Source organism: Herbidospora solisilvae, from assembly GCF_009901565.1.
In the GTDB taxonomy this organism is placed as follows: domain Bacteria; phylum Actinomycetota; class Actinomycetes; order Streptosporangiales; family Streptosporangiaceae; genus Herbidospora; species Herbidospora solisilvae.
Window position 1 is genome coordinate 170,644 of record NZ_WXEW01000007.1, and the last position, 111,011, is coordinate 281,654.

The window sequence follows — 111,011 nt, forward strand, 5'->3', positions numbered from 1 at the left end:
CGGCCGACCCTGAAGCGGTCGGTGATGAACGACGCGGCGGCCACGCCGTCCTCTCCGGCCAGCAGCGGCGGCAGGTCGCCCGCGTGGTCGCCGTGGTTCTTCGGCGCGAGCGGCAGCGGCAGGATGGTCGTGTCGGGCTCCGCGGCGGCCCTCGCGACGTCGAGGTGGCCGCCCGCGGTGAAGAACGGGGTCACCTGACCGGTCGCCGGGTCGACGGCCTTGGGGTCGCAGACGCCCGTGGTGTGAATGTGGAACCCGTGGAAGCCCGGAGCCAGCCCTCTGACCTGGACCCCCACCCGTACTTTGGTGACGCCTCTGCGCTGCACCACGACGGTGCCCACGCGGGTGCCGGCGGCGTCGTGGAGCGCGATCGAGCGGCCCCGGCTCCAGGGTCCGGCCTCGGCGACCGTCGTGGCCCCGATGACGCCGACACCCGTGAGCAGCGCTCCGGCGAGCGCGAGATGAATCTTGCCCGGCATGCGAGCCTCCCCCTCGAATCACAACTCTGCGTGACTAGGCAAGCACAGAGGGTGGAGGCTCGCACGGAGAAAGGCCGAAGCGGCTTCTCTCAGTTGGTTCAGGCTTAGTTGGCGCGCTTGGCCCGCGCGGCGGTCCGGCCCCGGGTGGAGGCGTCGAGCACGACCTTGCGGATGCGCACCGTCTCGGGGGTGATCTCGACGCACTCGTCGTCGCGGATGAACTCCAGCGCCTGCTCCAGGGAGAGCTGGCGCGGCGGGATCAGCGTCTCGGTGACGTCGGCGGTCGAGGACCGCATGTTGGTAAGCTTCTTCTCCTTGGTGATGTTGACGTCCATGTCGTCGCTGCGCGAGTTCTCGCCGACGATCATGCCTTCGTACACCTCGGTGCCGGGGCCGACGAACAGCACGCCGCGCTCCTGGAGGTTGGTCATCGCGAACGCGGTGACCGGCCCGGAGCGGTCGGCGACCAGGGAGCCGTTGTTGCGGGTGCGCAGCTCGCCGAACCACGGCTCGTAGGCCTCGAAGACGTGGTGGACGAGGCCGGTGCCGCGGGTCTCGGTGAGGAACTCGGTGCGGAAGCCGATCAGGCCGCGGGCCGGGACGATGAACTCCATCCGGATCCAGCCGGTGCCGTGGTTGGTCATGTGCTCCATGCGGCCCTTGCGGACGGCCAGGAGCTGGGTGATCGCGCCCAGGTACTCTTCGGGGCAGTCGACGGTGAGGCGCTCGACGGGCTCGTGGCGCTTGCCGTCGATCTCCTTGGTGACGACCTGGGGTTTGCCGACGGTCAGCTCGTAGCCCTCGCGGCGCATCTGCTCGACCAGGATGGCCAGCGCGAGCTCGCCGCGGCCCTGGACCTCCCACGAGTCGGGCCGCTCGGTCGGCAGCACGCGCAGCGACACGTTGCCGACGAGCTCCTTGTCGAGCCGGTCCTTCACCATGCGGGCGGTGACCTTGCTGCCCTTGACCCGGCCGACCAGCGGCGAGGTGTTGGTGCCGATGGTCATCGAGATGGCCGGCTCGTCGACCGTGATCAGCGGCAGCGGGCGCGGGTCCTCGGGGTCGGCGAGGGTCTCGCCGATCATGATGTCGGGGATGCCGGCGATGGCGATGATGTCGCCGGGGCCCGCCGAGTCGGCCGGCTTGCGCTCCAGCGCGTCGGTCATCAGCAGCTCGGTGATCTTCACCCGCTGGATCGAGCCGTCGGTGCGGCACCAGGCGACCTGCTGGCCCTTCTTGATCTCACCCTGGTGGATCCGGCACAACGCGATGCGGCCCAGGTAGCTGGACGCGTCGAGGTTGGTGACGTGGGCCTGGAGCGGGGCGACCGGGTCGTAGACCGGGGCCGGGATGGTCTTGAAGATCGTCTCGAACAGCGGCTCGAGGTTCTCCTCGTCGGGCATGCCGCCGTCGGCCGGGCGGGTCAGCGAGGCGCGACCGGCCTTGGCCGAGGCGTAGACGATCGGGAAGTCGATCTGCTCCTCGGTGGCGTCGAGGTCCATGAAGAGCTCGTAGACCTCGTCGACGACCTCGGCGATGCGGGCGTCGGGGCGGTCGACCTTGTTGATGCACAGGATGACCGGCATCTTGGCCGACAGGGCCTTGCGGAGCACGAAGCGGGTCTGCGGCAGCGGGCCCTCGGAGGCGTCGACCAGCAGGACCACGCCGTCGACCATCGACAGGCCGCGCTCGACCTCGCCGCCGAAGTCGGCGTGGCCGGGGGTGTCGATGATGTTGAGGGTGACACCGCCGTGCTTCACGGCGGTGTTCTTCGCGAGGATGGTGATGCCTTTCTCGCGCTCGAGGTCGTTGGAGTCCATGACGCGGTCGTCGACGTCCTGGTTGGCGCGGAACGCCCCGGACTGCCACAGCATGGCGTCGACGAGCGTCGTCTTGCCATGGTCGACGTGCGCGATGATCGCGAGGTTCCGCAGGTCGTCGCGGCTGTTCATAGGCATAGTTGAGTCTCGCTCTGGTCGTCGGGGCGGTGCCGCGTCTCGCTCCCGATCGGGAGACGCGTTCGGCCGCGCAATGGCGCGACCTTCCTATTTTAGTTGATCGCCATTACCGCTCCGAGCCTGCCGCCCGCAAGAGGGCGACAATTCACAGCGTCGTAATGTTGCCCCCATGTTCTATGGGGCCATGTTGCGCACTCCTGACGGTGTCCGGATCGACGCGGCGCACCTGCCCGGCGACGGCGACCTCGGGATCGTGCTGGCCCACGGCTTCACCGGGACCTGGCGTTCCCCGGCCAACCGGCGCATCGCCGCCGCGTTCGCCCGCCACGCCGGGGTGATCGCGTTCGACTTCCGGGGCCACGGCCGGTCGTCGGGGCTGAGCACCGTCGGCGACCTGGAGGTCCTCGATCTCGATGCGGCGGTACGCCACGCGCGCGCCCACTACGCCAGGGTGGCGACCGTCGGCTTCTCGATGGGGGCCGCCGTGGCGATCCGGCACGCCGCCCTCAACCGGGGCGTCGACGCGGTGGTCTCGGTGAGCGGGCCGGCGCGGTGGTACTACCGGGGCACCCGCCCGATGCGGACGGTCCACTGGGCGATCGAGCGGAGGTCGGGCCGGCTGGCCGCCCGCCTGGCCAAGCGCACCCGGATCAAGGTCGGCACCTGGGACCCGATCCCGCTGGCCCCCCACGAGGCCGCGCCGCTCGTCTCGCCCGCGCCGCTGCTGATCGTCCACGGCGACAGCGACGCGTTCTTCCCGCTGGAGCACGCCGAGCAGCTCCACGCCTGCGCGAACGAGCCGAAGGAGCTCTGGGTCGAGCCGGGCTTCGGGCACGCCGAGAACGCCGCGAGCGCCCATCTGATCCGGCGCATCGAAGAATGGATTTTCGCGCGAACCAAATCGCCGCAGGCGTCGTCTACATGAACGTGCGGGAGGGGCCCAGCGTCGCGGGGGCGTGTTGGGCACCCTCCCGGGTGGTTCAGCCCAATCGGGCGATGCTCTTGTACTCCAGGTAGCCCGCCAGCCCCTCCGGCCCGAGCTCGCGGCCGATGCCGCTGGCCTTGAAGCCGCCGAACGGGGTGCCGCTCTCCAGCGGGTTCATCATGTTGACGCCGTAGGTGCCGGTGCGGACCTGGCGGGCGATGTCCATCCCGTGGTCCACGTCGGCGGTCCACACGCTGCCCGACAGGCCGTAGTCGCTGTCGTTGGCGATGCGCACGGCGTCGGCCTCGTCGTCGTAGGGGATCACCGTCAGGACCGGGCCGAAGATCTCCTCGCGGGCGATCCGCATGTCGTTGGTGGCGTTGGCGAAGACCGTGGGGGCGACGTACCAGCCCTTGTCGAAGGGGCGGTCGAGGCCGCCGACGACGGCCTTGGCGCCCTCCTCCAGGCCGATGCGGATGTAGCCCTCCACCCGTTCCTGCTGGCGCTTGGCGACCATCGGGCCGATGCCGGTGGCCGGGTCGGCGGGGTCGCCGACCTGCTGCCCGGCGGCCATCTCGGCGACCGCGTGCACGACCTCGTCGTAGCGATTGCGGCTGGCCAGGATCCGGGTCTGCGCCACGCAGGCCTGGCCGCTGTTGAGCAGGGCGGCGATCGAGAACATGCCCATCGCCGAGGGCAGGTCGCAGTCGTCGAGGATGATCGCGGCCGACTTGCCGCCGAGTTCCAGGCTGACCCGCTTGAGCTGCTCGCCGCAGATCGAGGCGATGCGCCGCCCGGCGGCCGTCGAGCCGGTGAAGGCGACCTTGTCGATCCCGGGGTGGGAGACCAGGTGCTCGCCGGCCTCGCGCCCGGCCGCGACGATGTTGACCACGCCCGGCGGGAGCTCCGCCTCGCGGATCACCTCGGCCAGGACGTAACTGTCGAGCGGGGTCTCCGGGGCGGGCTTCACCACGACCGTGCAGCCCGCGAGCAGGGCCGGGGCCAGCTTGGTCATGATGACGAACTGCGGGACGTTCCACGGCACCACGGCCGCCACCACGCCCACCGGCTCGCGGCGCACGGTGACCGCGCCGAACATGCCGGGCCGCTGCTCCTCGACCTGGAAGGTCTTCCCCAGTTCGGCGTACCACTGGAGGACCCCGGTCGGCGGGCCGACCTGGCCGAAGTGGGAGAAGGTGATGGGGGAGCCCATCTCCAGGGTGATCAGGTCGGCGAGCTCGGCGGCGCGGGCCGCGTAGAGCCCGGCCAGGCGGCCCAGCGCCTCGGCCCGCTCGGCCATCGTCAGCCGCGGCCAGGGGCCGTGGTCGAAGGCCTGCCGCGCGGCGGCGACGGCCCGGTCGAGGTCGGCCGGGGTGCCTTCGGGGACCCTGCCGACGATCTCCTCCGTATGGGGGGAGACCACGTCGATCGTGCCGGTGCCGGCCGGGGGAACCCAGTCGCCGCCGATGAAGAGCGTCTCGTGCCGGATCATGGAATGCACCTCCGTAAGGTCTGCCGCACCCGACCGAATCATGTTCTGTGAGGCCTTGGCAAGGATGGGACAGTCCTCGCGCATCATCTCGTCCCATACAAAATGGACGAATCTTCGTTAAAGGCGCATGGGTTCCCTGGTTCGGGTGGCGACCACCAAGATCGCCTCCTATAGTTTCGGTCCGACTGGGATGGGAGGGACACATGCGGCGGGCACTCGTGGCTCTCGTCGTCTCCGGTCTCCTGCTTTCCCTCTGCGTGTCGCCCACGGCCGCCGAACCCGACCGGCAGGCCCGGCTGAACAAGCTGACCAAGCAGGCCGCCGACCTCGAGAAGGCCTACCGGGGCGAGATCGCCACCCTCGAAGACACCCGCAAGGCCGCCCAGCGGGCCGACGCGCGGGTCAAGAAGCTGCGGCGCGACCTCGGCGCGGCCCAGCGCCGGGTGGTCCAGTTCGCGCAGACCTCCTACATGGGCGGCGGCCTCGACACCGTCAGCATCTTCTCGATGTCGTCCGACCCCGGGAACGCGGCCACCCTCACCTACCTGTCGAGTGAGAAGGTCGAGCGGCTCGGCAACGTGCGGCGGCTCATCGACCGGCAGAAGCAGGCCGCCAAAGAGGCCGACCAGCAGGTCGACCAGCTCGAGAAGGACATCAAGGAGCTGAAGGCCAAGCAGCGCGACGTCGAGAAGCTGCTGGCCAAGTTCGGCTTCCAGACCCCCGACGCGGGCAGCGGCCTGACCGCCCGCATGGTCAGCATCCGCAACGCGATCATGGCTCAGTTCCCGATGCCCTACGGCGTGGGGTGCCTGCGTCCCGGCGACTTCGGCGAACACGGCAAGGGCCGGGCCTGCGACTTCATGATGTCCAGCGGCGGCCGCATGGCCGCGGGCGCCGACAAGGCCCGCGGCGACGCCCTCCTGCAGTGGTGCCTCACCAACGGCCGTGCCCTCGGCATCATGTATGTGATCTGGCAGCAGAAGTACTACGACATCCGCACCGGCTCCCCCGGCAAGATGATGGCCAACCGCGGCGGCGCGACCGCCAACCACTACGACCACGTGCACGTGTCAGTGCTCTGACGGTTCGAGCACCACGACCTCCCACGACATCCCGACCGCGAGCCTTCCCGTGTGGTGCCAGGCCAGCGCGGAGACCGGCCAGGGGAACGTGACCGGCGGCGCGGCCTGCTCGCCGGTCCGCGTGTCCCACGTCCGGAGCGTGTGGTCCCACCCGCCGGAGACGGCCCGGCCGCCGCGCAGCGCCACCGCCGTCACCGCGCCCGCGTGCCCGTGCAGCCGTCTGCCCGTCCGTTCGCGCAGGTCCCAGGCCCGCAGGCCGGCTCCGCCGACAAGGGCCGTCTGATCCTTTACGTCAATGGCGTGCGCCACCCCGGTCGGCAGCGTGCCCAGGGGGTCCTCAGTCCGGAGATCGAAGAGCCGGGTGACGCCGTCGGCCCCGCACGCGAAGATCCGGCCCTCGCTGACGGTGAGCGCGTCGACGGCGCAGGGGGACACGATCGACCGCGACGACCCGGTCGCCACGTCCCAGATCCCGATCATGCCGTCGAGCCCGCCGCTGACCACGGTCGAGCCCTCGGAGGCCAGCGCGTGGACGGGACCGGTGTGGCCCGCCAGCACGCGGCGTTCCCCGGTCTCCAGGTCGTGGACCCTGAGCGCGCCGTCCCGCCACCAGGTGGTGACCACGGCCCCGGGGACAGTGGTGACCGCCGAGACGCCGGGCAGGGAAAGCGCGTGCTTGAGGGGCAGCGGTTCGCCGTCGGCCAGGTTCTCCGCCGAGAGGAACATGCCCTCCTCCCACGCGTAGAAGACGCCGTCCCCCGCGAGGGCGACCGCCCCCACCCGGGGGTGGCCGGGCAGCGGCGTGCCGCGGAGGGTGCGCAGGTCCCAGACCCGCACCACGCCGTGGGAGGAGCAGGTCACGGCCTGGTGGCCGACGGCGGCGACGGCCCGGCCCGCCTCGCCGAGGGTGCCCAGGTCCACGCCGGTGCGCAGGTCCCACACCCGGGTGCGCCGCCCGGGAGCGCCGCCGATCCCGACGGCCCGGCCGCCGACCACGGCCGTCGCCAGGGTGGTCACGCGCTCGGGCCGGGGCCGGCCGCGCGGGGCGCCGGTGCGCAGGTCCCACAACCTGACCGTGTCGTCGTGCCCGGCGACCACGGCGACCGGACGGCCCGCCACGTGGGCGACGGCCAGGGCGCGCGCATGGCCGCCCAGCGGGCCGCCGCACGGCTCGCCGGTCCGCAGGTCGTAGACGCGCGTCGTGTCTCCTCCGACGACGACGCGTCGGCGGCCGTCGACGCGGATCGTGGCGGCGGAGGTGTCGCCGGGATGGCCGATCCTCCGCCACGGCCCGCGTGGGCCGTGGATCCGCACGCGCCCGCGCTGGGCGAGCAGCAGATGCCATTTCCCCGCGTCCCGGACCGTCGCGGCCCGGCCGACGCCCCAGTGGCGCTCCCGGGTCGTCTCGCCGGTGCCCGGGTGCCAGGTGAACAGGTGGGCCCAGTCGGTGGCCACCACGACGTCGTCCATGACCGCGATCGAGCCGACGTCGTAAGCGTCGACCCGCTGTTCGCCGAGCGGCAGCCCGGTGCGCAGGTCCCAGGCGCGCAGCACCCCGTGGTCGGAGCCGGTGACGGCCACCGGCACGCCGTCCAGCAGGCCCGCCGCCACCGCGGTCACCGCGCCGGTCTGGTTGTTCCAGGGCGCGCGGACGTGCCGGTTCTCCTGGATCCCGTCGGACCAGACGACGCGCCAGCCGCCGCCGGGCTGCTCCGGCCGGGCCGCCCCCAGGCGGGCGGCGTGCACGGCCGCCACCCAGGCGCGGGTCTGCGGGTCGGCGGCGGCGAAGCGTCCGCCCGAATAGCGGTCGAGCCACTCGTGGTGGAGGTCAGGCACCCCGGGCGATCCGCTCCCGGTACCACCGGTACGACGCCTTCGGCGTGCGCTCGCCGGTCGCGAAGTCGACGTGGACCAGGCCGAAACGCTGGTGGTAGCCCTCGGCCCACTCGAAGTTGTCGAGCAGCGACCACACGAAGTAGCCGCGCACGTCGGCGTCGGCCCGGAGCGCCGCGTCGATGTGCCCGTCGAGGTAGGCGATGCGGTCGTGGTCGTCGATCCCCTCGTACGAGCAGCCGTTCTCGGTGACGTAGAGGGGCACCCGGTAGCGCTCGTGCAGGCCGGTGAGAAGTTCGCGCAGGCCGTCGGGGACGACGGGCCAGCCGAAGGCGGTCGTGGGGTAACCCTCGACGCCCGCGTCGGTGAAGGGGAGCTCGGGCGACCGCGGCGCGGAGATCCGGGTCGGGTTGTAGTAGTTGACGCCCAGGCCGTCGATCGGCCGGCTGATGACCGCCAGGTCGCCGTCGCGCAGGCCCGGCATCGTGTCGAGGCCGAAGGCGCGCAGGTCCGGATACTCGCCGCGGAACACCGGGTCGTTGAACATCCGGTTGTGCAGGGTGTCGTAGGCGTCGGCCGCCGCCCGGTCCTCCGGGGAGTCGGACGCGGGCCAGACGGGGGTCAGGTTGTTGGTGATCAACACCGTCGAGGCCCCGGCCGCACGCAGTGCGTCGACGGCCAGGCCGTGGCCGAGGAGCTGGTGGTGGGCGGCCGGCAGGGCGTCCAGGAAGAGCGCCTGCCCGGGGGCGTGGACGCCGAGGGCGTGGCCGTAGACGGTGTGCACGAACGGCTCGTTCAAGGTGATCCATGGGCCGACCCGGTCGGCGAGCCGCCCGGCCACCAGGGAGGCGTAGTCGGCGAACCGGTAGGCGGTCTCGCGGTCGAGCCAGCCGGGGAGGGCCGACGGCAGGTCCCAGTGGAACAGGGTGAGCGCGGGGGTGATCCCGGCGGCCAGGAGGGCGTCGACCAGCCGCTCGTAGTGGTCGAGGCCCTTGGGGTTGGCCGGGCCGGTTCCGTCGGGCTGGACACGGGGCCACGACACCGAGAAGCGGTAGGCGTTCACCCCCAGACCGGCCAGCAGCGCCACGTCGTCGGCCCAGCGGCGGTAGCTGTCGCAGGCCGTCTCGGCCGTGTGGCCGTCGCGGACCGGGCCGAAGGAGTCCCAGATCGACGGCCCCCGGCCGTCGGCCGACAACGCGCCTTCGATCTGGAAGGCGGCGGTGGCGGCGCCCCACAGGAACATCAGCGGTCCCCCCTAGAACACGAGTGCGACTCAGGTTAACTCGTTGGCAATCGAATCGGGAGAAAATGGGGACATGACAAACACCGCCACCGGCACCCTGCGCCGCAAACCCGCCCAGCGCAGGAGCGCCGAGAGGGTGGGGCGCATGCTCGACGAGTGTGCCCGGCTGCTCGACGAGGTGGGTTACGAGGGCCTGACCACCAAAGAGGTCGCCCGCCGGGCCGAGGTCCCCATCGGCACCTTCTACCAGTTCTTCCCCGACAAGCAGGGGCTGGTCCGCGCGCTGGCCTACCGCAACCTCGAGGCCTACCTCGCCCGGATCACCGCCACCCTGGCGCACACCACGATCAACGACTGGACCGAGGCCACCGACCTCGTGATCGACGAGTTCGTGTGGATGAAGCGGTCGACGCCCGGCTTCAGCGTCTTCGACTTCGGCCTCGCGCTGGCCGCGCCGGGCACCTCCCGCATGCTCGACGAGGCGCTCGAAGACAACCTCGTCGTCGCCGACCGGCTGCGCGCGCTGCTGATCGAGCTCATCGGGGTGCCCGCCGGCGAGGTCCAGGCACGCGCGTTCGTGGTGGCCGTCGAGGCCGCCGACGCCGTGCTCAAGCTGGCCTTCCGGGCCTGCCCCGACGGCGACCCCGATCTGATCGCCGAGTGCAAGCGGCTGGTCCGCCGTTATCTGTCCGACCACCTCGGCTAGCTTGACCTGGAGCCGACTCCAGGTGTGATGATGCCGTACATGGCCGTTTACACACCCGGACAGGTGGTCGAGGAGACGGGGTTCAGCCTCGACACGCTCAGGTACTACGAACGGATCGGTCTCCTCGGCAACGTCGGCCGCAACTCGGCCGGTCAGCGCAGGTTCACCGACGGCGACGTGGGCTGGCTCGGCATGATCCGCTGCCTGCGCGACACCGGCATGCCGATCGCCGAGATGTTGCGGTTCGCCGAGCTGACCCGCGCGGGCGACCACACCATCCCCGAGCGCATCCGCCTGCTGGAGGCGCACGACCGCCAGGTCGAGGAGCAGGTCGCCGACCTGCGCCACAAGCAGGGCGCCATCCAGCGCAAAATCGACTACTACAAGGACCACGTGATCGTCCCCGAAGCGATCTAGTTCCCCGCTTTACCCACCGCGAGCCCCCTCTTTCCGGTTCGGCTGTTAGACCGGACTCCGGGGGAGGGGGCTATATGGCGGGTCCGCGTGCCGGACGTATGAACGTGCCGCTGCGCGGCGTCGCGACGGTGTCCGGTCTGATGCTGTTCGCACTGCTGGGCAACGTCACCTACATCCAGGCGTTCCGCGACGACGAACTGACCGCCGACCCCCGCAACAACCGGACCATGATCCTGCGGTTCGACGAACCCCGGGGCGAGGTGCGGCTGCGCGACGGCACCGTGGTCGCGGCCAGCGAACGCGTCGTCGACCAGCGGTTCGGCTACCGCCGCGTCTATCCCCACGGCCCCGTCTACGCCGCCGCCACCGGCTACGCCTCCCTCTACCGGACGACCGGCATCGAGGGCGCCGAAGACGCCTCCCTGAGCGGCGACGACCCGCGGGTACGGGTCCGCGCGCTCCTCAAGGACATCGACCGCGGCGCCACCGTGACGCTGACGCTCGACTCGCGCGCCCAGAAGGCCGCCTACGACGGCCTGGCCGCCACGGGCAGACGCGGGGCCGTGGTCGCCCTCGACCCCCGGACGGGCGCGATCCTCGCGATGGTCTCGCTGCCCTCCTACGACCCCAACCGGTTCGCCACCTTCTCGGCGGAGGAGCTGGCGGCGTACGACCGCGAACTGCAACGGGACCCCGCGCGGCCGCTGCTGAACCGCGCGATCGGGGAGAACTACCCGCCCGGCTCCACCTTCAAGGTGATCACCGCGGCGGCGGCCCTCGCGTCGGGCGACTACGACCCCGAGACCGAGGTGCGCGCCCCCGCCCGGCTGAAGCTCCCCGGTACCCAGACGTGGTTGCGCAACTCCGGCGGCGCGGAGTGCGGCGACGGCACCCCCGCGCTCCTGGACGCCTTCGTGATGTCGTGCAACACCGCCTTCGCCGACCTCGGCCTCGAACTCGGCGAAGACGAGCTGAGCCGCTGGGCGGCCGCCTTCGGCTTCGGCGACGCGGGCCTGAAGGTCCCGCTGGCCGTGGCCGCGAGCGTCTACCCGACCGGCCTCGACCGCGCCCAGACCGCGATGAGCGCCATCGGCCAGTACGACGACCGCGCCACCCCCCTGAGCATCGCGATGATCTCGGCGGCGGTGGCGAACGGCGGCAGCCTGATGCGCCCCTACCTGGTCGACGAGGTGCGCCTGCGCGACGGCACGATCGTGCGCTCGACCGACCCCGCCGAATACCGCGACGCGATGCCCGGGGCCGTGGCCGACCGGCTGACCGAGATGATGGTCGCCGTCACCGGCCCCGGCGGCACCGGCACCGCCGCCGCGATCCCGGGCGTGAAGGTCGCGGCCAAGACCGGCACCGCCGAGAACGAGGGCTCCGACCACGCCGTCTTCACCGCCTTCGCCCCCGCCGACGACCCGGTGGTGGCCGTCGGCGTCCTGGTCGAACACGGCGGCTTCGGCGGACGGGTGGCCGCCCCCATCGCCAGAGCGGTCATCCGCGCCCTGCTCTAGCCCTGTTCTAACTCTGGTAGGCGCTGGCCTGGAGGCCGTAGAGGTCGGCGTAGATGCCCTGGCGGTCGATCAGCTCGTCGTGGGTGCCCTCCTCGACGACCAGGCCGTGGTCCAGGACGTAGACGCGGTCGGCGTAGCGCACGCTGGCCAGGCGGTGGGTGATGAGCAGCACGGTGCGCCCGTCGGCGTGGGCGCGGATGCGGTCGAACAGGGCGTGCTCGGCCCGCGCGTCGAGGGCCGCCGTCGGTTCGTCGCAGATGAGCAGGGGGGCGTCGCGGTAGAAGCCCCGCGCGACCGCGATGCGCTGCCACTGGCCGCCCGACAACTCCTGGCCGTCCTTGAAGCGGCGGTCGAGGAGGGTGCGGTAGCCGTGGGGGAGCTCGTCGATGACCTCGTCGGCCCCGGCGACCCCGGCGGCCCTCACCACGGCCGGTTCGCCCTTGTTCAGGCCCATCGTGATGTTGTGGCGGGCCGACAGCGGCCAGCGGGTGTGGTCTTGGGCGATGACCGCGATGCGGCCGCGCAGGGCGTGGGCGTCGACCGTGGCCAGGTCGACGTCGTCCCAGCGCACACTGCCCGAGTCGGGCTGGTAGAGCCCGGCCAGGATCTTGGCGAGGGTGGTCTTGCCCGAGCCGTTCTCGCCGACGAGGGCGACCACCTCGCCCCGGTCGATGTGGACGGACACGCCCTTCAGCGCCGGAGTGTCCTTGCCGGGGTAGCCGAACACCACGTTCTCCGCCGTGATGCGGGCGAAGCCGTCGGGCGGGGCGCCCGAGCCCGCCATGACCGGCGCCTTCTCGGTGGCGCTGCAGAAGTCGATGAAGTCGGTGAAGTAGAGGCCGTTCTCGTAGCTGCGGTTGACGGCGTACAGGAGCTGCTGGAGAGCACCCTGCCCGGTGCGCACGGCCAGCACGGCGGTGCCCGCGACGGCGAGCGGCACGGAGCCCGAGGCCAGCAGCAGGCCGAGGGCGGCGAAGACCAGCGCGGTGCCGACGCCGCCGAGCGCCTCGCCGACCAGGCGGGCGACGGTCTGGCGGCGGGCTAGGTCGACCAGGGCGTCCTGCTGGGTGCGGGCCACCATGTCGTAGACGCGGAGCAGGAAGCCGCGCATCGTGAACGAGCGCACCTCGGCGGCCGTGTCGCGGTCGGCCAGCAGTTCGCTGACGATCCACTTGCGGCGGTAGGTCGGCAGCAGCGACAACATGGTGGCGTAGCTCATCCGGGCCGACCGGACGGTCGACCACGCGTCGGGCAGCACCGCGAGGAACAGCAGCGGCAGCAGCACCGGGTGGAGCACACCCAGCACGCCGCCGACCGCGATCAGCCCGATCGCCGCGGTCAGCACGTCGATCGCCGACCCGACCACGTCGTCGGAGGCCCCGACGCCGCGCATGCGGACCCGCTCCAGCGTGTCGTGGAACTCCGGATCGTCGAACCGGACGAGGTCGACGCTGGAGGTCAGCCCGTAGAGGCGCTCCTCGGCGATGCGGAGCACCTGGGGTTGCAGCCGCGACTGCGCCCAGCCCGCGCCGGCCGAGAACACCGAACGCAGCACCGCGGCGGCGCCGACCAGCAGCAGGGCCGGGAGGGCGTCCCGGACCCGCTCGGGGGTCGGGCCGGCGGCGAACAACGCCTCCAGCACCCCCGTGGTGGCCAGCAGGCCGAACGCGGTGAACACGCCGCTCAGCAGGTTCAGCACGACGGTGGCGACGGTGTCGCGCGGGCTGGCCTGCCAGGCCATGCGGAAGGACTGGACGAAGAGGGCGGGTAACCGGCGGGCGACGGTGAAGAAGCCGACGTTGCTCATCTTGTCGTCGTGGGCGTGCCACTTGTGCGTGGTCAGGTCGGAGAAATCCGGTAGGTCATCGCTTTCCGACGGGTCGTCCCTGTCGACGGGGGTGACGGTCATGCCGTCAGTGTGCGCTCGCCCACCGACAAAGGGCACCGGGGATGTCACGGGTCAAACCGGAATGCGATCTGGGCACGTTCCGGAATTGATGCGACACTTCCTGTGACGATCCACCCCCCGCAGCTCACGCGAAGGCGACTCCCGAGGGCCGATGACCACTGAGATCTCCCACTCGATCGCCGTCGAGGGCAACCTCCCCCTGGAACCCAACGCGTTCGTGGGACGCGAGCCCGACGTCGAGGAACTCCTGCAACTGATGACCGCCACCCGGGTCGTCACCCTCTGCGGCGTGGGCGGGATCGGGAAGAGCCGCCTCGGGCTGCGGGTCGCCGCCGAGCTCGCGCGTGACCTGCCCGACGGCGCGTGGCTGGTGGAGTTCCCCGAGGGCACCCGGCCCAAGGAGACCGTCCGCCGCATCGCGTCGGTGCTGGGCGTGGAGGGCGAGCCGGGGCGCGACCTCGGCCTGGCGGTCGCCGAGGTGTTCGCGGGGCGCAAGGCGGTCATCGTGCTCGACAACTGCGAGACGGTGGTCGAGGAGTGCGCGCAGCTCACCCGGCGGCTGGCCGAGCACTGCCCCGAGGTGCGGGTGCTGGCCACCAGCCGCGAGCCGCTGCGGGTGCCGGGCGAGACCGTCTGGCGGGTGCCGCCGCTCGCGCTGCCGCCCGACCACAACGCGGGCGCGGCCGTCGTCGGCGGCTACGAGGCGGTCCAGCTGTTCCAGGACCGTGCGGCCTCGGCCCGGCCCGGGTTCACGCTGACCGACGACAACGCGCCCGACGTGTCGCGGTTGTGCCACGCGCTCGACGGCATGCCGCTGGCGCTCGAACTGGCCGCCGGGATGACCCGGGTGTTGTCGATCCCGCAGATCGTGGCCCGGCTCGGCGACCGGTTCCGGCTGCTGTCGGCCGGCGACCGCACCGCGCCGCCCCGGCAGCGCACCCTGCGCGCCACCGTCGACTGGAGCTACGACCTGCTGACCGAGCCCGAGCGGGTGCTGCTGCGCCGGGCCACGGTGTTCCGCTCCGGCTGGACGCTCCCCATGGCCGAACTCGTCTGCGCGGGCGGCCCGGTCGAGGCGCCCGACGTCCTGGGCCACCTGACCGCCCTGGTCGACAAGTCCCTGGTCGTGGTCGACGGCGAACTCGCCGGCGAGGCCCGCTACCGGCTGCTCGACACCATCCGCCAGTACGCCGCCGAACAACTCGACGGCCCCGACGAGGCGGCGACCCGGCGGCGGCACCGCGACTTCTTCGTCGCGTTCGCCCGCGACTGGGAGATCGCGGTCGACGCGGGGTCGTGGCCGGCGGTGCACCGGCGTACCGAACGGCTGGAGCGGCTGCAGAGCGACCTGCGGGCGGCGGTCGAGTGGTCGGTCACCATGGGCGACGCGGCGCCGATGCTTCAGGCGCTGCTCGGACTGCGGTGGATGCTGCTCGGCAGCGGCCGGTTCCAGGCCGAGCTGACCCGGTGGGTCGACCGGCTGCTGGAGCTCGCGCTGCCCGACGTCGACCCGGCCACCCACGGCCGGGCGCTGGCGTTCACCGCCAACCTGCTGTCGAACACGGCCGACTTCGCCGCGGCCCGCGAGCGGGGCCGGCGGGCCCTCGACCTGTGCCGGCAGGCCGGCGACCGGCTCGGCGAGGGGCAGGCGCTGCTCGTGCTCGCCATCAGCGACGGGTCGCAACCCGCCGAGAACCGGCTGGAGGAGTCCATCGCGATCGCCCGCGCCATCGGCGAACGGGTGCTGGAGGCCGAGGGCCACGGCACCCGCGCGTTCCTCTCGCTGGCGCAGGGGCGGCTGCGCGAGGCGCAGCGGTCGGCCGAACGACTCGTGGCGCTGGCCACCGAGCTCGACAACCACCTGGCGCTGGTCATCGGCCTGTCGGGGCTGGGCCAGACCGCCCGCCGCCGCGGCGACCTGCAGGCCGCCCGCCACCATTTCACCCGGGCGCTGCGCATCGTGCGCACCTTCGACGCCCGCCAGTGGCTCATCTCCTGCCTGGCCGGGCTGGGGTCGGTGGCGCTCGACGCGGGCGACCTGCCCGAGGCCCGCCGCCGCCTGGGCGAGGCGCTGCGGCTCGGCCGCGACGCCGGGTTGCGCATGCAGTCGGCCCGCCGCCTGGAGACCTTCGCCGCGCTCCACCTCAGGCAGGGCGACCCGCGCCGCGCCGTGCTGCTGGCCGCCGCCTCCGCCGGGCTGCGCACCGGACGGCCGGGGGCCCGCGTCGAGAACGTGCTGACGCCCGCCCGTGACGCCCTGGGCGAACCCGTCGTGGCGGCGTTGTGGGCCGAAGGGCTCGCGCTGCCGTTCGACACGGCCGTCACGCTCGCGCTGGAGGAGTCGGCGGGCAGCCCGCCGCCCGTCGTCGCGCCGGTCGCGGTCGTGCCGCAGAGCACGCTGACCGCCCGCGAGCGCGAGATCGCCGAGCTGGTCGCCCGGGGGCTCAGCAACCGGGCCATCGCCGACGAGCTCGTCATCAGCCAGGCGACCGTGGCGCGTCACGTCGCCAACATCCTGGCAAAACTCGGTTTCACCTCGCGCACCCAGGTCGCCACCTGGGTCGTCGAGCACGGTGTGTAGACGCCGCGCGGCGTCTCTTCTACACATGCACCTGCGCACATTCGCCGATGTGAGGGCCACCCCCGCCGACCTACGGTGAGTCCGTGGTCCGGTGCGGCGACTCCGTGGCCGTCACCAGGCCCGCGAGGGCGGATGCCTTCTGAAGCCGGACGTCAGGGGGGGCATCTGGAAACGGCCGCGTGTCCGTCACGCCGGTCGAGGTCACCTCGGAGGGGTGGAGACCGAGACCGGGGGCACGTGGCCCGCGGGCCCGGGTCGCGCAGGACCCGGGCCCGTCCACGCGCATGCGGTTACACACCCTGCTACACACATATGCGGATTCCCGCCAGAGAACCTGACCCGTACGGTCACGGACATGGAGTCAGGGGTCACCGGCGCGGTGTTCGGACGATCCGCGCTGTGGGCCGACCGGCCGGCGCTGATCGATTTCGGCGAAGGCCGGGCCGTCAGCCACGGGACACTCGCCGCGACGGTGAGGAGGGCTGCCACGGGGCTGGTCAGGAGGGGGACCCGCCCCGGGCAGACCGCCGCCGTCTGCACCGACGGCGTGAGCGGGCATCTGACCGCCGTCTTCGCGGTCGTCGCGGCCGGTGGGGTGGCGCTGCCGCTGGGCGTGCCCGACCCGGCCGAACTGCTCGCCCACGACGTGCGGCTGATGTTCACCGGCGAGAGGCTGGCCGCCGAGGCGGTCGCGGCGGCGGAGGCGTCGCGGGTGCGGCAGGTCGTCTCGTTCGGCGGCGGGCCCGGCGCGACCGAGTTCGAGGTGCTGCTCGGGCTCGACCCGCTGCCGCTGCCGGTCGCCGCCGCGCGCAGCCCGGCGGTCGTCGCGGAGGAGGGCGAGCTCAGCCACGACGGCTTCACCGAGGCGATGGCGCTGCTCGACGGGCACGTCAGCCTCGACGAACACGACGTCGTGCTGGTCGACTGGCCGCCGTCGGGCTCGGCCGACCTGGCGGTGCTCGGCGGTCTGGCGTTCGCCAAGGGGGCGGTGCTCGTCACGGGCGGCGGACGGGAGCTGGGGGTGACGGTGGCGGCCGTCGTGGAGTGCGGGAAACGAGGGCTGCGCCGTATATAGAACCGTTGCTTGACGGGGCGGCTCCGGTGGTGGGTTGATGGGCTGCCATTTCACACCCGGAGGTCGGCCGCGATGAGGCGACGATGGACCGCGGTCGCCGCGGCGCTGCTCGTTCTGGTGACGTCGTGTTCGGGCGAGGCGGCGGAGACGCCCGAGCCCTCCGCGAAGCAGCGTGTCGAAGTGTTCTCCTGGTGGACGGGCTTAGGCGAGGCCGACGGCCTCAAGGCGATGCGCACCCTGTTCGAGAAGCAGAACCCCGGCTTCACGTTCGTCGACGCGGCCGTCGAAGGAGGGTCGGGCGACCAGGCCCGCGCCCTGTTGGCGAGCAAGCTGCAGGCCAACCAGCCCCCCGATACCTTCCAGGGCCACGCGGGCGCCGAACTCCAGGGCTACATCACCGCGGGCAAGCTCGAACCCCTCAACTTCCTGTACGACGAACTGAAGCTGCGCGACGCCTTCCCGCCCCAGCTCGTCGAGCAGATCTCCGTCCACGGCGAGATCTACTCCGTCCCGGTGAACATCCACCGCTCGAACGTCCTGTGGTTCAACCCGCGGATCCTCAAGGCCGCCGGGGTGACCGGCGCCCCGCGCACCATCCCGCAATTCCTCGACGCGCTCGGCAAGGTGCGTGACACCGGGAGGATCCCGCTGGCCATCGGGCCGCAGTGGACCGTGGTGCACCTCTTCGAGTCGGTGCTGCTGGGATCGCTCGGGACGCGGACGTACAACAAGCTCTGGACCGCCGACGCCGACTGGAACAGCGCGGCGGTGAAGAAGGCGCTGACCGACTTCGCGGCGATCCTGGCGATGACCGGGCCGCCGCAGGCCGACTGGCAGCCGGCCGCCAAGCAGGTCGCCGACGGGGAGGCCGCGTTCACCGTCATGGGCGACTGGGCCTACAGCTACTTCCACAACAAGCCCGACGGCGGGCTCGGCAAGACCTCGAAGACCGACTTCGACTGGGCCGCCTCGCCGGGCACCGAGGGCACCTTCATGTGGTTGTCCGACAGCTTCACGCTGCCGCGCGGCGCCCCCAACCGGGAGGGCGCGGTGGCCTGGCTCAAGGTGGCCGCGAGCAAGGCCGGGCAGGACGCGTTTAACCCGCTGAAGGGCTCGATCCCGGCCCGCCGCGACGCCGACACCTCGCTCTACAAGAACTATCTGGCCTGGAACCTGGGCGAGTGGTCGCGCGACGAGCTGGCCGGGTCGATCCAGCACGGCGTCGTCGCCAACGACGGCTGGCGGGCGGCCATCAACGACGCGGTCGGCATCTTCATCGACGACCCGGACGTCGCGGAGTTGCAGCGGGCGCTCGTGCTGGCGGCGAAAAACAGTGGCCAATAGACCGGTTTGTCATAACATCGCCCGGTGAGCGTGGTTGACGACCGGGGCGCGACCTTCGGTGAACTGTTCCGAATCGGCGAGTTCCGCGCACTGTTCGGCAGCCAGCTGCTGCTGACGCTGAGCGAGTCGGTCAAGATGCTGGCGTTCTCCGTCATCGTCTACGACCGCACCGAGTCGGCCGGGTTGTCGGCCATCTCGTGGATGATCGGCTTCCTGCCGATGATGCTCGGCGGCCTGTTCCTGTCGTCGGTCGCCGACCGCGTCCGGCCCCGGGTGCTGATGATCATCGGGGAGCTCACGCGGGTCGTGGTGTGCCTGCTCCTGGCGTTCGCCGGGCTGCCGGTGTGGGCGATGTTCGCGGTCGTCCTGGTCACCGGCGTGCCGACCGCCGTGTTCATGGCGGCCCGCAACGCGGTGCTGCCCGACATCCTCGACGGCGACCGGTTCGTGCTCGGGCGGGCCCTGTTCACCATGACGGGCGCCGGGGCGCAGATCGCCGGGCTCGCGGTCGGCGGGGCCATGCTCGCGCTGACCGGGCCCGAGGGCGCGCTGCTCATCACCGCCGGGCTGTCGCTGGCCGCCGTGCCGATCGTCCGGTTCGGCATCGTGAACCGGCCGGCCCGAGCGGTCAAGGACGGCACCGGCGCGGTGCGCGCCACGCTGCGCGGCAACTGGCAGCTGCTGACCGACCGGACCATCCGGGGGCTGCTGCTGGCCGGATGGATGCCGCTGATGTTCATGGTCGGTTCGGAGGCCGTGTTCATCCCCTATCTGACCGAGATGGGGCAGGCCGGGGCGGCCGGGTTCGTGCTGGCCGCGACGGCCGCCGGGATGGGCTTCGGGGAGTTCGTCGTCGGCCGGTTCGTGTCGCCGGCGAACCGGGTCAGGCTCGGGCTGCCGCTGGTCGCGCTGATGGGGCTGCCGCTCATCGGGTTCCTGGCCGCGCCGGGACCGTGGTGGGCCGGCACCCTGGCGTTCCTCGCGGGGAACGGGCTGGCCTACCAGCTCATGCTGCAGCGGCCGTTCGTCGACGCGGTGCCCGAGGCGCGGCGCGGGCTGGCGTTCGGGCTGCAGGGGTCGGGGATGATGACCGTCCAGGGGCTCGGGGGAGTGGTGGCCGGCGGCCTGGCCGAACTGGTCGAGGTGCACCACGCCATCGCCATCTGCGGCGGGCTGGTGCTCGTGTCGGGGGCGTTGTTGTGGCGGCCGCTCAGCCGGCCCGCCCGCGAAGGGGTCTAGTCACCGCTGCGTGGCGTGGAGGTCGGTCTCGATCCTGGCGGCGCCGGCCAGCAGCGGGGGCAGCAGGTCGCGCCGGGCCGACTCCAGTGAGGTGCGGCTGGCGTGCGACGACAGGTTGACGGCCGCGACGACCCGGCCGGCCCGGTCGCGGACCGGGACCGCGATGGACCGCAGGCCGTCTTCGAGCTCCTGGTCGACCAGGGCGTACCCCTGCTCGCGGACCTCGGCCAGCACCGCGCGGAGTTCCCCTTCCGAGGTGAGGGTGCGGTCGGTCATCCGGACCAGGTCGGCGCGGGCGAAATAGGCGTCGAGGTCGCACGCGGGCAACCCGGCGAGCAGGACGCGGCCCATCGACGTGCAGTGGGCCGGGAAGCGGGTGCCGATCGCGATGGTGACCCGCATGATGCGGGTGGTGGGCACCCGGGCGACGTAGATGATGTCGGTGTCGTCGAGCACCGACACCGACGCCGACTCGTGCACCTCGCCGACGAGCCGTTCGAGGTGGGGGAAGGCGACGTCGGGCAGCGACAGGTTCGACAGGTAGGCGTAGCCGAGTTCGAGCACGCGGGGCGACAAGGAGAACAGCCGTCCGTCGGTGCGGACGTAGCCGAGGTGGACCAGCGTCAGCAGGAACCGGCGGGCCGCCGCCCGCGTGAGGCCAGTCTTCCTGGCGACCTCGCTCAGGGTCAGTTCGGGTGAGGATCCGTCGAAGGCGCGGATCACCGACAGGCCGCGTGCCAGCGACTGCACGAATTCCTCAGCCATAGTCCGGCACTCTAGCGCCTCGTATCGTTCTCATAACGAACCATTGTTCCGTTTGCGACCGATATGCCATCGTTCGCCAGACAAACCAACGTTCGGATAGCGAACCTGGGTGGCCTGAACCCCAAGGAGGGTCACATGTCCCTGCTGGACCCCAAACTCTGGACCGGCCGGATCTACAGCGGCGGCTGGGTCACCTCGCAGGCGGGCGACGCGGCCGTGGTCGAGCCCGCCACCGGCGGCGAACTCGGCCGGATCGGCGTCGCCGGGGCCGACGACGTGCGGGCCGCCGCCCGCAGGGCCGCCCAGGCGCAGAAGGACTGGGCGGCGACCAACTTCGAGGAGCGCGCCGCCGTGCTCCGCCGTGCGGGCGCCCTCTTCGAGCAGTACGCCGAGGAGATCCACCACTGGATCATCCGGGAGACCGGCTCCGTACCGCCGAAAGCTGGCCTGGAGACCCACGTCGCCGCGCAGGAGTGCTTCGAGGCGGCGGCCCTGGCCTCCGGGACGACCGGCGAGATCCTGCCCACCAACCGCAAGCGGCTCAGCCTGGCCCGGCGCATCCCGGTCGGCGTGGTCGGCGTGATCGCGCCCTTCAACGTGCCGCTGATCCTGGGCATCCGCTCGGTCGCGCCCGCGCTCGCGCTGGGCAACGCCGTCGTGCTCAAGCCCGACGCGCGGACCGCCGTCTCGGGCGGGGTGGTGATCGCCCGGGTGCTGGAGGAGGCCGGGCTGCCCGAAGGGCTGCTGCACGTCCTGCCCGGCGGCCCCGAGGCGGGGGAGGCGCTGGTCGCCGACCCGCTGGTGCCGGTCATCTCGTTCACCGGCTCGACCGCCGCCGGGCGCAAGGTCGGCGAGGCCTGCGGACGCCTGCTCAAGCGGGCCCACCTGGAGCTCGGCGGCAACTCGGCGCTGATCGTGCTCGACGACGCCGACCTCGACCTGGCCGCCTCGGCCGGGGCGTGGGGCTCGTTCCTGCACCAGGGCCAGATCTGCATGACCACCGGCCGCCACCTCGTGCACGCCTCCCTGGCCGACGAGTACGTCGAGCGCCTCGCCGCCAAGGCCGACCACCTGCCCGTGGGCGACCCGGCCACCCAGCAGGTCGCCCTCGGGCCCCTGATCTCGGCGGGCCAGCGGGACAAGGTGCACGCCCTGGTCACCGGCAGCGTCGAGGCGGGCGCGCGGCTGGCGGCGGGCGGAACGTACGAGGACCTCTTCTACCGTCCGACGGTGCTCGCCGGAGCGGGCCCCGCCTACGACAACGAGGTGTTCGGGCCGGTCGCCCCGGTCATGCCCTTCCACACGATCGAGGAGGCGGTGGCCCTGGCGGGCGACAGCGAGTACGGCCTCTCGCTCGGCATCCTCAGCCGCGACGTGATGAAGGCGATGCACCTGGCCGAGCAGATCCCCACCGGGATCGTGCACATCAACGACCAGACCGTCGACGACGAGGCGGTCGCGCCCTTCGGCGGGCTCGGCGCCTCGGGCACCGGTTCGCGGTTCGGCGGACCCCGCGCGAACGCCGACGCGTTCACCCACACCCAGTGGGTGACCGTCCAGGGTGACATCGCTGCTTATCCGTTTTGACCGATCTTGTAGGTTCGGGGGTCATGAGAAAGAACGGCTGGTTGTTGCTGGTCGCCGGGTTCGTCCTGGCCGCCCTCAACCTGCGACCGGCGCTCGCCGGAGTCTCGCCGCTCCTGGGCGAGATCATGTCCGACCTGTCCCTCTCCCCCGCGGCGGCCGGGGCCATCACCACCATCATGTTGTTGTGCCTCGGCCTCCTGGGCCCGCTGGGCCCGATCCTGTCCTCCCGCCTCGGTCTCGACCGCACCCTCATGGCGGGCATGCTGCTCCTCATCGCCGGAGTCGTCATCCGCAGCTCCGGCGGCGTCGTCACGCTCTACCTGGGCGCGGCGATGGCCGGCACCGCCATCGCGTTCATGAACGTGATCATGCCGGGCCTGGTCAAACAGCACTTCCCCGACCGGGTGGGCCTGTTCACCGGCCTCTACGTCAGCAGCCTGGTCAGCGGCGCCGCCCTCGGCTCGGCCGTGATGGTGCCGCTCGCCCAGGAGATGGGCTGGCGCTGGGCCGCCGCCACGACGGCGATCTTCGCCCTGATCTCGGCGATCGTCTGGTTGCCGCAGGTGCTCCGCACCCCGACCCCGCCGCCCCCGCAGGCGCCGCGGCCCTTCCGGGCCCTGATGAAGCGCCGGGTGACCTGGTACGTCGCGACGTACATGGGCGTCCAGTCGATGACCTTCTACATCATGCTGGCCTGGCTGCCCACGATCTTCACCGACGCCGGGCTCAGCGCCGACGACGCCGGATACCTGCTCGGGCTGACCAACGTGGCCCAGATCGCCGCCACCCTGACCGTGCCGATTCACGCGGGGAAGGCGAAATCGCAGGTTCCGCACGTCATGTGGGCGGCCGTGGTCACCATCGTCGGGTACGTCGGCGTGTTGTTCTGGCCGACCACCGTCCCGTGGTTGTGGATGATCGTGCTCGGCCTCGGCCAGGGCGCCTCGATCGCGCTGGCGCTGCTGATCATCACGCTGCGTGCCCCCGACCCCCGTTCGGTCACCGCCCTGTCGGCCGTCGCCCAGTCGACCGGCTACACCCTGGCCGCCATCGGCCCGGTCGTGATCGGCGCCATCTACCAGGTCAGCGGGGGCTGGACGGTTCCCCTGGTCGTGGGGCTCGGCGTCTGCGGCGTGCAATTGGTGTTGGGTTATCTCGCCGCACGTCAACCGCACGGCACCTGATCTTCACCTCACCCCTTTACCGTCCGGCCCATGAGTCTCACGCGCAGAGGCGCGATCACCGTGCTCGCGGCCGGAACGGCCGCCGGCGCCCTGATGGGCACCACCCCCGCGTCCGCCAAGCGCCGCTTCGGCGACGTCACCGTGATCGGCCACCGGGGCGCCAGCGCCGTCCGTCCGGAGCACACCCTGCTCTCGTACGAGGCGGCCATCGCCCTGGGGGCCGACTACATCGAGCCCGACCTCGTCTCCACCAAGGACGGCGTGCTCGTCGCCCGGCACGAGAACGAGATCGGCGGCACCACCGACGTCTCCACCCGCACCGAGTTCGCGGGCCGCCGCACCACCAAGGTCATCGACGGCCGCCCGATCACCGGCTGGTTCACCGAGGACTTCACCCTCGCCGAGCTGAAGACGCTGCGGGCCACCGAGCGCATCCCCGACCTGCGGCCGAACAACGCCGCGTTCAACGGCCTGGCCGAGATCCCCACCCTGGAGGAGGTGATCCAGCTGGCGCAGCGTCACGAGGTCGGCATCTACCCGGAGACGAAGCACCCCACGTACTTCGACTCCATCGGCCTGTCGCTGGAGGAGCCGCTCCTGGACGTGCTCGACCGCTACGGCTGGCGCCGTTCGGGCGACCCGGTCATCATCCAGTCGTTCGAGGTCGGCAACCTGAAGGCGCTGCGGCCCAAGACCAAGCTCAAGCTGGCCCAGCTCATCGACGCCGCCGGCAAGCCGTTCGACACCGCGACCCTCACCTACGACCAGATGGTCACCCGTGAGGGCCTGCGCGAGATCCGCACCTACGCCAACGGCATCGGCGTCAACACCCGCCGGATCCTCCCGGTCGGCCCCGACAACCGCACCCTGCCGCCGACCACGCTGGTGCGCGACGCCCACCGCGAGGACCTGGTCGTGCACGCCTGGACGCTGCGCAACGAGAACGCGCAGCTGCCGGCCGACTACCAGTTCGGCAACCCGGCCAGCCCCGCGTTCCCGCGCGCGGTCGGGAACGTCATGGGCTTCGCGGCGGCGCTGTTCGAGCAGGAGATCGACGGCATCTTCGCCGACGACCCCTCGATGCCCCGCGCGGTGCTCAGCTCGGACAAGTGACTAGTCGAGCGGGCGCAGCTCGTCGGCGTAGCTCACCGACTGGCGGCGCATCATGCCGTCGTCGCTGATCGAGTACTGACCGAGCCGCCACAGGGGCGGGGAGTAGGCGTGGATCGACACGCTGCCGTGCTCCGCCCCTGTCAGGCGGTGGATGTGGTCGGGCCCGAAGCTGAAGGAGGTCCCGGCGTGCACGCTGGTCTCCAGGTGCTCGCCGCCGATGCGCGGATTGGCCTCCACCAGCGTGCCCCGGACCACGTTGACCGCCCCCGACGAGACGTCGTGGTCGTGCCAGCCCGTGTCGTCTTCGGGCCGCCAGCACAACAGCCAGACGTCGACGTAGGCGTCGCGGTAGAGCGAGGCGTAGTGGCGTCCGCCGTCCTCGGAGCCCTCGAACGACAGGTGCTCCTGCCAGAGCTCCGGCTTGACGGCCAGGTCGTCGACGAGTTCCCGCAGCTCACGCCGGTCGAGTGGGCGTGGTGGCAGCGACTCGAAAGGGGCCGCGGGACAGGTGCCCGGCACCGGGATGGTGGGCGTGCTCATGAGGACGGCTCCTTTCGTGTCAGCAATCTGGCGGGATTCGCCACGGTGATGGCGTGCCGGGCGGCCGGCCCGAAGTCGAGCACGGGCGCCTCGGCGTAGGGGCGGTCGGACCCGTTGACGACCACGTCGATGCCGAGCTCCCGGACCACCGCGTCGACGGCGCGGGGGCCGTAGGACGAGGTCTCCACGAACACGGCCGGATCGACCAGGCCGCGGCCCGAGCCGCCGCGGGTGATCTGGCGTTCGGCGTGCAGCGGCGCGAGGCCGGCCAGCAGCGCGAAACAGACTTTGAGCCGGGGGTGCCGGGCCCGGCCGAACGCCTGGAAGGCGTACCAGGCGGCGTGCATCTGCTGCACGTAGGGCACGACGGCGGGCCACCAGGGCGGGGTGCCGGGCGCCGAGGCCGGTCCGGGATGGACGAAGAGCGGGCGCTCGCCCAGGGCGTCGAGCAGCGGCGCGACGCGGGCCAGCCCCTGTTCGTCCTGGACCGCCGTGGCCGGGAGCTGTAGACCCGCCGCCCCGGCGGCGAGCGCCTCTTCGAGCTTCGGCACGGAGACGTCGGTCACCGGCGCCGCCGCCCAGAAGCCGAAGGGCTCCGGGAGGGCCGCCATGCCCTCGTGGAAGGCGTCGATCAGCGGCCACGCCTCGGCGGGCGGGAGGTGCTCGATGCCCAGCGGGCTCGACAACGAGACGAGCGCGAGTTCGAGCGCGGAGTTCAGCTTGGCCCGTGCGGCCGGGTCGTGGTCGGCCGGGTTCACCTCGTAGGCCGGTTCGCCGTCGAGCAGCAGGGTCCAGCCGTCGAGGCGGGGGTTGGCGGTCCTGGAACGCAGCGCGTCGAGGAAAGGCGCAGGCCAGAGGTGCTGGTGCACGTCCACAGCCATCTCCGCCTCCTCCAACCCGAATTCCCTACTCATAATACAGGTATATCGATCTGAGGCTAGTGAACCGCTTCACTGATTCGCTTAAGTGAACCGTTTCACCCCATATGTGTCAAGTAGGCTGGATCGATGCCCCAACGGAAGCGAGCGACGATCCGTGAGGTGGCCCAGGCGACCGGCCTGTCCACCGCCGCCGTCAGCTACGCACTACGGGGGCTCCAGGTCTCCGAGGAGACCATGCACCGGGTCCGCCGCGCCGCGGCCGAGCTCGGTTACGAGGCCGATCCCAACGCGCGGGCGCTGGCCAGCGGGCGTACCGGGATGATCGGCGTGCTCTGCGGCTCGCTGGAGGACCTCTGGCAGCAGTCGCTGGCCGTCGGCATCGGCCGGTCGTTGCGGGAGAAGGACCACTACGGCCTGATCCTCGACGCCGCCGGCGACCCCGACCGCGAACGCACCCTGGCCCGGCAGCTCCGGGGGGTCGACGGGCTGATCGTCCAGCCGGTCGACCCGGCCGCGCCGTTCTGGGCGGGAATCGCGGAGGACATCCCGCTGGTCACGATCGGCGACGCGCTGAAAGAGGCCCGCACCGCCGCCGAGGTGGTCTTCGACAACCAGAGCGGGGTCACCCTCGCCCTCGAATACCTGGCCGGACGCGGCCACCGGCGGGTCGCGGTGCTGACCCCGACCCTGGCCGAGACGCCCGACCGGCCCGCCGACCGCCTGGTCACCGCCGAGGCCGCGCGGCTCGGGCTGGAGGTGACGGTGGCGACCTGCCCCCAGGGACTCGGCCCGGCGGCCGAGGTGGCCCGCGCGGTGTTGCGCGACCGGCCGAGCGCGGTGTTCTGCTTCTCCGACTCCATCGCCTACGGAGTCCTCAAAGCGGCCGGTGACCTCGGTCTCTCCATTCCCGGAGACGTCTCCGTCATGGGCTACGACGACCACCCGATGTCGGAGCTGCTCGGCCTGACGACCGTGAGCTGGGACCTCGACACGATCGTGCGGTCGGCGGTCCGGCTCGTGCTCGGCGCCGCCGACGGGACACTGCGCCGCCGCCGGGTCGTCCAGAAGCCGATGCTCCGCGAACGAGGGTCGGTCGGTCGCCGCTGACGGGTGTTTTCCCGAAGCAGGCCGGCTCCGCGGCGGCCGTTTTCCTGCGGCCCGCTGCCGGTGGTTCGGCGTGGTCAGTCGGTCAGCGCCGAGCGGGCCGCCTCGATGTCGGCCTCCAACGACCGGTCTTCCGGGGTCTCGCCGGTGCGGATGGCCAGGGCGCGGTCGGCGGCGACCAGTTCGCAGGCCAGGATGATCTCGTAGGGCTCGCGGGCCGCCAGGCAGGCGCGGGCGGCCTGGGTGCCGAACCCGGCGTGGTCCTCCACGCTGCGCGACAGGACCGCGCCGCCCAGGGTCACCGGGGCGGCCAGCTGGCGCAGGGAGGCGAGGGCGTCGTGGGCGACGTACTCCAGGATCAGCGCGCCCGACTTCCCGGGTGACCCGGCGAGGAAGGGCAGCAGGCCGGTGTAGGCCGGTTCCATCAGCGTGGCCAGGCGGGCGGTCGAGAGCGACGCCGTCTGCACCAGCGCGGCCCGCAGGGCGTCGAGGGCCAGCGCGACCGGCGCGGTGTGGAAGTTGCCGTTGTGCCAGGCCGCCTCGCCCGCGATCAGGGGGTTCTCGGCCGCCGAGTTCATGTCGATGGTGACCGCCCGGCGGGCCAGGTCGAGGGCGTCGAACGCCGCGCCGTGGACCTGCGGCAGCGCGCGGTAGCCGTAGGGGTCCTGGAGACGGCCGGCGGGGGAGTGGTCGTCGAGCAGGGCGCTCAGCGCGGCGGCGACCCTGGCCTGACCGGGGTGGCGGCGGGCGCGCTGGACCTCGTACGCGAGCGGTTCGACCGACGCCCCGGCGGCCCGCCAGGTGCGGGCGGCGACCCGCACCGACGCCTCCAGCAGCCGGGCCAGATCGGCGCAGGCCAGCGCGGCGTCGGCCAGGGTGAGGGCGTTGGAGCTGATGAACGGCAGGGCGTCGGCGGAGGCCAGCCGGAAGCGGGGACCGTTCCAGGGCGTCTCTCCGAGCAGGCAGAGCGCCGTGGTGGACAGGGCGGTGAGGTCGCCGGTGCCGATCGCGCCGTAGAGCCGGACCGGCGGGACGGCCCGGCCGTTGATCGCCTCGGCCAGGACGGGCAGCAGCGCCGGGTTGATCCCCGAACCGCCGCGCAGGAGCTGGTTGAGGCGGACCGTCAGCATCGCGGTCGCGCGGGCCGGTTCGATCAGCGGCCCGGCGCCCCCGGCGTGGCTGCGCAGCAGGTCGAGGCCCGGTTCGTGTACCTCGACGTCTTTGTTGGCCCCCACGCCGGTGGTGCGGCCGTAGACCGGGCCGGTCTGCTCCCGGGCGGCGGCGAAGGCGTCTTCGGCCCGGGCCGGGGAGCCCAGCTCGACCTTCGCCGTGCCGTAGCCGACCGCCCTGACCTCGTCGCAGGTCAGGGTCGAGCCGTCGAGCAGGACAGTCCTAGTCGTCAATTCCGAGGATCAGGTCGAGCAGCCAGGAGATCACGCCGATGATGATCGCCCCCCAGAAGGCCGCCCAGAACCCGGCGACCTCGAACGGGAGCGTCAGCTGGTCGGCGATCCAGCTGGTCAGGAGCAGCAGGCCGGCGTTCACGACGAGCGCGAACAGACCCAGCGTGAGGACGTAGAAGGCGCAGCCGATCGTTTTGATGATCGGCTTGAGGAGGGCGTTGATCACCCCGAAGATCAGCGCCACCGCGAGCAGCGTGCCGATCTCTTTGGCGGTCGACTCGCTGCCGACCGTGATTCCGTCGACGACGCGGGTCGACACCCACAATGCCGCCGCGACCACGAGGATCTTGACGATGTATTTCACGATGGTGATCCTCGCACGTCCGGCCCGCTCGGGGCGAAGGTCGCGTGACTCTGACCCGTTGTTGGGCATAGGTGGTGATCGTCCCGGGAAATCACCGCTTGGGGGTGGGCCAGATCATGAACGTCGACCAGCTCGAACAGCTCTCCGCGAAGGAACTGCACGACCGCGCGGTCCGGTATGCCGTGCGCCACGGCGACTTCGGGTTCCTGTGGGACCTGCTGAAGGTCATCCCGGCCGCCCAGGGCGCCAGCGGCCGCGAGGAGGAGACCGCCAACGACCTGAGCAGGGTTTCGGCGCTGCTGAGCGACGCCATGGCCGCGGGCGAGGGCAAGCTGGGAGAGGCACTGCGGCCGGTCTACATCGAGTACCTCTCCAAGCACAACGACCTCGACGACTAGCTCGCCTTGACGTCGGGCCCGTACACGAGGAACCCCGGCGTGCTGGTCACCCGGCCGTCGAGCCCGGTGAGCATCACGTCGTAGGGGGTCGCCTGGGTGTCCTTCGGCAGCGCGATCTCCCGGGCGAACCGGCGGGCCCGGACCGAGCCCATGGCGTGCAGCGCCGTGGCGTACGCCCCTGCCGTCGCAAGATCGGGCCCGACGACGGTCACCGAGGCCAAATCGCCCTGGGTGCCCGAGCCGTTCGGCCGTTCGGCGGTGGCGACCGCCAGGTCGTGGGCGAAGACCACCCGTGACACGGCCCCCTCGCTGGGGTCCTTGAGCCCGACCCGCCACGGCACCCCCGGCCGGGCCGATCCCCGGACGCGGACGTCGCCGTCGGCGCTGACGCAGTGGTCCACCGCCCCGGCGGCGGCCAGCGCGCGGGACACCCGTTCGAGGGCCCAGTCGCGCACGTAACCGGATCCGGCCGCCTCGCCCGTCGCGCCGCCGAAGAACCCGTCCGTGATCTTGTCGAGCTCGGCGATCCGCTGGAGCACCTCGGTCAGTTCGGGCGCCGCCTCCTCGGGCGTGATCTCCTTGCGCGCCAGCCGGTTGAGCTGGCTGTCGGGCTTGCGGGTGCTGAAGGTTTCTTCGACCCAGCGCAGCCACCGGAACGCGTCGTCGAGGAGCGGGCGCAGCTCCCGCTGCGGGAGAGCCGTACGGATGTCGATCCCGACATGCGATCCCATCAGGTCCTCAGCTCGGTGAGCACCGGGGAAGCGGTCGATGCGGCGGGTGGTGGTGTCCGTAGAGGTAGTCATCGCACTCCTTCGTCTCCGAGCAGAGATACGCGCCGGAGCAGGGACGCGTTCAAGCCCGATAACGATTCAATCTCAGAACGTTCGTCCCTTTTAAGAGGTATGTCGGATTATTTACTTTACTCAGCGACTTTTCATGAACCGACGGCAGAATGTCCGCTGTGCCAGAGACCCGAGTGCTCGTCGTGGACGACGAGCCCGAAGTGCGGACCGCCATCGCCCGCGCGCTCCGCGTCGAGGGCCACCGCGTGGCCAGCGCCGTCGACGGCGTGACCGCCCTGGCCGCCATCGCCGGGAACGCTCCCGACGTGGTCGTCCTGGACGTGATGATGCCCGACATGGACGGCCTGGAGGTCTGCCGCCGCCTGCGCAAGAACGGCGACCGCACCCCCGTCCTGATGCTGACCGCGCTCGACGGCGTGGGTGACCGGGTGGCCGGTCTGGACGCCGGCGCCGACGACTACCTGGTCAAGCCGTTCGCCCTGGAGGAGCTCTTCGCCCGCGTCCGCGCGCTGCTGCGGCGGGCGGCCCCGCCCCCGGAGACCTCCTTCGCCGACCTGCACCTGCTGCCCGACCGCCGCCAGGCCCGCCGCGGCACCCGGGTCTTCGACCTCACCCGCACCGAGTACGCGCTGCTGGAACTGCTGATCCGCAACGGCGGCCAGGTGCTGACGCGGGAGGTCATCCTGGAGCGGATCTGGGGCTACGAGTTCACCCCCGGATCGAACTCCCTGGAGGTCTACATCCGCTACCTGCGCCGCAAGACCGAGGCCGACGGGGAACCCCGGCTCATCCAGACCGTCCACGGCCTGGGCTACGCCCTGCGGTCCACGGGGCGGGAGCGCTCGTGAAACTGCACTGGCGGATGGCCCTGGCCTCGGCGCTGGCCGGCGCGGTCAGCGTCAGCGTGGTCGTCTACGCGGCCTACCGGATCACCTGCAACCGCTTCGAGTCGGCGATGGGCAGCTACGGCTACCGCCCGCCGTCGGGCGTGCTGGCCGGCCTCGCCGAGGTGACCGACCTCGGCTGGCCCTTCTTCGCCATCGCCCTCGGCGGCCTCTGCCTGTCGGGGGCGCTGGGCTGGATCGCCGCCTGGACGGGCCTGCGCCCCGTCGGCAAGTTCAAGGACGCCGCCCGGCGGGTGGCCGACACCAGCGACCTGACCACCCGGATCGACGTCACCGGCGACGACGAGCTCGGCAGCCTCGCCCGCAGCTTCAACACCATGCTCGACGCCCTGGAACGCTCGGCCAAGGCCCAGAAACGCCTGGTCGCCGACGCGTCGCACGAACTTCGCACCCCCCTGACGGCGGTGCGCACCAACGCCGAGCTCCTCCAGCGCGGCCGCCTGCCCGCCGAGGAGCGCGAGGAGGTGGCCGCCGCGGTGATCAGCGGCCTGGAGGAGCTCACCGGCCTGGTCTCCGACATCGTCGAACTCGCCCGCGACGAGGAACCCCAGGCCTTGGTGGAGCCGCTACGCCTGGACGAGATCGTCTCCAGGGAGATCACCCGCGCCTCCTCCCACTGGCCCCTGACGAGATACACCTCCGACCTGGACCCCGTCGTGGTCCTGGGCGTCGCCGACCGGCTCTCCCGGGCGGTCGGCAACGTCCTGGACAACGCCGCCAAGTACAGCCCCGCCGGCGCGACGGTCGAGGTCCTGCTGCGCGACGGCGAGCTGACCGTCCGCGACCACGGCCCCGGCATCGCCGTCGAGGACCTCCCGCACGTCTTCGACCGCTTCTACCGCGCCTCCGCCGCCCGCGCCATGCCCGGCTCCGGCCTGGGCCTGGCGATCGTCCGCCAGGTCGTCGACAGCCACGGCGGCTCGGTCTCCGCAGGTCCCGCCCCCGGCGGCGGCACGCTCGTGAAACTGGCCTTCCCGTAGGGTGCTGTTCCATGGGAGATGTACGGGTTACCCGGACCCCATCCGGTTTCGTGGCGACCAACGACCGGGGCGCGCAGGTGGCCCTCGGGCACGGCGACGGCGAATTCGGCGCGGTCGAACTGCTCCAGGTGGCCGTGGGCGCCTGCAACGCGATGACCGTCGAGCCGCTGACCACGCAGCGCGGCCTCCGGCTCCCTGAGCTCTCTGTGACGATCAGCGCGGAAAGGTCAGCTCCGACCCTGCTGGGCAAAGTGACGGTCAGCTACGAAATCGAGCTGCCCGAGGGCATGCCGATGGCGAAGTTCCACGAAATAGCCCAGCGTGTACACGACAGACACTGCATCGTGAGCCGATCCCTGGAAGCCGGGACCGAGGTCAAGCTCGACCTGCCGGACTCCTGAGACTTAGACCAACAACCGGCAGTGCCATTGCGCCGTCCTTAAGGTCGGTTCAGTAACGTGGAAGCAGGTCAAGGGGGCTGGAAAGCCACCACACAAGCCTTTTTCCCATAAGGGCGCGGAGGGGGAACCGCGCCCGAGAGCGGGGGAAGCCGTCCAGACGCCTTTGGGGGAGGGCGTCTCGGCGGCACCGCTTGGAGTCGGGGCCGGCGCAGTTGGGGGACTGCGTCGGCCCCGACGTATGTTCGAAGGTTGTCGCGACTCTGTGCGACATCGGCGCTACAGTTGGTAGCGTTCGCCGAAAGAGTCGTCTTTGTGAGGCAGCCCCCGTGCCTGATCGCGTCATCCTGTTCCTCGACTACCAGAACGTCTACAAGGGCGCTCGCGAGACGTTCCACGAGCCGTCGCTCGCGCCTGGCCGAGACGGTCAGATCGATCCCCTTCGCCTGGGCACCTGGCTGATCGAGAACAGCCGTTACGAGCGGGAACTGACCGAGGTGCGGATCTACCGGGGCCGCCCCAGCGCGAGCAGAGACCCGAAAGGTCACTCCGCCTTCTCGCGGCAGCGTGACGCCTGGGAGCGAGACCCCCGAGTCACGTGCGTGTTCAGCGATCTTCGTTACCCGCGTGGGTGGCCGGACCGTTGCGCGCCCGGCGCGAAACCCCAGGAGAAAGGCGTTGACGTCGCTCTGGCGATCGACTACGTCAGGCTGGCTCTGCAGGATCGCTATGACGTCGGCATTCTCATGTCGACCGACACGGACCTGAAGCCGGCGATCGCGACGGTGGCCGAACTGCGGTCGAGCGGCGGCCCTCGGGTCGAGGTGGCGGGCTGGAAGGGGCCGGGGGCGAAAAGGCCGCTGCTGCTTCCCGAGGTGACCATCTGGTGCCACTGGCTCGACAAGTCCTGCTACGAGGTCGTGCGAGACCCGACGAGGTACAACGCGCCCTTCTGAGCGGCGAACGCCTTGCGACGGATGCGTGACTCCTGGTAGCCTGCTAGCACTGTTCCCCGCCTTTCGGGTCTTCTGAAATGGCGGGGCTTATTTATTTGACGCGACTTCTGTCTCATCGCAGACGGCGGCCATGAACTCGTCGTGGTGGCCGTACCAGACGTGGTGGTCCGCGCCTTTGATCGTGACGGCCCCCGGAGTGTCCTCCGGGACGAACCGGCTCCCCTCCGCCCGGATGACCACCCCCCGCTGCGCCGGCGTGTAGTCCCGCCCTCCGGCGTTCACCAGCAACGCCACCGCCGTCTCCACGTCGAAGTGCTTCGCCGCCGCCGCCTCCGCCTCCCGGTCGAACACGTCCCACTCCGGATGCTTGTCCGCCAGGGCCTCGAGAGTCCGCTTCGATCTCGCCTTCTCGTACGTCGCCCGCACCGCCTCCTCCGGAATCCGGTGACTCGCCCCGGTGGGAGCGTCCACGTACACGACCCGGCGCGGGGTCAGGGCGGCCCCGAGGATGAAGGACCCCATCGAGTGCGCCACCGCCAGGTCGACTTCAGAGGGCACCGCCCGGGCCACCTCGTCGGCCATCCGTTCGACCGTCGCGTCCGGCATCGGGGCGCTGCGCCCGTGGCCCGGCAGGTCGACCGCCACCACGCGGTACCCCCGTGAGGCCAGGTCGGGGCCCACCCGCCACCAGCAGCCCGAGTCCGACAGGATGCCGTGCACCAGGACGGCCGTCTTCGGGCCGGTTCCCCATTCGCGGACGTTCAGCATGTCGCCTCCTCCTTGGTCAGGGTCGTGAGCAGGTCGGCCAGGATCTCCACGCCGTTCCTCGTCAGCACCGACGCCGGGTGGAACTGCACGGACGCGAACCCGGGGCCCATGAGCGCGTGGACCTCGTCTCCTTCCCGGCAGACCGCGATGTCGCCGATGGAGTCCGTCGGGCAGCGGGCGGCGAAGGTGTTGTAGAAGCCGGCCGGTTCCCTGCGGCCGAAGAACGGGATGGTGCGCTGGACGCCCTGGTTCGGGAACGGGTTGCGGGTGATGTCCAGGCCCAAGAGGGTGCACAGGATCTGGTGGCCCAGGCAGACCGACAGGAAGGGGATGCCCCGGTCGAGCAGTTCCCGGGTCGTCGAGCGGAGGCGGGCGATCTTCGGGTGGGTGAGGTCGCGGGGGTCGCCGGGGCCGGGGCCGACGATCACCAGGTCGTGGTCGGCGACGTCGAACGGGTCGGAGTAGCGGGTCACCGTCACCTCGCAGCCCAGTGCCGTGATGATGTGGCGGGCCATCGCCGTGAAGGTGTCCTCCGCGTCGATGACCAGCACCTTCCGGCCGCACAGTTCGGGGACGCGGCGGTCGCGGCAGTCGGGGCCCTCGAACCAGAAGCCGGCCAGGGGCTCGTTGCGGGACATCAGCGCCTGGTAGATGGCCGGGTGGGCGCCCACGTCGGCGGGGGCGTCGCGGCAGGCGCCGCCCCGGAGGGCCTCCAGCAGGCCGGCGGCCTTGGCGCGGGTCTCGGCCGCCTCCGAGGCCGGGTCGCTGTCGCGGACCAGGGTCGCGCCGACCGAGACGCGCATGTCGCCCGACCTGGAGATGTCGGCGGTGCGGATCAGGATCGCCGAGTCGAGCGCCCGCTGTCCGCCGGGGTCGCGGCCGATCAGGGCCACCATGCCGGCGTAGTAGTCGCGGCCCTCCGGTTCGAACTTGGAGATCACGCGGCAGGCGCTCTCCAGCGGGCCGCCGGTCACGGTGGGGGCGAACAGGGTCTCGCGGAGGATGTCTCTCACGTCGAGGCTGCTGCGGCCCTCGATCAGGTATTCGGTGTGGGCGATGCGGGCGAGTTGCTTCAGGTGCGGGCCGACGGCCCGGCCGCCCTGGTCGCAGACGCGGCCCATCATCTTGAGTTCCTCGTCGAGGACCATGTAGAGCTCGCCGGCCTCCTTCTCGTCGTCCAGGAAGTCGAGCACCCCGGGCAGTTCGGGGCCGCCGCGCGGGTAGCGGTAGGTGCCGCTGATGGGGTTCATCACGACAGTGCCGGAGTCGAGGGTGATGTGGCGTTCGGGGGACGACCCGACGAACGTGCGGGTGCCGGTCCAGATCACGAACGTCCAGTGCGAGCCGGGGTCGCGGCCCAGGAGGCGGCGGAAGCAGGACAGGGCCGTGCGGGGGGACCACCCGTCGATGGACGCCTGGTAGGTGCGCTTGATGACGAAGTTGGCGCCGGTGCCCTCGCCGATCTCCTCGGCCAGGACGCGGCGCACCACCGCCTCGTACTCCTCGTCGGAGGTGTCGAAGGAGCCCTCCCGCAACACGACGGGGTCGTCGGGGAGGACCTGGAGCGCGTCCTGGAGGGACAGCGTCGACTGGTCGGTCACGGTCATCGCCAGCAGCGGCGCAGCGTCGTCGGGGCAGGCGTAGCCGCGTTCCCGGATCTGGCGGTAGGGCAGGACGACGAGCGTCTCGTGGCGCGCGGGGCCCTCGTCCGAGAGGGGGATGTCGGCGATGCGCTCATGCCGGGAGACCTCGCCGGCCAGCACGTCGATGTCGGCCACGCCCGAACCCGGGCGGTGGAGCAGCGCGAACGGGGGCGGGTCGGCCCCCAGCAGCCGGGTCAGCATGTCGCCTCCAGGGCGTCCAGCACGCCGGCGGTCGGGATCGTCACGGCGCAGCGGGCGGCGGCGTAGTCGAGGGCCAGGCGGTGGAAGCCGGGGGTGAAGTCGGCGATCGCGTCGGCCACGACGAAGGTCTGGATGTCGTTGGAGAAACTCTCGTGGGCGGTCATCAGGATGCCCACGTGGGCGTACACGCCGCAGATGACGAGCTGGTCGCGGCCCCGCTCGCGGAGCAGGCGCAGCAGGTCGGTGCGGCAGAACGCGCTCGGCCGCCACTTGGTCAGCACCACGTCCTGCGGGGCGGGCTCCAGGGCGGGGACGATGGCCCGGTGGGCCGGGTCGGTGGTCATGCCGGGGCCCCAGAAGTCCATCAGCAGGCCCCGGTCCTCGGTGCTCATGCCGCCGGGCTGGGCGGTGTAGAACACCGGCGCGCCGCACGCGGCGAACCGCTTCTTCAGCGCCGCGACGTTCTCCAGCAGCGCCGACGGGTCGGTGAACGGGTCGAGGAAGTAGTTCTGCATGTCGTGGACGAGCAGCGCCGCCCTGCGGAGATCGACCTCCCACGGGGCGATGTTGTCGGGGAGGTCGGTCGGCATCGGGTAGGGCTCGATCGCGGGGATCGCCATGGCTCTTTCATCTCCTTTCAGACGCCCAGAGAGGCGCCTCCGTCGACCGTCAGGTCCTGCATGGTGATGTGGGCGGCCCGGTCGGAGAGCAGGAACGCGACCGCGTCGGCGACGTCCGAGGGACGCGCCACCCGGCCCAGCGGGATGCCCACCCGGTACGCCCCGGGAGCGCCCTCGACCGAGGTCCGGAGCGCGTCGGCGCCGTCCCAGAGGCCGGTCAGCATGGGGGTGTCGGTGGAGCCGGGCGCGACGACGTTGCACCGGATGCCGAACTCGGCCAGCTCCAGCCCGAGGCACTTGGTGAACGCGGTGGCCGCGGCCTTGGAGGCGGCGTAGGCGGCCATGTTCTGGCGGGCGGTCCGCGACGCGTTCGAGGCCACGGTGACGATCGACCCCGAACGCCGGGGGATCATCCGCCGCGCCACCGCCCGCGACACGTGGAAGACGCCCGAGGCGTTGACCGCCAGCGTGTCGGCCCAGTCGGCGTCCGACAGGTCCACGGCCCGGCCGGGCCGCAGCACCCCGGCCGAGTTGACCAGCGCCCGGATGGGCCCGGTCTCGTTCTCGACCCGGTCGACGAAGGCCTCGACCTGCTCGGGGGAGGTGACGTCGGCGTCCAGGCCGACCACCGTGTAGCCGTCGCCGGCCAGGCGCTCCGCCACGGCCGAGCCGATGCCGCCGGACGATCCGGTGACCAGGGCGATCATGACAGCTCCACCCCCAGGCACCGGACCGAGAACGACCGGAGCGCCTCCAGGTAGTCGGCGCGCAGCGTCTCCTCGTCGGCCTTCACCACCCGCCCGTTCACGATGACGGTCTCGACGTCGGCCGACCCGCCGAGGGTCAGGAACGCCTCCAGCGGACGCGGATTGAGCAGGTAGCGCCAGTCGTCGGCGCGGATCAGCACCAGGTCGGCGCGGTTGCCGACCTCCAGCGACCCGACGTCGGCGAACCCGAGGCCCTTCGCGGCGATGCGCGTGGCCATGGCCAGGGCGTCGGTCGGCAGCAGGGCGGTCGGGTCGGCGGCCATCTCCGTGTACGCCTGCCACGCCGCCGTCATGTTCTCGGCCATCCCCGGGACGGGCAACGAGGCCCCGTCGGTCGACAACGACACGTCGAGCCCGGCGGCCCGGAGGGCGGGGATCTGCCGGGTCTCGGTCAGGGTCGACTCCCCGGCGGGACCGTATTTGGCGGGGGAGTGGGTGATGTGCGCCCCCGCCCGCACGAGCAGGTCCCGCTCCTCCGGGGTGGCGAACGCGCAGTGCACGGCCGTGAAGCGGTCGTCGAGCAGTCCGAGGTCGGCGAACCGGCGTACCGGCGTGACCCCGAAGTAGGCCTCCATGGCCTGGGCCTCGTTCCGCAACGCGCCCACGTGGGCGGCGAACGGCAGGTCGTGCGTGGCGCACAGGTCGCGCAGGCCGGCGCCGAGCTCGTCGGTCATGTTGGTGGCGTACACGGCGGTGGGCCTGACCCGCACGAACGTGTCACTCAGCGCCATGAGCCCCTCGACGCGGGCCAGCGCCTCGGCGGCGTCGCGGGTGCGGCGGCCGCAGACCGCGTCGCTGACCCAGGCCGACACCGACAACCGCATCCCGAACTCGCGCGCGGCCCGCGCCAGCGCGCCTGGCTTGTTGACCGACCCGACGTCGCCGAGCGTCGTCACGCCGGACCGCAGCTGCGTCCACAACGAGTAGCGGGCGACGGCCAGGGCCTCGTCGTCAGTGAGGGCGTCGACCAGCCCGTGGAAGCGGTCGAACGCCATCGAGATGGCCGGGATGTCGCCGCCGTGGGCCATGAAGGCCGGTTTGTCGCCCCGGTCGGACGGGGGCCGCAGGGCCCCCTTGAACGGGTAGCGCAGCGCGAACATCTCGTGCCAGTGCGGGTTCACGAAACCCGGCAGCACCAGCATGCCGGTGGCGTCGAGCACCTCGGCGTCGGGTGCGTCGTCGAACCCGGCGATCACGCCGTCGTCGACCAGCACCGATCCGCCGGGTGTGACGGTGTGCGCGGGGTCGGCCCGGTAGACGGTGCCGCCCCTGATCAGCAGGCGGCTCATGCCCTCGCCTCCTCCAGGCGCTCGGACCAGGCCGCGATGGTCGGCGCGGCCGCCAGGTCGCGGAACTCGACCTTCAGGCCGGCCCGCCGCCACTTGGTGACCAGGCGCATCATCTCCAGCGAGCCCAGCCCCAGGACGACGAGGTTGTCGTCGTCGGCCACGGAGGCCGGGTCGGCGCCGACGATCCCGGCGACGGTCGTGCGGAGTTCTTCCTTGACACTCATGCCTGCTCCTTCCAGCCCCGGGCCGCCAGCGGGTCGGCCGCGGCGGCGGCCAGGGTCTTCTTGTCGACCTTGCCGAGGGGGGTCAGCGGGAAGGCGTCCACGAACTCGATCCGGTCGGGCAGCTTGAAGTCGGCCAGCCCGCGTTCGTGCAGCGCCCGCTTGAGGTCGGTCAGCGACGGGCGGACCCGGCGGCTGACCAGGAACGCGTAGATGCGCTCGCCGAGGAACTCGTCGGGCACCGGCACCACGGCCGCGCGGTCGACGTCGGGGTGGGTGAGCAGATGCCCCTCCACCTCACCGGCGGCGATCTTGTCGCCACCCCGGATGACCACGTCCTTGATCCGGCCCTCGATGACGAGGTCGCCGTCGGGGGTGACCGAGGCCAGGTCGCCGGTCCGGTAGAAGCCGTCCTCGGTGAACGCCGTCGCGTTGTGCTCTGCGGCGTTGTAGTAGCCGCGCAGCGTGTACGGGCCGCGCGCCAGCAGCTCGCCGTCGGCGATGCGGATTTCGTCGAACGGGGAGACGGGCCGTCCCTGGGTCGCGATCACCCGATCGGCCGGGTCGTCGAGGCGGGACATCGACAGCAGGCCCTCGGCCATCCCGAACACCTGCTGGAGCCGGCAGCCGAGCTCGGGTTCGATCCGGGCGGCCAGCTCGGGCTGGAGCCGCGCGCCGCCGATCTGCACCAGCCGGAGGGAGGACAGGTCGTCGTCGAGGTACTCGCGGGCCTCCAGCCACAGGTGCGCGACCGTCGGCACGAGCGAGGTGACGGTGACCCTCTCCCGGGCGATCAGTTCGAAGCAGCCGTCGGCGCCCGGGTCGTCGGCCAGCACGACCGTGCCGCCCCGGTGCAGGGTCCCGACGACGCCCGGGCAGCCCCAGGTGAAGTTGAACTCGACGGGCAGGGCCGCCAGGTAGACGTCGTCGGCGCTCACCCGGCACAGGTCGGCGACGATCCGGGTCTGGTAGGCGTAGTCGTCGTGGGTCCGCGGGATCAGCTTCGGCAGCGCGGTCGTCCCGCCGGAGAGCAGGAAGAACGCCACGTCCGACGGGTCGGCGGCCGGGTGGGCGACGGGCTCGCCGTCGAGGTCGCCGGGGGACAGGACGTGCTCGATCCCCAGTGAAAGAGCCATGTCGTGGTTCGGGCCGACGTATCCGACGGCGCCGGAGACCGACGCCAGGTGGCCGACCTCGTTCGACCGGTGGGAGGCGAGCGAGAAGACCGCCTTCACCCCGGCCTTGAACATCGCGAACGCGACGACCACGAAGTCGGGTGTGTTCGGCAACTGGAGCACCACCCGGTCACCCGGCTCGATGCCGTGCCTGGCGAACCCGGCGGCGGCGCGGTCGACCCGGTGCGCCAGGTCGCGGAACGAGAGGCGCTCGTCGCGCCAGACCAGGGCGGTGCGGTCGCCGAACTCGCGGGCCCATTCGGCCGGGAGGTCGCCCAGGGCGACGCCCTGCCAGACGTGCCGCGACCGGTAGTAGGCGGCCAGGTCCTCCGGCCACGGGGTGCAACCGGCTAACATCATGCGCTCCTTTCGGTGATCTCGACGACCGCGCAGCCCGCCTCCATGCCGGGGGCGGTGCCGATGAGCAGCACCTGGTCACCGGGTTCGACGTCGCCGCGCGTCCAGAGCCACTCCAGGCCGATGAAGGGGTCCGCGGCCCCGGCGTGGCCGGTGGTCCGGGTGAGCTCCCAGGTGCCGGTGGCGGCGTCGACGCCGAGCGGGTCGAGGTAGACGTCGGTCAGCGGGCCCTCGGTGAAGCCGACGTGGCAGACGCGCTTCACGCGGTCGATCGAGCTGCCCGCCTCCTCCAGCGTCGCGAAGGCGACCTCGCTGACGAGTTCGCCAAGGTGGCCCATGGGCGGGGCGACGCCCTCGGCCCACCGGGCCCGCCACCAGGCGGTGCGTTCCTCGAAGTTGAGGCCGCGCGACAGGTCGGGCGGGAACAGCGTCTCGCCGCCCCGGTGCAGCTCCTCCATCGCCGGGCTGGACACCGCGCCGGCCGCCAGGACCTTCGCGAAACCGCCCCGCCGCGACACGACGGCGGCCGCGCCGCCGTCGGCCAGCAGGAACATCCGCGAGGCTCGCCACCGGTCGACCAGCGGGGTGCCGTAGTTGTCGCCGGTGGTCAGCAGGACGGCGGCGTCCTCGTCGTGCAGCAGCCCGGCGGCGAGGCGCAGGCCGGACAACATGCCGAGGCAGCCCTGGCGCACCTCCAGCGCGGTGATCGGGCGGTCGACCGTGTTGCGCAGGACGTAGTGGGGCGCGGACCAGCCGTCGGGGCCCTGGTGGTAGCTGCCGCTGTGCAGCAGTGCGACGACGTCACCGGGCTCGTGCCCGGAGCGCTTCATCGCGACGTTCCCGGCCTCGGCGGCCAGGTCGACGGCGGGGACGTCGCCCGCCACCATCACGCTGACCATGCCGGAGCCGTCGTCGGGTGCGGGGACCGTACCGGGGAGGGCGGAACCGACCCCGGCCAGGTAGAGGTTCTCGAATCTCATGCCGCACCCCTCACCAGGTGACGGGCGACGCTTTCGAGCTTCTCGCACGTCTCCTCGAACTCGCGCTCCGGCGTCGACTGGCCGACGATCCCGGCCCCGGCGCGCAACCAGGTCCGGCCGTCGCGGCGGTAGGCCGACCGCAGGACCAGCGCGGCGTCCATCGCGCCGGTGTGGTCGACGGTCATGACGGCGCCGCTGTAGAGGCCGCGCGCCTCGGGCTCGTGCGCCCGGATCGCCTCGTAGGCGGCCTTCTTCGGCACGCCCGACGCGGTGACGGCGGGGAAGACGGCGCCGAAGGCGTCCCAGGCCCGCATCCCGGGCGACAGGCGGCCCGACACCCGGGAGGCCAGGTGCTGGACGCTGCCGCGCTCGCGGATGGCCATGAACTCCGGCACCTCGACCGAGTCGGGCTCGCACACCCCGACCAGTTCGTCGGTGCCGACCTTGACGGAGATGGCGTGCTCGTAGACCTCCTTGGCCGACCCGTAGAGGTCGGCCCGCAGGGCCGCGTTCACCACCTCGTCGGGGGTCAGCGCGCGGGTCCCGGCGAGCGGCTGGGATACCACGTGCCCGTCCGAGGAGACCTGGACGACGATCTCGGGGCTGAACCCGGTCGCCTCCAGCCCGCCCAGGTCGAGCAGGAACGAGCGGGCCGGGTTGTTGCCGCGCCGGCCGGCCAGGTAGGTGGCCGTCAGGTCGACCTCGCCGGGCACCTCGACCACCCGCGACAGGATGACCTTGTGCAGCTCACCGGCGTTGATCGACTCGACGGCCAGCTTCACGGCCTCGCGGTAGGCGTCCTCGCCGGTGCCCCAGACGTCGAGAGGCGTCGGCTCGACGCGCCTGTGGACTCCCTCGGCGTCGACCGTCTGGAGCAGGGCCGTCAGGGTCGCGGTGTCGGCCGCCCGCAGCCGGGCGTGCCCGTCGGCGATCCGGGCCTCGGCCCGCGGCACCACCAGGTGCAGCAGCCGCCCGTCGCCCACGTGCTCCTCGGGGTAGGACAACTCGAACGCCGCCCACCCGTAGGCCCGCCACTCGGGGATCGACACGGTGTCCAGCAGCCCGGCGACCTGGTGCAGCGGGTCGCCGTTCCACGGCTCGAAGACGTCGTCGCGGCCCTCGTGCCGGAGCAGCGCCCCGGACCGGTCGAGGGTCAGCTCCGCGCGGGCGCCCCCGGCGTAGGACCAGACGCCGCCGTTCTCGTAGACGACGTGGCCGGCGAACAGGCCGGAGTCGGCGAGCCGGGCCGCGACCTCGACCGCGTCCTCGGTGAGGGGGACCTGGGTCTCGAAGTAATGCATGCCGTCCTCATTTCGCGGCGATGGCCACGGCCATGCGCTCGATCGTCGGGTCGTCGAAGAGGTCGTCGATGTCGGCGTCGGTGGCGAAGCGCGCCCTGATCCGGTCGGTCAGCGCGGCGGCCCGCATCGAGTCGCCGCCCAGGTCGAAGAAGTTGTCCTTCACGCCGATGCCGTCGAGGTCGAGCGTGGTCGCCCACAGGTCGCGCAGGGTGTTCTCGACGTCGGTGCGGGGCTCCTCGTAGGGGCTGTCGACGTCCGGGCGCTCCTTGGGCGGCTCGGGCAGCGCGGCGCGGTCGATCTTCCCGTTCGTGGTCAGCGGGAACCGGCCGACGACGTACGCCGACGGCACCATGAACGAGGGCAGCAGCTTCGCGAGGGCCCGTCGCAGGTCGCGGATCGAGGGGTCGCCCTCGACGTAGGCGACCAGGCGGGTGTCCCCGGAGGTGTCCTTCTTGGCCAGCACGGCCGCCTGGCGGACCCCGGGCTGGGCCGCGATGACGACCTCGATCTCGCCGAGGTGCACCCGGTTGCCGCGCACCTTCACCTGGTTGTCGGTCCGGCCGACGATCTCGATGCTGCCGTCGGTCCAGAACCGGGCCAGGTCGCCGGTCCGGTAGAGGGTGCCCAGCTCGTGGGAGACCCACTTCTCGGCGGTCGCCTCGGGCCGGTTCAGGTAGCCGGACGACAGGCTCTCCCCGGCGACGCACAGTTCGCCGACCACGCCGGGCGGGACCGGCCGGAGCCGTTCGTCCAGGACGTAGGTGCGGACGTTGGGGGTCGGGCGGCCGATGGGCGGCAGGCGCCTGGCCCGCTCGCGCTCGCCGAGCTCCCGGCCCAGTTCGGTGATGTCGCAGGTCGCCACGACGGTGGCCTCGGCGGAGCCGTACAGGTTGAAGACGTGGAAGGGCAGGTCGAGGGGCCACGACTGGACCCGCTCGCCGCAGATGCGGATGTTGCGGAGGGCCGTCTCGGGCGGCCACTCCAGGTCCCACAGGCGCTCGCACATGGCCTTCATGAGCAGCGTGTGGGTGATCCGGCTCCGGACGAGCCAGTCGCGCAGCCACTCGGGGCTGGTCACGACCGACGGTTCGGGGATGTGGACGGGCGCCCCGGCGGCCAGCACCGAGAAGCACTCGACCTCGACCATGCCGTAGCCGGGCGCGGCCAGCCAGGTGCCCCGCGACGACGGGGTGACGCCGCAGATCGTGCGCATGGAGTAGATCAGGTTCCGGGCCGCGCCGTGGCGGACCATGACGGCCTTCGGCTTGCCGGTCGACCCGGAGGTGTAGCAGACGTGGATCAGGTCGTCGGGGCCGACGGCCGAGTTGATCGGGGCGGGGGACTCCCGCCGCCAGTCGTCGCCGTCGAGGGTCACCACGTGGCCGGTGACCACGTCGCGGTGGGCGTCCATGGTCAGGGTGAGCTTCGCCGCGCCGTCCACGATCATGAACTGGACCCGGTCGGCGGGGAAGTCGGGGTCGAGCAGGATCGCCGCCGCGCCGGCCTTGAAGCAGGCGAGCTGGGCGATCAGGCTCTCGGGGCCGCGCGGGAAGCAGGTGCCGACCCGGTCGCCGGGCCGCACGCCGAGCGCGGTCAGGCGGTGGGCGAGCCGGTTGGCGTCGTCGTCGAGCTCGCGGAAGGTCATCGTGCCGCCCGGCCAGACGACGGCCGGGGCGTGCGGGGTGTCCTGGGCGATCTCGGCGACGCGTTCGTGGAAGTAGGGCGCCGGGACCGGCTCGGCGGTCTGGTTCCAGGCGACCAGCATGCGCTCGGTCTCCTCGGGCGTGAGGATCTCGACGTCGCGGACCTTCGCCGCGGGGTCGAGGAAGCGGCCCAGGTGGGCGGCGTACTGGTCGGCGGCGTCGGCGTCGAAGTCGGAGCCCCGCATCCGCAGGGTGGTCCCGTCGAACGACAGCGGGCCGATCGTGACGGGCAGCCTCGCGGCGATCTCGCCGACGGTCATGTCGCCCGTGACGTGGGAGCCGGCGATCTCGGTCTCGCCGGTGTAGCGGTGCAGCAGGGCGATGAGGGCGCGGCCCGGCGCCTCGACCCGGCGCTCGTGCGTGACGGCCGGGTCCCCGCCGGGACGGGCCAGGGGAAGAGCGGTTTCCATGATCAGTCCTTTATCTGAGGCAGGTTCAGAGCGCGAGCCACGGCCGGCCTCCGGCCGTCCGCGTCTCGCTTCAGGCGGCGACAGTCGTGGCGCGTCCGGCGGTGACGGCGTCGGCGAGCTGGGCGATCATCCGGGTCGTGCGGTCCCAGCCGACGCAGGCGTCGGTGACGCTCTGGCCGAAGACCAGGCGGTCGGAGGAGCCCAGGACGAGGTCCTGCCGCCCCGAGGCGAGGAAGCTCTCGACCATCAGCCCGGCGATGCCGCGTTCACCCGCGGCGATCCGGCGGGCGACGTCGGCGACGACGACCGGCTGGCGTTCGTGGTCCTTGCCGCTGTTGCCGTGGCTGGCGTCGATGACGAGCCGGCGCGGCAGGCCGGCGCCCGTGAGGGCGTCGAGCGCGCGGGCGACGTCGAGCGGCCCGTAGTTCGGCCCGGCCGCGCCGCCGCGCAGCACGACGTGGCAGTCGGGGTTGCCGCTGGTCCGGATGACCGAGGCCAGGCCGTCGTCGTCGATGCCGGGGAAGACGTGGCCGTGGGCGGCGCAGACGATCGCGTCGATGGCGTCGCCGACCGCGCCGGTCGTGGTGTTCTTCATGCCGATCGGCATCGCCAGGCCGCTGGTGAGCTGCCGGTGCGTCTGGCTCTGCACGGTCCGGGCGCCGATCGCGCCCCAGCAGACCGCGTCGGACAGGTAGCGGGCCACGGTCGGGTCGAGGAACTCGCAGCCGGTGGGCAGGCCGAGCTCCAGCACCTTCGTCAGCAGTTCGCGCGACAGCCGGAGCCCTTCGTTGACGTCGTCGCTGCCGTCGAGGTGCGGGTCGGTGACCAGGCCCTTCCAGCCCAGCCGGGTGCGCGGCTTCTCCACGTAGACGCGCATGACCAGCAGCAGCGTGTCGGAGACCTCCTCGGCCAGGCGGGCCAGGCGCTCGGCGTAGGTGAGCGCGGCGGCCGGGTCGTGCACCGAGCAGGGGCCCGTCACGACCAGCAGCCGGTCGTCGGTGCCGTCGAGCACCCGGGCGACCTCCTCCCGGCCCTTGAGCAGGGTGCGGGCGGCCAGATCGCCCACCGGGACCTCGGCGCGCAGTTCGGCCGGGGTGAGCAGCGGTTCCACCGCGGAGATGCGGGCGTTCACCGGACGCATGGCGTGTCCTCCCTCGTAAGCACTGCCGCGGAGAAGGTGAAGCCCATGCCGGTGCCGAGCACCAGCACCGTGGCCCCGGGCGCGAGCAGGTCGTCGCGGATCAGGTGGTGCAGCGCGTAGAGGCCGTCGGCCGGGCCGAGATGCCCGGTGGTCAGGCCGAGGTCGAGCAGGGTGTTCCTCGGCGTGTAGCCGTCGAACGGACGGACGAAGCCGTCCTGGTGGAGGGCCCGCCCCACGAACGGGGTGACGAACCAGTCGATCTCATCGAGGCTCTTGCCGGCCTCGTCCAGGGCCCGGGTGACCACGCTGCGGGTGCGCTCGGCCGACCGCCGCCGCACGTCCTTCAGCGACAGGCCGCCGTGGGCGAGGAACGCCCGGGTGCGGCCGCGCATGTCGGCTCCCGGCTGGGGCGCGGTGCGGAACGGTTCGTCCCCCCGCGACAGACCCTCGAGCGTGGCGTCGGTCTCCGACACCAGGCTGCGGAGCCGGAGCTGCCCGCTTCCTCTCGTCAGCACGGCCGCCGCCGCGCCGTCCCCGAACACCATGCCGGGCGACAGGTACCACCGGTCGGCGGGCGGGGCGAACCGGTCGGCGACGGTGATCAGCGCCGAGGGGGTCTCGGGCCGGGCGGTGAGCACGGTCGCCGCGATCTCCAGGGCGCCCAGGGAGCCGTTGGAGGCGGCCTGGACCGACATCGGCATGCCGCGCAGCTCGGTGCCGAGGAGCTCCCCGGCGACCCAGCAGGCGGCCGGCCACATGTCGACGCCCTGGAAGTGGCTGTGGCTGTGCAGGTAGAAGGTGTCGGGGCCGACGGCCGCGCCGCCGTCCTCGGCCGACTTGACCGCGCGGCGCCCGGCGGCGACCGCCATCTCGGGCGGGGCCTGCCGCGACATCGCGACCGAGACCTGCCCGGTGCTCCTCGCGGCCTCGGCCGAGTAGTCGCCGCAGGCGACGGCCCGCTCGACCGGCACCCGTTCGCCGAGCGTGCCGCCGGTTCCGGCGACCCAGATGTCATCGAACCGCATCGCTCGGGATCCTTTCTGCTAGATCGAAGGCGTGTAACCAGGCCACGTGGTCGTGCAGGTCCGTCTCGGACAGCGCGGCCAGCATGGTGTTCCGGTCGCGGGCGGCCTGGCCCGCCGGGTGGTAGAGGTGCTCGCCGAGCCGGCGGGCGGTCAGCGTCGCCTTCGCGGTACGCTCCCGCCGCAGCGCGGCGTAGGTGTCGAGGTCGGGGAAGACCCTGCCGAGCACGACCGCGTCCTCCAGGGCCGTGCAGGCGCCCTGGGCGGCGTACTGGAGCATGGGGTGGGCCGCGTCGCCGAGCAGGGCCACCCGGCCGTCGGTCCAGGTGTCGACCGGGTCGCGGTCGCAGAGCACCCAGGTCCGCCACTCGTCGCCGAGTTCCAGCAGCGCTGCGGCCGTGTCGCTCAGGCCCGGGAACTCCTTCCGTACGCGGTCCCGCGCGACCGGTTCGCCCGCGACCTCCCGGGCGGCTCCGTCGTCGCGGGTGGCGGCCAGGTTGAGGAACCGGCCGCCGCCGATCGGGTAGTGCACGAAGTGCCACTTGGGCCCGCCCCACAGGGTGACGACGTTCCACCGCAGCTCGGCCGGGACCCGGTCCATCGGGATGACCGACCGGTAGATGGTGTGGCCGGAGACCCGGGGGCGGCCGTCGCCGACGAGCTGGGCCCGGACCGCCGAGCGGATGCCGTCGGCGCCGATCAGGTAGTCGGCCTCGAAACCGTCCACGACGACCTTGGCGGCGCTCTGCGTGTAGCCGGTGACCGTGTGGCCCGGCAGGAGCTCGATGCGGCCGTCGGCGCGGCAGGCGTCCAGCAGCGGCTGGTAGAGGTCGCCCCGGGCGACGACGGCGTAGGGGTTGCCGAAACGTTCCCGGTAGGCGCCCGTGAGGGGCAGCCCGGCGACGCGCCGGCCGGTGGTGCCGTCCATGAAGCGCAGTTCGTCGATGAAGACCGCGCGGTCGCGCACCTGGTCGCCCACGCCCAGCAGGTCGAGGGCGCGGAACGCGTTGGGCGCGAGCTGGATCCCCGCGCCGAGTTCGGCGAACCGGTCACCGCGTTCGAGCACGGTCACGCGATTGCCCTCTCGGGCGATCGAGAGCGCGGCCGCCAGGCCGCCGATCCCGCCGCCGGCGATCAGTGTGTCCGCCATGTCCGTCCTTTCGCTGTTACCGTTTACAACGCTATGGCGGTAACTAAGGGCAAACAATGGCGTGCCGATTAGCGCTTGTTATGCCATAAAAAGGGCCGGCCTCCCGTAATAGGGAGACCGGCCTTTTCGCGCATTTCTCAGGCGTCGACCGTTTCCTTGTGCTTGGCCGGCGCGGGTTTCCTGGACGGCAGGACCGCCGCCGCGATCAGCGCGATCAGCACCGACAGGACCACGCTGATGCCGAACGCGACGTGGTAGCTGCCGATGTTGCGCGGATCGGTGGTCGGCACCGCCGCCGTCACGGCGACGGCGAGCAGCAGCCCGACCCCGAGCTGGCGCAGCGAGTTGTAGAGGCCGCTGGCCAGGCCCATCCTCGGCCCGTCGACCCCGGTCGTGGCGGCCACCGCCGTGGAGATCATCATGACGGTGACGCCGAGCCCGATCAGGACGCCGCCGGGCAGCACGTGCAGCCAGTAGCTCCCGCCCACGGGCACCGTGAGCAGCCAGGCCGAACCGGCGGTCAGGAACGCCGCGCCCCCGATGAGCACGGGCCGGGGCCCGACCCGCCCGGTCAGGTCGGCCACGAACTTGGCCGACAACACCGTCACGACGGCCTGCGGGAAGAACGCGACGCCGGTCTGGATGGCGGAGTAGCCGAGGCCGTGCTGCATGTAGAGGGTCAGGAAGTAGGTCGAGATCGACATGACGCCGCCCGACAGGAACGCGATCGAGTCGCCCGCGACCACACCCCGGATCCGGAAGATGGACAGCGGCACCAGCGGGTGCTCCCGCCTGGTCTGGAGCACGAAGAAGGCGGCGAGCAGCACCGCCGCCCCGATGAGCGGGTAGACGACGCCGGGGGCGCCCCAGCCGTGGTCGGTCGCGGTGGTGAGGGCGTAGGTCAGCGCGCACATCCCGGCCGTGACCAGGATCGCGCCCGGGACGTCGATCTTCTGGGTGCGCGCGGTGACGTGGTCGGGGGCCAGGCGGCCGACCGCCCGCAGCACCAGCGCGACGCCGACCGGGACGTTCACGAACATGACCGCCCGCCAGCCGAACACCTCGGTGAGGATGCCGCCGAAGAGCACCCCGCCGGTGAACCCGGCCGAGGCGACCGCGCCGAAGATGCCCATGGCCTTCGCGCGCTCCTTGCCTTCGGGATAGCCCGCCGCGATCAGCGCCAGCACGGCCGGCGACACCGCCGCCGCCGAGAGGCCCTGCAGCGCGCGGGCGACGATGAGCACGATCGGCTCGGTCGCCACCCCGCCCAGTAAGGAGGCCGCGGTGAAGACGGCCAGCCCGCCGACGAACATCCTCTTGCGTCCCACGATGTCGCCGAGCCGCCCGCCGACCAGCAGGAACCCGCCGAAGAACAACGCGTACGCGCCGACGACCCACTGCAGGGCGCTGTCGGTGAAGCCGAGGTCACGCTGGATGGAGGGCAGTGCGACGTTGACGATCGCGAAGTCCAGGACCAGCACGAACTGGGCCATGCACAGCAGTGCCAGGGCCGGTTTCCGGTTCTCCTGGAACATGGGGTTTCCTCCTCTAACTTGATTGTTACCAGTGAAATTCGTTTACTGGTAAGCATGAAAGGTCAGCCGGGAGACAGGGAGATCGCGCCGGGCCCGCTGGCGCTCGTTCAGTCGTTCGTGAACAGCGTCAACGTGGAGTTCGGGCCCGACGAGTTCGCGACCACCGAGGGGGCCGCGCGCTGGCTCGCCCGCCACGGCTTCACGCCGGAGGTGGGGGAGCTCGACCGGCGCGACGCCGTCACCCTGCGGGAGGCGCTGCGCGCCGTGCTCCGCGAGAACAACGGCGCCGCCCCCGACCCCGAGGCCCGGCTGACGATCGGTCACGTCGCCCGCGACTGCCCGCTGGTCGTGTCGGGCGAGACCCTGGGCCTGCGCCCGGTCCAGCAGGACGTGCGCGGGGTGTTCGCGACGATCCTCGGCACGGTCGCCGCCGCCGTGGCCGACGGCTCGTGGTCCCGCCTCAAGGCCTGCCGCGAGCACCGCTGCGAATGGGCCTTCTACGACCGCTCCAGGAACCGGGGCAGCCGCTGGTGCTCGATGGCCGTCTGCGGCACACGCGCGAAGATGCGCACCTACCGCCAGGGCGCGGCCGGTCACGGGGCCGCCTCCCGTCCCAGCAGGTGACGGGCGACGACGAGTTTGGTCGCGGCGGCGGTGCCGTCGGCGAGCTGGAGGCCGATGACGTCTCTGAGGCGCTGGGCCACCGGACCGTCCTCCGACCAGCCGAGGTGGCCCATCGTGAGGAGCGACTGGTGCACGGCCTCCATGGCGGCCTTCGGGGCCCACCACTTCGCCATGTTCGCGGGCAACCGGGGGTCGCGGCCCGCGTCGGCGGCGGCCAGGGCCTCGTAGGAGACCAGCCGCGCCGCGTGCAGCATGGTCGCGTGTTCGACCAGGGGGAAGGCGACCGACTGGAACTTCCCGATCGGCCGGCCGAAGGCCTCGCGCCGTCCGGCGTGGGCCATGGCCTCGTCCAGGGCCGCCTGCCCGACGGCGACGGCCATCAGGGAGATCAGCGCCCGGGAGACCCCGAAGCCGCGCATGACCTCCACGAAGCCCGCGCCCGGACGGCCGACGAGGTCCTCGTCGGCGACCCGCAGGCCGTCGAGGGTGAAGCGGCCCCGCCCGCCCGAGCGGCAGCCCAGGTCGGTGTGCAGCTCGCGGCGCACGCCGTGCAGCGGGGTGTAGAAGGCGCTGACGCCGCGGGCCCCGGCCTCGCCGGTCCGGGCGAACAGCAGCCCGTGGGTGGCGTAGGCGGTGGCCATGATGGACGTCTTCTCGCCGGTCAGCCGCCAGCCGTCAGTGGAGTGCTCCGCGACGGTCTCGATGGCCGCCGCGTCGGTCCCGTGGCCGGCCTCGGTGAGGCCGAGGGCGACGATCGACGTGCCGGCGGCGATGCCGGGGAGCCAGCGGGCCAGCTGGGCGGGGCTGCCGTTCGACGCCAGCACGCCGCCGACCAGCGCCGCGTTGAGCACCGGGTAGCAGACCGACAGGTCGGCCGCGGCGAGTTCCTCCAGCACGATGCCGGTGCTGACCGCGTCCAGGCCCTGACCGCCGAACTCCTCGGGGACGCGCACCGAGAACAGGCCTTCGGCGGCCATCTCGGCCAGCAGCCCGGGGCGGTATTCGGCCCGCCGGTCGCTCTCGGCCCGGAAGGGCGCGATCCGGTCGGCGGCGAACTCGCGCACCCGTTTGGCCAGCGTCTCCTGCTGGGGTGTGAAGTCGAGGTTCATCGCAGCCCCTCCCGCAGGGCGAATTTCTGGATCTTCCCGGACGGCGTGCGCGGCAGCGACGGCACGAGCTCCAGCCGTTCCGGCCAGTACTGCTTGGCCATGCCGAGCCCGGCCAGGTGCACCCGGAGGTCGTCGAGCGTCACCCCGGACGAGGCCACCAGCACCGCGCAGGCCCGCTCGCCGAGCCGCTCGTCGGGGTAGCCGACGACCGCCACGTCGCGGACGGAGGAGTGCCGCAGCAGGGCGGCCTCGACCTCGACGACCGGGATGTTCTCGGCGCCGCGCATGATGACGTCCTTGGCCCGCCCGGTGATCCGGATGCCGCCGTAACCGTCGTCGCGGGCCAGGTCGCCGGTGTCGAACCAGCCGTCGTCGGTGAGGCAGGCCCGGTAGACGTGCTCGCGCCGGAAGTAGCCGACGCACTGCGAGGCGCCCCTGACCTGCAACCGGCCCTCGCCGGTGATCCGCACCTCCATGCCGGGCACGACGGTCCCGTCGCTCTCGGCGGCCCGCATCGGCGGGTCCTCCGGCCGGGTGATGGTGACGCAGCCGTTCTCGGTCATGCCCCACAACGCGTAGAGGCGGCAGCCGAGCACGTCGCGGGCGCGTTCGACCAGGTAGGGCGCGATCGGCGCGCTGCCGGTCGCGAAGGTCTCCAATTTGCGGAGGTCACGCGGCCGCCCGGCTTGCGCCTCGATGAGGTCGGACAGGAACGTCGGGGCGCCCATGAAGAAGGTGACGCCGCGTTCCTGGAGGATGTCGAGCATCCGGCCGGCGTCCCACGACTCGACGTGCACGGCGGTCCCGCCCAGCAGCAGCGGCATGAACAGGTTCCAGGTGAACCCGGCCTGATGGGTCGTCGGCGACCCCATGGCCGTGACGACGCCTTCGGTCAGGTGGAGCACGTCGGCCTGCGCCCGGTTCATCGCGTGGAGGCTGTCGTGGGTGTGCACGACGCCCTTCGGCTCCCCGGTCGTGCCGGAGGTGAACGCCACCTGCGCCGGGTCGCCCGGACCCGATTCGGCGACCCCGTCGAGGTCCGGCGAGGGAAGCTCCAGGTCGTCGACGAACAGGGCGTGGCGCAGCGTGGGCGCGTCCACGTCGTCGATCATCCGCCGGTACGAGAACCCGCGGAACTCCCCCTTCGCGATGTAGACCGGGCTCTCGGTCAGGTTCAGCATGAACTGGACCTCGCGCCTGCGCATGATCGGCACGACCGGCCCGGGGACCGCCCCGATCCGGTAGCACGCCAGGATCAAGGCCGCGAGCTGCCACGAGTTCGGCAGCTGCAACGTCACGACCTGGCCTCTGCCGACGCCGAGCCCGCGCAGCAGGGTGGCCATGCGGTCGACGCGGTCGAGCAGCTCTCCGTACGTCAGCTCCACGGCCCCGCCGTCCTGGTAGCAGACCAGGGCGAGCTTGCCGGGAGGATGGGCGCGCAGGTCGTCCATGATGGTCATCGCGGATCCCTCCCCAGCGCGGAACGAGCCTTGGCGGCGACCGCGGCCGAGGTGACGCCTCCGCGTTCGGCCAGATATCGCTGCCCGCCGGAGACGGGGACGAACGCGTCGGGCATCGCAACCCGGAGCACCAGGTTGGGCGCGATCTCGGCGAGCGACTCGGCGACGGCGGCGCCGAACCCGGCGTTCCGCCAGTGCTCCTCGACGGTCACGACGATTCCGGAGCGTCCGGCGTGGGCGGCGATCGTGGCGACGTCGAGCGGCTTCACGGTGTGCACGTTCAGCACCGACGCGCTGACGCCCTCGGCGGCCAGCGTGTCGGCGGCGTCGAGCGCGGCCAGCACCGGGTAGGGCCCGCAGGCCGCGATCGTGACGTCGGCGCCGTCCCTGAGCACCTGGGCCAGGCCCAGCGTGACCGGCGGCGCGTCGGGCAGCTCCGGGGTGGCGTTGCGGCCGAGCCGCAGGTAGACCGGGCCCGTGAGGCGGAGCGCCTGCCGGAACAGGGTCCCGGTCTGCGGGCCGTCGGCCGGGACGACCACGGTCATGTTGGGCAGCGTCCGCATCACGGCCAGGTCCTCCAGCGCGTGGTGGGTCGGCCCGAGGTGGCCGGCGGACACGCCCGAATGGGTGGCGGCGATCCGCACCGGCAGGTTGTTGAGCGCGATGTCGATCTTCACGGCCTCGTTGGCGCGCGACGACGCGAACGCCGCCATCGTGTTGACCAGCGGCATCCGGCCCGACTTGGCGAGCCCGGCCGCCGCGCCCATCAGCGTGTGCTCGGCGATGCCGAGGTTGACGTAGCGCTCGGGGAACTGGGCGGAGTCGAACAGGCCGGTGTCGGAGTCGAGGCAGACCAGCCGCTCGTCCCGCGGCAGCAGGTCGAGCACGGCGTCGCGGTAGACCTCGCGTGACGACGCGGTCATGACGCGGCCCCCCTTCGCAGCGCGGCGAGGGCCCTGGCGTGCTGGCGTTCGCCCAGCTTGGCGTAGTGGCTGCGGGGCTGGTCCTCGACGAACGGGATGCCCTTGCCCTTCACGGTGTGGGCGATCACGACGGTCGGGCGGCCGGGCGCCGGCGGTTCGGTCAGCGCGGCCTCCAGCTCCTCGCAGGAGTGGCCGTCGACCTGGCGTACCGACCAGCCGAAGGCCGACCACCGATCGGCCAGCGGTTCGAGCGCGTCGATCGTCTCGGTCGCGCCGGTGATCTGGAGCCGGTTGCGGTCGACGACCGCGACGAGGTTGTCGAGCCGCTGGGCGGCGGCCACCGAGGCGGCCTCCCAGACCGAGCCCTCCTGGAGCTCGCCGTCGCCCATGACGACGAAGCAGCGCCGGTCGGCCTGGTCGAGCCGGAAGCCCAGCCCGAACCCGACCGCCAGCGCCAGCCCGTGGCCGAGGGAACCCGAGGGCATCTCGACGCCGGGGATCTCGGGGTGCGGATGGGCCATGAACTCGCTGCCGGGGCGGGCGTACTCGCCCAGGCGCTCCGGGGGGAAGAACCCGGCCTCGGCGAGCGCGGCGTAGAGCGCCAGCCCGCCGTGCCCCTTGCTCAGCAGCAGCACGTCCCGGTCGGGCCGGGCCGGGTCGAGCGGATCGACCCGCAGCACCCGCGTGTACAGGGTGGCGAGGATCTCCGCGAGCGACATCGAGCCGCCCAGGTGGCCGCCCTCGGGGCCGGCGCACAGGTTGACGACGTGCTCCCTGATCCGGGCGGCCGTCCCGGCCGCCGGCGGGGCGTCGATGGTGGTGGTCATCGCTTCTCCTAGTTCGGGTGCAGGCCGACGAACTCCAGGCCCTCGCGCTCGGGACGGCCGTGGCGGATGTTCACGCACTGCACGGCGTTGCCGGCGCCGCCCTTGACGAGGTTGTCGAGGGCCGCGATCACGGTGACCGTGGTCGAACCGGCGTCGAGGGCGAAGCCGACGTCGCAGAAGTTGGAGCCGGAGAGGATCTTGGCGTCCGGGAAGCGGTGCAGCCCGCGCCGGTGGGCGACCACCCGCACGAAGTGCTCGTCGGCGTAGCGGTCGCGGTAGGCCGACCGGATCGCGCGTTCGTCGGCGCCGTCGGCCAAGCGGGCCTTGCAGAGCAGCTGCACCCCGCGCACGGCCTCGACGCCGGTCGCCGTCATCCGGACCGGCAGGCCGGTGGCCTGGGCGATCTCCGCCTCGTGCCGGTGCCGGGTGGGCGCGAACACACGCAGCGCGCCGCTGCGTTCGGCGTGCAGGTTCTCGGCCCCGGCGGTCGCGCCGGCGCCGCTGGACCCGGTCCGCGCGTCGACGGTCAGCTCGCCGTGGATCAGCCCGGCCTCGGCCAGCGGGGTCAGCGCCAGGATGCCGGCGTTGGCCATGCACCCGGGCACGCTGATGCGGCTCGCGACCTGGAGTTCTTCGCGGTGCAGCTCCGGTACGCCGGTCGTGAAGCTCCCGACGAGGTCGGGGGCGGCGTGGTCGACGCCGTAGTAGTCGGCGTAGACGGCCGGGTCGCGCAGCCGGAAGTCGCCCGACAGGTCGACCACGGTCGCGGCCAGCCCGAGGTACTCGGGCATCCGCCGCATCGTCTCGCGGTGGGGTGTGGCCAGGAACAGCACGTCGTAGGGGCCGTCCTGGTCGAGCTCCTCGTCGGAGACGAAGGCCAGCCGGGTGCGGCCGCGCAGGTTGGGGTGGGCGCCGTCGATCTGCCGGCCGCGCAGCCGCCGTGAGGTGGTGGCCACCAGCTCGGCCGATGGGTGCCCGGTGAGGATGCGCAGGAGTTCGCCGCCGATGTAGCCGGCGCCTCCCACGACGGCGCATCTGATCATGCCTCTGCCCTCGCGATGACGTGGGCGGCGACGGCGTCGGCGACGTCGATGCCGCAGGCGTTCTGGAAGCCGCGGAACTCCACGCGGTCGTTGACCTCCAGCACGGTCAGGTGCCCGTCGGCGTCCTCCAGCAGGTCGACCCCGGCGATCTCGGCGCCCACCGCCTCGGCGGCGGCCACCGCGAGCTTCGCGTGGACGTCGGTCAGTTCGAACGGGGTCGAGACGGCGCCCCGGGCGACGTTGGTGCGCCACTCGTCGCCGCGCCGGTAGGTCGCGCCCAGCGCCCGCCCGCCGACGACCGGCACCCGGATGTCCCGGTCGGCCTTCTCGACGAGCTCCTGCACGTAGACGACGTGCTGCTGGGGCGACGGCAGGGCCGCGACGTGCTCCAGCACGGCGGTGGCGGTGGCCCGGTCGGGCAGCGCGGTGACCAGGCGGCCCCACGAGCCGACCAGCGGTTTCACGACCGCCGGGTAGCCGATCTGGTCGAGGGCGTCGACGGCCGCCTCCGGCGTCATGGCCAGGGCCGTGCGGGGGGTCGGCAGGCCCGCGGCCATGAGCGCCGAGGTTGTCAGCCACTTGTCGCCGCTGACGTGGGTGGCGGCGGCGGTGTTCAGCACCGTCGCCCCCGCCGACTCCAGCGCGCTCGCGGCGTAGAGGGCCCGGTAGTGGCCGACCTCGCGGTTCAGCACGAAATCGGTGCGGGAAACGCCGTCGGCCACGACCAGGGACCGGGGATCGAGGTGGACGAATGTCGCGCCGCGCCGTTCCAGCGCGGCCATGATCTGTTTCTCCTCGAACCGCACCCGTGACGCGAGCACGGCGAGGCGGTGGCCGGAGCGCATTACTCCCCCCAGTCCTCTTCGACCTCGGGGGCGAGGGTGAGGGACGGCGGCGTGACGGAGGAGATCTCCAGCTCGCTGCGGCAGTCGAGGCATTCGACGATCTCGCTCACCCGGGCGTCGGCGTCGATGGAGACCGGCGCCGCGCACTCGGGACACTCGGGGGCGTTCATAACCTTCTGCATGGCTCGTCCCTATGTCTCGGGGAAATATCGGCGTTTCAACCGTAACCAGAATCGGCGGCCGATCGCCAATAAGGGTTGCCGATCGAAGTGAATTCCCGCGCTTATCGGGGGCCATATAAACAGGTGATTCCCCGAGCATAAGCGGCGCTACTCGAATTGGTGCGGAAATTCATCCGGCGAATTCATAGGCTCGATTGGAGTCGTATATCCCTAGGAGGGCTCAATGCGAGCGATCGCCCTGCAAGAAGCCCCGGCCGCCCTGTCGCCGGGGGAGCGGTTCGCCGCCGAGGTGGCCGCCGGGGCCCGTGATGTCCCGTTCGACCTGCACCTTCCGGCCGCGTTTCCGCTGTTCGCGTCCCGGCCCCGCTACACGGTCCGGCACCTGCTGAAGACGGCAGACGTGGCCGACGGGTCGGTGTCCTACGTCCACGAGCCGCCCAAGGGTCGGATCGAGGCGGCCGGCACCGCCTACGGCGCGACGCCGGAGGCCGCGTTCGCGCCCCGCCTCATGAAGGCGCCGCTGACCGACCTCTCCGTCGAGGTGCCGCTCCCCGACGGCGTCGCCGCCGACCCGGCGCTGCTCGCCGCCTATGTGGACTACCGGGTGCTGGTACGCCTGTCCGTCGTCGAGAACGAGTCGCTGCTGCACGGCACCGCCGACGGCGCGATCACCGGCCTGCTCGGCCTGCCGGGCAGCCGTTCGGCCGAGAGCCACGACGACCTGGCGACCACGGTCACCCGCGCCGCCGGGGAGATCGAGGAGACCGGCGGGTCGTGCGACGGCGTGGTGGCGCATCCGGAGACGTACTGGAAGATGGTCCGCGACGACCTGCTCGCGCGGTTCCAGAACGCCGGGATCACCGTCTCGCGCACCCGCATGATGCCCAAGGACACCCTGCTCATGGGCGACTTCCGGGCCGCCTGCACGCTGCTCATGCCGGGCGTGGCGTCGATCGCGCTGGTCCCGGGCGCCGTCAGGGCCACGTCCAGGATCGGGCTGGCGGTGCACCTGCCGCAGCACCTGATGGCGGTGACGTGGCATGGGTGAGCCGCGAATCCTCTACATCACCGGCTGGCTGCGCAGCGGCAGCACCATGCTCGGCAACGTGCTGGGCGAGCTGCCCGGCGTGCTGCACGCCGGCGAGCTGCACTACCTCTGGCAGAACGGCATCCTGAAGGCGGGCACCAACTCCACCTGCGGCTGCGGGGCCGACGTCACCTCCTGCGGGCTCTGGTCACAGGTGATCACCTCGTCGGAGGGCGAGGCGCGGCTGATGACGCTCCAGCAGCGGGCGCTGCTGCGCACCCGCCACACGCGCGACCGCATCGCCGAGTCGACCGGCCGGGTGCCCACCGCGCCGGGGGTGGCCGAGGCGGTCGGGCGTACCGCCGACGTCTACCGGACCCTCGCCGCGCACGGCGGCGAGCGGCTCGTCGTCGACGGCTCGAAGTTCCCGGCCGAGGCGGCGGCCCTGCTGGGCCGCGCCGACCTCGACGTGCGGGTGCTGCACATGGTGCGCGACCCCCGCGCCACCGCGTTCTCCTACGCCAGGGCCAAGGACTACATCGACCCGATGAGCCCGGCCCGCAGCAGCGGCTACTGGACCGGCTTCAACCTGGCCTCCGAACTGTCCGGCCACGCCGCCCCCGACCGCTACCTGCGGGTCCGCCACGAGGACCTGTGCCGCGACCCGCGCGGCACCCTCGCCCGGGTGCTGCGGTTCGCCGGCCTCGACGACGACCCGCCGGCCGACGCCGACGGCAACGTCACGCTGAGCGTGAACCACACGGTCACCGGCAACCCCGACCGGCTGTCGGCCGGCCCGGCGCGCATCCGCGCCGACGAACGCTGGCGCACCGGCCTTCCGCCCCGCGCCCGCGCCGCCGCCACGGCCCCGGCCCTGCCCCTGCTCGGCCGGTACGGCTACCCGATTCTGACCTGAGGGGACATCCCATGGATCTGCGCCTGAGAGGGCGGGTCGCCCTGGTGGCCTGCTCCAGCAGCGGCCTCGGCCTCGGCGTCGCCAAGGCCCTGGCCGCCGAGGGGGCCAGCGTGGCCATCTGCGGCCGCGACCCCGCCAAGCTCGCCCGCGCCCACGTCGAGGTGAGCGCGATGGGCGACGGCGACGTGCTGAGCGTCCCGGTCGACCTGTGCGACGAGAACGCCGCCGCCACCTGGGTCCGCGACACCGCCGCCACGCTCGGCGGCATCGACATCGTGGTGACCAACTCCGGCGGCGTGCCGTTCGGCCCCGTCGACGCGTTCGGCGTGGCCGACTACCGGGCCGCGATCGACGCCAACCTGATCCCGCACATCGCCCTGACGCTGGCCGCCCTGCCCTACGTGAAGAAGGACGGCTGGGGGCGGCTGCTGATGATCGCCTCGGAGTCGGTCCGGCAGCCGCACCCCGAGAGCGGCCTGTCGTCGGTGGCCCGGCTCGGCCTGCTCGGCTACATGAAGGGCCTGGTCGCCACGCTGGGCGCGAGCGGGGTGACGGTCAACGTGCTGGCCCCCGGCTTCCACCGCACCCCCATCCTCGACGAGCAGTTCGGCGACTCCGTCGAGGAGGAACTCGCCGCCGTCGCCCGGCGCATCCCGCTGGGCCGGATCGGCGACGTCGACGACTTCGGCGCGCTGGCCGCCTTCCTCGCCAGCGACCAGGCCTCCTACGTCACCGGCACGGTCTTCGTGGCCGACGGCGGCAACACCAGAGGAGTGTGAATCGTGTCTGTTCTCGGTGAGGTCGCCACCACCCACACGGCGGCCCTCTACGTTGTCAAGATCGGCAGCGCCAGCCTCGCCCACGAGACCGTCTTCGACGAGGTGGCCCGCCTGCGCGGGCGCGGCGCGCGGATCCTCCTGGTGGCGGGCGGCGCGGCCGGCATCGCGGCCCACTACGCCGCCATCGGGCGTCCGGTGCGCTCGCTCACGCTGAAGAACGGGTCGACGGCGCGTTACTGCCCGCCGGAGGAGATGGACCACATCGTGGCCGCCTACGAGCGCGTCACCCTGCCCCGGGTCCACGCCGCGCTGACCACACGCGGGCTGACCTGCTTCACCTCGACCGCCCAGGCGGGCTCGCTGGTGACGGCCCGGCCCAACCCGCCGCTGCGGGCGGTGTCGGGCGACCGGGCGGTGATCGTGCGCGACCACCGCGCCGGGGTCGTCTCGTCGGTGGACGCCGACTGCCTGGCCACCCTGCTCGACGCGTTCGACGTCGTCTGCCTGGCGCCCCCCGCCGCCGCCTCCGACGGCGGCACGCCGCTGAACGTGGACGCCGACGTGCTGGCCGCCGAACTGGCCAACGCGCTCGACGCCGACCACCTGCGGCTGGTGACCGGGACACCCGGGCTGCTGGCGGACGTCGACGACCCGAAATCCGGCATCTCCGACCTCGGCCGGGGCGAAGGCCTGCGCCACGCCCAGGGCCGCATGCGGCAGAAGGTGCGCGCCGCCGAGATCGCCCTCGACGGCAGCGCCGACGTCGCCATCACCGGCCCCCACTCCCTGGACGCCGGCACCCGCTTCTGGCGGGCCGCCCCGCCCGCCGACGACCTCACGCTGCTGTCGCGGGCCGTGGAGATCTCCTCGGTCTCCCGCGACGAGCGGGAACTGGCCGGATATCTGGTCGGGTGGTGCCGAGAACGCGGCATCGACGCCGAGATCGACGAGGCCGGGAACCTGGTGGCCTCCAAGGGCTCCGGCCGCCGCCGCCTCCTCATGCTCGGCCACCTCGACACCGTCCCGCACCGTTGGCCCGTCCGCTGGGACGGCGGCACCATCTCCGGCCGGGGCTGCGTCGACGCCAAGGGCAGCCTGGTGGCCTACCTGGAGACGCTGCACGAGCTCGACGTCCCGCCCGACGTCCAGGTGCGGGTGGTCGGCGCGGTCGAGGAGGAGATCACCTCGGCGGGCGCGTTCTTCGTCCGCGACCACTACCCGGCCGACGCCGTCGTCATCGGCGAGCCGTCCGGCGCGGGCGCGCTGACCATCGGCTACTACGGGCTGCTGAAGGTCCGGATGGCCGTCGCCGACCCCGTCGGGCACACCGCGGGCCAGGGCGTCACCACGGCCGCCGACCAGATGGTCGACGTGCTCGCCCGGCTGCGCGCGGCCCTCGCCGAGGCGGGGCCCGACGCGCTGCTGGCCGTGCTCGGCATCCACGCCGTCAACGGCGGCGACGAGCAGCGCGGAGAGGCGGTCGTGGACGTCCGGGTGCCCGCCGACCTGTCGGTCGACGACCTGACCCGGCTGATCCGGAAGCTCGCCCATCCCGTCGGGGTCGAGGTGCTGCGGGCCACCCCCGGACACCTCACCGCGCGCACCAGCCCCCTGGTCAAGGCCTTCTCGCGGGCCTTCCGGGCCGAGGGGGTGGTCAACCGGTTCTTGGCCAAGAAGGGCAGCAGCGACATGAACACGCTGGCCACGACATGGCAGGGGGTGCCGATGGTGGCGTACGGCCCCGGCGACGCCAAGCTCGACCACACCCCCCACGAGCACCTCGACGCCGTCGAATACCGGCGGGCCCGCGCGGTGTTGTCGCGGGCGGTGGCCGAGTGGATCGCCGCGGAGACGCGGCTGGTCGAGAGGGCGGCGTGATGACGACCACCACGTATCTGGAGGCGCTGGAGGCCGAGGCCGCGCACATCATGCGCGAGACCGCCGGCGAGTTCGACCGGCCCGTGCTGCTGTTCTCCGGCGGCAAGGACTCCATCGTCATGCTGCACATCGCCGTCAAGGCCTTCGCGCCCGCGCCGGTGCCCTTCCCGCTCCTGCACGTCGACACCGGCCACAACTTCCCCGAGGTCATCGAGTTCCGCGACCGGGTGACGGCCGGCCTGCGGCTGACGGTCGCCTCGGTGCAGGACTACATCGACCGGGGCGTGCTGCCGGACGTGCCGGAACGGAACGGACTGCAGACCACGCCCCTGCTGGACGCCATCGAGGCCGGCGGCCACGACGCCGTCTTCGGCGGCGGGCGGCGCGACGAGGAGAAGGCCCGCGCCAAGGAGCGCGTCTTCTCCCTCCGCGACGAGTTCGGCGGCTGGGACCCGCGCCGCCAGCGCCCGGAGCTGTGGAACCTCTACAACGGCCGCCACTCCCCGGGCGAGCACGTGCGCGTCTTCCCCCTGTCGAACTGGACCGAGCTCGACGTCTGGCAGTACATCGCGGCCGAGGACATCGCGCTGCCGTCGATCTACTACGCCCACGAACGCGAGGTGTTCGACCGGCGCGGCATGTGGTTGTGCCCCGGCGCGTGGGGCGGCCACGCGGAGCGGCTGGTCCGCAGGACGGTCCGCTACCGCACGGTCGGCGACATGTCCTGCACCGGCGCGGTCGAGTCGGCCGCCCGCACCCCCGCCGAGGTCGTCGAGGAGATCGCGGCCTCGCGCATCACCGAGCGCGGCGCGACCCGCGCCGACGACCGGCTGGCCGAGGCCGCCATGGAGGACCGCAAACGAGAAGGGTACTTCTGATGTCCACACTGCTCAGGCTGGCCACCGCCGGCTCCGTCGACGACGGCAAGTCGACGCTGGTCGGACGTCTGCTGCACGACTCCAAGTCGGTCATGTCCGACCAGCTGGAGAAGATCGCCTCGCCCAGCGACCTGGCCCTGCTCACCGACGGCCTGCGCGCCGAGCGGGAACAGGGCATCACGATCGACGTGGCCTACCGCTACTTCGCCACCCCGCGCCGCCGGTTCGTGCTGGCCGACACGCCGGGCCACGTGCAGTACACCCGGAACATGGTGACCGGCGCCTCGACGGCGCAGCTCGTCGTGCTCGTGGTCGACGCCCGCAAGGGCGTCACCGAGCAGACCCGCCGCCACGCCGCCGTCGCCGGGCTGCTGCGGGTGCCCGCGCTGGTGCTGGCGGTCAACAAAATGGACCTGGTCGGCTGGTCGGAGGAGGTCTTCGCGTCGATCGCCGGCGACCTCGACTACCCCGGCGAGGTGACGGCCATCCCGATCTCCGCCCTGACCGGCGACAACGTGGTGACCCCGTCGGAGCACATGGGCTGGTACACCGGGCCGACCGTGCTGGAGTTCCTGGAGACGGCCGAGGCCGGCGAGGACCTGACCGGGCTGCCCGCGCGTCTCCCGGTCCAGTACGTCATCAAGACGCGGGGCCGCCGCGCCTACGCCGGCCAGCTCACGGGCGGCATCCTGCACGTCGGCGAACGGGTGGTTATCCAGCCCGGCGGCCACACGACGACGGTGGCGGGCATCGACGTGCTCGGGCAGCCGGTGGCGATGGCGTGGGCGCCGCAGTCGATCGCGGTCCGGCTGGCCGACGACCTCGACGTGGCGCGCGGCGCGCTGATCTCGCCCGAGGCCACCGCGCCAGAGGCCACCCGGGAGCTGCGCGCGACCGTCTGCCACCTGCACGAGAAGGCCCTCACGGTCGGCGAGCAGGTGCTGGTCAAGCACACGACCCGGACGGTCCGCGCGGTGGTGGAGCACATCGGGTCGGGCGGCCCGCTGGCCGTCAACGACATCGGCGACGTGGTCGTTCGCACGGCCTCGGACCTGGCGGTCGACGACTACGCCGACAGCCGGATCACGGGCGCCTGCCTGCTGATCGACCCGGGCGACGGCGCGACCCGGTCGGCGGCCATGATCTCGGTCGCCTGACCGGTCACCACGTCTGCGCGCCGGCCCGGACCAGCATCTCGTTGACCGCGACCCGCCGCTCCCGGGTGACCATGTAGCGGACCGCGTCGGCGACGTCCTCCGGGCGCAGCAGCTCCATGCCGCCGATCTGGCCGGCCACCGCCTCCCGCACGCCGTCGCGCAGGTGGGAGGAGAGTTCGGTGTCGACGGTCCCGGGCCCGACGATTCCCACGCGGACCCGCTTGGGCTGCAACTCCTGCCGGAGCGACTCGGAGAAGGCGTTCACGCCCGACTTGGTCAGGCTGTAGACGGCCTGACCGGCGCGGGCGACCCGGCCGGCGGTGGAACTGATCGTGACCAGGTCGGCGACCCGCCGGGGCGAGTCCGCCGCCGCCGTGACGAGATGCGGCAGCGCGGCCCGGGTGACGTGCAGGAGGCCCCCGACGTTGACCGCGAGCATGCGGTCCCACTCGTCCTCGGGGGCCGCCTCGACCGGGCCGACGAGGGCCAGGCCCGCGTTGTTGACCACCGTGTCGAGGCGGCCGAGCTCGTCGACGACCCGGCCCACGGCGTCGTGCGCCTGAGTGCGGTCGGCGATGTCGGCCGTCACGACCGCGGCGGTTCCGCCGTCCGCCCGGATCTCCGCCGCGAGCGCCCGCAGCCGTTCGCCGCGCCGGGCCACCAGCGCCACCGCGGCGCCTTCGGCCGCCAGGGCGCGGGCCGTGGCCGCGCCGATCCCGCTGCTCGCTCCGGTGACCAGGGCGACGGTGTCGGTCAGCGAATGCGTCATCGTTCCTCCTCGTTAGACTGGGGATAAGCGGAGCACCGTCCGCATACGTCCGACCATAAGCGGAGCATGCTCCGTTTTCAAGTCAGGGGAGGTCAGGTGGCCGACCGCCTGCGTGCCGACGCGAAGGCCAACCAGGATCTGGTGCTCGCCGCCGCCCGCCGGGCCTTCGCCCGCGACGGCGCCGACGCGTCGCTGCGGGAGATCGCGAAGGAGGCGGGTGTGGGCATCGGCACCCTCTACCGCCGTTTCCCGACCCGCGAGGATCTGGTCTGGGCCGTCTACAGCGGCGAGGTCGACCGGATCTGCGAGGAGGCGCAGGCGCCGGGGGTGCGTCCGCGCGTCTGGATGGAGGACTTCCTCGACTTCCTGGCGGCCAAGCGCGCCATGGCCGACGCGCTGAAGGTCGTGCTCGCGGGCGACGAGGAGCGGCGGCTGGCGATCCGGACGCGGATCACCGATGCGCTCGGCTCCCTGCTCGACGCCGCCGCCGACGAGGGCACGGTCCGGGGCGACGTCGCGGCCCTCGACGTGCTCATGGCGCTGGGCGGGATCGCCCTCATCGCCAGCGAACCCGGCCAGCGCGACCAGGCCGGCCGCCTGCTCGACCTCCTCATGGACGGCCTCCGCCCATCCCGGTGAGGCGTCTGACCACCTCGAAGCCGTCGTCGGTGCCCGGCCAGTGGGCCCGGACGGCGGGCAGGCCCGCGCGGCGCACCACCGACCGCAACACCGCCACGACGACGATCGCGTCGTCGGCGTAACCGAGGACCGGGATGAAGTCGGGGATCAGGTCGATCGGGACGGCCAGGTAGACCAGCAGCAGCCCCAGCCGGACGCGCACCCCGCGCGGCAGGTCGCGGTCGGCGGCCAGGCGGCGGATCAGCCGGAGCACGTCGGGCAGCACCCGCAGCGCCTCACGCAGCAGGCCGCCGCGCGGCCGGAGGAACACCAGCGCGGCGACCAGCGTGAGCCAGGTGAGGGCGAGGGCGGCGACGATCGCCAGCACGATGTCCGTGACGTCCATAATGGCGACTTCTGTTCTCTATGGGCCTGATCAACATTTATGTCCTGTTCAGCCTGCCGCTTGAGACTCGTCTGTCGCACCCTTCTCAAACAGCGAGCGGAAGGCTCGAAGTGACAGACAAGCACAACGAAGGTTCCGAGGGCGCGGCCATCTCGCGTCGGCAGCTCGTCCGGTACGCCGGAATCGGCGCGACCCTGATCGCCGCGAGCCCCTTGGCGACCACCGGCACGGCCGCCGCCGACGACGCCCGGGGCCACGACAAGCCCGCCGCCCCCGGCGGCCGGAGCTGGCGCGCACCCTGCGCGAGTTCCGCGACGGCAACGACGCCGCCCCCGACGTCTACGTCGGCTTCGAGGGCGCGCCCGGCCACCAGGCGGGCCCGCTGAACGGCGGCGCGCGCGGCGGTTACGGCAACCACCCCACCTACGGCGGCTTCAACCAGATGACGGCCCGCGTCGGCGGCCTCTGGGACGCGCTGCTCGGCGAGGGACGCCGCTGGTGGATCACCGCGACCTCCGACTCCCACGTGCACTGGACCCGCGGCGGCTCCGACTTCTGGCCCGCTTCGGCCCCCGCGACTGGCGCCGCCAGGGCCAGGACTACGTGATCCGCCACACCCTGCGCGACGTCCAGACCGACCTGTACGCCCGGGTCCGCGGCACCGGCACCGACGAGGCCGAGCCGCTGGCCGACGGCAAGGAGAGCCCCTGGGAGGACCTCTGGTTCTACTCCAACCCCGTCTTCGTCCAGGTCCGCTGACGACTCACTCCGACGGCCGGGGTCGATCTCCCGGAGCTGGGCCTGCTCCCGGCCGCGCACCTTCTCCAGGATCTCGGTCGGCGGGCCGGACACGCCGGGGAAGCGCGGAGGGGGCTCGACCCCCTCCGTCACCCGGATGACGTCGGCGACCGAGATCTTCGTCCCCATTCGCCTAGGATCGTCCGCGTGGACCTGACCACCATCGCCGCCCGGCTCGGAGTTCCCGCCGAAGAGGTCGAGCGTGTGCACCGGCTCGCCGGTGACCTGCCCTCCGTCCCGCTGCCCGCCAAGGCGGACGTCCCGGAGCTGCTCGACCGGCTCGCGGTCCGGCCCGACGACGCGGCCGAGATCATGGAAGGCTGGCCCGATCCCGGCTCCCCGTTCTGGACTCCGGAGCTGCGCTGGCTGCTCGACCGCTCCATCGCCCTGGTCCGCGCCGACCTCGGGGGCCACGCCTGGCTGCCGCCCGGCCCGGAACTGGCCCGCGACCGCGGGCCCGCCTGGCGGCACCTCTATGTGTACGCCTACCTGGCCCTGGTCGACGTCGCCGTCGGGTTCCACCGCGACCACGGCGTCGCCGAGGACCTGACGTGGCTCAGTCTCGCCGACCTCGGCCGCAACCTCGCGATCGACCGGCGGATGAACCGTGAGGGCTGGCCGGTCATGCAGAGCTGGCTGACGCTCCACGTGCGCGGCGCGATCTACGAACTGGGCCGGCTGCAGTTCCACCGTGGCGGCGCCACCCTCGACCTGCACATCCCCGAGACGGGGCCGATGACCCCGGAGGCGATCGACGACTCGCTCGACCGGGCCCGGGTGTTCTTCCCGCGCCACTTCCCCGGCGAGACGTACACGGCGTTCGCCTGCGGTTCGTGGTTGCTCGACCCGCAACTGGCCGAGTACCTGCCCGACGACTCCAACATCGTCCGGTTCCAGCGCAGGTTCGAGCTGGAGCCCTACGAGGAGTCCGAGGGGATCGACGCCGACGTCGAGGTGCTGCGGTTCGTGTTCCGTTCGCTGACCACGCCGCTCGACCGGCTGCCGCGCCGCACCGCGCTGCAGCGGGCGGTCGTCGACCATCTGCGTGCCGGCCGCCACTGGCGGTGGCGTCGCGGCGCCTTCCCGATCTGACCGCTCTGGCCGGTCAGGAGATCCGGCGGCGGTAGGTCGTCATCGCGAAGGCGTAGGCAACGACGAGGAGCCCGGCGCACCAGGCGACGGCGACCCAGACCTCGCCGCCGACCGGCTGCTGGGCGAACAGGTCGCGGATCGTGTTGACGATGGAGGTCACCGGCTGGTTCTCGGCGAAGGCGCGGACCGGCCCCGGCATGGTGTCGGTCGGCACGAAGGCCGAGCTGAGGAACGGCAGGAAGACCAGCGGGTAGGAGAAGGCGCTCGCGCCGTCGATGGTCTTCGCGGTCAGGCCGGGGATGACGGCCAGCCACGTCAGTGCCAGGGTGAACAGCATCACCAGACCGGCGACGCCGAGCCAGGCCCCGATCCCCGCCGAGGAGCGGAAACCCATGATCAGGGCGACGACGACCACCACCACGAGCGAGATCAGGTTGGCGACCAGCGAGGTCAGCACGTGGGCCCACAACACGGCCGACCGGGCGATCGGCATCGACTGGAACCGTTCGAAGATGCCGCTCTGCATGTCGAGGAAGAGCCGGTAGGCGGTGTAGGAGATGCCCGAGGCGACCGTGATGAGCAGGATGCCCGGCAGCAGGTAGGTGACGTAGGAGTCCGACCCCGACTGGATCGCGCCGCCGAAGACGTACACGAACAGCAGCATGAACATGATCGGCATGACGGTGGTCGTGATGATGGTGTCCATGCTGCGGGTGATGTGACGCAGCGACCGGCCGAGGAGGGTCCCGGTGTCGCCGAAGAAGTGCCTGGTCATCGTTTGTCCTTGCCGACGAGGGTGAGGAAGACGTCCTCCAGGGTCGGCTGCTTCTCGACGTACTCGACCTTGGCGGGCGGGAGCAGTTGCTTGAGTTCGGCGAGGGTGCCGTTCACTATGATCCGGCCCTCGTGGAGGATGGCGATGCGGTCGGCGAGATGTTCGGCCTCGTCGAGATACTGCGTGGTGAGCAGCACGGTCGTGCCCCGGGCGGCGAGTTCCCTGACCGCCTGCCACACCTCGATGCGGGCCTCGGGGTCGAGGCCGGTGGTCGGTTCGTCGAGGAAGATGACCGGCGGGTCGCCGATGAGGCTCATCGCGATGTCGAGGCGGCGGCGCATGCCGCCCGAGTAGGTCGCCACCTTCCGGCCGCCCGCGTCGGTCAGCGAGAAACGGTCGAGCAGGTCGTCGGCGATCTTCCGGGGATCTTTGAGATGGCGCAGCCGGGCCACCAGCACGAGGTTCTCGCGCCCGGTGAGGATCTCGTCGACGGCCGCGAACTGGCCGGTCAGGCTGATCGACTCGCGCACCCGCGCGGCCTGGGCGGCGACGTCGAACCCGTTGACGCCGGCGCTTCCCGCGTCGGCCGTCAGCAGCGTCGACAGGATGCGCACGACCGTGGTCTTGCCCGCGCCGTTCGAGCCGAGCAGGGCGAAGATGCTGCCGCGCGCCACCTCGAAGTCGACGCCCCGGAGAACCTTCAGGTCCTTGTACGACTTCTCCAGCGCCTGCACGCGGATCACGAGGCCCTCCGGTCCTGCTCGCCGGCGGCACGGGCGACGGCGCCGGTGAAGCGGTCGCGCTCCCGGGCCATCCACCGCCCGACCGGGTAGTTCTGGATGAAGGTCTCGACGAACTCGATCGGGTCGTCGCCGAAGACGTCGCGGATCGGGGTCGCGTTCGCGGCGCTCTGCTCGAACAGGTCGGCGAGGTCCTCGTACATCTCCAGCCAGCCGGGGCCGTCGGCCCGGCCGAAGAACATCAGGTAGCGCTCCAGCGCGTCGTAGGCGATGCGGTAGTCGCCGGGCAGCCGCCCCATGCGGGCCTTGACCTGCCGGTAGCGCTTCTTGTCGTCGAGTGAACCGGTGAGGAGCTCCAGATAGCGCCGGTAGCGGCTCTTCTCTTCCGGTGTTTCGGGGGTCATGTCGATCGCTCTCTTTCAGCTACTAAGTAGCACTGACTACCGGTACATAGTAACGCTGAATAGCGGGGGCGGCGCAAGTACCGGAGCGGTATACGCATAAGTGTACGTATACCGTTCGAGGGGCGGCAAGAGGTCAGCCGACGTGCACGACCGGCCGGCGCGACGGGTCGGGCTCGGCCTGGCGCAGGACCTCCCGGGTCAGGGGAGGGATGTCGCCGCCGCCGAAGACGAGGTAGCGCAGCAGCGCGCCGATCGGATTGCCCTCCGCGGCCCAGTGGAAGTAGACCTGCGGCGTCTTGCCGGTCAGGTCGCGCAAGTGCAGCAGCAGGGCGGCGATGGAGTTGGCGACCGTCGTGCTCTGCATGCGCAGCACCCGGAACCCGTGCCGCTCCTCGCCGATCACCCGCAGCTCACCGGCGAACTCCGAGGCGTCCGGCACGGTCACCTCCAGGAACAGCAGCCCCTCCCGGGTGCGCAGGCGGTGCAGCTCCCACGCCTCGCGCGCCTTGTCGACGTACTCCTTCGCGTCGCGGTTGTTCGGCTCGTTGGCGATGAGGTGGATCTCGCCCGCCTCGTTGACGAACCGGCGCGCGGCGTCGTCGAGACTGATGCGGGTGACCCGCAGCTCGGTGGAGCGGGTGGCCCGGGAGACCAGCGACACGACCACGATGGCCAGCACGAACAGCAGTGCGATGACCAGGCCGTCGGGGCGTTCGACGATGTTGGCGACGGTGGCGTAGGCGAAGACCAGGGTGACGGCCCCGAAGAACAACGCGGCGCGCACCCGGCCGCTCGTCCAGGCCGACAGGGCGACCGCGACGGCCGCCGACAGGATGAGCGCCAGCACCCCGGTCGCGTACGCGCCGCCCTGCGCCTCGACCTCCGCGCCGAAGACCACGGTGATGACGAAGGCGATGGCCGTGAAGACGAGCACCATGGGCCGCGAGGCGCGCGTCCAGTCGGGCGCCATGCCGTAACGGGGCAGGTAACGCGGGACGATGTTCAGCAGCCCGGCCAGCGCCGAGGCCCCCGCGAACCACAGGATGGCGATGGTCGACAGGTCGTAGGCGGTGCCGAACCAGTCGCCGAGATAGAGGTGGGCCAGGTAGGCCAGCGCGCGCCCGTTGGCCGCGCCGCCCTCGGCGAACTCCGCGGGCGGGATGAGTACGGTGGTGGCGAGGCTGGAGGCGATCAGGAAGACGCTCATGATGAGCGCGGCCGTGGTCAGCAGCTTGCGCGCGCCTCTGACCCGTTCGGCGACGTCGCCCCTGACCAGCGGCATCACCGCCACGCCCGTCTCGAAGCCCGAGAGGCCGAGGGCGAGTTTCGGCATCACGTACAGCGCGACCGCGACCATCGCCAGCGGGCTCGCGTAGTCGCTGTTCAGCGTGTTCTGCCAGTCGTGCACCTTCTCCGGCGCGGTGAGCACGTGCTGCACGGCGGTGGCCACCACGACCACGTTGAGCACCAGATAGACCGCCACCAGCACCACCGCGACCGAGATCGCCTCACTGAACCCGGCCAGGAACACCCCGCCCAGCGCGGCGATGAGCAGCAACGTCACCGGCACCTGCCACCCGGCCAGCGCGTGCGGCACGAACGGGTTGTGCAGGATGTGCGCGGTCGCGTCGGCCGCCGACAGCGTGATGGTGACGATGAACGCGGTGGCGACGAAGCCGAGCAGGAACAGCACCAGCAGCTTCCCGCCCCAGCCCGGCATCAGCCGCTCCAGCATCGACAACGACCCGAGCCCGTGCGGACTCTGCTCGGCCACCGCCCGATAGGTGGGCAGCGCGCCGAACAACGTCAGCGCGACCAGCACCAGCGTGGCGACCGGACTGAGCGCGCCGGCGGCCAGCGCGGCGATGCCCGGCTGGTAGCCGAGGGTGGAGAAGTAGTCGACGCCGGTGAGGCACATGACCTGCCACCAGGAGTGCTGGTGCTCGGGCGGCTCCTCGTCGTGCGTCCCGCCGACCAGTCCTTCGGGGCGCTTGAGCCCTTTCAGCAACCACTGCCGGAGCGTGCCGGTCACCGGGGTACCTCCGCTATCCGGGCAAATCAGACGAGTGGTCACGCTACTGACGGCGCGGGTCTGTGCCACGGAGACGGGGCGTCAAGAAAACGTAAAAATGTCCAGCAGTGCGTGGACCGGCCGCGACGGATCAGGCGAACGGATAGTCACGCAGAGCCTGCTGGAAGGCCCGTTCCGCGATCGGCACGTACTCCGAGTTGACCGCGTTCGCGGAAAGGGCCACCGTCACCGGCAGCGGACCCGGCGCCGACGGGAGCGTGAGCCGCGCGGCGCGGGGCAGGCCCCACAACTCGTCGCCGTTGGCGACCAGGCAGGCCACCCCCAGCCCCGCCTTCGCGGCGGCGCGCAACCCGACGAGTTCGGGCCCCTCGTAGGCCACCCGCCACGGCACCTCCGACGCGTCGAGGGCGTCGACGATGCGGCGTCGCAGCGTGCACGGCTCGGTGAAGAGGGTCAGCGGGAGGGCGGCGCCCTCGCCGTGGGCGGGGCGGCCGAACCAGTCCATGCGCATCTCGCCGAGCTGATGGGCGGGCGCGGTGACCGGCTCCGACTGGAGCAGCAGCGCCAGGTCGAGCTGCCCCGACGACACCTGGTTCTCCAGCGACTCGCTCAGCCCCGTCTGCACGCCGACCTGCGCATGCGGCAGGCCGCGGTTGAGCAGCCGCAGGATCTCGGGGAGCGCCTCGGCGAGCTGGTTGACCACGCCGATCGTCAACCGGGCGGTGCCCGACGGCGGGACGAACCGGCCGACCGCCTCGTCGTTCAGGGCGACGATCCGGCGCGCGTAGCCGAGCAGTTCCTCGCCCTCGGTGCTGAGCTCAAGGCTGCGGCCGGTCGAGGTGAAGATGGGCCCCTTGACGAGACCGCCGAGCTGACGGATCTGCTGGCTCACCGCCGGCTGGGTCACGTGCAGCGCCTCGGCCGCCTTACGGAACCCGCCGAGCTCGACCACGGTCACCAAGGCCCTCAGCCGGTTGATTTGCAGATCGTGATACATGCGTTTCCCTCAATAAGGCAGATGGACGCCGGACGGCGTACGCGTGTCGATGTCCCGGACCGTCCCGGGCCGCGGCCTCCTGGGCCGGCGGATTCGAATACGATTCACGCGGCTCAGCCTAGAAGCGCTTACACCGCCCGGTCTTCACCGGCTTTCACGATTCCGATGTGAAAATCTCACACCCGCCTCGTGAATCGTTGACTATGACCGCGCAGCCCCCCTGCGGAAAATCGAATGCATGACCACGATGACTCACGCGGACGAGGACTGGCGTTTCGCCGAACTGGTGATGCGGGCGTGGACGGAACCCGATCTGGCCGCCCGCTACGAAGACGACCCGGCCGGCACCCTGGCCCAGTTCGGCATCGACCTGGGCGACGACGAGGCGCCCCCGCTGGCGGCGGGTGGTGACCCCCTGCAGATCGCCGACCTGAGCAAACCATCCCTTTCGTCGGCGAAATGGACGTATTGCGGTTGACCTTCTCCGTGGTGGACCCGGAGATTCCTGCTTCACCGCCGGTTGCCCGCGAGGCTCGCGCCCGTCAGGTCTTACACCGGCTCCACAGGCGTTTCACCTCTCCGCCAGCCCGGCGGCGAGGATGTTCCGTGCCGCGTTGACGTCCCTGTCATGAGTGACGCCGCAGGCGCACCTCCAGCTACGGACGTTCAACGGCAGCGACGCACGTCGTTGCCCACAGTGAGAGCACACCTTGGAGGAGGGAAACCAATGGTCGACTACCAGGAGTTCACGCCCGTACCAGTCGGCCTTGTACTCCAGCATGGCCCGAAGTTCGCGCCAGGCGGCATTCGAGATGGCGCGGGAGAGCGTGCGGTTCTTGAGCATGCCGCGGACGGTCAAGTCCTCTATCGCGACCGTTTGGTTCTCACGGACGAGACGTGTGGACAATTTGTGCAGGAAGTCCCGGCGACGGTCGGTCATCCGGGCGTACGTCGCGGCGAGCCTCACCCGGGCCTTCACCCGATTCCTGGATCCCTTCTTCCTCCGGCTCAGCGCACGATGGGCTCTCGCCAGTTTCCGCCGGACGGCTTGCTCGTGTCGGGGGTTGGGGATCTTCTCTCCGGTGGAGAGCGTCACCAGATCCGTGATGCCGACGTCCACGCCGACGGCGGCGCCGACCGGCTTCATCGGGCGGATCCTCTCCTCGACAAGGATCGACACGAACCAGCGGCCCGCCGAGTCCTTCGACACATGGACGGTGGACGGCCGTGCGCCCTCCGGCAGGGGCCTCGACCAGACGATGGCAAGCGGCCTGCGCATCTTGGCGAGTGTCAGTTCACCGTTTCGCCAGGTGAAAGCCGAGCGAGTGTATTCCGCCGAGTGGCGGGATCGCTTACTGGACTTGAAGACCGGGTACCCGGCGCGCTTGGCGAAGAAGTTCGCGTACGCCGCTTGCAGATGCCGCAACGCCTGCTGCAGCGGGACGGAGGACACCTCATTGAGGAATGCCAGCTCCGGCGTCTTCTTCCAAGCGGTGAGCGCCGCCGAGGATTCGCCGTAGGAGACTCTGCGTCCTTCGGCGAAGGCGCGGGTACGCTCCTCCAGCGCTCTGTTGTAGACGAGGCGCACGCAACCGAACGTCCGGGAAAGCAATTCAGCCTGCTCGGAAGTCGGGTAGAAGCGGTACTTGTAAGCCCGCCTCACCAGCTGCGTCATGCCCTTGGTTCTATCGCCAAGTCGGTCGAACACGCAGGGTTATCGCGAATCTTCCTTCTCAAGGAATTCTGATGAAAGTTGGATTCAAGCGGCACTGGCGTGCGGTGACCGTGCCCGGCGACGGGGTCTACCTGACCTCGGCGCGGGCCACGGTCGCATTGCACGGCGACCACATCGAAGAGGTCGCGCCCCTGCTCGACGGCAGCCACGACCTGGCCGGGCTGCACGAGCGCAGCGGACTCGGCGCGGCCGACCTGGGGCGGCTGCTCGGGCGGCTGGCCGAGGCCGACCTCGTCGCGCCGCAGTCCGACGACGACGTGCCGCCGGACGTCGCCGCCTACTGGGACCTGGCCGGACTCGACGTCCCGGACGGCACGGTCGAGGTGGTCGGCCGGTCGCCGCTGGTCGACCGGGCGCTCGCCGACCTGGGGTTGCGCGCCGGCCGCGAAGGGCCCGTCGTGGTGGTCTGCGACGACTATCTCGACCCGGTGCTCGCCTCGGTCAACGCCGATCGGCTGGCCGACGGCCGGCCGTGGTTGCCCGTCGCCGTCAACGGGCCCGACCTGTGGATCGGGCCGGGCTTCCACCCGGGGGATTCGGCCTGCTGGGAGTGCCTGGCGGCCCGGTTGCGGATCCGGCGGCAGGCTCCGCTCGGGCTCGCGCCGCGCGCCGCGCTGCCGCTCACGTCGTCGGTCGGCGCGCAGCTCGCCGCCCTTCAGGTCGCGCGGTGGCTGGCGGGCCGGCGGCTCGACACCCTGTGGACGTTCGACCCGCTCACCCTGGAGGCCGCGCATCACCGCGTCACGCGCAGACCGCAGTGCCCGGCGTGCGGGGAACCCGGCGCCCGACCGGCGCCGGTCGAGATCACGTCCAGGCCCAAGGTGCACGCCCACCGGGCGGCCGGGCTCCAGGAGACCTGGGACCGCTACGTCCACCTCACCGACCCCGTCACCGGCGTCGTCGACCGGGTCCGCCGCGACCCCCGCGCACCCGGGTTCCTCAACAGTTACCTGTCCGGCCGCAACCTGGCCCTCCCCGTCTCCGGCCTGCGGGCCAACAGCGGCGGCAAGGGCGGCAGCCCGCTCGAAGCGAAGGTGGGCGCGCTCTGCGAGGCGGTCGAGCGCTACTGCGGCTCCCGGCTCGGCGAGGAGCACGTCGTCCACGACTCCTACCGGGGACTGGGGGCGGAGGCCGTGCACCCCGACGACGTCCTCCTCTACGACGTGCGCCAGCGTGCCCCCTTCGACGAGAGCGCCGAGACCGAGTGGACGCCCCTGTTCACCCTCGACGGCCGCAGGCGCTACCTGCCGACCGGCCTGCTCTACTTCTCCGAGGGCGGCGAGGCCGACTCCAACGGCAACGCCGCCGGGTCGTCGATCGAGGACGCGATCCTCCAGGGCTTCCTCGAACTGGTCGAACGCGACGCGGTCGGGATCTGGTGGTACAACCGCACCCGCCAGCCCGAGGTCGTGCTCGACGACCCGTGGACCGACGACCTGCGCGACGACTACGCGAAGCTCGGCCGCGACCTGTGGGTCCTCGACCTGACGACCGACCTCGGCATCCCGGCCATGGCGGCGGTCTCGACCAAGGACGGCGAGGAGGTCATGCTGGGCTTCGGCGCCCACTTCGACCCCGCCACGGCGGCCCGCCGCGCGCTGACGGAACTCGGCCAGCTGCTGCCGGCCGCCACCGACCTCGACATGCGCCCGTGGTGGGGGCGCGTCTCGCTGCGCAGCCATCCGTGCCTGCTGCCCGACGGGGTGGCGGCGCCCCATGCGTACACCCGGAACGACGACCTCGCGGACGACATCGAGCTGATCCGGCCCTTCGACCCGCTGATCCTCGACCAGACCCGGCCCGACATCGGGATGCCGGTGGTCAAGGTGGTGGTGCCGGGGCTGCGGCACTTCTGGCCGAGGTTCGCCCCGGGGCGGCTGTTCGACGTCCCCGTCGCGCTGGGGCGGCTCGACCGGCCGACCGCCTACGACGACCTGAACCCGGTCGCCCTGTTCATGTGAGAGGAGCCGACATGCACGACACGCTCCCCCCGTTTCCCCTGTGGTCGTTCCGCGAGGACGTCTTCGTCGAACCCGACCCGGACCAGGGTGTGATCGTCGTGCACTCGCGCTGGGAGGACACCGTCCTCCCGATGCCCGCGCCGGCCGTCGTGGAGGCCATGCGCCGGATGAGCCTGGGGCCGATCTCGCTCGGCAACGTCATCAGGTCGGGCGCCGAGCGGCGGGACCTCGGGGCGCTGCTCGACCGGCTGGGGCACCTGGTCGTGCGGTCGTTCGGCGTCGACCGGGAGCAGCCGCTCATCTCCGTCGTGCCGCTCACCCCGCAGGCCGCCTTCCACCTGCCGGAGCGCCCACCGGTCAATCCGGTACGCCTGTCGCGCTTCGCCGTCCTCACCACCGACGGCGGCAACTACCTGCTGGAGTCGCCGCTGTCGCACCACCGCGTGATCCTGCACCGCGCCGACGCCCTCGGCCATCTGGGCACGCTGATGCGCCCCGGCCCGGCCTCGGCCGCCGGACCCGAGACCCGGTCGGTCATCTCCTACCTGATGGCGGCCGGGATGGTCGTCGAGGCGGTGACCGGCGACCCGTTCCAGCGGGTCGAGTTCGCCGAGGACCACGATCCCGCGCTGACCGCGTGGACCCCGATCGACCTGATGTTCCACACCCGCTCCACGCTGGGCCGCCACGACCAGGACTTCGGCGTGACCTATCCGCTCGGCGAGCACGGCAGCGTCGAGCCGGTCGTGAAGGAGGCGGCGGAGGGGATCACGCTGCCCCGGCCGTCGTGGGACGACCTGGCCGCCGACCCGCCCTTCTCCGCCGTCGTCGAGGCCCACCGTCCGGCCGAGACCTTCTCCGAGGCGGCGATGACGTTGACCGATCTGGGCGCGCTGCTCTACCGGACCGCCCGGGTCCGGTCGCTGACGGGCTCGCCGTCGACCGAGGCGACCGCCACCACGAGCGACCGCCCCCACCCGACCAGCGGCGACTGCCACGAGCTTGAGCTCTACGCCGTCGTCGACCGGTGCGCCGGGCTGGCGCGCGGGGTCTACCACTACGACCCCTACCACCACCGCCTGAACCCCCTCGACGGCGATCCCGACGAGCTGCTCGTCTCGGCCAACCTGGCCTCCGCGCCGCCGGTGCTGCTAATGGTCACCGCCCGGTTCCGGCGGTTGTCGTGGAAGTACAACGGGCTCGGCTACTCGCTCGTGCTCACCGACGCGGGCGCGCTGGTGCAGACGTTGTCGCTGGTCGCGACCGCGCTGGGGCTGGCCGGACGCCGCCTCGACGGGCCCGACATCGAGGCCTCGGCGCAGGTGTTCCGGCTCGACTGGCGCACCGAGTCGAGCGTGTGCGGCTACGCCGTCGGCCACGCCCGGACCGCCTCCCCGGAGGACGGATATCCGGTCAACGACGCCGAATGGCCCATGCTGGCCGCCGCTCTTCTCGCATAAGCCGACATTTCCCGGTAAGTGAGGGCACCGTGGTGTCGTTAGGGATGCGCCCCGTACTGATGGCGCGCGGCGTCATCGGCGCCGTGCTGTTCGGGTACACCTTCAACGCCCTGATGTTCGTCTGGGACGAGGGCCTGCGCGGCTGGCCGCTCGTCGCCTTCGCGACCTGCCTCCTCGCCGGCTTCGGGCTCCAGCTCGTCCACTCGACCCGCGACGTGCTGTCGTGGCCGGCGCCGCGCACGGCGGCGACGTTGTCGGCACAGGCCGTCGTCACGTTCGCGCCGTTCCTCTGGGCCGGTCCGCAGGCCGGGTCGCTCGCCGGGTTCCTGGCCGGCTCGATGCTCCTCGCCGTCGAGGGCCGGCAACGCTGGGCCCTGTACGCCGCCGTCCCCGCCGCCATGTCCCTCGCCCTCACCTGGACGGGCATGGCCACGGTCGACGTCGTCTACGGCGCCTACTTCACCGCCCTGACCGGGCTGATGGTCTACGGGGTGAGCTCCCTGGCCTCGCTGGCGCTGACCGTGCACGCCGCCCGGGGCGAACTGGCCGGGGTGGCCGTCGCACAGGAACGCCTGCGGGTCGCCCGCGACCTGCACGACCTGCTCGGCTACAACGTCTCCGCGCTCACCCTCAAGAGCGAGCTGGCCTACCGTCTGCTGCCCGCCTCGGCCGAACGCGCCCGCCGCGAGCTGCGCGACGTGCTCACGCTGTCGCGCCAGGCGCTCGGCGACGTGCGGGTGGTCGCGGGCGGCAGCCGCCCGATGTCACTGGCCGCCGAGGCGCGCTCGGCCGAGTCGATGCTGATCGCGGCCGACATGGACGTCGAGGTGCGGCTCGCCCCCGGCCCGCTGCCGGAGGAGGTCGACACCGTCCTGGCCATCGTGCTGCGCGAGGCCGTCACCAACGTGCTGCGGCACAGCAAGGCGCAGTACTGCCTGGTGGAGACCTGCAGCGAGGGCGACCACATCACGCTGCGGGTGGTCAACGACGCCGCCGACGTCGCGGGCCCCGAGCCCGGCGGGGGAGCGGGCCTGGACAACCTGTCGGCCCGGGTCGAGGCGGCCGGCGGCGTCAGCACCACGAGCCTCGACGGCGAGTGGTTCACCTTCACCGCCGAGGTTCCGGTCGGCGGACCGCCCGCGCCGGTCGCCGACGACCCGGTGACGTGGACGTTCGCGCAGATCACCGGCCAGCCCTGGCACCTGCGGGTGGCCCGTACGATCGCCGTCGTCGTGCTGCTCGGCTACGGCGTGCTGATGGTCGTGAACGTCCTGGGGCAGCACCCCGAGGCGCTGAGCCTGGTGGAGTCGGCCCTCTGCGCGGCCGTGCTGGTCGGCGTCCAGATCGCCGTGTCCCTCGGGTTCCTCCGCCGCGCCGCGCTGCCGATCCAGGCGGCCGCCACCTATCTGCCGCTGGTGTGGATCGGCGCGCCGTGGGGTTCGATGGGCGGCTTCCTGGCCGGCACGGCGCTGATGGTGCTGCCGGGAGTCTGGCGCTGGGGCTGCTACGCCGCCGTCGGCGTCAGCGTGGCCGCCCTGTCGGTGCTGCACGGCGACGCGGGGGAGTGGACCGCCTACCTCACCCTCTCGACCCTGCTGACCGGCCTGGTCGTGTACGGCATCAGCGAACTGTCCGGCCTCGTCGCCCAGGTCGACCAGGCCCGCGACGACCTCGCGCGCGGCGCGGTCACCCGGGAGCGATTACGGGTCGCCCGCGAACTGCACGACCTGCTCGGCCACGACCTGGCCGCCATGACGGTCAAGAGCGAACGCGCCTACCGCCTGCTCCCCGGTTCGGGCGACCGGGCCCGCACCGAACTCGCCGACGTCCTGGACGTCGCCCGCCGCGCCGTCGCCGACGTCAGATCGGTGGCCAGCGGCTACCGCCACATGTCCTTCACCGCCGAACTCGACTCCGCCCGCGCGACCCTGGCGGCGGCCGGGGTGTGCGTCCGGGCCCGGGCCCGTGACGTCCCGCCGGAGGTCGACGCGATCCTGGCGGTCGTGCTCCGCGAGGCGGTGACGAACGTCCTGAGGCACAGCGCCGCCACCCGCTGCGAGATCACCTTCGCCGACGGCTCGCTGACCGTCTGGAACGACGGCGTCAGCACGCTCATGACCCCCGCCGAACCCGGCACCGCCCTGGATGACCTGGCCGAACGCCTGGAATCCATCGGTGGTTCGTTGAAATATGAACGAAGCGCCGCGACGTTCCGGCTAAAAGCCGACATCCCGCAATGACGTTCTGTCAAGAATGTCGGCATTGCCTATATGCGTAACCTCGGTACAAGATTCATTTTGACCATTTGGACCGGCCGGGGGAATGGACGTGCTGACGTTACGGATCCTCCTCGCCGAGGACGTTCGCATCGTCCGGGGCGCCCTGGCCGCCCTGCTGGAGATGGAGCCCGACCTCACGGTCGTGGCCCAGGTCGGCAGCGGCGCCGACATCGTGCCGGCGGCCCTGGAGCACCGCCCCGACGTGGCGATCCTCGACGTCGACCTCCCCGTCGTCGACGGCCTGTCGGCCGCGGAGGAGCTGCACGCCAAACTCCCCTCGTGCCGCACCCTGATCCTCACCGGCCTGGGCCGCCCCGGCACGCTGCGGCGAGCGCTGTCGGTGTCGGTGTCGGGCTTCTTGTTGAAGGACACCCCGTCGGAGCGGCTGGCGCAGGCCGTACGCGAGGTCGCCGCCGGCCGCCGCATCATCGACCCGCAGCTGGCGCTGACCGCGTGGGACGTCGGCGAGATCCCGTTGTCGGGCCGCGAGATCCAGGTGCTCCGCCTGGCGGCCGGGGGAGCGGAACCCCCGGAGATCGCCGCCCAGATGCACGTCTCGGTCGGAACGGTACGAAACTATCTGACCAAAATCGTCACCAAACTCAACGCGAGAAATCGGGTGGACGCGATACGCATAGCCACGGAAGCGGGCTGGATCTGAAATCCGCCCCCGGTTATTCTCGCCACGGGGTGATAGGCGATGACATATACACTTTTGCGCGGCAATTTCGTGATCAGATATCCCGATCTCCCGCGCCAGGGCCCCGAGCCCGACGGTGACACGATCAAGTTCCTCCCCGACACGCCGGCGCTGATCGAGGCGCTCCCCCGACCGTCGGGCACCTCCCCCGACCTCAACCGGCGCGGCATCTCCGTCCGCCTGGAGGCCGTCGACGCCCTGGAGACCCACTTCGAGGAGACCCACCAGCGGCTGGACTGGGCGCGGGCCGCCCGCGACCGCCTGCTGGCCCTGCTCGGCTTCACCGGGGTCGAGTTCTTCGACGACCTCCCGAACAAGGTGAGACGCGCCGACCAGGACACGACCAGGGGCTACGTCCTGTCGAACGGCGTCGACGCCAACGGCCGCCTGATCGCCTTCGTCTACGGCGGAACCACGGAGACACCCGACGGCGCGCCGGTCTTCCTGACCCCCGCGCTGGCCGACGAGTCGGCCAACCGCGTCCTGCTCGCCGAAGGCCTGGCCTACCCGGCCTACTACGCGACCCTCCCGGCCGAACTGCGCGACCACCTGGCGGGCGTCTCCCGCGCCGCCCGGCCCGATGCGGGCCTGTGGCCCGTCGCCGACGGCCACCCCGGCAGACCCGCCACGGTGACGGCCGACTCGCTCGACGAGACCGTCATCTGGCCCAAGCTGTTCCGCCGCCTGGTGCCCTACTTCGCGGCGGGCTTCCCGGACTTCGGCCAGTTCGACACCTGGTTGCGCGCCGACCCGGTCCACCGCGACGACGCCATCTGGCTGATCGGACGACAGGAACGCGGCAACCTGCACGACGTGGTGCGCGCCTCGGGCGACCAGATCGAACTGACGGTCTGGCCCGAGGACTTCGTCATCGCCCCCGACCCGGCGACCGGCCCCACCATCCCGCCGCCGGCGGCGACCGGCGACGTGGTCATCGTGGCCGCCCTGCCCAACCCGGCCGGCGCCGACGCGGGCGCCGAGAAGGTCACCCTGCTGAACGTGACCCCCGGCGCGATCGAACTCGACGGCTGGCACCTGCGCGACACCTCGGGCAACCGGACGGCGCTCTCGGGCCCGGTCGAGGCGGGGACGGTCAAGGTCGTCACGGTGAGCTGGCTCGACAACGCCGGCGACTCGATCATGCTGGTCGGGCCGGACGACGTGGTGATCGACACGGTGACGTACAAGAAGGAACAGGTCCGGACCGGCCGCACGATCGCCTTCGGCCGCTGATCTCTCACCCGCCGATCTGGCGGGTGATCGTCGGGTCGGTGACGCCCGTGTCGTCGGCGAGCAGGAACGCCTTGGACAGGATGATCGACAACATCCCGCCGTCCTCCTCGAACGGCAGGAACACCGGTTGTTCCGAGCGGTCGGGCCCCGGCACGATGCACAGGTAGGCGTCGTTGGGTTCCATCAGGATGTTGCCCGACCCGAGATGGATCTTGTAGGTGCGCAGGTCACCGCGCACCCGCAGGAACCGGTCGGTCAGCTCGGCCCGCCCGGCGAGGCTCAGCCGGGGCAGCAGGCGGGCCAGCGCGTCGCGGCGGGTGCGCGCCGTCTCGGTCAGCTCGCCGAAGCCGTGGGAGTGCCAGTAGTCCTCGTGCCCCGCGACCACGTGGGGGTCGAGGCCGATCGAGGTGACGCCCACGGCCAGGTCGGCGTCGCGCAGCGCCTCCGACAACACCAGCGGCGGGACCTCCGTCAACGGCATGCCGTCGCGGGCGTACCCGTAGACGTCGGTGTCGTCCTCGTCAGGGCGGTAGAAGCGGATCTGCTCGCTGGCGCAGAAGGACGCCGTGCCCCAGCCGTCGGCCTCGGGGTCGCCGTTGACCGACATGGCCCAGCGGACCCGGTAACCGGACAGGTCCTTGACCGCCGCGCCCTGGTCGGAGCCGAACTCGTAGTCCCAGTGGCCGATCGACGGGCCCGACCAGCCGCGCTGGTTCAGCAGCGCCTTGGCCTGGCCGTAGCGCAAGGTGTGCCCGGCGAACCGGTTGGAGTAGGTCCCGGTCCGCTCCTCGGCGGGGGTGAGCAGGTAGACCTCGCGGAAGGCCTGCTTGAAGGGCTGCCGCACGCCCGCGTCGAGCAGGTGGTCGCGCCAGGTCCGGACCGCCTCCGGCGTCTCGCCGATGGGGTGCCAGAGATGCAGCGGGGTGTTCGGGTCGGGCTGGATGCGGCGGCCCGCCGGGTCGGTGAGCTCCCAGCCGTCGTCGGTCCGCACCGGGATGCCGGCCGGGCCCTGGAGGATGCGCCAGATCAGCGTGCGGGCGTAGAGGCCGGTGACCGGGTGGTCGAGGAAGAACTCGGTCACCTCGTGCCAGCGCCAGATGCGTTCCTCGATCAGGGCACGCTCCAGCCGGAACCGCTCGGCCGGAAGCAGCTGCCTGAGGTCCTTGAGCGTCGCCTTCAGCTCGGCCAGCGCCGGGTCCTTCCGGATCGCCGCCGGGGCCGCCTTCACCGTCTTGCCCCTGGCGTTGACGAACTCCAGCGCCTGCGTGTCGGCCCGCAGCCGCACCAGGCAGTCGCCGACCGGCTCCTCGCGCACGCCGCCGGGGCCGAGCCCGAACGTCGGCACCGTGCGGTCGAGCAGCCGTTCGGGGGAGAGCCCGGCCGCCTCGGCGACCGCGTCGAGGGCGCGGGCCACCCCGGCCAGGACGGTCTTCTTGCGCACCTTCGCCTGGACCCGGGCCAGGTGGGGCACGGTGTCGAGGCCGCCCCTGTGGGCCAGGACGCCGACGGCGGCGTTGGCCAGCCTCTCGTCACGGCAGTTCGGTCCCGAGCCGCCGATGCCGGTCCCGCAGGTCACGGCGCAGTCGCCGAGCAGCGCGGCCACCCACGGCTCGTCGATCAGCCGGCAGGTCCAGATCAGGCCCCGCAGCGGGGTGGCGGTGCGGTCGTGGAGGAAGACGGTGGTGGTCCACTCGCGGTCGTCGTGGCGGAACGTGACGGGGCCCTCCCGGTGGGCCGCCAGCCGCTGGAGGATCTCCCGGACCAGGACGACGGCCTTGGGGGTGAGCAGCTTCCCTGCCGTGGCGAGCCAGACGCCGCTGGGCTTGGCGGCGGTGGCGCCGTTCCAGTGGCGTAACAGAGGGAAGACCTCGGGAGCCGCGAGCGCGGCGCCGAAATCGGCGACGAGCGTCGCGGCGAACCGGTCGCGCTCGCCCAGCAGGGCGCGGACGGCCGAGACCGGATCTGCGGCGTCGGCGTGTTCGGCGAGGAAGTCGTCGAGCCGCCGGGCGGTTCCGGCCCGCGACGGCCACTCGTGATCGCCCAGCGTCTTGCGCACCCGTTCGGCCTGCTCCACGTAGCGTCGGCGAAGGTCGTGGGGGAGCGACGCGGTAGCCGTGAGCGGCAGCGTCAGCCTGCAGAGTGCGATGTACCCGTTGTCCTCCCGGCCGTGGCACAACCGCCACAGCAGGTCGGCCTCCTCGGTCGTCCACTTCAGTTTGCGGCGCGCCACCCGGGAGGCGATCTCCTCGGCGAGGCGGTCGTAGTGGGGCCCGCTCAGGCGGTGCTGGGCCCAGAGCCCGAGCACCCGCCACCGGACGTCGTCGAAACCGGCCATGCGCCGCCCGAGTTCAGTCTCGCCGAGCGGCGAGAGCGGCCACTGCCACGCGCGTTCTTCGGGAACCGTCGAGACCAGGCGCTCGGTCTCGGCGAACAGGTCGGTGTGGCCCCAGCGGTCGAGCTCGGCACTGATCTCCATGGCCGCAATTGATATCAGCGGCCGACGACAATTCGCCGAAATGGAAAAATCCCAACTCAGTCGGACTGAGTTGGGATTTTCTTTGGTGCGCCGCCAGGGACTCGAACCCCGGACCCGCTGATTAAGAGTCAGCTGCTCTAACCAACTGAGCTAGCGGCGCCCGCGAGGAAGACTTTAGCAGCTCCAAGCCCTCCTACGCACATCGATAAGGCTCAGTGCTTCCACGCGCCCACCGAGAACGGCACCGGCGCCGCCTTGAGGCCCGTCCCGTCGCCCCACTTGGTGATGTGGTATTCGATGGGGATGTGCCCGAAGCCGCCGTTGCCCTTCACGGCCAGGGTGTTCATGTCGAAGGTGCCGCCGGTCAGCTCGGCGAAGGTCTGCCCGTCGAGGTCCAGCATGACGCCGCGCGACGACGGGTTCCCGGGGCCGCGGTCGCCCACGAAGAACGGCTTCTTGACGCCCTTGTAGACCACGTAGCCCTCGGTGCCGAGGGGCCAGCTCGGGGAGGCGGCCATGCCTTTCTGCATCGGCTTGCCGCTGGCGGGCAGGCCCGTGTCGCCGGCGCGCCCGGAGGCGTCGTCCCAGAAGTAGGAGGCGGTGGTCGTGCCGGTCAGCACGGCCGGCTTGACGAAGGAGGGCTCCTTGATCGCGGGCTTGGCCGCGGCGGCGGGCTTCTCCAGGGGCTTGACGACGGCGGCCGGCTTGGTGTGGATCCGGACGTGGTTCGCGTGCGGAGGTGCGGCCAGAGCGCTGGCGGCGCCGGTGGTGCCCAGGCCCAGGACGGCCAGGCCGGCGGTGGCGAGTGCGGTGGTCGCGGTCTTGTTCTTCAGGATGCCTTTGAGGGCGTACATGAAAAAGGGAGATCTTTCCGTACGACGACAGGACTGCCACGCGAGTCATCAGGGGTGGCGTGTCCGGTGGGCCCCGCGGGCCGCTCCCGGATCCGAAGGTCAAGTGCTGTCTTGTGGGTTGGTCAGCACTTGGCAACGAAAGCGACACTAGCCACCAAACCATGACATGGCAAACCTCGGACAGTAAAACATCTCAGAAGGCCATGAAACGCCCATAAATAAGGGGATTCCGTGGTCAAGCATGCCGTTTGCCCTCCCGTGACCGGCCGGGTGCTGAACTTGGGAAAAGGTGAGGACCGAAGGGATCGGGAGCCCTGGATGGAAAGCCTGCTGCAGGGGGCCACGCGGCTGTTCGCCGCTCTCGGGTACGACGCCACGACCTTGAAGCAGATCGCCGAGGCGACCGGGCTCGACCCGGCCAAGGAGGGGTTCGGGGGGTCCAAGCGGGACCTCTACCTCGCCGTCATCGAGCGGGCCTCCCGGATCGAGACCGAGGCGCTCGAAGGCGTCGTCAACGACATGATGTCGGCCGACCAGATGACGGCGGCGGGGGCGGTGCACGAGATCGTCGACCGCTACATCGACTTCTGCGTCGCCAATCCCGAGTTCCCGGCCCTGTGGATCCACCGGTGGCTGTACGACGCGGCCGACCTCACCGGCCTGGAGCGGCAGTACTCCCAGCCGCTGATCACCATGACGACCTCCGTGCTCGAACAGGCCGCAGAGGCCGGATACATCGACGACACGGCCGACATGGAGTACTGCGTGTGGACGCTGATCTGGTGCGTCCACGGGTTCGTGCAGGGCGGCGTTCTCGACGAGTCGGGTGACCGGCTCGGGCCCGAGAACCCCGAGGTGCTCGCCCGTTTCCGGCGGCACCTCCACCGGCTCGCCGCACGGACCCTGAATCTTTCATAGGCATCCTGGCCCTATCCCGGCGAACCCGGAAACATGCTGTACACCTCGGCGAAACGAACTCATGTTGGGAGCGCTCCCAATCGTGTACGCCGAGGAGAAGAGAAAGCTATGGGACCCCGATTGAGTTCCTGGCGCAGAGCCGCGATGACGGCGGCGGCCATGCTGCTGGCCGTCACCGGTCTCGCCGTCATGCAGACCCCAGCGGGCGCGGCCGTCGCCTGCCAGGTCACCTACGCCAAGCAGTGGGACAACGGCAGCGGTTTCGGCGCCAACATCACGATCAACAACCTCGGTGACGCGGTGAATCCGTGGCGGCTCACGTACACGTGGCCGGGGAACCAGACGGTTCAGCAGGGATGGAACGGCACCTGGAGCCAGTCGGGCCAGAACGTGACCGTCGTGGCTCCCTCGTGGGCCGGCGCGCTGAACAGCGGCCAGTCCGTGCAGATCGGCTTCAACGGCCAGGTCAGCGGGACCAACACCAACCCGACCTCGTTCTCCCTGAACGGGACGGTCTGCAACGGCGGGCCGAGCCCGTCGCCCAGCCCGTCGCCGCAGCAGCAGGCGCTGGTCGTGACGCCGACCAGCGTGAGCGTGCCCGAGGGCGGCACCGCCACCTACTCGGTGCGCCTCCAGTCGCAGCCCAGCTCGAACGTCACGGTGACCACCACCGCCGGTTCGGGTGACACCAACCTGACCGCGACCTCCGGCACCAGCCTCACGTTCACCAGCAGCAACTGGAACACCGCGCAGAACGTGACCCTGGCCGCCGCGCAGGACAGCGACTCGACCAACGGCTCGCGCACCTTCACGGTCGCCTCCAGCGGTCTGACCAGCGTCAACGTCACCGCCACCGAGGCCGACGACGACGGCACGCAGACCCAGGCGCTGGTCGTCTCCTCGACCGCCGTGACCGTCCCCGAGGGCGGCACCGCCACCTACACGGTCCGCCTCCAGGCCGCCCCGAGCGGCAACGTGACCGTGACCAACACGGCCGGCTCCGGTGACACCAACATCACCGTCAGCTCGGGCGCCAGCCTGACGTTCACCACGTCGAACTGGCAGACCCCGCAGACCGTCACCCTGGCGGCGGCGCAGGACAGCGACCAGACGGCCGGCACCCGGCCGATCGTCGTGGCCTCCTCCGGCCTGACCAGCGTCACCGTCACCGCGACCGAGGGCGACGACGACATCGTCAACCCGGGCCGGGTCGACAACCCCTACGCGGGCGCCACCGGCTACGTGAACCCCGACTGGTCGGCCAGCGCCGCCTCCGAGCCGGGCGGTTCGGCCGTCGCCAACACCTCCACGGCCATCTGGCTGGACCGGATCGCCGCCATCACCAGCGGCTCGGCCGGCAACAACAGCAAGGGCCTGCGCGACCACCTGAACCTGGCCGTCCAGCAGGACGCCGCCAACGGCTCCACCCCGGTCGTCATCCAGGTCGTCATCTACAACCTGCCCAACCGCGACTGCTCGGCGCTGGCCTCCAACGGTGAGCTCAAGGTCGCGCAGGACGGCCTGAACAGGTACAAGACCGAGTACATCGACCCGATCGCCTCGATCATGGCCGACCCCGCGTACCGCAACCTGCGCATCGTGGCGATCGTGGAGATCGACTCGCTGCCGAACCTGGTCACCAACCTGAACCTGGCCGCCTGCCAGGAGGCCAAGAACTCCGGCGCCTACGAGCAGGGCGTGGCCTACGCGCTTTCGAAGCTGTACGCGATCCCGAACGTCTACAACTACGTCGACGCCGGTCACCACGGCTGGCTGGGCTGGGACACCAACTTCGGTCCGTCGGCCGACCTGTTCGGCTCCACCGCCGACCTGGCCACCGGCGGCAAGGCCACCGTGCACGGCTTCATCACCAACACCGCCAACTACTCGGCCCTGGTCGAGCCGCACTTCACCGTGAACGGCACCGTCAACGGCCAGCAGATCCGTTCCTCCCGCTGGGTGGACTGGAACTTCTACATCGACGAGTTGTCCTTCGCCCAGGCCTTCCGCCAGCGGCTGATCCAGGAGGGCTTCTCCTCCAACATCGGCATGCTGATCGACACCTCGCGTAACGGCTGGGGCGGCCCGAACCGGCCCACCGCGCCGAGCACCTCGACCGACCTGAACACCTTCGTCAACAACTCCAAGGTCGACCGTCGTATCCACGCCGGCAACTGGTGCAACCAGAGCGGCGCGGGTCTGGGTGAGCGTCCGCGGGCCAACCCGGCCACCGGTATCGACGCCTACGTGTGGGTCAAGCCTCCGGGTGAGTCCGACGGTTCCTCGACCGAGATCCCGAACACCGAGGGCAAGGGCTTCGACCGGATGTGTGACCCGACCTACGGCGGCAACGACCGTAACGGGAACAACCCCTCGGGGGCTCTGGCCAACGCTCCGCTGTCGGGTCACTGGTTCTCGGCCCAGTTCCGTGAGCTGCTGGCCAACGCCTACCCGCCCATCAGCTGACCCCGAACGTCGTGGTCCCGCCGAGGTTGGGGGTCCTCCTCGGCGGGACCACGGCCCTACAGATCCAGGCCGGGTTCCCGGCAGCGCATCAGCAGCATGGCCGCGTCGTCGGTCGGCGGGCCGTCGATGTGCGCGATCAGGTCGCGGCGCAGGGACTCCAGCGCCGCCTCCGGGTCGTCGTCCTTAAGCAGTGGAACCCGGTCGGCCAGCGGATAGAACCGGCCCAGGGCGTCGCGGGCCTCGATGACCCCGTCGGTGTAGAAGAGGATCTGGTCGCCCGGTTCGAAGGTGATCGAGTAAGGCGCCGGCCCCTCGGGCTCCAGGACCGCCAGCCCCAGCGGGGGCACGTGGTCGTCGGGGTCGGCGAACTCGATCTCCCCGCCCGCCCTGACCACCAGCGGCGCCGGATGGCCGTAGTTGAGGAGCGTCATGGTCGTCTCCTCGATGCTGAACTCGGCCAGCACGGCGGTGACGAACTCCTCGCCGGACAGCCGCCGGTTGAGCGCCTTCTCCAGCCGGGCGCTGACCCCTTCGAGGTCCTTCTCGTCGTGGGCCGCCTCCCGGAACGCTCCCAGGACCAGCGCGGCCGTCTCGACCGCCTCCAGGCCCTTGCCCTGGACGTCGCCCACGATGACCCTGACGCCGGTGGGGGCGGTGACGACCTCGTACAGATCGCCGCCGATGTGCGCCTCGGCCATGGCCGAGGTGTAGGAGACGGCCACGCGCATGTGCCCGGCCCGGCGCGGCACCGGCCGCAGCAGCACCCGCTGCGCGACCTCGGCCACCGACCTGACCTGGGCCAACTCCCGTTCCCTGCGGCGGCGGCCCACCGTCGCCAGGGCGCTTGCCGCCGTCACTCCGGCGATCGAGCCCATGGTGATGTACGCCCGGCGCAACTCCAGCTGGTTGTACGCCGCCAGCCCGATCGCCAGCACCAGCGCGGTCACCCCGACGAGCATGGTCCGCCGGATCCCGCCGGTGAGCGAGGCGAAGGCCGGCCCGACCGCGAGCAGGGGCAGGAACCCGATCTCCGGGCCCGTGCTCAGGTCGATCACCGACACGAGCAGCATCATCAGGAACGGCAACACCGCCAGAGCGAGCGCCGTGCGGGCCCCGGCCGCCCGGCGCCGCCCCTTGCCCGGACGGAACGCTCCGGTGAGGCGCAACGGCATCCGGCGAATCCCCTCTAATCCCGTCTGGTACGCGCTTGCGACCATACTTCACGATCCCGCCTGGGATGCGAAGTCACAAAAACGAGAGGCGCCCGCATCCCCCTGGATACGGGCGCTCCCTCAAAGGTGGCTAGAGGATCGAGCCGGACCAGACGTTGGCCGCCTGCTTGTAGACGCCGTAGGTCTCGCCGTCGAAGTAGGCCGAGACCGAGGTGTCGATGCGCTTGTTGCCGTCACGGTCGGAGACCGCGATGGTGACGCCGTTCAGGTAGCCCAGGCGGCGGGTGTTCTTGTAGCCCGCCAGCCACGAGGAGCCGATGGCGCCCTGGCCGGTGAACGACGACTTGATGCCGACGAGCTCCTGGGCCTTGATCGCCGACGCCGAGGCGGCGAAGGTCTTCCCGTACGACCACTTCAGGGTGTTGCCGGAGAAGACGCGGTTGCCGTCGGGGTGGGCGCCGCTCGGGTAGCCGAAGACGTAGTGGGCCTTGCCGAGCTTCTGGTTGTAGGCCAGGCCCTGGCCGCCGACGTTGTCGCCCAGACGGCCGACGTTCTCGACGCCGCGGACGATGTAGTGGTCCTTGAAGTAGGCCTCGGGCACGGAGGTCTTGACCCACTTCTTCACGAACCATTCCTTCTTGAAGAACTGGTTCTGCTCGGTCTTGCGCAGCACACCCTTGAAAGCGGCGTCGGCCTTCAGCTTGTTGTAGGTGGCCTCGTCGATCGGGTATTCCTTGCCCGAGTCGGGGCCGCACCAGGTCGGGCACTTCTCGCCGTTCTTCATGGCGTTGGTGCCGGTGGGGGCGGCGTTGTAGGCGGCCTGGGTGACCGACTCGGTGGTCAGCTTCACGCCGTCGACGCCGTCGGTGTAGTACTTCTCGGCCTCGGCCTGGGTGAACGACGCCTTCGGCGGGTCGACCGGCGAGGTCACGGGCGCGAGGGTCTTCTTCCAGTAGGGGCCGCCCTCGGTGTACTTGGCCTCGAACTCGGCCTTGGTGACGACCTCGGAGAGGATCTTCTTCTGGCCCTTCCAGCCGTCGTAGGTCTTCTTGTCGACCTCTTTGTCACCGGTGAGCTTGACGCCGTTGTAGACGGTGACGAACGCGTAGTTGCGGTCGCCGTCCTCGTAGACGTCGTAGTCGTAGTGGGTGTAGGCGGTCTTGCCGACGTAGATGCCCCAGGGGGTCTTGCCCTGGTAGTAGCCGGGCACGAAGACCCAGTTGTTCAGGACCGGCTTGTTGCTCTCGGTGTCGTACACACACTGGCCAGCGGTGGCCACGAGGTTGCGGTACTTCGACTGCAGCGAGGTGCCCGAGCACCAGTGGGGCTTGCCGTCGGCGCCCATGAAGAAGACCTTGCCGCTCGTGCGGGGCAGGTTCACGTTCTTCGACGTGGAGGTCGACTTCTTCTCGTCGCCGATCGCGGGGACGGTGCCCGCCTTGGTGTCGGCGGTGGGGCCGCCGGTGGAGATGTGCTTGGAGGCGACCGTCGTCTCGACGTTGTAGGGGGTCGCGTCCTGGAGCTGGGCCTTGTCCCAGAAGTAGGCGATGGCCTGCGCCTCGCTGGAACCGGCCAGCACCTCCTTCTCGATGTACTGGGGGGCGGCTGCGGCGGGGCTCGCGACCAGCGCTGCGGCCAGCAGTCCGATGGAACCGGCGAAGGTGCTGCCGAGGGTGAGGGTGCGCTGCACTGCGGGGTCTCCCTTGCTCTGCCGTGGGACGTCACTTGCGCCCCATCCGTCAGTAAATGGATTGGCAAGGACGTTACCTGTGACGATTCGGATAGAACCCCCAGGTCGTTATAACTGTGACCCAGATCACATTCTTTCTATGGAACCGGATGTGATTGGACACCGTCCAATTCGCCTGTCCAGCGGTAGATCGTCGCGGCATGTAACAAGTTCGACGCCGCTGGTTCACATGAGCGGCGGGGTGCCGTACCGTGGTAAGGAGTGGGAGCGCTCCCAATCTGGACGGTGAAGGAGGACGCGGGCATGAGTGTCCCTTTCGCCGTCACGGCGCTCGACGGGCTCGACGACTTCGAGACCTGGTCGGCCGAATGCCTCCTCCCCGCCGTCGGCGCCAGCGTCGCCGAGGCCCGCCGCCTGGTCCGGCGTGAACTGACCAGCCGGGGCTGCGCCTCCTTCGTCGACGACTGCCAGCTCATCGTCAGCGAACTCGTCACCAACGCGGTCCGCCACGCCGGCACCGCCTTCGCGCTCCGCCTGCGCGGCACCCGCGAATGGGTCTACGGCGAGGTCTTCGACACCGGCGCCATGCCGCCTCGCCTGCGCGAGGCGCGCCCGGACGCCACCGACGGCCGGGGCCTGCTGATCGTGGGCACCCTGGCCGCGTCGTGGGGCTTCGCGCCGGGCGCGCGTGGCGGCAAGATCGTCTGGTTCGTGCTGGGAGACTCCTAGTTACGGCTCCGCCCACCCCGGCGCCGCCCGCCGTCCCCGGCCGGCGCCGCATCCGGCGCCGACCGCCGTGCCGGGCTAGCCGCGGAACGCCGCCAGCACTCCCGTCATGATCTCGTGTGGGGTCCGGGTCGCGTCGGCCACGTGGTCGGCGACCTCCAGGAACTTCGGCCGCCGCTTGTCCCGCTGCGTCTTGAGCATGTGCACCAGATCGGGCTCGAAGTGCGGCCGGTGGCTGCTGGAGGACATGCGTTCGGCCAGCACCTCGGGCGGGCCGTCCAGGAAGACCACGAACGACGAGGTCAGCGCCTCACGGGCGGCCGGGTCCTCGACCGTGCTGGCGGCGGCGGCCACCACCACGGCGGGCCGCGCGGCCACGGCGTCGAGCAGGACCTCGGTCTCGCGGTCGTGCAGCACGTCGGCGCCCACGGTCTCGTTCATACGGGCGGCCGTCTGCCCGTAGCGGGCCTCCAGGTCGCCGTCGCTGTCGCGCATCTCGCGCCCGAGCGCCTCGGCGACCAGGCGCGCGATCGTGCTCTTGCCGGCGCCCATCAAGCCCATGATCACGACGGGGGTCTCGTTCATGACGGGCATTCTGCCCGCGTGGTGCGGTTTTGCTCCCCCCGCGTTTGAGATTCGCTCACGGGATAGTGCACGGGTCGAAGGAGGAACGCCATGACCATCGCCGGAAGCATCATCCTGATCATGTTGGGCGCCATTCTCACCTGGGCGGTCGAATTCACCCTCGCGGGGCTCGACATCCAGGTCATCGGGGTCATCCTCATGGTGGGCGGCCTGGCGGGGCTGCTGTTCGGCCTCTACCGGCTGAGCGCCGTCCGCCGCGCGTCCACCACCGTGACCCCGGTGGCCCCCGTGGACGAGGTGCACACCACCCAGCGTCGCGTCTACGAGGAGCGCCGCTACAACGACCCCATCTGAGCCACGCGAAACGGAAGAGCCGGGCCCCGAGGCCGTCGAGCCTCCGGCCCGGCTTCTTCGTGCCGTGGGCGGGAACGGATCAGGCCAGGGTGTCCTTGACCTTGATCTTTCCGGCGTCGATCACGAACTTCTGGTTCGGGTGGTCGAGGCAGGTCCAGAGGCGGACCTTGGTGTTGTTGGCCCGGTCGTTGGTGGTGTCGAGGCAGACTTCCCGGGCGGTGCCGATCGTGTCCTTGACCTTGATCTGTCCCGCGTCGATCACGAACTTCTGGTTCGGGTGGTCGAGGCAGGTCCAGAGGCGGACCTTGGTGTTGTTGGCCCGGCTGTTGGTGGTGTCGAGGCAGACCTCCCGGGCGGTGCCGACGGTGTCCTTGACCTTGATCTGCCCGGCGTCGATCACGAACCTCTGGTTGGCGTGGTCGAGACACCCCCAGAGGCGGACCTCGGTGTTGTTCGCGCGGCTGTTGGTGGCGTCGACGCAGACGGCGCCCGGGGCGGCCTGGGCGGAGGCCGAGACGGGCAGCGCGACGCCCGCGCCGACGGTGGTCGCCAGAACGGCGCAGGACAGCATGCGACGGATGAAAGGCATGAGTGCCTCCTTCGGAGAGGGTCGATCAGAGCATGATCACCATTCCTCACTTGACGTAATAGATCAAGCACTCAGAGTGAGTGCGTCAAAGGGCCCTTCCGTTACGGCTGCGCCTCGTCAAAGCCCGCGCGTGGCCCGCGGGCCGCGACGACGTGCCGCGCTGACGATGGGCTCATGCGTTCACTCCTGTGGTCCGCCGTCGCCCTGGCCGCCGGCCTCGTCCTCACGCCGCTCCCGCCGGCCGCCGCCGACGACGACATCGGCGGGGTCAGCTGCCTGTCCGGCACCCTGCAGCTGCGGTACACCCCGGGGCTGACGTTCACCGAGAAGACCATCCGCGTGCGGGGCACCGGTGACCTGAGCTCCTGCCAGTCGGCCAAGCACCCGGGGATCACGCGGGGAGTGGTCCGGGTCAGGGCCACCGTCACGGGCAGGTGCCCGGGGCCGATCGACCCGGCCTCGGCCAAGGTCACGATCACCTGGAACGACGGCACCCGGTCGACGATCACGGAATCGGCCTTCAGCCGCGTGGGCAAGGCGCTCCACGTCGAGGGCGACGTCGCCGCCGGGGCCTTCAAGGGCGGGGTCGCCCACGCCGACGGCCGGGCCACCGGCAACCTCATCGCCGCGGCGGCGGCCTGCCTGACCGGCGGATTCACCCGCAGCTCGGTCGTGGTCGAGCGATTCTCGGTCGACGCCTGAGAGACCGGCCCGTGAAACCGGGCTGAGAGACCGCGGGCCGGGATGCCATATCCCGGCCCGTCGTCTCCCCCCGGCTATCCCGCCTCGGAGCGGGCTCCGCCGCCCAGCGACTTCTGGCGGCGGGTCATGACGTAAAGGTCGACGCCGGCTCCTCCTTATTGGGTACAAGCCGCGGCCTTTCACCCGGGTCAGCGGGCTTCGAGGTCGCCGTGTGCCTCGATTGAGAGGTCCTGCCAGTCGGCCCAGGTCTTGAGCCGGTCGGCGTAGGCCCGCTCGATCAAAGGCTGGAAGCCCTTGCCGAACAGCACCCGCACCGGCGGGTTGGCGGAGTCCACGAGCTTCAGCAGTGCCTGCGCCGCGGCGGCGGGGTCGCCTGCGGGCATTTTCCCCGTCATCGCCCCGAGACGCTGACGGAGACTGTCGTAGGCCGGGTCCGGCTTGGCCATGTGACCGTTGGCGAGCGGGTCGGGGTTGTTGCCGTCCCGGGTGGCGAAGCCGCCGGGCTCGATGATGGTCACTTTGACGCCGAACTCGGCGACCTCGCCGGCGAGCGCCTCGTTCAGGCCCTCCAGAGCCCACTTGGAGGCGTGGTACGCGCCCCCGAGTGGCATCGCGATGACCCCGGCGGCCGAGGACAGCTGGATGATGTGCCCCGAGCGTTGCTCGCGCAGGTACGGCAGCGCGGCCTGGACCACCCACACGGCGCCGAACAGATTGGTCTCGAGCTGGTCCCGCAGTTCCTGTTCGGTGAGTTCTTCGACCGCGCCGATCTGGGCGTAGCCGGCGTTGTTCACGATGACGTCGAGCCGGCCGAAGTGCTCCTTGGCGCGCTTCACGTTCTCGAAGACGGTGGCCCTGTCGGTCACGTCCATCTCCAGTGGAAGCACCGCGTGCCCATAGGTGTCGGCCAGCGCCCGCAGGCTCGCGGTGTTCCGGGCAGTGGCGGCGACCTTGTCGCCGCGCGCCAGGGCGGCCTCCACGAAGTTGCGGCCCAGGCCGCGGGACGAGCCGGTGACGAACCAAACCTTCTGCATGGTGTGCTCCTTGTTGCCGCTTTCAGCCGTTACAACCCCCTGGACGAGATAGCCCGGCGGAGATGTGAGATCGCCCGAGTGTGACCTGCGACACCATGTCACCCTTTGTCCGGAGTGCTGATATCAATGGTCAGCGTGACTCGCGTCGAGGACTTCCAGGAACTGAGGCCGCTGCTTTTCGCGATCGCCTACCGCATCCTGGGCAGCGTGAGCGAGGCCGAGGACGCCGTCCAGGAGGCCTGGCTGCGCTACGACGGCTCCCCGACCTTGCCCGAGTCGCCCAAGGCCTTCCTGTCGGCCACGGTGACGCGGATCTCGATCGACGTGCTGCGCTCGGCCCGCATCCGGCGCGAGGCTTACGTCGGGCCATGGTTCCCCGAACCGCTGCTGACCGACCCGTACCAGGACCCGGAGCGGTCGGCGGAGCTGGCCGACTCGGTGTCGATGGCGGCGCTGATCCTGCTGGAGCGGCTCAGCCCGCTCGAACGTGCGGTCTTCGTGCTCCGCGAGGTGTTCGCCTTCAGCTACCGGGACATCGCCGCCGCGGTGGAGCGGTCGGAGGCGGCCTGCCGCCAGCTCGCGGTGCAGGCGCGCCGTCACATGGACGCGGGCCGCCCTCGCTTCGAGGCGGATCGCCGGGCCCGCGACCAGCTCGCCGGGCGGTTCTTCCGTGCGATGAGGGAAGGAGACGTCACAGGGCTGCAGGAACTGCTGGCCGCCGACGTCCAGCTGGTCAACGACGGCGCCGGCAAGATCGGGAGTACGATCCCCCTCTTCGGCGTCGCGAAGGTCGCCCGGGTGCTGTCCGTCGCCATCCCGCCGTTCACCCAGATCGGCGCGGTGCTGGAGGCGCATGAGGTGAACGGCCAGCCGGGCGCCGTCATCCGCGACCGCGACGGTCACATCTTCAACGTCTGGACGCTCGACATCCTGGACGGTCGCATCCAGACCATCCGCTCGATCGTCAATCCCGACAAGCTCGCTCACCTGGGCCCGGTCGCCGACGCCCACGCGGTCATCCGCGAGAAGAAGCAGACCCGCCGCGACCGGCAGACGCCATGATGGGCGGAATCGCGGCACGGTAAGCACGGTAAGACAACGACGAGGCTCCCGGCCGGGGCATCGGATCATGGCCGGCCACTGTCTTGGCGACAGCCCCAGCCTGACCAGCGCCATCAGAACGAAAAGGGCTCAATGACCGGCCCGTGCGCCCGGCCGGGAAACCGGGCCGAGAAAACGAGGGCCGGGACGTCGTGTCCCGGCCCGGTCCTTCCTCGGGCGGTCAGCCGGCCTCGGAGCGCGGTCCGCCGCCCAGTGACTTCTGGCGGCGGGTGGCGACGTACATGTCGATGCCGATGGCCACGGCGCCCACGATGCCGACGATCATCAGCCACCAAACGCCGCTGAGGCCGGCGATCACCGCCACGGCGATCGCGATCACCAGGCCGAACGACCCGAGCCTGACGTGGACGACGTCGCGCGGCGTCGCCGGCACCATGGGCTTGCCCCGGGCGTCGACCTGTTCTTCCGTCTTTCTCGGCTCTGTCATGATTTATCCCCTACCCTCCGATTTCGTGCGTTATCGCCGTTCGACGACGCGGACCTCGCCGCCCAGCTCCCGCACCAGGCGGGCCTCCGGCAGCAGGTCGGGATGGCCGACGCCGCCCTTGACGTACACGTCCGGGCGGATGAGCTTCAGCAGGGACGCCGGGGTGTCGTCCTCGATCAGCGTGATGTAGTCGACCGAGCCCAGCCCGGCCAGCACGGCCGCCCGGTCCTCGGCGCTGTTGACCAGCCGGTCGGGGGCTTTCCTGCGGGCGGCGCTGCGGTCGTCCCGCACCCCCACCACCAGCACGTCGCCGAACCGGCGGGCCTGCTCCAGGCAGGTCACGTGGCCCGGATGCAGGATGTCGAAGCAGCCGTCGGTGAAGACGATGCGGCGGCCCTGCTCACGTTCGACCGCGACCCGTTCGGCCAGCACTTTGGCCGGCATGGCCGGGCGCGGGCGGCCCAGCTCGGCGAGCAGGTCGGCCGCGTCGCAGACCGCCGTGCCGGGACGGCGGGACACCACGTCGGCGCCCGCCTGGGCCAGGTCGGCGGCGGTCGCCGGATCGGCCCCCGCGGCCAGTGCCAGCGAGAAGACCGCGGTGAAGGTGTCGCCGGCCCCGGCGCCCACGAGGTCGCCCGAGCCCGGCCGGGTCCGGTGGGGCGGTCGGCCCTCCCGGTGGACGACCGCGCCGTCGCCCTCGTCGGTGACCACGATGGGGGCGCAGTCGTCCGGGAGGAGGTCGCAGGCGTCGTGCCTGGCCAGCACGGCGGCCGGTCCGGCGTCGCGCCACAGTTCGGGGTCGTAGGCGTCCACGACGAGCATCGGCAGGCCCGAGAGGGCCCGGCGGACCTCCTCGGTACAGACGCCCGCGCCGGAGTCGCAGACGATGACCACGTGGGCCACGTCGGCCAGCTCGCGGATCTGGGCGATCAGCTCCTGCTCGACCTGCGCCGGGATGGGGGAACGGTCTTCTTCGTCGTACCGTGCCACGATCTGCCCGCCCGACATGACCCGCCGTTTCACGGCGGTCCGGCGGCTGCGGGTGACGATGGGCCCGTCCACCTCGTGGCGGAGGAGGGCTCCGATAAGCGCCGTCCCCGCGGGGTCGGCGCCGGCGACGCCGAGCAGGTGCACGCGGGCACCCAGCGCGGCGAGATTCGCGGCGGTGTTGGCGGCGCCGCCGGGGGCGTCCTCGATCTGCTCGACGCTGACCACCGGGACCGGCGCCTCCTGCGCCATCCGGCTGGCCTGGCCCTGGAGCCACGAGTCGAGCATCACGTCCCCGACGACCACGGCCGTCAGGCCGGGGAAGCGGCGCACTGTCTCTTCCGTCATGGGGATCTCTGCTGCCCGGGGGCGTGCGGGGAAAACCGCAGCGTGTTTGCTCATGAACCCCTCGGGTAACCGGGCCGAGGTACCGAAACCGAACCGATCGAAGGTCCTGCGATGAACCTCATCGTCGAGAGCGTCGAGCGGATCGCCGTTCTGCGGGCGACGGCCCTGGGTGACCTGCTGCTGATCCTCCCCGCCGTGGAGGCGCTGCGCCGTGCCTATCCGGCCGCCAGAATCACTCTGCTCGGCAAGGAGTGGCAGGTGCCGTTTCTGCGCGGACGTCCCGGCCCGGTCGACGACGTCGTGCCGGTGCCGCCCATGGAGGAGTCACTCGACCCGCCGCCCGAACTCGTCGGCCGCTTCGACCTGGCCCTCCAGATGAACGGCGACGGCCACCACGCCAACGCCTTCGTCAACGGTCTGGGCGCCCGCGTGACCGCCGGTCTGCGCGGCGACGACGCCCAGCCGCTCGACCGCTGGGTGCCCTACGTCCCCTACCAGCACGAGACCCTGCGCTTCCTGGAGGTCGCGGGCCTGGTGGGGGCCAGTTCCGACGACGTCGAGCCGCGCATGCGGGTGACCCGCGACGACTACGCCGAGTTGCGGTCGGTCCTGGGGCAGCTCCCGCGCGGCCTGATCGCGGTGCACCCCGGGGGCCGCGACGCCCGCCGCCGCTGGCCGGCCGCCTGCTTCGCCGAGGCCGCCGCCCGGCTGGGCCGGCCGGTCGCGGTGACCGGCGGGGACCACGAGCGCGACCTGGTGGAGAAGGTCGCCGCGCTGATCCCGAGGTCGATCCCCGTCGTCGGCGCCTTGTCGGCGGGCGGCCTGGCGGCCCTCTACACGGCCTGTGACGTGGTGATCGCCAACGACAGCGGCCCCCGTCGCCTGGCCGCCGCGACCGGAACGCCGACCGTCGGCGTCTACTGGTGCGGCGACCTGATCAACGCCGGGCCCCTCACCCGCAGCCACCACCGCCCGCTCATCTCGTGGACGACGCAGTGCCCGACCTGCGGAGGCGCGGGCCTGCGGGAACCGGGCGGCTGCGACCACCCGGTGTCGTGGCTGACCGACGTGGGGGCCGACGCGGTGGCGGCTCAGGCGGACGAACTGCTCAACGCCTGACCAGCCCGTCGTTCAGCACCGCGGACGCGGCTCTCAGGACGTCCGAGGTCGTCACGCTCGCCGGATCGGCGTCACGGCGCAGCGCCTGGTGGCGGGGGCGTTCTCTCGGCGGGCCCCAGCGCTCGGGCCGCTCCGGGCCGAAGATGGTCACCGAGGGGGTGCCGTAGGCCGTCGCGAGCTGGGACACCCCCGTGTCGGAGCTGATCACCAGCCGCGCCCCGGCCACGACCGCGCACAACTCCCGCAACGACGTCCGGCCCGCCAGCACGATCTGGGGCGGCAGCACCGCCTGCGTCGCCACCAGCAGCGCCAGCGGGCGCTCCTTGCGCGACCCGGTCACCACGACCGGCAGGTCCTCCCCGGCCATCGCCCGCGCCACCTCGGCGAAGCGTTCCGGCGGCCAGCGCCGCGACAGGCCCGTGCCGCCCGGGTGGATCACCACCGCGCCGGCCGCCGGGCTCGGCATCATCGGCGGGGGCAGCAGCAGGTCGCGGGGGTCGGCCTTCAGCCCGTACCACTCGACCAGGCGGCACCACCGCCGCGTCTCGTGCTCGTCGTCCTCCCACTTCGGCCCGGGGGGATAGGCCTCCTCCGCGTACGCCCACAACCTCCGGGGCCGCAGGTCGGCCAGCAGCTCCGTGGACCTCGGCCCCCGGCCGTGCAGGTTCACCGCGATCTCGGGGAAGAAGGGCAGGTCGGAGTTGCGGTCGGTGAGCCCGGGCCACATGATCGGCTCCAGGCCGTACGCCGGGATGAGCCGGTCGACCACCCCGGTCAGGGCGGCCAGCTCGCTCAGCTCCGGCGGGCAGGCCAGGGCGATCCTGATGCCACTGCGGCGCAGGGCGCGCAGGGCGGGCACGGCCGTCAGGAGATGGCCGATGCCCTGCGCGCGCAGCACGAGTGCGGTCGTCATGCGGTCGCCTCCAACCGGACGCCGACCTCTCGATAGGCGGCGACCGTCTCCGTCGCGATCCTGTTCCAGCCGTAGCGCGCCCTGGCCCGGTCGGCCCCCGCGATGCCGTAGGCGCTCATCCGCACCGGGTCGGCCAGCAGCCGCTGCACCGCCCTGGCCAGCGCGCCGGGCCGCTGGGGCGGCACCAGCACGCCGGTGATCCCGTTGACCACGGTCTCCTTCTGGCCGCCCACGCACGAGGCGACGACCGGCACCCCGCAGGCCATCGCCTCCAGCGCGACCATGCCGAAGGGCTCATACCAGGGCACGCTGACGACGGCGGCGGCCGAGCGCATCAGCGCGGGCACGTCCTCGCGGGCGACCTGTCCGGCGAAGGTCACCCGGTCGGCGACGCCGTTCCGCTGGGCCAGCCAGCGCAGCCGCGTCACCTCGGGGTCGTGGTGCAGGGCGTGGGCGGGCGGCCCGCCGGCCACCACGAGCTCGACGCCCTTGATCCCGCGCAGCGCCTCGATGATCGTCGCGACGCCCTTGCGGGGCACCAGGCGGCTGATCGACACCAGCCTCGGCCGGTCGCTGCGCGGCGCGGCGACGTGGGGGTTGAACCGGGCCAGGTCGACGCCGCAGGGCACGACCCGGGCCCGCTGGCGGCTGACCCCCATCCGGCGCAGTTCGTCGACCTCGTCGGTGCAGGTCGCGACGATGGCGTCGGCCTCGTGGCCGATCCGGGTCTCGGCCTCGATGCGGTCGGCCGGGCTGGTGTCCTCGGCGCCCTGGTGGCGCCGCTTGACCGAGCCGAGCGCGTGGTAGGTGTGCACGACCGGGATGCCCAGCTCACGGGCGGAGCCGAGGGCGGCCAGGCCGCTCATCCAGAAGTGGCTGTGCACCACGTCGGGCCGGTCGAACAGCCACTGTTCCCGCAACCACTTCGCGAAGTGCGGCACCCACGGGAGGATGTCGTCCTTCGGGATCTTCCGGGCCGGTCCGGCCGGCACGTGGACGACGGTGACGCGGGGCGCGATGCGCACCCTCTCCGGCGCCTTCTCGTCGTCGCGGCGGGTGTAGACGACGACCTCGTGACCGAGCGCCGCCACCGCCCTGGCCAGCGCGTCCACATGGACGTTCTGGCCCCCGGCGTCGGTGGTGCCGACGCAGGCGAGCGGGCTGGCGTGCTCCGAGATCATGGCGATCTTCATGGGGTTGCCTCCGGGAACGGCTGATCCCGCTCGCGGGCGGGATCGCGGGCGAACGGGTGGCCCGAGTCCGGGGTCACGGGAGCCGGGAGGAGAGCACGCCGGTTAGACGCGGCGAAAAGGGGGGAATGTGCGGTGAGCAAGGGACCTCCGGGACGGCATGCGTCAGCGAGGGAGGTGCCTGCTTCCTAGGCACAAGATTGCCTTCACTTTAACCTATGGGCCGTCCAGCAAACATCCTGTTTCGCCGGAAAAGAGGCGGGCAGGCGTTTTCTCTATGGACACACCGCACTATGTGGCCGCCCGCGTGCAGCAAGCCCTCGCGGAGGACGGCCGGACGAACGAACTCGGCATCCGGGTCGACGTGCGGGGAGACCAGCTCTTCCTGCGAGGTCAGGTGACCGGCGACGACCAGCGACATCTGCTGACCGAGGTGGCCCAGGAGGCCGCCCCGGGCCTGACCGTCCACAACGAGGTGACCTGCGTCGAAGTGCGTGACCCCGGCGAGGAGGAGCAGCTGTGAGCATCCGTGTCGCGGCCGTCGCCGACATCCATCTGGGAGAGGCCCAGCGGGGCAGCTACCGGCCCCACCTGGAGGGCATCGAAGAACGCGCCGACGTCCTGCTGGTCGGCGGCGACCTGACCCGCCACGGCACCCTAGACGAAGGCAAGATCGTCGCCGAGGAGTTCCGCGGCCTGCCGGTGCCCGTCGTCTTCGTGCTGGGCAACCACGACTACCACTCCGACGTCGAGGAGGAGATCATCGCCGTCCTGCGGGAGGCCGGCGGGATCGTGCTCGACGACACCGCCGAGACGCTCCTCGGCGGCCGGCTCGGGGTGGCCGGGGGCAAGGGCTTCGGCGGCGGGTTCGCCGGCAAGTCGGCCAGCGAGTTCGGGGAGCCCGAGACCAAGGCGTTCGTCCGGCACACGCGGGAGATCGCCGACCGGTGGCGGGTGGCGCTGAAGAGCCTCGACACCGAATACCGCATGGTGCTCAGCCACTATTCGCCGGTCAAGGAGACCCTGCACGGGGAGCCGCCGGAGATCTACCCCTTCCTCGGCAGTTATCTGCTCGCCGAGGCGGTCGACGCGGAGGGCGCCGACCTGATCGTCCACGGCCACGCCCACGCGGGCACCGAGAAGGGCATGACCCCGGGCGGGATCCGGGTCAGGAACGTGGCGCTGCCGGTGCTGCGCCGGGCCTACGCCACCTACTGCCTCGGCTCGGAGGAGTGCTAGGAACACGTAATGGCGGCCGGACCCTCCGGCCGCCATTGTCGTGTTCTCATGTCGCTATACGTTGAAGATACTGACGCCGCCGGGCCCCACGAGGAACCCGAGGACGATGAGGACGATCCCCCACAGGATGTCCCGACGAGCGAGGATCACGTAGATCCCGGCGATGACGAGTACGACCGCGATGATCCAGAGCAAAGTAGCCATGAAGCTCGACTGCCCTCCCGAAGCGGTCATTAACGCCAGGGAACATGGGCAGGGGAGATTTCATGACACGTTTTGGTTACTTCCTCAGCTCCGAGGAGCACAGCCCGAAAGAGCTGGTCAGGCAGGCCGTGCTCGCCGAGCAGGCGGGGTTCGAGGGTCTGTGGATCTCCGACCACTTCCACCCCTGGATCGACGAGCAGGGCGAGAGCTCCTTCGTCTGGTCGGTGATCGGCGCGCTCTCCCAGGTGGTCTCCCTGCCGGTGACGACGGCGGTGACCTGTCCGCTGGTGCGGATCCACCCGGCGATCGTGGCGCAGGCCGCGGCCACCGCGCAGGTCCTGCTCGACGGCCGCTTCCACCTCGGGGTCGGTACGGGCGAGGCCCTCAACGAGCACATCTTCGGCGACCCGTGGCCCCCGGCCGGCGACCGGCAGCGCATGCTGGAGGAGGCCGTGGGGATCATCCGCGAGTTGTGGGAGGGCGGCCTGGTCACCCACCACGGCGAGTTCTACGACGTCGAGAACGCGCGGCTCTACACGCTGCCCGACGAACCCCCGCCCGTCTACGTCTCGGCCTTCGGCCCCGGCTCGGCCGAGCTCGCGGGCCGGATCGGCGACGGCTTCGTGTCGGTGATGCCGGACGCCGACCTGCTGGAGGCCTACCGGAAGGCCGGGGGAGCGGGGAAGCCGGCGCAGGCCGGCCTGAAGGTCTGCTGGGGCACCGACGAGGACGACGCCCGCCGGCTGGCCCACCGTCTGTGGCCCACCGAGGGCATCGAGGGCGAGGCCAGCCAGCTGCTCCCGCTGCCGCGCCACTTCGAGCAGCTCGCCACGCTGGTCCGGCCCGACGACCTGACCCTCCCGGTCGGTCCCGATCCCGAGGTGCACATCGCGGCGATCCAGCAGTTCGTGGACGCCGGATACGACGAGATCTACATCGCCCAGATCGGGCCCGACCAGGAGGGCTTCTTCGAGTTCTACGAGTCGGCGATCCTGCCGCGGTTCCGCTGAAGGGTCAGCAGCGGCTGCACGAACCACAACCAGGTGCTCAGTAAGACCACTCCGGCCGCGATCAGAATGGCCGGAGTGGCGCCCAGGTAGACCTCGACGACCAGCCCGGTCGAGCAGGTCATCGACACCGCCAGGGCGATCCCCCCGACCACCGCCAGCTCGTTGGCCCGGTGGAGCATGATCTCCTTCAGGCCCGACCGGAACAGGATCCGGTTCTGCACCGCGGGGGCCAGCAGGCAGATCGAGGCCACCGCCGCCGACACCAGGGCGGCGTAGAAGAGCCACTTGCCGAACTCGTCGACCCGGCTGAACCCCGCGGAGAAGGGGAGCGTCAGCAGGAACGCGAACAGCACCTGGACCCCGGTCGACTGGACGCGCAGGCCTTGGAGGAGTTCGCTCAGCTCACGGTCGACCCGTTCCTTGGGGTTCTCCTCGGGGTTGGTCAACAGGATCCTGTGCTCTTGTTCGCTCATTTCGCCACCTTGATCATTTTCGAGTACGCGAGCTGTAACCAGTCGGACACCGCCACCGCCGTCATCGTGGCCCCCGCCAGGCGGGTCACCCCGGGGGCGAAGACCATCCCGGCGGCGTAGCCGGTCGCGATCCACTGGGCCAGGCAGAACGGGCAGCTCAGGAGCTCACCCACGGCGTGGCGGTGGCCCTCGCCGCGGACCTCCTCCTTCAGTTCGGAGGGCCCGGAGACCCCGACGTACCGCGTGAAGGGCGCCCTGAGCGGGCTGGTGACGGTGTCCTTCGCGATCGTCCGGGACAGGCGGTGGGTGGCCACCGACATCAGGGCGAGGTCCATGGGGGCCACCCGGTCGGGGGCCTTGCGTCCGGTCAGCCTTCCGGCGGCCAGGAGGGCGGCGACGGCGGTGCCGTACACACCGAGGACCCTGGCGTAAGAAGCCAAAGGGCGCTCCTTGGAGTACGCGTCGTTGATCTCTCTGAGGGTCTCGGTCATGGCGCGACGTATTACCCCGGATTGTTTGGGTCGAACGTTCCGGGGCAAACGGTGCGCGTGGGTAGTCACAGTCACGAGGTAACCGACGCCATCCTGGACACGCTGAAGCGGGCGGGGTCCGGCCTCAAGGAGGTGGGCGTGCGCTTCGCCCTGGCCGGCGGCTGCGCCGGATACGCCAGGGGAGCGGCCCCTTCTCTGCACGACGTCGACTTCGCGCTGGTCGAAGAGGACGTCCCGTTGGCGCTGAAGACGCTGGAGAACATGGGCTTCCGGACCGAACGCCCGCCCGAGGACTGGCTGGTCAAGGCCTTCGACGAAGAGGGCGTGCTGGTCGACCTGATCTTCCAGCTGGCCGACCGGCCCGTCACCCCCGAGATGATCGGGCGCGCCACGATGATCAACACCGCGGCGCTCAGCCTGCCGGTGCTGGAGGCGACCGACCTGGTGATCTCGTGGATCCTGCCGCTGTCGGAGCACAGTTGCGACTACTCGGGGCTGCTGCCGACCGTCCGGGCGATGCGGGAGCAGGTCGACTGGGACCGCGTGGCCGGGGTGGCCGAGTCCTCGCCCTACGCCTCGACGTTCCTGGTGCTGCTGGAGCGCCTCGGCGTGATCGAGAAGCCGACGCCGGTGCGGGTCGACCGCTGGCCGTAGACGCCGAAAACGCCCCGCCCCCTTCCGGCGCATTCCAAGGGGCGGGGCTTTTCGTCTTTCAGGAGATCCCGTAGGGGAACCGGTCGGCGTAGGCCCGCTGGGGCGGATCGTCGGCCATGATGAAGTCCGGCGCGTCGCTGATCTCCTTCTGGGTCCGGTCGACGTAGATCTTTCGTTGCGATGCGTCGACCTGCGTGATCACGCTGGCGGGCAGCATGACCCGGTGCCCGAAGATCCACGGTCCGGTGTCGATGACGAGGTAGCCCTCGTCGATCTCGTCGCTGACGGCGTCGACGGTTCCGATCCGGCCGTCGACGGCCTCGACGTGATAGCCGATGAGGTTCACGGTGAGTCCGTTTTCGTCCATCGGCCTCCCCTACCCGACAATCAGCACGACCTTCCCCCGTCCGTGCCCCGATTCCACGTCGGCGTGCGCCTTCCCGGCCTCCTCCAGCGGGTACTGCGCCCTGACGGTCACCCGCAACTCTCCTTTGGCGACCAGGTCGAGCAGCTCGGCGAGCCGGTCGCGGTTCCGGTCGCTGCCGATCCACCGGCAGCCGAGCTCCTTCGCGAGGTCCCAGTCGACGATCGAGCCGATCCGCGACCGGTCGCCGACGAGCCGCACGGCGGTGTGCAGGTTCCCGTGCCCGGCCGCGTCGAGCACCGCGTCGAAGGGCCCGGCCTCCTTGAGCCGGTCGAGCTCGCCGTCGCCGTACACGACCGGGACCGCCCCGAGGCTTCGCACGTGGTCCTGGTTGGCGGCGCTCGCCGTACCGACGACCCGCACGCCCTTCCGTACGGCGAGCTGCGTGATCATGGTCCCGACCCCGCCCGCCGCGCCGTGCACGAGCAGCGTCTCGCCCTCCCGAAGGCCCAGGCGCTCCAGCGCCGTGTGGGCCGTCTGGCCCGACGCCGACAACGCCCCGGCCGCCGCCCAGCCGACCCCCTCGGGTTTCGGCACGACCTGCGTCTCCGGGACCACCACGTATTCGGCGTAGCACCGCATCACCCGGAACCCGACGACCTCCTCGCCCGTGCCCTCGACGACCCCGGAGAACTCGTTGCCGGGGACGACCGGGAACTGCGCCGAGGGCGCTCCCGGCGGCAGCCACCCCGAGCGCACCGCCACGTCGGCCGGCTGCACCCCGGCCGCCCGCACCCGGACCAGCACCTCGCCCGGCCCCGGCTCCGGCCGGGGCACCTCCACGATCCGAAGCCGGTCCGCCGCCCCGAACTCGGCCACTCCGGCCGCCCGCATGATTGCCATGGGTAGAGTCCACTTCATCAAGCGCACTTGACGTCAACGGGGGGACGAAGGGTGATCGATCCCGACGCGGTCTGGCTGAGGCCCGGCCAGGTCGCCGAACGCGCCGGCGTGGCCGTCTCGGCCCTCCACTACTACGAGAGCCTCGGCCTCATCCAGAGCCGCCGCACCGCCGGCAACCGGCGCGAATACCGCCGCGACGTGCTGCGGGTGATCGCCTTCATCCGGGTGGCCCAGCGGGTCGGCGTCTCCCTGGAGCGCATCAAGGAGGCCCTCGACCGCCTCCCGGCCGACGGCGTGCCCGGCAAACGCGACTGGGCCCGCATCAGCCGCGAATGGCATGACGACCTGACCCGGCGCATCGAGGAGCTGACGGCGCTGCGCGACAACTTCTCCAACTGCATCGGCTGCGGTTGCCTGTCACTGGTGTCGTGCCCCTACTCCAACCCCGGCGACGTCCTGGGCCGGAAAGGTCCTGGTCTGCACCGTTTCCCGTAAAGGCTCGGCCCCGTCGGCGTCGCGGCCGGGCCGGCGGGCCATGACTACGGGTGGGGAAAGGAGCCTCGTGTGTCGCACGGTCTGACCGAGCTCGGTGACGACTACCTGCGCGATCCGCACGGCGCCTACCGGGCGCTCCGGGCCGAAGGGCCGGCCGTCCAGGTCGTGATGCCCAACGGGATCCGCATGTGGCTGATCACCCGCTACGACGACGCCCGCGAGGCTCTGGCCGATCCCCGGCTCCGCAAGGACGCCGCCGCCCTCCGCGAGGGGCTCCAGCGGGCCGTCACCACGCCGGACGCCCGCGTCCAGCCCGCCGAGCTGGCCTCGCACATGCTCAACAGCGACCCGCCCGACCACACCCGGCTGCGGCGGCTGGTCAGCAAGGCGTTCACGCCCCGGGCGGTCGAGCGGCTCCGGCCCCGGGTCGAGGAGATCGCCGCCGGGCTGCTCGACCGGATGGACGGCGAGGTCGACCTGATCGACGCCTTCGCCTACCCGCTGCCGATGACGGTCATCTGCGAACTGCTCGGGGTGCCCGAACGTGACCGCGACGACCTGCGGGCGCACCTGCGGGAGCTGCTGGCGCGGCCCTTCCGCGCCGGAGACGACCCCACCGAGCGCGACCGCAGCGTCGCGGGGGTGGTCGAGCGGTTCTCGGCGCTCATCGAGGAGAAGCGGGCCGCGCCGGGCGACGACATCCTGACCGGGCTGGTGCAGGCCCGCGACCAGGACGACAGGCTCGACGACGTCGAGCTGATCTCGACCTGCTTCCTGCTGTTCCTGGCCGGGCACGAGACCACGGTCAACCTGATCGGCAACGCCGTGCTGGCCCTGCTCACCCACCCCGACCAGCGGGCCGAGCTGCTCGGGAACCCCGAGGTGATCGACCGGGCGGTCGAGGAGTTCCTCCGGTACGACGGCCCGCTCAACTTCGCGCCGCAGCGGGTGACCGGGGAGGAGGTCACGATCGCCGGGGTGACCATCCCGGCGGGCGAGCTGGTCGCGGTGGCCGTCTCGGCGGCCGACCGCGACCCGGCGGAGTTCCGCGAGCCCGACCGGCTCGACCTCACCCGCGACGACGGCCCCCACCTGGCCTTCGGGCACGGCATCCACTACTGCCTGGGGGCGCCGCTGGCCCGGCTGGAGGCGCGGATCGCGCTGGCGCGGTTGTTCGAGCGTTTCCCGGAGATGAGCCTGGCCGTGCAGGCGGAGGACCTGCGGTGGCGGCCGCTGCCGCTGCTGCGCGCCCTCGACCGGCTACCGGTACGACTCGGGCCAGACGCAGGGTGAGGTCGCGGCCAGATAGATGTGGTCGCCGGAACCCCAGGTCAGCGCGAGGATGAACTTGTCGGGCTCGGTGATGCCGCTGAGGTCGGGGTTGCCGGGGTCGGCGTTCTTGGCGATGACCTGGAAACCCTGCTCCTTCCAGTAGTCGGCGACCTGGCGGGAGACCACCATGTGCTGGTTGCGGTCGACGCCGCGCAGCCAGTAGGCCCGGCTGACCACGATCTTCTGCAGCGACTCGCTCTTGTCGAGGCAGGCCGTCGGGGTGACCGACACCGGGATGAGTTCGAGCTGGGGCTGCGGCGTCAGCGCCCCGGCCGTGTCGCGGACCAGCTTCTCCACCCGGTCGGTCGCCCGGATCTGGGTCAGTTCGTCGTCGTCCGACATGCCACATCCCGTGAGGGTGAGAAGGAACCAGAACACGAGCGCGGTCTTCATCGGGGCCCCGATCCGTTGACGATGGTGGCCACGTCGCGGAGGGCGGCCGACTCGGGCCGCCAGTCACCGTCGCCCTGGTCGAGGAGGATCACGTCGTCGGCCAGCCCGGCCCACCCGGCCAGGGCCCGGTGGACGGTCAGCGCGCCGTCGCCGTGCCCGATCAGCACGCTCCTGGCCGTCGCCGACGGCGTGTGGGCGGCCCGCAGGCCCAGACAGAAGGCGGTCAGCGCCTGTCCGCCCAGGGCGGCGTTGCGGTCGGGGGTGAAGGCGCCGAAGTCGACCAGCGGGGTGTCGTAGCCGTCCCAGGTGACGCAGGCCACCGGGGTGCCCGCCATCCTCGAGGCCTGCCGCCACAACAACTGGGCGCGGGTGACGCTGGTCGTCGCGCCGGCGAGGCCGGTGTTCAGGCCGTGGACGAAGATCACGGTGGTCTGCGCGGTGTCGGGGTCGCCCCACGAGACGGTGAGCCGTCCCTGGCCGGAGACGTCGAAGCCGAGCAGCATCGGGTCGGGGTAGCCGGGCACCGGGGCGGTCACCGACTTGATCGTCTCCAGGCGTTTGAGCTGGATGTTCACCCGGTCCCAGCTGCGCGGCAGGTCGCGGTCGGACTGCCACATCACCGACGCGCCGAGCCGGTGGAGGTCGTGGGTGAGCAGGCCGTGCTCGACCCGGAGGAACTCCCGGTTGGCGGAGTCGCGCACCACCGCCGGCAGGCCGTGCAGGCCGCCGAAGGCGGGCAGGCCCAGGGAGGTCGCCTGGACCCCCGGATGTTGCAGCGTCCACCAGGCGCCGACCCGGGCCCCGAGACCGGGGGAGGCGCAGCGGTGCTGGAGGCCCAGCAGGGCGTCGACGGCCGCCGGGTCGCCGGCGGTGACCCGCGTGAGCAGGGGTTCGGCGCCGGCCTCGTCGCCGGCGTGGGCGCCGAACACGCCGTAGGCGGCCAGGGCGGCGGGCAGGGTCTCGCCGGGGGGCAGCTCGACAAGCCGGGCGCGGATGTCCCTGGCCTGTTCGCCCGACCAGAACGCGATGTCGGCGATGACCCGGGCCGGGCGGTCGGACATCCCGGCCGCCGACAGCTCCTGTGACAGGAACACGGCCATCTTTTCCAGATTTCGGGAGGCGGCGCACAATTCACCGGCGAGGGTCGGCAGCACATTCCGGGAGAAACCCGCGAACGCGCCCCTCGGGCGGGGGAGTCGGGGTATTCCGGCCGCGAGTTCGGGCGTACCGGAAAAAAGGGAAATCGATTCGGAGAGGGCCCCGTGGAGGGTGGTGCGCTGCTCGGTGAGCAGGTCGGCGAATGCCGAGGCGCCACCGCCGGTCCAGGCGATGGCGTGCACCAGGCGGGTCGCCTGATCGAGTGCCGTGTGGTGCTCGGCGGCGATGGCGGTGACCCGTTCGAGGGAGGCAGTCTGGTCCACCATGACCGAGACAGGATCGCAGTCCGCTTTGCTCCTGGTCAGGCGCTTGTCGCTTCACCCACATTCATCCGAATAATCCGCGCTAAGATCGTCGCTTTGCGCCCAGAAAACGGATGAATGACATGTCGAAATCGTTGGTTGCGGCAATTGTCGGCATTTATGGCGTAGTGCTGGCCTACTTCGCGATCACCGGCGAGGTGCGGGCGTTGCACGCCGTGGCGACCATGAACGGCGGGTGGGACGAGGACGCCGGCGGGTGGGCGCTGATCCCCGGCCTCGTCGTGATCGGCGCGCTGCACGGCTGCCTGCTCTGGGCCCTGCTGCGCATGCCGCCGCTCACCGTGCACCGGGGGCTGCGCCAGGCCCTCATCGCGCTGGCACTGTGCGACACCCTGCTGTGGACGGTGCTGGCGGAGCTGCCCGACCTCCTGTCCACGCTGATCCCGATCGCCTTGATCGTCGCCGTGGTGGTCCTGCTGCCCGGCGTGTTCGGGGAGCTGCCCTGGCAGGTGCGGATCGTGCTGGTGATCCTGGGACTGATCGGCTGGCTGCTGAGCCCGCCGCTCACGACCATCCTGGTCGTCTGGTGGGGGCTGGTCCTGACGCTCCAGTTCTTCGACGGGCGGTGGAGCCTCGCCACCCTGGCGGCCGGGCTGCTCGCCGCCGCGACCACGCTGCTGGGGCAGATCGTGCCGATGCCGCCCGGGATCCTCGTCGACGGCGACCCCGACTGGGCGGCCTACGAGGTCCTGCTCGACGCCACGCTGGTGGCCGACGCGCTCTGGATGGTGCTCACCGCCCGTGAGCTGACGACGGTCTCCCCACTGCTGCCGGTGGTGACTCCGCATAGAAGTCGATCACTCGCACCTCGGCCGTTCTCCCGAGTGGCCGGGTGACCGTGATCGGCTCGCGCAGGGTGACGCGGGTGTTGGTCTGCGACCCGACCGGCACGATCAGCCGTTCGCCGTCGACCTTCAGCGACGACTCGTAGCCGCGGACCGTGCCGGTGCCCTCGATGAGTTCGACCGGCACCCGCACGTCGAGGTAGTGGCCCAGCCGGACGCGCAGCTCGGCGCCGGTCACCACATGGGGCCTGACCACGCCCGACGCGATCATGCCGGCCACCATGACCGACCCGTAGACGCCCAGGGCCAGCAGCGGGACTCGCACCGCCTCGGGCACGCCGAGCCCGCGCAGCAGCAGCTCCACGCCGACGGTCTCGACGACCTGGACGACGAGGAAGACC

General features: G+C 71.5%; 109 protein-coding genes, 1 tRNA gene and 1 pseudogene (2 of these 111 only partly in view). 50 read left to right on the forward strand and 61 right to left on the reverse strand.

All coding sequences use genetic code 11. The features are described 5' to 3' along the window. Together GT755_RS23945 and typA are read right to left on the reverse strand one after the other, a co-directional pair. Window positions 1–479 carry the 5' portion of a superoxide dismutase family protein gene (locus tag GT755_RS23945; RefSeq protein WP_161481882.1) on the reverse strand. The gene continues 148 nt to the left of window position 1, outside the view, so 479 of the gene's 627 nt are visible here — the first part of the coding sequence; it begins with the start codon at window positions 477–479; its stop codon lies off the left edge, out of view. Window positions 480–583: 104 nt separating this feature from the next. Beyond that, window positions 584–2,437 carry a translational GTPase TypA gene (typA, locus tag GT755_RS23950; RefSeq protein ID WP_161481883.1) on the reverse strand — a complete coding sequence of 618 codons (1,854 nt, stop codon included), beginning with the start codon at window positions 2,435–2,437 and terminating at the stop codon, window positions 584–586. A 184-nt stretch (window positions 2,438–2,621) separates the two neighbouring features. Between typA and GT755_RS23955 the strand changes: the two genes are divergently transcribed. Continuing rightward, window positions 2,622–3,362, forward strand: coding sequence for an alpha/beta hydrolase (locus tag GT755_RS23955; RefSeq protein WP_161481884.1), 741 nt, complete (start codon window positions 2,622–2,624; stop codon window positions 3,360–3,362). 55 nt (window positions 3,363–3,417) lie between these two features. Here GT755_RS23955 and GT755_RS23960 read toward each other — a convergent pair whose 3' ends face one another. Further along, window positions 3,418–4,854 (reverse strand): aldehyde dehydrogenase, encoded by a 1,437-nt coding sequence (locus tag GT755_RS23960; protein ID WP_161481885.1) that lies wholly within the window; start codon window positions 4,852–4,854, stop codon window positions 3,418–3,420. A 203-nt stretch (window positions 4,855–5,057) separates the two neighbouring features. Here GT755_RS23960 and GT755_RS23965 point away from each other — a divergent pair, with 203 nt between their 5' ends. Further along, the gene (locus GT755_RS23965; protein WP_161481886.1) at window positions 5,058–5,936 is read left to right on the forward strand and encodes a coiled-coil domain-containing protein; all 879 of its coding nucleotides are present in this window, start codon (window positions 5,058–5,060) and stop codon (window positions 5,934–5,936) included. Here the strand turns inward: GT755_RS23965 and GT755_RS41265 are convergent. Together GT755_RS41265 and GT755_RS23975 are read right to left on the reverse strand one after the other, a co-directional pair. Beyond that, window positions 5,925–7,772, reverse strand: coding sequence for a WD40 repeat domain-containing protein (locus GT755_RS41265; protein WP_161481887.1), 1,848 nt, complete (start codon window positions 7,770–7,772; stop codon window positions 5,925–5,927). The two genes, GT755_RS23965 and GT755_RS41265, sit on opposite strands and share 12 nt — an antisense overlap. Next, complete coding sequence (locus GT755_RS23975) at window positions 7,765–9,012, reverse strand: GH1 family beta-glucosidase (protein WP_161481888.1); 1,248 nt, start codon at window positions 9,010–9,012, stop codon at window positions 7,765–7,767. The genes GT755_RS41265 and GT755_RS23975 overlap by 8 nt, the downstream gene beginning before the upstream one ends. A 73-nt stretch (window positions 9,013–9,085) precedes the next feature. On the opposite strand from GT755_RS23975, the gene GT755_RS23980 reads away from it, so the two are divergent. The 3 genes from GT755_RS23980 to GT755_RS23990 all read left to right on the forward strand — a co-directional run bounded on the left by GT755_RS23980 (window position 9,086) and on the right by GT755_RS23990 (window position 11,655). Continuing rightward, window positions 9,086–9,718: a TetR/AcrR family transcriptional regulator gene (locus GT755_RS23980; protein ID WP_161481889.1), complete on the forward strand. Its 633-nt coding sequence runs from the start codon at window positions 9,086–9,088 to the stop codon at window positions 9,716–9,718. Between the two features lie 39 nt (window positions 9,719–9,757). Then, a complete protein-coding gene (locus GT755_RS23985) occupies window positions 9,758–10,135 on the forward strand; it encodes a MerR family transcriptional regulator (protein ID WP_030456635.1) in 378 nt (125 codons plus the stop codon). 74 nt (window positions 10,136–10,209) lie between these two features. Beyond that, a complete protein-coding gene (locus GT755_RS23990) occupies window positions 10,210–11,655 on the forward strand; it encodes a peptidoglycan D,D-transpeptidase FtsI family protein (protein WP_161481890.1) in 1,446 nt (481 codons plus the stop codon). Between the two features lie 7 nt (window positions 11,656–11,662). On the opposite strand, the gene GT755_RS23995 is transcribed toward GT755_RS23990, so the two are convergent. Then, complete coding sequence (locus GT755_RS23995; protein WP_161481891.1) at window positions 11,663–13,564, reverse strand: ABC transporter ATP-binding protein; 1,902 nt, start codon at window positions 13,562–13,564, stop codon at window positions 11,663–11,665. 151 nt (window positions 13,565–13,715) lie between these two features. On the opposite strand from GT755_RS23995, the gene GT755_RS24000 reads away from it, so the two are divergent. The 4 genes from GT755_RS24000 (at window position 13,716) to GT755_RS24015 (ending at window position 19,803) form a co-directional block, all read left to right on the forward strand. Continuing rightward, window positions 13,716–16,145, forward strand: coding sequence for an ATP-binding protein (locus GT755_RS24000; RefSeq protein ID WP_161481892.1), 2,430 nt, complete (start codon window positions 13,716–13,718; stop codon window positions 16,143–16,145). A 355-nt stretch (window positions 16,146–16,500) separates the two neighbouring features. Further along, the gene (locus tag GT755_RS24005; RefSeq protein WP_161481893.1) at window positions 16,501–17,220 is read left to right on the forward strand and encodes an AMP-binding protein; all 720 of its coding nucleotides are present in this window, start codon (window positions 16,501–16,503) and stop codon (window positions 17,218–17,220) included. 72 nt (window positions 17,221–17,292) lie between these two features. After that, complete coding sequence (locus GT755_RS24010) at window positions 17,293–18,564, forward strand: ABC transporter substrate-binding protein (protein WP_161481894.1); 1,272 nt, start codon at window positions 17,293–17,295, stop codon at window positions 18,562–18,564. Between the two features lie 24 nt (window positions 18,565–18,588). Next, window positions 18,589–19,803, forward strand: a complete 1,215-nt coding sequence (locus tag GT755_RS24015) for an MFS transporter (RefSeq protein ID WP_161481895.1) — start codon at window positions 18,589–18,591, stop codon at window positions 19,801–19,803. Here GT755_RS24015 and GT755_RS24020 read toward each other — a convergent pair whose 3' ends face one another. Next, on the reverse strand, window positions 19,804–20,568 hold the full coding sequence (locus GT755_RS24020) for an IclR family transcriptional regulator domain-containing protein (RefSeq protein WP_161481896.1): 765 nt from the start codon (window positions 20,566–20,568) through the stop codon (window positions 19,804–19,806). Between the two features lie 135 nt (window positions 20,569–20,703). Between GT755_RS24020 and GT755_RS24025 the strand changes: the two genes are divergently transcribed. The 3 genes from GT755_RS24025 to GT755_RS24035 are packed head-to-tail and all read left to right on the forward strand — an operon-like array spanning window position 20,704 to window position 24,452. Continuing rightward, window positions 20,704–22,155, forward strand: coding sequence for a benzaldehyde dehydrogenase (locus tag GT755_RS24025; protein WP_161481897.1), 1,452 nt, complete (start codon window positions 20,704–20,706; stop codon window positions 22,153–22,155). 23 nt (window positions 22,156–22,178) lie between these two features. After that, entirely contained in the window at window positions 22,179–23,339 is a 1,161-nt protein-coding gene (locus GT755_RS24030; protein ID WP_161481898.1) for a CynX/NimT family MFS transporter, read from the forward strand. A gap of 30 nt (window positions 23,340–23,369) precedes the next feature. Beyond that, the gene (locus GT755_RS24035) at window positions 23,370–24,452 is read left to right on the forward strand and encodes a glycerophosphodiester phosphodiesterase (RefSeq protein WP_161481899.1); all 1,083 of its coding nucleotides are present in this window, start codon (window positions 23,370–23,372) and stop codon (window positions 24,450–24,452) included. Here GT755_RS24035 and GT755_RS24040 read toward each other — a convergent pair whose 3' ends face one another. Then, window positions 24,453–24,992 carry a cysteine dioxygenase gene (locus GT755_RS24040; RefSeq protein WP_161481900.1) on the reverse strand — a complete coding sequence of 180 codons (540 nt, stop codon included), beginning with the start codon at window positions 24,990–24,992 and terminating at the stop codon, window positions 24,453–24,455. It lies immediately after the preceding gene. Beyond that, entirely contained in the window at window positions 24,989–25,873 is an 885-nt protein-coding gene (locus GT755_RS24045) for an amidohydrolase family protein (RefSeq protein ID WP_161481901.1), read from the reverse strand. The genes GT755_RS24040 and GT755_RS24045 overlap by 4 nt, the downstream gene beginning before the upstream one ends. Window positions 25,874–25,999: 126 nt before the next feature. Between GT755_RS24045 and GT755_RS24050 the strand changes: the two genes are divergently transcribed. Beyond that, on the forward strand, window positions 26,000–26,980 hold the full coding sequence (locus tag GT755_RS24050) for a LacI family DNA-binding transcriptional regulator (RefSeq protein WP_161481902.1): 981 nt from the start codon (window positions 26,000–26,002) through the stop codon (window positions 26,978–26,980). A 74-nt stretch (window positions 26,981–27,054) separates the two neighbouring features. Here GT755_RS24050 and GT755_RS24055 read toward each other — a convergent pair whose 3' ends face one another. Together GT755_RS24055 and GT755_RS24060 are read right to left on the reverse strand one after the other, a co-directional pair. Beyond that, a complete protein-coding gene (locus tag GT755_RS24055; RefSeq protein ID WP_161481903.1) occupies window positions 27,055–28,380 on the reverse strand; it encodes an aromatic amino acid lyase in 1,326 nt (441 codons plus the stop codon). Then, window positions 28,370–28,744 (reverse strand): phage holin family protein, encoded by a 375-nt coding sequence (locus GT755_RS24060; RefSeq protein WP_161481904.1) that lies wholly within the window; start codon window positions 28,742–28,744, stop codon window positions 28,370–28,372. Before GT755_RS24060 ends, GT755_RS24055 begins: the two co-directional genes overlap by 11 nt. A 116-nt stretch (window positions 28,745–28,860) precedes the next feature. Between GT755_RS24060 and GT755_RS24065 the strand changes: the two genes are divergently transcribed. Then, window positions 28,861–29,142, forward strand: coding sequence for a hypothetical protein (locus GT755_RS24065; protein ID WP_062341535.1), 282 nt, complete (start codon window positions 28,861–28,863; stop codon window positions 29,140–29,142). On the opposite strand, the gene GT755_RS24070 is transcribed toward GT755_RS24065, so the two are convergent. Next, the gene (locus GT755_RS24070; RefSeq protein WP_161481905.1) at window positions 29,139–29,945 is read right to left on the reverse strand and encodes an FAD:protein FMN transferase; all 807 of its coding nucleotides are present in this window, start codon (window positions 29,943–29,945) and stop codon (window positions 29,139–29,141) included. The two genes, GT755_RS24065 and GT755_RS24070, sit on opposite strands and share 4 nt — an antisense overlap. 149 nt (window positions 29,946–30,094) lie before the next feature. Here GT755_RS24070 and GT755_RS24075 point away from each other — a divergent pair, with 149 nt between their 5' ends. From GT755_RS24075 to GT755_RS24090, 4 genes are all read left to right on the forward strand, one after another. Continuing rightward, window positions 30,095–30,793, forward strand: a complete 699-nt coding sequence (locus tag GT755_RS24075; RefSeq protein ID WP_030456653.1) for a response regulator transcription factor — start codon at window positions 30,095–30,097, stop codon at window positions 30,791–30,793. Further along, complete coding sequence (locus tag GT755_RS24080; RefSeq protein ID WP_202610452.1) at window positions 30,790–31,830, forward strand: HAMP domain-containing sensor histidine kinase; 1,041 nt, start codon at window positions 30,790–30,792, stop codon at window positions 31,828–31,830. Before GT755_RS24075 ends, GT755_RS24080 begins: the two co-directional genes overlap by 4 nt. A 50-nt stretch (window positions 31,831–31,880) precedes the next feature. Beyond that, window positions 31,881–32,231: an OsmC family protein gene (locus GT755_RS24085; protein WP_328794478.1), complete on the forward strand. Its 351-nt coding sequence runs from the start codon at window positions 31,881–31,883 to the stop codon at window positions 32,229–32,231. A 326-nt stretch (window positions 32,232–32,557) separates the two neighbouring features. After that, window positions 32,558–33,184 (forward strand): NYN domain-containing protein, encoded by a 627-nt coding sequence (locus tag GT755_RS24090; RefSeq protein ID WP_161481907.1) that lies wholly within the window; start codon window positions 32,558–32,560, stop codon window positions 33,182–33,184. 87 nt (window positions 33,185–33,271) lie between these two features. Here the strand turns inward: GT755_RS24090 and GT755_RS24095 are convergent, their stop codons facing one another. The 14 genes from GT755_RS24095 to GT755_RS24160 all read right to left on the reverse strand — a co-directional run bounded on the left by GT755_RS24095 (window position 33,272) and on the right by GT755_RS24160 (window position 49,467). Further along, complete coding sequence (locus GT755_RS24095; protein WP_161481908.1) at window positions 33,272–33,952, reverse strand: alpha/beta fold hydrolase; 681 nt, start codon at window positions 33,950–33,952, stop codon at window positions 33,272–33,274. Then, window positions 33,946–35,796, reverse strand: a complete 1,851-nt coding sequence (locus GT755_RS24100) for an anthranilate synthase family protein (RefSeq protein ID WP_161481909.1) — start codon at window positions 35,794–35,796, stop codon at window positions 33,946–33,948. Before GT755_RS24100 ends, GT755_RS24095 begins: the two co-directional genes overlap by 7 nt. Then, entirely contained in the window at window positions 35,790–36,416 is a 627-nt protein-coding gene (locus tag GT755_RS24105; protein ID WP_161481910.1) for an isochorismatase family protein, read from the reverse strand. Before GT755_RS24105 ends, GT755_RS24100 begins: the two co-directional genes overlap by 7 nt. 17 nt (window positions 36,417–36,433) lie before the next feature. After that, window positions 36,434–37,123, reverse strand: a complete 690-nt coding sequence (locus tag GT755_RS24110) for an SDR family oxidoreductase (protein ID WP_161481911.1) — start codon at window positions 37,121–37,123, stop codon at window positions 36,434–36,436. Continuing rightward, window positions 37,120–38,472, reverse strand: a complete 1,353-nt coding sequence (locus GT755_RS24115; RefSeq protein WP_161481912.1) for an amidohydrolase family protein — start codon at window positions 38,470–38,472, stop codon at window positions 37,120–37,122. Before GT755_RS24115 ends, GT755_RS24110 begins: the two co-directional genes overlap by 4 nt. Next, entirely contained in the window at window positions 38,469–38,696 is a 228-nt protein-coding gene (locus GT755_RS24120; RefSeq protein WP_161481913.1) for a phosphopantetheine-binding protein, read from the reverse strand. Before GT755_RS24120 ends, GT755_RS24115 begins: the two co-directional genes overlap by 4 nt. Then, entirely contained in the window at window positions 38,693–40,228 is a 1,536-nt protein-coding gene (locus GT755_RS24125; RefSeq protein WP_161481914.1) for a (2,3-dihydroxybenzoyl)adenylate synthase, read from the reverse strand. Before GT755_RS24125 ends, GT755_RS24120 begins: the two co-directional genes overlap by 4 nt. Continuing rightward, window positions 40,225–41,205 (reverse strand): ketoacyl-ACP synthase III family protein, encoded by a 981-nt coding sequence (locus GT755_RS24130; protein ID WP_161481915.1) that lies wholly within the window; start codon window positions 41,203–41,205, stop codon window positions 40,225–40,227. Before GT755_RS24130 ends, GT755_RS24125 begins: the two co-directional genes overlap by 4 nt. Continuing rightward, window positions 41,202–42,506, reverse strand: coding sequence for a salicylate synthase (locus GT755_RS24135; protein WP_161481916.1), 1,305 nt, complete (start codon window positions 42,504–42,506; stop codon window positions 41,202–41,204). Before GT755_RS24135 ends, GT755_RS24130 begins: the two co-directional genes overlap by 4 nt. 7 nt (window positions 42,507–42,513) lie before the next feature. Continuing rightward, on the reverse strand, window positions 42,514–44,619 hold the full coding sequence (locus GT755_RS24140; protein ID WP_161481917.1) for a non-ribosomal peptide synthetase: 2,106 nt from the start codon (window positions 44,617–44,619) through the stop codon (window positions 42,514–42,516). Between the two features lie 70 nt (window positions 44,620–44,689). Further along, a complete protein-coding gene (locus GT755_RS24145) occupies window positions 44,690–45,760 on the reverse strand; it encodes a 3-deoxy-7-phosphoheptulonate synthase (RefSeq protein WP_161481918.1) in 1,071 nt (356 codons plus the stop codon). Further along, window positions 45,748–46,785 (reverse strand): ketoacyl-ACP synthase III family protein, encoded by a 1,038-nt coding sequence (locus GT755_RS24150; RefSeq protein ID WP_161481919.1) that lies wholly within the window; start codon window positions 46,783–46,785, stop codon window positions 45,748–45,750. The genes GT755_RS24145 and GT755_RS24150 overlap by 13 nt, the downstream gene beginning before the upstream one ends. Next, window positions 46,772–47,932, reverse strand: a complete 1,161-nt coding sequence (locus GT755_RS24155; RefSeq protein WP_161481920.1) for an FAD-dependent monooxygenase — start codon at window positions 47,930–47,932, stop codon at window positions 46,772–46,774. Before GT755_RS24155 ends, GT755_RS24150 begins: the two co-directional genes overlap by 14 nt. Before the next feature lie 137 nt (window positions 47,933–48,069). Then, complete coding sequence (locus tag GT755_RS24160) at window positions 48,070–49,467, reverse strand: MFS transporter (protein ID WP_161481921.1); 1,398 nt, start codon at window positions 49,465–49,467, stop codon at window positions 48,070–48,072. Between the two features lie 54 nt (window positions 49,468–49,521). Between GT755_RS24160 and GT755_RS24165 the strand changes: the two genes are divergently transcribed. Continuing rightward, entirely contained in the window at window positions 49,522–50,091 is a 570-nt protein-coding gene (locus GT755_RS24165) for a CGNR zinc finger domain-containing protein (RefSeq protein WP_161481922.1), read from the forward strand. On the opposite strand, the gene GT755_RS24170 is transcribed toward GT755_RS24165, so the two are convergent. Genes GT755_RS24170 through GT755_RS24200 form a run of 7 tightly spaced genes read right to left on the reverse strand, consistent with a single transcriptional unit; the run spans window position 50,061 to window position 56,480 of the window. Beyond that, the gene (locus GT755_RS24170; protein WP_161481923.1) at window positions 50,061–51,200 is read right to left on the reverse strand and encodes an acyl-CoA dehydrogenase family protein; all 1,140 of its coding nucleotides are present in this window, start codon (window positions 51,198–51,200) and stop codon (window positions 50,061–50,063) included. The two genes, GT755_RS24165 and GT755_RS24170, sit on opposite strands and share 31 nt — an antisense overlap. Continuing rightward, complete coding sequence (locus tag GT755_RS24175; protein WP_161481924.1) at window positions 51,197–52,660, reverse strand: AMP-binding protein; 1,464 nt, start codon at window positions 52,658–52,660, stop codon at window positions 51,197–51,199. Before GT755_RS24175 ends, GT755_RS24170 begins: the two co-directional genes overlap by 4 nt. Continuing rightward, window positions 52,657–53,583, reverse strand: a complete 927-nt coding sequence (locus GT755_RS24180) for a transketolase family protein (RefSeq protein WP_161481925.1) — start codon at window positions 53,581–53,583, stop codon at window positions 52,657–52,659. The genes GT755_RS24175 and GT755_RS24180 overlap by 4 nt, the downstream gene beginning before the upstream one ends. After that, entirely contained in the window at window positions 53,580–54,410 is an 831-nt protein-coding gene (locus GT755_RS24185; protein WP_161481926.1) for a transketolase, read from the reverse strand. The genes GT755_RS24180 and GT755_RS24185 overlap by 4 nt, the downstream gene beginning before the upstream one ends. Before the next feature lie 8 nt (window positions 54,411–54,418). Then, the gene (argC, locus tag GT755_RS24190) at window positions 54,419–55,453 is read right to left on the reverse strand and encodes an N-acetyl-gamma-glutamyl-phosphate reductase (RefSeq protein ID WP_161481927.1); all 1,035 of its coding nucleotides are present in this window, start codon (window positions 55,451–55,453) and stop codon (window positions 54,419–54,421) included. Continuing rightward, the gene (locus GT755_RS24195) at window positions 55,450–56,298 is read right to left on the reverse strand and encodes a RimK family alpha-L-glutamate ligase (protein WP_161481928.1); all 849 of its coding nucleotides are present in this window, start codon (window positions 56,296–56,298) and stop codon (window positions 55,450–55,452) included. The genes argC and GT755_RS24195 overlap by 4 nt, the downstream gene beginning before the upstream one ends. Next, the gene (locus GT755_RS24200) at window positions 56,298–56,480 is read right to left on the reverse strand and encodes a lysine biosynthesis protein LysW (RefSeq protein ID WP_232320225.1); all 183 of its coding nucleotides are present in this window, start codon (window positions 56,478–56,480) and stop codon (window positions 56,298–56,300) included. Before GT755_RS24200 ends, GT755_RS24195 begins: the two co-directional genes overlap by 1 nt. A gap of 223 nt (window positions 56,481–56,703) precedes the next feature. Between GT755_RS24200 and GT755_RS24205 the strand changes: the two genes are divergently transcribed. The 6 genes from GT755_RS24205 to GT755_RS24230 are packed head-to-tail and all read left to right on the forward strand — an operon-like array spanning window position 56,704 to window position 63,115. Then, on the forward strand, window positions 56,704–57,528 hold the full coding sequence (locus GT755_RS24205) for a family 3 encapsulin nanocompartment shell protein (protein ID WP_202610453.1): 825 nt from the start codon (window positions 56,704–56,706) through the stop codon (window positions 57,526–57,528). Next, entirely contained in the window at window positions 57,521–58,423 is a 903-nt protein-coding gene (locus tag GT755_RS24210; protein ID WP_161481929.1) for a sulfotransferase family protein, read from the forward strand. The genes GT755_RS24205 and GT755_RS24210 overlap by 8 nt, the downstream gene beginning before the upstream one ends. An 11-nt stretch (window positions 58,424–58,434) precedes the next feature. Further along, complete coding sequence (locus GT755_RS24215; RefSeq protein WP_161481930.1) at window positions 58,435–59,202, forward strand: SDR family NAD(P)-dependent oxidoreductase; 768 nt, start codon at window positions 58,435–58,437, stop codon at window positions 59,200–59,202. Between the two features lie 3 nt (window positions 59,203–59,205). Further along, on the forward strand, window positions 59,206–61,080 hold the full coding sequence (locus GT755_RS41270) for a M20/M25/M40 family metallo-hydrolase (RefSeq protein ID WP_161481931.1): 1,875 nt from the start codon (window positions 59,206–59,208) through the stop codon (window positions 61,078–61,080). Then, window positions 61,080–61,958: a sulfate adenylyltransferase subunit CysD gene (gene cysD / locus GT755_RS24225; protein ID WP_161481932.1), complete on the forward strand. Its 879-nt coding sequence runs from the start codon at window positions 61,080–61,082 to the stop codon at window positions 61,956–61,958. The genes GT755_RS41270 and cysD overlap by 1 nt, the downstream gene beginning before the upstream one ends. Then, a complete protein-coding gene (locus GT755_RS24230) occupies window positions 61,958–63,115 on the forward strand; it encodes a sulfate adenylyltransferase subunit 1 (protein WP_161481933.1) in 1,158 nt (385 codons plus the stop codon). Before cysD ends, GT755_RS24230 begins: the two co-directional genes overlap by 1 nt. A gap of 4 nt (window positions 63,116–63,119) precedes the next feature. Here GT755_RS24230 and GT755_RS24235 read toward each other — a convergent pair whose 3' ends face one another. Beyond that, window positions 63,120–63,884, reverse strand: coding sequence for an SDR family NAD(P)-dependent oxidoreductase (locus GT755_RS24235; RefSeq protein ID WP_161481934.1), 765 nt, complete (start codon window positions 63,882–63,884; stop codon window positions 63,120–63,122). A gap of 96 nt (window positions 63,885–63,980) precedes the next feature. On the opposite strand from GT755_RS24235, the gene GT755_RS24240 reads away from it, so the two are divergent. Continuing rightward, window positions 63,981–64,523 (forward strand): TetR/AcrR family transcriptional regulator, encoded by a 543-nt coding sequence (locus GT755_RS24240; protein WP_202610454.1) that lies wholly within the window; start codon window positions 63,981–63,983, stop codon window positions 64,521–64,523. Here GT755_RS24240 and GT755_RS24245 read toward each other — a convergent pair. After that, window positions 64,495–64,908, reverse strand: coding sequence for a YkvA family protein (locus GT755_RS24245; protein WP_161481936.1), 414 nt, complete (start codon window positions 64,906–64,908; stop codon window positions 64,495–64,497). The genes GT755_RS24240 and GT755_RS24245 overlap by 29 nt on opposite strands. Window positions 64,909–65,018: 110 nt before the next feature. Between GT755_RS24245 and GT755_RS24250 the strand changes: the two genes are divergently transcribed. The 4 genes from GT755_RS24250 to GT755_RS24260 all read left to right on the forward strand — a co-directional run bounded on the left by GT755_RS24250 (window position 65,019) and on the right by GT755_RS24260 (window position 66,798). After that, window positions 65,019–65,294 (forward strand): hypothetical protein, encoded by a 276-nt coding sequence (locus GT755_RS24250; protein ID WP_161481937.1) that lies wholly within the window; start codon window positions 65,019–65,021, stop codon window positions 65,292–65,294. A 56-nt stretch (window positions 65,295–65,350) separates the two neighbouring features. Further along, on the forward strand, window positions 65,351–65,515 hold the full coding sequence (locus GT755_RS38685; RefSeq protein ID WP_202610455.1) for a hypothetical protein: 165 nt from the start codon (window positions 65,351–65,353) through the stop codon (window positions 65,513–65,515). Then, window positions 65,512–65,667 carry a hypothetical protein gene (locus GT755_RS38690; protein WP_202610456.1) on the forward strand — a complete coding sequence of 52 codons (156 nt, stop codon included), beginning with the start codon at window positions 65,512–65,514 and terminating at the stop codon, window positions 65,665–65,667. Before GT755_RS38685 ends, GT755_RS38690 begins: the two co-directional genes overlap by 4 nt. A gap of 186 nt (window positions 65,668–65,853) precedes the next feature. Next, window positions 65,854–66,798, forward strand: a complete 945-nt coding sequence (locus tag GT755_RS24260; RefSeq protein ID WP_161481938.1) for an acyltransferase domain-containing protein — start codon at window positions 65,854–65,856, stop codon at window positions 66,796–66,798. A gap of 13 nt (window positions 66,799–66,811) precedes the next feature. Here GT755_RS24260 and GT755_RS24265 read toward each other — a convergent pair whose 3' ends face one another. The 5 genes from GT755_RS24265 to GT755_RS24285 form a co-directional block, all read right to left on the reverse strand. Then, complete coding sequence (locus GT755_RS24265) at window positions 66,812–67,573, reverse strand: ABC transporter permease (protein ID WP_161481939.1); 762 nt, start codon at window positions 67,571–67,573, stop codon at window positions 66,812–66,814. Then, window positions 67,570–68,316, reverse strand: coding sequence for an ABC transporter ATP-binding protein (locus GT755_RS24270; protein ID WP_161481940.1), 747 nt, complete (start codon window positions 68,314–68,316; stop codon window positions 67,570–67,572). Before GT755_RS24270 ends, GT755_RS24265 begins: the two co-directional genes overlap by 4 nt. Then, window positions 68,313–68,717 (reverse strand): DUF1048 domain-containing protein, encoded by a 405-nt coding sequence (locus GT755_RS24275; RefSeq protein WP_161481941.1) that lies wholly within the window; start codon window positions 68,715–68,717, stop codon window positions 68,313–68,315. The genes GT755_RS24270 and GT755_RS24275 overlap by 4 nt, the downstream gene beginning before the upstream one ends. Window positions 68,718–68,850: 133 nt before the next feature. Continuing rightward, complete coding sequence (locus tag GT755_RS24280) at window positions 68,851–70,749, reverse strand: amino acid transporter (RefSeq protein ID WP_161481942.1); 1,899 nt, start codon at window positions 70,747–70,749, stop codon at window positions 68,851–68,853. 130 nt (window positions 70,750–70,879) lie between these two features. Then, window positions 70,880–71,746: a LysR substrate-binding domain-containing protein gene (locus GT755_RS24285; RefSeq protein ID WP_161481943.1), complete on the reverse strand. Its 867-nt coding sequence runs from the start codon at window positions 71,744–71,746 to the stop codon at window positions 70,880–70,882. A gap of 238 nt (window positions 71,747–71,984) precedes the next feature. Here GT755_RS24285 and GT755_RS24290 point away from each other — a divergent pair, with 238 nt between their 5' ends. After that, the gene (locus GT755_RS24290; RefSeq protein WP_161481944.1) at window positions 71,985–72,224 is read left to right on the forward strand and encodes a hypothetical protein; all 240 of its coding nucleotides are present in this window, start codon (window positions 71,985–71,987) and stop codon (window positions 72,222–72,224) included. Here the strand turns inward: GT755_RS24290 and GT755_RS24295 are convergent. Then, a pseudogene (locus GT755_RS24295) lies at window positions 72,216–73,421 on the reverse strand (RNA-guided endonuclease InsQ/TnpB family protein); the annotation flags it as partial. The gene GT755_RS24290 and the pseudogene GT755_RS24295 sit on opposite strands and share 9 nt — an antisense overlap. 71 nt (window positions 73,422–73,492) lie before the next feature. Here GT755_RS24295 and GT755_RS24300 point away from each other — a divergent pair. From GT755_RS24300 to GT755_RS24320, 5 genes are all read left to right on the forward strand, one after another. Continuing rightward, a complete protein-coding gene (locus GT755_RS24300) occupies window positions 73,493–75,442 on the forward strand; it encodes a TOMM precursor leader peptide-binding protein (RefSeq protein ID WP_161481946.1) in 1,950 nt (649 codons plus the stop codon). Window positions 75,443–75,453: 11 nt separating this feature from the next. Then, window positions 75,454–76,902, forward strand: coding sequence for a SagB family peptide dehydrogenase (locus GT755_RS24305; protein WP_161481947.1), 1,449 nt, complete (start codon window positions 75,454–75,456; stop codon window positions 76,900–76,902). A gap of 44 nt (window positions 76,903–76,946) precedes the next feature. Next, window positions 76,947–79,142: a sensor histidine kinase gene (locus GT755_RS24310; protein WP_161481948.1), complete on the forward strand. Its 2,196-nt coding sequence runs from the start codon at window positions 76,947–76,949 to the stop codon at window positions 79,140–79,142. A gap of 82 nt (window positions 79,143–79,224) precedes the next feature. Continuing rightward, window positions 79,225–79,842, forward strand: a complete 618-nt coding sequence (locus tag GT755_RS24315; RefSeq protein ID WP_161481949.1) for a response regulator transcription factor — start codon at window positions 79,225–79,227, stop codon at window positions 79,840–79,842. A 39-nt stretch (window positions 79,843–79,881) separates the two neighbouring features. Next, complete coding sequence (locus GT755_RS24320; protein WP_161481950.1) at window positions 79,882–81,114, forward strand: lamin tail domain-containing protein; 1,233 nt, start codon at window positions 79,882–79,884, stop codon at window positions 81,112–81,114. A 4-nt stretch (window positions 81,115–81,118) separates the two neighbouring features. On the opposite strand, the gene GT755_RS24325 is transcribed toward GT755_RS24320, so the two are convergent. The 3 genes from GT755_RS24325 to GT755_RS39890 all read right to left on the reverse strand — a co-directional run bounded on the left by GT755_RS24325 (window position 81,119) and on the right by GT755_RS39890 (window position 84,444). After that, window positions 81,119–83,590, reverse strand: a complete 2,472-nt coding sequence (locus GT755_RS24325; protein ID WP_161481951.1) for a DUF4132 domain-containing protein — start codon at window positions 83,588–83,590, stop codon at window positions 81,119–81,121. Between the two features lie 83 nt (window positions 83,591–83,673). Next, window positions 83,674–83,750: transfer RNA gene (locus GT755_RS24330), tRNA-Lys, on the reverse strand. 52 nt (window positions 83,751–83,802) lie between these two features. Continuing rightward, the gene (locus tag GT755_RS39890; RefSeq protein ID WP_235967222.1) at window positions 83,803–84,444 is read right to left on the reverse strand and encodes a hypothetical protein; all 642 of its coding nucleotides are present in this window, start codon (window positions 84,442–84,444) and stop codon (window positions 83,803–83,805) included. Window positions 84,445–84,762: 318 nt separating this feature from the next. Between GT755_RS39890 and GT755_RS24340 the strand changes: the two genes are divergently transcribed. Continuing rightward, window positions 84,763–85,362, forward strand: a complete 600-nt coding sequence (locus tag GT755_RS24340) for a TetR/AcrR family transcriptional regulator (protein WP_030456704.1) — start codon at window positions 84,763–84,765, stop codon at window positions 85,360–85,362. Between the two features lie 108 nt (window positions 85,363–85,470). After that, window positions 85,471–87,828: a glycoside hydrolase family 6 protein gene (locus tag GT755_RS41275; RefSeq protein ID WP_328794479.1), complete on the forward strand. Its 2,358-nt coding sequence runs from the start codon at window positions 85,471–85,473 to the stop codon at window positions 87,826–87,828. A 56-nt stretch (window positions 87,829–87,884) separates the two neighbouring features. Here GT755_RS41275 and GT755_RS24350 read toward each other — a convergent pair whose 3' ends face one another. Continuing rightward, complete coding sequence (locus tag GT755_RS24350; RefSeq protein WP_202610457.1) at window positions 87,885–89,000, reverse strand: PP2C family protein-serine/threonine phosphatase; 1,116 nt, start codon at window positions 88,998–89,000, stop codon at window positions 87,885–87,887. Between the two features lie 130 nt (window positions 89,001–89,130). Next, window positions 89,131–90,690, reverse strand: coding sequence for a trypsin-like serine peptidase (locus GT755_RS38695; protein ID WP_202610458.1), 1,560 nt, complete (start codon window positions 90,688–90,690; stop codon window positions 89,131–89,133). Between the two features lie 303 nt (window positions 90,691–90,993). Here GT755_RS38695 and GT755_RS24360 point away from each other — a divergent pair, with 303 nt between their 5' ends. After that, entirely contained in the window at window positions 90,994–91,419 is a 426-nt protein-coding gene (locus GT755_RS24360; protein WP_161481952.1) for an ATP-binding protein, read from the forward strand. A 75-nt stretch (window positions 91,420–91,494) separates the two neighbouring features. Here the strand turns inward: GT755_RS24360 and GT755_RS24365 are convergent, their stop codons facing one another. Further along, complete coding sequence (locus GT755_RS24365; RefSeq protein WP_161481953.1) at window positions 91,495–92,001, reverse strand: shikimate kinase; 507 nt, start codon at window positions 91,999–92,001, stop codon at window positions 91,495–91,497. Between the two features lie 90 nt (window positions 92,002–92,091). Here GT755_RS24365 and GT755_RS24370 point away from each other — a divergent pair, with 90 nt between their 5' ends. Then, entirely contained in the window at window positions 92,092–92,355 is a 264-nt protein-coding gene (locus tag GT755_RS24370; protein ID WP_030456058.1) for a DUF6458 family protein, read from the forward strand. Window positions 92,356–92,434: 79 nt separating this feature from the next. Here the strand turns inward: GT755_RS24370 and GT755_RS24375 are convergent, their stop codons facing one another. Beyond that, window positions 92,435–92,944 carry an RICIN domain-containing protein gene (locus GT755_RS24375; protein WP_161481954.1) on the reverse strand — a complete coding sequence of 170 codons (510 nt, stop codon included), beginning with the start codon at window positions 92,942–92,944 and terminating at the stop codon, window positions 92,435–92,437. A gap of 174 nt (window positions 92,945–93,118) precedes the next feature. On the opposite strand from GT755_RS24375, the gene GT755_RS24380 reads away from it, so the two are divergent. Continuing rightward, complete coding sequence (locus tag GT755_RS24380; protein WP_161481955.1) at window positions 93,119–93,646, forward strand: hypothetical protein; 528 nt, start codon at window positions 93,119–93,121, stop codon at window positions 93,644–93,646. A 188-nt stretch (window positions 93,647–93,834) separates the two neighbouring features. Here GT755_RS24380 and GT755_RS24385 read toward each other — a convergent pair whose 3' ends face one another. Then, window positions 93,835–94,680, reverse strand: a complete 846-nt coding sequence (locus GT755_RS24385) for an SDR family NAD(P)-dependent oxidoreductase (RefSeq protein ID WP_161481956.1) — start codon at window positions 94,678–94,680, stop codon at window positions 93,835–93,837. Window positions 94,681–94,815: 135 nt separating this feature from the next. Here GT755_RS24385 and GT755_RS24390 point away from each other — a divergent pair, with 135 nt between their 5' ends. Continuing rightward, window positions 94,816–95,742 (forward strand): RNA polymerase sigma-70 factor, encoded by a 927-nt coding sequence (locus GT755_RS24390; protein ID WP_161481957.1) that lies wholly within the window; start codon window positions 94,816–94,818, stop codon window positions 95,740–95,742. A gap of 220 nt (window positions 95,743–95,962) precedes the next feature. Here the strand turns inward: GT755_RS24390 and GT755_RS24395 are convergent, their stop codons facing one another. Continuing rightward, window positions 95,963–96,229 carry a hypothetical protein gene (locus GT755_RS24395; RefSeq protein ID WP_161481958.1) on the reverse strand — a complete coding sequence of 89 codons (267 nt, stop codon included), beginning with the start codon at window positions 96,227–96,229 and terminating at the stop codon, window positions 95,963–95,965. Window positions 96,230–96,259: 30 nt separating this feature from the next. Next, entirely contained in the window at window positions 96,260–97,564 is a 1,305-nt protein-coding gene (locus tag GT755_RS24400; RefSeq protein WP_161481959.1) for a PfkB family carbohydrate kinase, read from the reverse strand. A gap of 111 nt (window positions 97,565–97,675) precedes the next feature. On the opposite strand from GT755_RS24400, the gene GT755_RS24405 reads away from it, so the two are divergent. Beyond that, the gene (locus GT755_RS24405) at window positions 97,676–98,683 is read left to right on the forward strand and encodes a glycosyltransferase family 9 protein (RefSeq protein ID WP_161481960.1); all 1,008 of its coding nucleotides are present in this window, start codon (window positions 97,676–97,678) and stop codon (window positions 98,681–98,683) included. Here GT755_RS24405 and GT755_RS24410 read toward each other — a convergent pair. Together GT755_RS24410 and GT755_RS24415 are read right to left on the reverse strand one after the other, a co-directional pair. Beyond that, window positions 98,673–99,596, reverse strand: a complete 924-nt coding sequence (locus GT755_RS24410) for a glycosyltransferase family 9 protein (protein ID WP_161481961.1) — start codon at window positions 99,594–99,596, stop codon at window positions 98,673–98,675. The genes GT755_RS24405 and GT755_RS24410 overlap by 11 nt on opposite strands. After that, entirely contained in the window at window positions 99,593–100,789 is a 1,197-nt protein-coding gene (locus GT755_RS24415; RefSeq protein ID WP_161481962.1) for a glycosyltransferase, read from the reverse strand. The genes GT755_RS24410 and GT755_RS24415 overlap by 4 nt, the downstream gene beginning before the upstream one ends. A 274-nt stretch (window positions 100,790–101,063) precedes the next feature. Between GT755_RS24415 and GT755_RS24420 the strand changes: the two genes are divergently transcribed. Then, complete coding sequence (locus GT755_RS24420; RefSeq protein ID WP_161481963.1) at window positions 101,064–101,309, forward strand: BON domain-containing protein; 246 nt, start codon at window positions 101,064–101,066, stop codon at window positions 101,307–101,309. Then, the gene (locus GT755_RS24425; RefSeq protein ID WP_328794480.1) at window positions 101,306–102,025 is read left to right on the forward strand and encodes a metallophosphoesterase family protein; all 720 of its coding nucleotides are present in this window, start codon (window positions 101,306–101,308) and stop codon (window positions 102,023–102,025) included. The genes GT755_RS24420 and GT755_RS24425 overlap by 4 nt, the downstream gene beginning before the upstream one ends. A gap of 54 nt (window positions 102,026–102,079) precedes the next feature. On the opposite strand, the gene GT755_RS38700 is transcribed toward GT755_RS24425, so the two are convergent. Then, a complete protein-coding gene (locus tag GT755_RS38700; RefSeq protein WP_169807523.1) occupies window positions 102,080–102,229 on the reverse strand; it encodes a GPGG-motif small membrane protein in 150 nt (49 codons plus the stop codon). A gap of 62 nt (window positions 102,230–102,291) precedes the next feature. Here GT755_RS38700 and GT755_RS24430 point away from each other — a divergent pair, with 62 nt between their 5' ends. After that, window positions 102,292–103,239: a TIGR03557 family F420-dependent LLM class oxidoreductase gene (locus GT755_RS24430; RefSeq protein WP_161481964.1), complete on the forward strand. Its 948-nt coding sequence runs from the start codon at window positions 102,292–102,294 to the stop codon at window positions 103,237–103,239. Here GT755_RS24430 and GT755_RS24435 read toward each other — a convergent pair. Together GT755_RS24435 and GT755_RS24440 are read right to left on the reverse strand one after the other, a co-directional pair. Continuing rightward, window positions 103,206–103,712, reverse strand: a complete 507-nt coding sequence (locus GT755_RS24435; RefSeq protein WP_161481965.1) for a DUF6328 family protein — start codon at window positions 103,710–103,712, stop codon at window positions 103,206–103,208. The two genes, GT755_RS24430 and GT755_RS24435, sit on opposite strands and share 34 nt — an antisense overlap. Further along, the gene (locus GT755_RS24440) at window positions 103,709–104,203 is read right to left on the reverse strand and encodes a DUF1360 domain-containing protein (RefSeq protein ID WP_161481966.1); all 495 of its coding nucleotides are present in this window, start codon (window positions 104,201–104,203) and stop codon (window positions 103,709–103,711) included. Before GT755_RS24440 ends, GT755_RS24435 begins: the two co-directional genes overlap by 4 nt. 57 nt (window positions 104,204–104,260) lie before the next feature. Here GT755_RS24440 and GT755_RS24445 point away from each other — a divergent pair, with 57 nt between their 5' ends. After that, window positions 104,261–104,857, forward strand: a complete 597-nt coding sequence (locus GT755_RS24445; RefSeq protein ID WP_161481967.1) for a nucleotidyltransferase family protein — start codon at window positions 104,261–104,263, stop codon at window positions 104,855–104,857. Between the two features lie 58 nt (window positions 104,858–104,915). Here the strand turns inward: GT755_RS24445 and GT755_RS24450 are convergent, their stop codons facing one another. Both GT755_RS24450 and GT755_RS24455 read right to left on the reverse strand, forming a co-directional pair. After that, on the reverse strand, window positions 104,916–105,224 hold the full coding sequence (locus GT755_RS24450) for a PRC-barrel domain containing protein (protein ID WP_161481968.1): 309 nt from the start codon (window positions 105,222–105,224) through the stop codon (window positions 104,916–104,918). Window positions 105,225–105,233: 9 nt separating this feature from the next. Further along, window positions 105,234–106,124, reverse strand: coding sequence for an NADP-dependent oxidoreductase (locus tag GT755_RS24455; protein WP_328794481.1), 891 nt, complete (start codon window positions 106,122–106,124; stop codon window positions 105,234–105,236). A 54-nt stretch (window positions 106,125–106,178) separates the two neighbouring features. Between GT755_RS24455 and soxR the strand changes: the two genes are divergently transcribed. Together soxR and GT755_RS41280 are read left to right on the forward strand one after the other, a co-directional pair. Beyond that, window positions 106,179–106,619 carry a redox-sensitive transcriptional activator SoxR gene (soxR, locus tag GT755_RS24460; protein WP_161482212.1) on the forward strand — a complete coding sequence of 147 codons (441 nt, stop codon included), beginning with the start codon at window positions 106,179–106,181 and terminating at the stop codon, window positions 106,617–106,619. Window positions 106,620–106,688: 69 nt separating this feature from the next. Beyond that, window positions 106,689–107,912 carry a cytochrome P450 family protein gene (locus GT755_RS41280; protein ID WP_202610460.1) on the forward strand — a complete coding sequence of 408 codons (1,224 nt, stop codon included), beginning with the start codon at window positions 106,689–106,691 and terminating at the stop codon, window positions 107,910–107,912. Here GT755_RS41280 and GT755_RS24470 read toward each other — a convergent pair. Beyond that, complete coding sequence (locus tag GT755_RS24470) at window positions 107,880–108,344, reverse strand: hypothetical protein (RefSeq protein WP_161481969.1); 465 nt, start codon at window positions 108,342–108,344, stop codon at window positions 107,880–107,882. The genes GT755_RS41280 and GT755_RS24470 overlap by 33 nt on opposite strands. Next, window positions 108,341–109,768, reverse strand: coding sequence for an alpha/beta hydrolase (locus tag GT755_RS24475; RefSeq protein WP_161481970.1), 1,428 nt, complete (start codon window positions 109,766–109,768; stop codon window positions 108,341–108,343). Before GT755_RS24475 ends, GT755_RS24470 begins: the two co-directional genes overlap by 4 nt. Before the next feature lie 164 nt (window positions 109,769–109,932). Between GT755_RS24475 and GT755_RS24480 the strand changes: the two genes are divergently transcribed. After that, window positions 109,933–110,661, forward strand: coding sequence for a hypothetical protein (locus GT755_RS24480; protein WP_161481971.1), 729 nt, complete (start codon window positions 109,933–109,935; stop codon window positions 110,659–110,661). Here GT755_RS24480 and GT755_RS24485 read toward each other — a convergent pair. After that, a protein-coding gene (locus tag GT755_RS24485; RefSeq protein ID WP_161481972.1) for a hypothetical protein crosses the window boundary here: on the reverse strand, window positions 110,558–111,011 show its 3' portion. The gene runs 131 nt beyond the window's last position; only the last 454 of its 585 coding nucleotides appear in the window; its start codon lies off the right edge, out of view — the gene reads right to left on this strand; it ends in the stop codon at window positions 110,558–110,560. The two genes, GT755_RS24480 and GT755_RS24485, sit on opposite strands and share 104 nt — an antisense overlap.

Coding starts and splice junctions, on each gene's coding strand:
- typA (WP_161481883.1), bottom strand. CDS start 2,437: ATGCCTATGAACAGCCGCGACGACCTGCGGAACCTCGCGATCATCGCG.
- GT755_RS23955 (WP_161481884.1), top strand. CDS start 2,622: ATGTTGCGCACTCCTGACGGTGTCCGGATCGACGCGGCGCACCTGCCC.
- GT755_RS23960 (WP_161481885.1), bottom strand. CDS start 4,854: ATGATCCGGCACGAGACGCTCTTCATCGGCGGCGACTGGGTTCCCCCG.
- GT755_RS23965 (WP_161481886.1), top strand. CDS start 5,058: ATGCGGCGGGCACTCGTGGCTCTCGTCGTCTCCGGTCTCCTGCTTTCC.
- GT755_RS23975 (WP_161481888.1), bottom strand. CDS start 9,012: ATGTTCCTGTGGGGCGCCGCCACCGCCGCCTTCCAGATCGAAGGCGCG.
- GT755_RS23980 (WP_161481889.1), top strand. CDS start 9,086: ATGACAAACACCGCCACCGGCACCCTGCGCCGCAAACCCGCCCAGCGC.
- GT755_RS23985 (WP_030456635.1), top strand. CDS start 9,758: ATGGCCGTTTACACACCCGGACAGGTGGTCGAGGAGACGGGGTTCAGC.
- GT755_RS23990 (WP_161481890.1), top strand. CDS start 10,210: ATGGCGGGTCCGCGTGCCGGACGTATGAACGTGCCGCTGCGCGGCGTC.
- GT755_RS23995 (WP_161481891.1), bottom strand. CDS start 13,564: ATGACCGTCACCCCCGTCGACAGGGACGACCCGTCGGAAAGCGATGAC.
- GT755_RS24000 (WP_161481892.1), top strand. CDS start 13,716: ATGACCACTGAGATCTCCCACTCGATCGCCGTCGAGGGCAACCTCCCC.
- GT755_RS24005 (WP_161481893.1), top strand. CDS start 16,501: ATGGAGTCAGGGGTCACCGGCGCGGTGTTCGGACGATCCGCGCTGTGG.
- GT755_RS24010 (WP_161481894.1), top strand. CDS start 17,293: ATGAGGCGACGATGGACCGCGGTCGCCGCGGCGCTGCTCGTTCTGGTG.
- GT755_RS24020 (WP_161481896.1), bottom strand. CDS start 20,568: ATGGCTGAGGAATTCGTGCAGTCGCTGGCACGCGGCCTGTCGGTGATC.
- GT755_RS24025 (WP_161481897.1), top strand. CDS start 20,704: ATGTCCCTGCTGGACCCCAAACTCTGGACCGGCCGGATCTACAGCGGC.
- GT755_RS24030 (WP_161481898.1), top strand. CDS start 22,179: ATGAGAAAGAACGGCTGGTTGTTGCTGGTCGCCGGGTTCGTCCTGGCC.
- GT755_RS24035 (WP_161481899.1), top strand. CDS start 23,370: ATGAGTCTCACGCGCAGAGGCGCGATCACCGTGCTCGCGGCCGGAACG.
- GT755_RS24040 (WP_161481900.1), bottom strand. CDS start 24,992: ATGAGCACGCCCACCATCCCGGTGCCGGGCACCTGTCCCGCGGCCCCT.
- GT755_RS24045 (WP_161481901.1), bottom strand. CDS start 25,873: ATGGCTGTGGACGTGCACCAGCACCTCTGGCCTGCGCCTTTCCTCGAC.
- GT755_RS24050 (WP_161481902.1), top strand. CDS start 26,000: ATGCCCCAACGGAAGCGAGCGACGATCCGTGAGGTGGCCCAGGCGACC.
- GT755_RS24065 (WP_062341535.1), top strand. CDS start 28,861: ATGAACGTCGACCAGCTCGAACAGCTCTCCGCGAAGGAACTGCACGAC.
- GT755_RS24070 (WP_161481905.1), bottom strand. CDS start 29,945: ATGACTACCTCTACGGACACCACCACCCGCCGCATCGACCGCTTCCCC.
- GT755_RS24075 (WP_030456653.1), top strand. CDS start 30,095: ATGTCCGCTGTGCCAGAGACCCGAGTGCTCGTCGTGGACGACGAGCCC.
- GT755_RS24095 (WP_161481908.1), bottom strand. CDS start 33,952: ATGCTGAACGTCCGCGAATGGGGAACCGGCCCGAAGACGGCCGTCCTG.
- GT755_RS24100 (WP_161481909.1), bottom strand. CDS start 35,796: ATGCTGACCCGGCTGCTGGGGGCCGACCCGCCCCCGTTCGCGCTGCTC.
- GT755_RS24105 (WP_161481910.1), bottom strand. CDS start 36,416: ATGGCGATCCCCGCGATCGAGCCCTACCCGATGCCGACCGACCTCCCC.
- GT755_RS24110 (WP_161481911.1), bottom strand. CDS start 37,123: ATGATCGCCCTGGTCACCGGATCGTCCGGCGGCATCGGCTCGGCCGTG.
- GT755_RS24115 (WP_161481912.1), bottom strand. CDS start 38,472: ATGAGCCGCCTGCTGATCAGGGGCGGCACCGTCTACCGGGCCGACCCC.
- GT755_RS24120 (WP_161481913.1), bottom strand. CDS start 38,696: ATGAGTGTCAAGGAAGAACTCCGCACGACCGTCGCCGGGATCGTCGGC.
- GT755_RS24125 (WP_161481914.1), bottom strand. CDS start 40,228: ATGATGTTAGCCGGTTGCACCCCGTGGCCGGAGGACCTGGCCGCCTAC.
- GT755_RS24130 (WP_161481915.1), bottom strand. CDS start 41,205: ATGAGATTCGAGAACCTCTACCTGGCCGGGGTCGGTTCCGCCCTCCCC.
- GT755_RS24135 (WP_161481916.1), bottom strand. CDS start 42,506: ATGCATTACTTCGAGACCCAGGTCCCCCTCACCGAGGACGCGGTCGAG.
- GT755_RS24140 (WP_161481917.1), bottom strand. CDS start 44,619: ATGGAAACCGCTCTTCCCCTGGCCCGTCCCGGCGGGGACCCGGCCGTC.
- GT755_RS24145 (WP_161481918.1), bottom strand. CDS start 45,760: ATGCGTCCGGTGAACGCCCGCATCTCCGCGGTGGAACCGCTGCTCACC.
- GT755_RS24150 (WP_161481919.1), bottom strand. CDS start 46,785: ATGCGGTTCGATGACATCTGGGTCGCCGGAACCGGCGGCACGCTCGGC.
- GT755_RS24155 (WP_161481920.1), bottom strand. CDS start 47,932: ATGGCGGACACACTGATCGCCGGCGGCGGGATCGGCGGCCTGGCGGCC.
- GT755_RS24160 (WP_161481921.1), bottom strand. CDS start 49,467: ATGTTCCAGGAGAACCGGAAACCGGCCCTGGCACTGCTGTGCATGGCC.
- GT755_RS24165 (WP_161481922.1), top strand. CDS start 49,522: ATGAAAGGTCAGCCGGGAGACAGGGAGATCGCGCCGGGCCCGCTGGCG.
- GT755_RS24170 (WP_161481923.1), bottom strand. CDS start 51,200: ATGAACCTCGACTTCACACCCCAGCAGGAGACGCTGGCCAAACGGGTG.
- GT755_RS24175 (WP_161481924.1), bottom strand. CDS start 52,660: ATGACCATCATGGACGACCTGCGCGCCCATCCTCCCGGCAAGCTCGCC.
- GT755_RS24180 (WP_161481925.1), bottom strand. CDS start 53,583: ATGACCGCGTCGTCACGCGAGGTCTACCGCGACGCCGTGCTCGACCTG.
- GT755_RS24185 (WP_161481926.1), bottom strand. CDS start 54,410: ATGACCACCACCATCGACGCCCCGCCGGCGGCCGGGACGGCCGCCCGG.
- argC (WP_161481927.1), bottom strand. CDS start 55,453: ATGATCAGATGCGCCGTCGTGGGAGGCGCCGGCTACATCGGCGGCGAA.
- GT755_RS24195 (WP_161481928.1), bottom strand. CDS start 56,298: ATGCGCTCCGGCCACCGCCTCGCCGTGCTCGCGTCACGGGTGCGGTTC.
- GT755_RS24200 (WP_232320225.1), bottom strand. CDS start 56,480: ATGCAGAAGGTTATGAACGCCCCCGAGTGTCCCGAGTGCGCGGCGCCG.
- GT755_RS24205 (WP_202610453.1), top strand. CDS start 56,704: ATGCGAGCGATCGCCCTGCAAGAAGCCCCGGCCGCCCTGTCGCCGGGG.
- GT755_RS24210 (WP_161481929.1), top strand. CDS start 57,521: ATGGGTGAGCCGCGAATCCTCTACATCACCGGCTGGCTGCGCAGCGGC.
- GT755_RS24215 (WP_161481930.1), top strand. CDS start 58,435: ATGGATCTGCGCCTGAGAGGGCGGGTCGCCCTGGTGGCCTGCTCCAGC.
- cysD (WP_161481932.1), top strand. CDS start 61,080: ATGACGACCACCACGTATCTGGAGGCGCTGGAGGCCGAGGCCGCGCAC.
- GT755_RS24230 (WP_161481933.1), top strand. CDS start 61,958: ATGTCCACACTGCTCAGGCTGGCCACCGCCGGCTCCGTCGACGACGGC.
- GT755_RS24235 (WP_161481934.1), bottom strand. CDS start 63,884: ATGACGCATTCGCTGACCGACACCGTCGCCCTGGTCACCGGAGCGAGC.
- GT755_RS24245 (WP_161481936.1), bottom strand. CDS start 64,908: ATGGACGTCACGGACATCGTGCTGGCGATCGTCGCCGCCCTCGCCCTC.
- GT755_RS38685 (WP_202610455.1), top strand. CDS start 65,351: ATGACGGCCCGCGTCGGCGGCCTCTGGGACGCGCTGCTCGGCGAGGGA.
- GT755_RS24265 (WP_161481939.1), bottom strand. CDS start 67,573: ATGACCAGGCACTTCTTCGGCGACACCGGGACCCTCCTCGGCCGGTCG.
- GT755_RS24275 (WP_161481941.1), bottom strand. CDS start 68,717: ATGACCCCCGAAACACCGGAAGAGAAGAGCCGCTACCGGCGCTATCTG.
- GT755_RS24285 (WP_161481943.1), bottom strand. CDS start 71,746: ATGTATCACGATCTGCAAATCAACCGGCTGAGGGCCTTGGTGACCGTG.
- GT755_RS24290 (WP_161481944.1), top strand. CDS start 71,985: ATGACCACGATGACTCACGCGGACGAGGACTGGCGTTTCGCCGAACTG.
- GT755_RS24300 (WP_161481946.1), top strand. CDS start 73,493: ATGAAAGTTGGATTCAAGCGGCACTGGCGTGCGGTGACCGTGCCCGGC.
- GT755_RS24305 (WP_161481947.1), top strand. CDS start 75,454: ATGCACGACACGCTCCCCCCGTTTCCCCTGTGGTCGTTCCGCGAGGAC.
- GT755_RS24310 (WP_161481948.1), top strand. CDS start 76,947: ATGCGCCCCGTACTGATGGCGCGCGGCGTCATCGGCGCCGTGCTGTTC.
- GT755_RS24315 (WP_161481949.1), top strand. CDS start 79,225: ATGGACGTGCTGACGTTACGGATCCTCCTCGCCGAGGACGTTCGCATC.
- GT755_RS24320 (WP_161481950.1), top strand. CDS start 79,882: ATGACATATACACTTTTGCGCGGCAATTTCGTGATCAGATATCCCGAT.
- GT755_RS24325 (WP_161481951.1), bottom strand. CDS start 83,590: ATGGAGATCAGTGCCGAGCTCGACCGCTGGGGCCACACCGACCTGTTC.
- GT755_RS39890 (WP_235967222.1), bottom strand. CDS start 84,444: ATGTACGCCCTCAAAGGCATCCTGAAGAACAAGACCGCGACCACCGCA.
- GT755_RS24340 (WP_030456704.1), top strand. CDS start 84,763: ATGGAAAGCCTGCTGCAGGGGGCCACGCGGCTGTTCGCCGCTCTCGGG.
- GT755_RS41275 (WP_328794479.1), top strand. CDS start 85,471: ATGGGACCCCGATTGAGTTCCTGGCGCAGAGCCGCGATGACGGCGGCG.
- GT755_RS24350 (WP_202610457.1), bottom strand. CDS start 89,000: ATGCCGTTGCGCCTCACCGGAGCGTTCCGTCCGGGCAAGGGGCGGCGC.
- GT755_RS24360 (WP_161481952.1), top strand. CDS start 90,994: ATGAGTGTCCCTTTCGCCGTCACGGCGCTCGACGGGCTCGACGACTTC.
- GT755_RS24365 (WP_161481953.1), bottom strand. CDS start 92,001: ATGAACGAGACCCCCGTCGTGATCATGGGCTTGATGGGCGCCGGCAAG.
- GT755_RS24370 (WP_030456058.1), top strand. CDS start 92,092: ATGACCATCGCCGGAAGCATCATCCTGATCATGTTGGGCGCCATTCTC.
- GT755_RS24375 (WP_161481954.1), bottom strand. CDS start 92,944: ATGCCTTTCATCCGTCGCATGCTGTCCTGCGCCGTTCTGGCGACCACC.
- GT755_RS24380 (WP_161481955.1), top strand. CDS start 93,119: ATGCGTTCACTCCTGTGGTCCGCCGTCGCCCTGGCCGCCGGCCTCGTC.
- GT755_RS24385 (WP_161481956.1), bottom strand. CDS start 94,680: ATGCAGAAGGTTTGGTTCGTCACCGGCTCGTCCCGCGGCCTGGGCCGC.
- GT755_RS24395 (WP_161481958.1), bottom strand. CDS start 96,229: ATGACAGAGCCGAGAAAGACGGAAGAACAGGTCGACGCCCGGGGCAAG.
- GT755_RS24400 (WP_161481959.1), bottom strand. CDS start 97,564: ATGACGGAAGAGACAGTGCGCCGCTTCCCCGGCCTGACGGCCGTGGTC.
- GT755_RS24405 (WP_161481960.1), top strand. CDS start 97,676: ATGAACCTCATCGTCGAGAGCGTCGAGCGGATCGCCGTTCTGCGGGCG.
- GT755_RS24410 (WP_161481961.1), bottom strand. CDS start 99,596: ATGACGACCGCACTCGTGCTGCGCGCGCAGGGCATCGGCCATCTCCTG.
- GT755_RS24415 (WP_161481962.1), bottom strand. CDS start 100,789: ATGAAGATCGCCATGATCTCGGAGCACGCCAGCCCGCTCGCCTGCGTC.
- GT755_RS24420 (WP_161481963.1), top strand. CDS start 101,064: ATGGACACACCGCACTATGTGGCCGCCCGCGTGCAGCAAGCCCTCGCG.
- GT755_RS38700 (WP_169807523.1), bottom strand. CDS start 102,229: ATGGCTACTTTGCTCTGGATCATCGCGGTCGTACTCGTCATCGCCGGG.
- GT755_RS24430 (WP_161481964.1), top strand. CDS start 102,292: ATGACACGTTTTGGTTACTTCCTCAGCTCCGAGGAGCACAGCCCGAAA.
- GT755_RS24435 (WP_161481965.1), bottom strand. CDS start 103,712: ATGAGCGAACAAGAGCACAGGATCCTGTTGACCAACCCCGAGGAGAAC.
- GT755_RS24440 (WP_161481966.1), bottom strand. CDS start 104,203: ATGACCGAGACCCTCAGAGAGATCAACGACGCGTACTCCAAGGAGCGC.
- GT755_RS24450 (WP_161481968.1), bottom strand. CDS start 105,224: ATGGACGAAAACGGACTCACCGTGAACCTCATCGGCTATCACGTCGAG.
- GT755_RS24455 (WP_328794481.1), bottom strand. CDS start 106,124: ATGGCAATCATGCGGGCGGCCGGAGTGGCCGAGTTCGGGGCGGCGGAC.
- GT755_RS24470 (WP_161481969.1), bottom strand. CDS start 108,344: ATGAAGACCGCGCTCGTGTTCTGGTTCCTTCTCACCCTCACGGGATGT.
- GT755_RS24475 (WP_161481970.1), bottom strand. CDS start 109,768: ATGGTGGACCAGACTGCCTCCCTCGAACGGGTCACCGCCATCGCCGCC.